Source organism: Caulobacter zeae (genome assembly GCF_002858925.1).
Classification (GTDB): Bacteria; Pseudomonadota; Alphaproteobacteria; order Caulobacterales; family Caulobacteraceae; genus Caulobacter; species Caulobacter zeae.
Genome location: NZ_PJRS01000039.1, coordinates 1 through 98,770 on the forward strand (window position 1 = coordinate 1; position 98,770 = coordinate 98,770).

106 protein-coding genes, 3 tRNA genes, 1 other RNA gene and 1 pseudogene are annotated in these 98,770 nt (G+C 68.9%); 48 read left to right on the forward strand and 63 right to left on the reverse strand.

Annotated features, from left to right (window positions below; translation table 11 throughout):
• On the reverse strand, positions 1-110 hold a 110-nt coding region (locus SGCZBJ_RS18085), incomplete at its 3' end, for a hypothetical protein (protein WP_133149190.1).
• A gap of 368 nt (positions 111-478) precedes the next feature.
• On the opposite strand from SGCZBJ_RS18085, the gene SGCZBJ_RS18090 reads away from it, so the two are divergent.
• The 3 genes from SGCZBJ_RS18090 (at position 479) to SGCZBJ_RS18100 (ending at position 4,545) form a co-directional block, all read left to right on the forward strand.
• Complete coding sequence (locus tag SGCZBJ_RS18090; RefSeq protein ID WP_101719364.1) at positions 479-1,267, forward strand: SGNH/GDSL hydrolase family protein; 789 nt, start codon at positions 479-481, stop codon at positions 1,265-1,267.
• A 92-nt stretch (positions 1,268-1,359) separates the two neighbouring features.
• Positions 1,360-3,147, forward strand: coding sequence for an ATP-binding protein (locus SGCZBJ_RS18095; protein WP_101719365.1), 1,788 nt, complete (start codon positions 1,360-1,362; stop codon positions 3,145-3,147).
• Positions 3,148-3,258: 111 nt separating this feature from the next.
• Positions 3,259-4,545 (forward strand): TraB/GumN family protein, encoded by a 1,287-nt coding sequence (locus SGCZBJ_RS18100; RefSeq protein WP_101719366.1) that lies wholly within the window; start codon positions 3,259-3,261, stop codon positions 4,543-4,545.
• Between the two features lie 237 nt (positions 4,546-4,782).
• Here the strand turns inward: SGCZBJ_RS18100 and SGCZBJ_RS18105 are convergent, their stop codons facing one another.
• The 6 genes from SGCZBJ_RS18105 to kdpA form a co-directional block, all read right to left on the reverse strand.
• Entirely contained in the window at positions 4,783-5,475 is a 693-nt protein-coding gene (locus SGCZBJ_RS18105) for a response regulator (RefSeq protein ID WP_101719367.1), read from the reverse strand.
• Between the two features lie 7 nt (positions 5,476-5,482).
• Positions 5,483-8,083 carry a DUF4118 domain-containing protein gene (locus SGCZBJ_RS18110; protein ID WP_240621567.1) on the reverse strand — a complete coding sequence of 867 codons (2,601 nt, stop codon included), beginning with the start codon at positions 8,081-8,083 and terminating at the stop codon, positions 5,483-5,485.
• Between the two features lie 111 nt (positions 8,084-8,194).
• Entirely contained in the window at positions 8,195-8,773 is a 579-nt protein-coding gene (kdpC, locus tag SGCZBJ_RS18115) for a potassium-transporting ATPase subunit KdpC (protein ID WP_101719369.1), read from the reverse strand.
• A gap of 18 nt (positions 8,774-8,791) precedes the next feature.
• Positions 8,792-9,577, reverse strand: coding sequence for a transporter (locus SGCZBJ_RS18120; RefSeq protein ID WP_101719370.1), 786 nt, complete (start codon positions 9,575-9,577; stop codon positions 8,792-8,794).
• 132 nt (positions 9,578-9,709) lie between these two features.
• Positions 9,710-11,782: a potassium-transporting ATPase subunit KdpB gene (kdpB, locus tag SGCZBJ_RS18125; protein WP_101719371.1), complete on the reverse strand. Its 2,073-nt coding sequence runs from the start codon at positions 11,780-11,782 to the stop codon at positions 9,710-9,712.
• Between the two features lie 17 nt (positions 11,783-11,799).
• Positions 11,800-13,509: a potassium-transporting ATPase subunit KdpA gene (gene kdpA, locus SGCZBJ_RS18130; protein WP_101719372.1), complete on the reverse strand. Its 1,710-nt coding sequence runs from the start codon at positions 13,507-13,509 to the stop codon at positions 11,800-11,802.
• A gap of 510 nt (positions 13,510-14,019) precedes the next feature.
• Here kdpA and SGCZBJ_RS26390 point away from each other — a divergent pair.
• On the forward strand, positions 14,020-14,148 hold the full coding sequence (locus SGCZBJ_RS26390) for a hypothetical protein (RefSeq protein ID WP_276308966.1): 129 nt from the start codon (positions 14,020-14,022) through the stop codon (positions 14,146-14,148).
• Positions 14,149-14,225: 77 nt separating this feature from the next.
• On the opposite strand, the gene SGCZBJ_RS18140 is transcribed toward SGCZBJ_RS26390, so the two are convergent.
• The 4 genes from SGCZBJ_RS18140 to greA form a co-directional block, all read right to left on the reverse strand.
• Positions 14,226-14,777 carry a hypothetical protein gene (locus SGCZBJ_RS18140; protein ID WP_205685420.1) on the reverse strand — a complete coding sequence of 184 codons (552 nt, stop codon included), beginning with the start codon at positions 14,775-14,777 and terminating at the stop codon, positions 14,226-14,228.
• Between the two features lie 98 nt (positions 14,778-14,875).
• On the reverse strand, positions 14,876-15,439 hold the full coding sequence (locus SGCZBJ_RS18145; protein WP_101714936.1) for an HNH endonuclease: 564 nt from the start codon (positions 15,437-15,439) through the stop codon (positions 14,876-14,878).
• Between the two features lie 164 nt (positions 15,440-15,603).
• Positions 15,604-16,188: a DNA-3-methyladenine glycosylase family protein gene (locus SGCZBJ_RS18150; protein ID WP_101719451.1), complete on the reverse strand. Its 585-nt coding sequence runs from the start codon at positions 16,186-16,188 to the stop codon at positions 15,604-15,606.
• 135 nt (positions 16,189-16,323) lie between these two features.
• Entirely contained in the window at positions 16,324-16,803 is a 480-nt protein-coding gene (gene greA / locus SGCZBJ_RS18155) for a transcription elongation factor GreA (RefSeq protein ID WP_101719373.1), read from the reverse strand.
• A gap of 483 nt (positions 16,804-17,286) precedes the next feature.
• Here greA and SGCZBJ_RS18160 point away from each other — a divergent pair, with 483 nt between their 5' ends.
• Entirely contained in the window at positions 17,287-17,907 is a 621-nt protein-coding gene (locus SGCZBJ_RS18160; protein ID WP_101719374.1) for a TetR/AcrR family transcriptional regulator, read from the forward strand.
• 157 nt (positions 17,908-18,064) lie between these two features.
• On the forward strand, positions 18,065-18,901 hold the full coding sequence (gene gluQRS, locus SGCZBJ_RS18165; RefSeq protein WP_101719452.1) for a tRNA glutamyl-Q(34) synthetase GluQRS: 837 nt from the start codon (positions 18,065-18,067) through the stop codon (positions 18,899-18,901).
• On the opposite strand, the gene SGCZBJ_RS18170 is transcribed toward gluQRS, so the two are convergent.
• From SGCZBJ_RS18170 to SGCZBJ_RS18195, 6 genes are all read right to left on the reverse strand, one after another.
• Positions 18,898-19,212, reverse strand: a complete 315-nt coding sequence (locus SGCZBJ_RS18170) for a winged helix-turn-helix domain-containing protein (RefSeq protein WP_101719375.1) — start codon at positions 19,210-19,212, stop codon at positions 18,898-18,900. The genes gluQRS and SGCZBJ_RS18170 overlap by 4 nt on opposite strands.
• A gap of 7 nt (positions 19,213-19,219) precedes the next feature.
• On the reverse strand, positions 19,220-19,864 hold the full coding sequence (locus SGCZBJ_RS18175; RefSeq protein WP_101719453.1) for a hypothetical protein: 645 nt from the start codon (positions 19,862-19,864) through the stop codon (positions 19,220-19,222).
• 32 nt (positions 19,865-19,896) lie between these two features.
• Complete coding sequence (locus SGCZBJ_RS18180; protein WP_101719376.1) at positions 19,897-21,108, reverse strand: acyltransferase family protein; 1,212 nt, start codon at positions 21,106-21,108, stop codon at positions 19,897-19,899.
• Between the two features lie 283 nt (positions 21,109-21,391).
• Positions 21,392-21,925 (reverse strand): CcdC protein domain-containing protein, encoded by a 534-nt coding sequence (locus tag SGCZBJ_RS18185; RefSeq protein WP_101719377.1) that lies wholly within the window; start codon positions 21,923-21,925, stop codon positions 21,392-21,394.
• A gap of 78 nt (positions 21,926-22,003) precedes the next feature.
• Positions 22,004-22,744 carry a GNAT family N-acetyltransferase gene (locus SGCZBJ_RS18190; RefSeq protein WP_101719378.1) on the reverse strand — a complete coding sequence of 247 codons (741 nt, stop codon included), beginning with the start codon at positions 22,742-22,744 and terminating at the stop codon, positions 22,004-22,006.
• Positions 22,741-23,361, reverse strand: coding sequence for a TlpA family protein disulfide reductase (locus tag SGCZBJ_RS18195; RefSeq protein WP_101719379.1), 621 nt, complete (start codon positions 23,359-23,361; stop codon positions 22,741-22,743). The genes SGCZBJ_RS18190 and SGCZBJ_RS18195 overlap by 4 nt, the downstream gene beginning before the upstream one ends.
• On the opposite strand from SGCZBJ_RS18195, the gene argH reads away from it, so the two are divergent.
• From argH to aroC, 4 genes and pseudogenes are all read left to right on the forward strand, one after another.
• The gene (gene argH / locus SGCZBJ_RS18200) at positions 23,362-24,780 is read left to right on the forward strand and encodes an argininosuccinate lyase (protein WP_101719380.1); all 1,419 of its coding nucleotides are present in this window, start codon (positions 23,362-23,364) and stop codon (positions 24,778-24,780) included. It abuts the gene before it with no gap.
• Entirely contained in the window at positions 24,777-25,091 is a 315-nt protein-coding gene (locus tag SGCZBJ_RS18205; protein WP_165799366.1) for a hypothetical protein, read from the forward strand. The genes argH and SGCZBJ_RS18205 overlap by 4 nt, the downstream gene beginning before the upstream one ends.
• A gap of 19 nt (positions 25,092-25,110) precedes the next feature.
• Positions 25,111-26,376 carry a diaminopimelate decarboxylase gene (gene lysA / locus SGCZBJ_RS18210; RefSeq protein ID WP_101719382.1) on the forward strand — a complete coding sequence of 422 codons (1,266 nt, stop codon included), beginning with the start codon at positions 25,111-25,113 and terminating at the stop codon, positions 26,374-26,376.
• A 198-nt stretch (positions 26,377-26,574) separates the two neighbouring features.
• Positions 26,575-27,660 (forward strand): annotated as a pseudogene (gene aroC / locus SGCZBJ_RS18215) (chorismate synthase); the annotation flags it as partial.
• 193 nt (positions 27,661-27,853) lie between these two features.
• Here the strand turns inward: aroC and SGCZBJ_RS18220 are convergent.
• On the reverse strand, positions 27,854-28,051 hold the full coding sequence (locus SGCZBJ_RS18220) for a hypothetical protein (protein WP_240621564.1): 198 nt from the start codon (positions 28,049-28,051) through the stop codon (positions 27,854-27,856).
• A gap of 222 nt (positions 28,052-28,273) precedes the next feature.
• On the opposite strand from SGCZBJ_RS18220, the gene SGCZBJ_RS18225 reads away from it, so the two are divergent.
• Entirely contained in the window at positions 28,274-28,504 is a 231-nt protein-coding gene (locus SGCZBJ_RS18225) for a hypothetical protein (protein ID WP_101719384.1), read from the forward strand.
• 4 nt (positions 28,505-28,508) lie between these two features.
• Here the strand turns inward: SGCZBJ_RS18225 and SGCZBJ_RS18230 are convergent, their stop codons facing one another.
• From SGCZBJ_RS18230 to queC, 5 genes are all read right to left on the reverse strand, one after another.
• Positions 28,509-28,904, reverse strand: a complete 396-nt coding sequence (locus tag SGCZBJ_RS18230) for a YciI family protein (protein ID WP_101719385.1) — start codon at positions 28,902-28,904, stop codon at positions 28,509-28,511.
• Positions 28,905-28,970: 66 nt separating this feature from the next.
• Entirely contained in the window at positions 28,971-29,444 is a 474-nt protein-coding gene (locus SGCZBJ_RS18235; RefSeq protein WP_165799367.1) for a recombinase family protein, read from the reverse strand.
• A 226-nt stretch (positions 29,445-29,670) separates the two neighbouring features.
• Complete coding sequence (locus tag SGCZBJ_RS18240; RefSeq protein WP_101719387.1) at positions 29,671-30,039, reverse strand: 6-pyruvoyl trahydropterin synthase family protein; 369 nt, start codon at positions 30,037-30,039, stop codon at positions 29,671-29,673.
• Positions 30,040-30,110: 71 nt separating this feature from the next.
• On the reverse strand, positions 30,111-30,743 hold the full coding sequence (gene queE, locus SGCZBJ_RS18245) for a 7-carboxy-7-deazaguanine synthase (protein WP_101719454.1): 633 nt from the start codon (positions 30,741-30,743) through the stop codon (positions 30,111-30,113).
• Complete coding sequence (queC, locus tag SGCZBJ_RS18250; protein ID WP_101719388.1) at positions 30,740-31,483, reverse strand: 7-cyano-7-deazaguanine synthase QueC; 744 nt, start codon at positions 31,481-31,483, stop codon at positions 30,740-30,742. The genes queE and queC overlap by 4 nt, the downstream gene beginning before the upstream one ends.
• Before the next feature lie 474 nt (positions 31,484-31,957).
• On the opposite strand from queC, the gene SGCZBJ_RS18255 reads away from it, so the two are divergent.
• The 5 genes from SGCZBJ_RS18255 (at position 31,958) to SGCZBJ_RS18280 (ending at position 39,167) form a co-directional block, all read left to right on the forward strand.
• Positions 31,958-34,951: a TonB-dependent receptor gene (locus SGCZBJ_RS18255; RefSeq protein WP_165799368.1), complete on the forward strand. Its 2,994-nt coding sequence runs from the start codon at positions 31,958-31,960 to the stop codon at positions 34,949-34,951.
• Between the two features lie 141 nt (positions 34,952-35,092).
• Positions 35,093-36,616: a response regulator gene (locus tag SGCZBJ_RS18265; RefSeq protein ID WP_101719389.1), complete on the forward strand. Its 1,524-nt coding sequence runs from the start codon at positions 35,093-35,095 to the stop codon at positions 36,614-36,616.
• Between the two features lie 163 nt (positions 36,617-36,779).
• A complete protein-coding gene (locus tag SGCZBJ_RS18270; protein WP_101719390.1) occupies positions 36,780-37,508 on the forward strand; it encodes a helix-turn-helix transcriptional regulator in 729 nt (242 codons plus the stop codon).
• 294 nt (positions 37,509-37,802) lie between these two features.
• Positions 37,803-38,624: an acyl-homoserine-lactone synthase gene (locus SGCZBJ_RS18275; RefSeq protein WP_101719391.1), complete on the forward strand. Its 822-nt coding sequence runs from the start codon at positions 37,803-37,805 to the stop codon at positions 38,622-38,624.
• Positions 38,625-38,735: 111 nt separating this feature from the next.
• Positions 38,736-39,167, forward strand: coding sequence for a helix-turn-helix domain-containing protein (locus SGCZBJ_RS18280; protein ID WP_058348070.1), 432 nt, complete (start codon positions 38,736-38,738; stop codon positions 39,165-39,167).
• Positions 39,168-39,256: 89 nt separating this feature from the next.
• Here SGCZBJ_RS18280 and SGCZBJ_RS18285 read toward each other — a convergent pair whose 3' ends face one another.
• The 4 genes from SGCZBJ_RS18285 to SGCZBJ_RS18300 all read right to left on the reverse strand — a co-directional run bounded on the left by SGCZBJ_RS18285 (position 39,257) and on the right by SGCZBJ_RS18300 (position 42,192).
• Positions 39,257-39,610: a PilZ domain-containing protein gene (locus SGCZBJ_RS18285; protein WP_101719392.1), complete on the reverse strand. Its 354-nt coding sequence runs from the start codon at positions 39,608-39,610 to the stop codon at positions 39,257-39,259.
• Positions 39,611-39,706: 96 nt separating this feature from the next.
• Positions 39,707-40,078 carry a hypothetical protein gene (locus SGCZBJ_RS18290; RefSeq protein WP_205685422.1) on the reverse strand — a complete coding sequence of 124 codons (372 nt, stop codon included), beginning with the start codon at positions 40,076-40,078 and terminating at the stop codon, positions 39,707-39,709.
• Between the two features lie 38 nt (positions 40,079-40,116).
• The gene (locus SGCZBJ_RS18295) at positions 40,117-41,766 is read right to left on the reverse strand and encodes a pilus assembly protein TadG-related protein (protein WP_240621565.1); all 1,650 of its coding nucleotides are present in this window, start codon (positions 41,764-41,766) and stop codon (positions 40,117-40,119) included.
• Positions 41,767-42,192 (reverse strand): TadE family protein, encoded by a 426-nt coding sequence (locus tag SGCZBJ_RS18300; protein ID WP_101719393.1) that lies wholly within the window; start codon positions 42,190-42,192, stop codon positions 41,767-41,769.
• A 262-nt stretch (positions 42,193-42,454) separates the two neighbouring features.
• On the opposite strand from SGCZBJ_RS18300, the gene SGCZBJ_RS18305 reads away from it, so the two are divergent.
• Both SGCZBJ_RS18305 and SGCZBJ_RS18310 read left to right on the forward strand, forming a co-directional pair.
• Positions 42,455-43,357, forward strand: coding sequence for a PAS domain-containing protein (locus SGCZBJ_RS18305; protein WP_101719394.1), 903 nt, complete (start codon positions 42,455-42,457; stop codon positions 43,355-43,357).
• Between the two features lie 130 nt (positions 43,358-43,487).
• Positions 43,488-43,877: a helix-turn-helix domain-containing protein gene (locus tag SGCZBJ_RS18310; RefSeq protein WP_101719395.1), complete on the forward strand. Its 390-nt coding sequence runs from the start codon at positions 43,488-43,490 to the stop codon at positions 43,875-43,877.
• A 9-nt stretch (positions 43,878-43,886) separates the two neighbouring features.
• Here the strand turns inward: SGCZBJ_RS18310 and SGCZBJ_RS25450 are convergent, their stop codons facing one another.
• From SGCZBJ_RS25450 to SGCZBJ_RS18330, 3 genes are all read right to left on the reverse strand, one after another.
• Complete coding sequence (locus tag SGCZBJ_RS25450; RefSeq protein ID WP_133149290.1) at positions 43,887-44,369, reverse strand: protein activator of alkane oxidation PraB; 483 nt, start codon at positions 44,367-44,369, stop codon at positions 43,887-43,889.
• A 260-nt stretch (positions 44,370-44,629) separates the two neighbouring features.
• A tRNA-Met gene (locus tag SGCZBJ_RS18325) sits at positions 44,630-44,706 on the reverse strand.
• A gap of 42 nt (positions 44,707-44,748) precedes the next feature.
• Complete coding sequence (locus SGCZBJ_RS18330) at positions 44,749-45,798, reverse strand: glycosyltransferase (protein ID WP_101719398.1); 1,050 nt, start codon at positions 45,796-45,798, stop codon at positions 44,749-44,751.
• A gap of 158 nt (positions 45,799-45,956) precedes the next feature.
• On the opposite strand from SGCZBJ_RS18330, the gene SGCZBJ_RS18335 reads away from it, so the two are divergent.
• Positions 45,957-47,204: a PQQ-dependent sugar dehydrogenase gene (locus tag SGCZBJ_RS18335; protein ID WP_101719399.1), complete on the forward strand. Its 1,248-nt coding sequence runs from the start codon at positions 45,957-45,959 to the stop codon at positions 47,202-47,204.
• Positions 47,205-47,275: 71 nt separating this feature from the next.
• Positions 47,276-48,406: a pepsin/retropepsin-like aspartic protease family protein gene (locus SGCZBJ_RS18340; protein WP_101719400.1), complete on the forward strand. Its 1,131-nt coding sequence runs from the start codon at positions 47,276-47,278 to the stop codon at positions 48,404-48,406.
• A gap of 7 nt (positions 48,407-48,413) precedes the next feature.
• On the opposite strand, the gene SGCZBJ_RS18345 is transcribed toward SGCZBJ_RS18340, so the two are convergent.
• The 4 genes from SGCZBJ_RS18345 to SGCZBJ_RS18360 form a co-directional block, all read right to left on the reverse strand.
• Positions 48,414-48,782, reverse strand: a complete 369-nt coding sequence (locus SGCZBJ_RS18345) for a hypothetical protein (protein ID WP_101719401.1) — start codon at positions 48,780-48,782, stop codon at positions 48,414-48,416.
• Positions 48,783-48,848: 66 nt separating this feature from the next.
• Positions 48,849-49,967, reverse strand: coding sequence for an NAD(P)/FAD-dependent oxidoreductase (locus tag SGCZBJ_RS18350; RefSeq protein ID WP_101719402.1), 1,119 nt, complete (start codon positions 49,965-49,967; stop codon positions 48,849-48,851).
• On the reverse strand, positions 49,964-50,251 hold the full coding sequence (locus SGCZBJ_RS18355; RefSeq protein ID WP_165799369.1) for a type II toxin-antitoxin system RelE/ParE family toxin: 288 nt from the start codon (positions 50,249-50,251) through the stop codon (positions 49,964-49,966). Before SGCZBJ_RS18355 ends, SGCZBJ_RS18350 begins: the two co-directional genes overlap by 4 nt.
• Positions 50,248-50,559 carry a ribbon-helix-helix domain-containing protein gene (locus tag SGCZBJ_RS18360; protein ID WP_101719404.1) on the reverse strand — a complete coding sequence of 104 codons (312 nt, stop codon included), beginning with the start codon at positions 50,557-50,559 and terminating at the stop codon, positions 50,248-50,250. The genes SGCZBJ_RS18355 and SGCZBJ_RS18360 overlap by 4 nt, the downstream gene beginning before the upstream one ends.
• Before the next feature lie 115 nt (positions 50,560-50,674).
• On the opposite strand from SGCZBJ_RS18360, the gene SGCZBJ_RS18365 reads away from it, so the two are divergent.
• Positions 50,675-51,487, forward strand: coding sequence for an energy transducer TonB (locus tag SGCZBJ_RS18365; protein WP_165799370.1), 813 nt, complete (start codon positions 50,675-50,677; stop codon positions 51,485-51,487).
• Positions 51,488-51,496: 9 nt separating this feature from the next.
• On the opposite strand, the gene SGCZBJ_RS18370 is transcribed toward SGCZBJ_RS18365, so the two are convergent.
• On the reverse strand, positions 51,497-54,937 hold the full coding sequence (locus SGCZBJ_RS18370; protein ID WP_101719406.1) for an indolepyruvate ferredoxin oxidoreductase family protein: 3,441 nt from the start codon (positions 54,935-54,937) through the stop codon (positions 51,497-51,499).
• A 142-nt stretch (positions 54,938-55,079) separates the two neighbouring features.
• Here SGCZBJ_RS18370 and SGCZBJ_RS18375 point away from each other — a divergent pair, with 142 nt between their 5' ends.
• The 5 genes from SGCZBJ_RS18375 to SGCZBJ_RS18395 all read left to right on the forward strand — a co-directional run bounded on the left by SGCZBJ_RS18375 (position 55,080) and on the right by SGCZBJ_RS18395 (position 57,693).
• The gene (locus SGCZBJ_RS18375) at positions 55,080-55,577 is read left to right on the forward strand and encodes an Lrp/AsnC family transcriptional regulator (protein ID WP_058348122.1); all 498 of its coding nucleotides are present in this window, start codon (positions 55,080-55,082) and stop codon (positions 55,575-55,577) included.
• A 126-nt stretch (positions 55,578-55,703) separates the two neighbouring features.
• Positions 55,704-56,048: an Mpo1-like protein gene (locus SGCZBJ_RS18380; RefSeq protein WP_101719407.1), complete on the forward strand. Its 345-nt coding sequence runs from the start codon at positions 55,704-55,706 to the stop codon at positions 56,046-56,048.
• An 89-nt stretch (positions 56,049-56,137) separates the two neighbouring features.
• Positions 56,138-56,638, forward strand: coding sequence for a bactofilin family protein (locus tag SGCZBJ_RS18385; RefSeq protein ID WP_101719408.1), 501 nt, complete (start codon positions 56,138-56,140; stop codon positions 56,636-56,638).
• A gap of 82 nt (positions 56,639-56,720) precedes the next feature.
• Complete coding sequence (locus SGCZBJ_RS18390) at positions 56,721-57,233, forward strand: DUF3617 domain-containing protein (RefSeq protein ID WP_101719409.1); 513 nt, start codon at positions 56,721-56,723, stop codon at positions 57,231-57,233.
• A gap of 148 nt (positions 57,234-57,381) precedes the next feature.
• Positions 57,382-57,693: a hypothetical protein gene (locus SGCZBJ_RS18395; protein ID WP_101719456.1), complete on the forward strand. Its 312-nt coding sequence runs from the start codon at positions 57,382-57,384 to the stop codon at positions 57,691-57,693.
• A 131-nt stretch (positions 57,694-57,824) separates the two neighbouring features.
• On the opposite strand, the gene SGCZBJ_RS18400 is transcribed toward SGCZBJ_RS18395, so the two are convergent.
• From SGCZBJ_RS18400 to SGCZBJ_RS18420, 5 genes are all read right to left on the reverse strand, one after another.
• Positions 57,825-58,394 (reverse strand): DUF3035 domain-containing protein, encoded by a 570-nt coding sequence (locus tag SGCZBJ_RS18400; RefSeq protein WP_101719410.1) that lies wholly within the window; start codon positions 58,392-58,394, stop codon positions 57,825-57,827.
• A gap of 126 nt (positions 58,395-58,520) precedes the next feature.
• Entirely contained in the window at positions 58,521-59,021 is a 501-nt protein-coding gene (lspA, locus tag SGCZBJ_RS18405) for a signal peptidase II (RefSeq protein WP_240621566.1), read from the reverse strand.
• 127 nt (positions 59,022-59,148) lie between these two features.
• Positions 59,149-62,058 carry an isoleucine--tRNA ligase gene (gene ileS, locus SGCZBJ_RS18410; protein ID WP_101719411.1) on the reverse strand — a complete coding sequence of 970 codons (2,910 nt, stop codon included), beginning with the start codon at positions 62,056-62,058 and terminating at the stop codon, positions 59,149-59,151.
• 320 nt (positions 62,059-62,378) lie between these two features.
• Positions 62,379-63,131 carry a YebC/PmpR family DNA-binding transcriptional regulator gene (locus tag SGCZBJ_RS18415; protein ID WP_101719412.1) on the reverse strand — a complete coding sequence of 251 codons (753 nt, stop codon included), beginning with the start codon at positions 63,129-63,131 and terminating at the stop codon, positions 62,379-62,381.
• Positions 63,132-63,251: 120 nt separating this feature from the next.
• A complete protein-coding gene (locus SGCZBJ_RS18420) occupies positions 63,252-63,668 on the reverse strand; it encodes an organic hydroperoxide resistance protein (RefSeq protein ID WP_101719413.1) in 417 nt (138 codons plus the stop codon).
• A gap of 220 nt (positions 63,669-63,888) precedes the next feature.
• On the opposite strand from SGCZBJ_RS18420, the gene SGCZBJ_RS18425 reads away from it, so the two are divergent.
• A complete protein-coding gene (locus SGCZBJ_RS18425; RefSeq protein WP_101719414.1) occupies positions 63,889-64,227 on the forward strand; it encodes an endonuclease domain-containing protein in 339 nt (112 codons plus the stop codon).
• Between the two features lie 68 nt (positions 64,228-64,295).
• On the opposite strand, the gene SGCZBJ_RS18430 is transcribed toward SGCZBJ_RS18425, so the two are convergent.
• The 5 genes from SGCZBJ_RS18430 to SGCZBJ_RS18455 form a co-directional block, all read right to left on the reverse strand.
• Complete coding sequence (locus tag SGCZBJ_RS18430; RefSeq protein ID WP_101719415.1) at positions 64,296-65,117, reverse strand: TIGR00282 family metallophosphoesterase; 822 nt, start codon at positions 65,115-65,117, stop codon at positions 64,296-64,298.
• Between the two features lie 6 nt (positions 65,118-65,123).
• Positions 65,124-65,738 carry a 5-formyltetrahydrofolate cyclo-ligase gene (locus SGCZBJ_RS18435; protein WP_101719416.1) on the reverse strand — a complete coding sequence of 205 codons (615 nt, stop codon included), beginning with the start codon at positions 65,736-65,738 and terminating at the stop codon, positions 65,124-65,126.
• A 41-nt stretch (positions 65,739-65,779) separates the two neighbouring features.
• A non-coding RNA gene (gene ssrS, locus SGCZBJ_RS18440) (6S RNA) lies at positions 65,780-65,942 on the reverse strand.
• Positions 65,943-66,112: 170 nt separating this feature from the next.
• Positions 66,113-66,439 carry a cell division protein ZapA gene (locus SGCZBJ_RS18450; RefSeq protein ID WP_058348093.1) on the reverse strand — a complete coding sequence of 109 codons (327 nt, stop codon included), beginning with the start codon at positions 66,437-66,439 and terminating at the stop codon, positions 66,113-66,115.
• A 4-nt stretch (positions 66,440-66,443) separates the two neighbouring features.
• Positions 66,444-66,893 (reverse strand): DUF4164 family protein, encoded by a 450-nt coding sequence (locus tag SGCZBJ_RS18455; RefSeq protein WP_101719417.1) that lies wholly within the window; start codon positions 66,891-66,893, stop codon positions 66,444-66,446.
• Positions 66,894-67,110: 217 nt separating this feature from the next.
• Between SGCZBJ_RS18455 and gap the strand changes: the two genes are divergently transcribed.
• From gap to fba, 4 genes are all read left to right on the forward strand, one after another.
• Entirely contained in the window at positions 67,111-68,118 is a 1,008-nt protein-coding gene (gene gap / locus SGCZBJ_RS18460; RefSeq protein ID WP_101719418.1) for a type I glyceraldehyde-3-phosphate dehydrogenase, read from the forward strand.
• Between the two features lie 58 nt (positions 68,119-68,176).
• Positions 68,177-68,551 carry a hypothetical protein gene (locus SGCZBJ_RS18465; protein ID WP_101719419.1) on the forward strand — a complete coding sequence of 125 codons (375 nt, stop codon included), beginning with the start codon at positions 68,177-68,179 and terminating at the stop codon, positions 68,549-68,551.
• Positions 68,552-68,562: 11 nt separating this feature from the next.
• Positions 68,563-69,753 (forward strand): phosphoglycerate kinase, encoded by a 1,191-nt coding sequence (locus SGCZBJ_RS18470; RefSeq protein WP_101719420.1) that lies wholly within the window; start codon positions 68,563-68,565, stop codon positions 69,751-69,753.
• Positions 69,754-69,959: 206 nt separating this feature from the next.
• Positions 69,960-71,051: a class II fructose-bisphosphate aldolase gene (fba, locus tag SGCZBJ_RS18475; RefSeq protein ID WP_101719458.1), complete on the forward strand. Its 1,092-nt coding sequence runs from the start codon at positions 69,960-69,962 to the stop codon at positions 71,049-71,051.
• Positions 71,052-71,141: 90 nt separating this feature from the next.
• Here the strand turns inward: fba and SGCZBJ_RS18480 are convergent, their stop codons facing one another.
• The 3 genes from SGCZBJ_RS18480 to SGCZBJ_RS18490 form a co-directional block, all read right to left on the reverse strand.
• Positions 71,142-71,804, reverse strand: coding sequence for a DUF1109 domain-containing protein (locus SGCZBJ_RS18480; protein ID WP_165799371.1), 663 nt, complete (start codon positions 71,802-71,804; stop codon positions 71,142-71,144).
• A 215-nt stretch (positions 71,805-72,019) separates the two neighbouring features.
• Positions 72,020-72,400 (reverse strand): ribosomal maturation YjgA family protein, encoded by a 381-nt coding sequence (locus tag SGCZBJ_RS18485; RefSeq protein WP_101719422.1) that lies wholly within the window; start codon positions 72,398-72,400, stop codon positions 72,020-72,022.
• A 45-nt stretch (positions 72,401-72,445) separates the two neighbouring features.
• Positions 72,446-73,018 carry a TspO/MBR family protein gene (locus tag SGCZBJ_RS18490; protein ID WP_101719423.1) on the reverse strand — a complete coding sequence of 191 codons (573 nt, stop codon included), beginning with the start codon at positions 73,016-73,018 and terminating at the stop codon, positions 72,446-72,448.
• 58 nt (positions 73,019-73,076) lie between these two features.
• On the opposite strand from SGCZBJ_RS18490, the gene SGCZBJ_RS18495 reads away from it, so the two are divergent.
• Positions 73,077-73,601 carry a GNAT family N-acetyltransferase gene (locus tag SGCZBJ_RS18495; protein WP_101719424.1) on the forward strand — a complete coding sequence of 175 codons (525 nt, stop codon included), beginning with the start codon at positions 73,077-73,079 and terminating at the stop codon, positions 73,599-73,601.
• Here the strand turns inward: SGCZBJ_RS18495 and SGCZBJ_RS18500 are convergent.
• Genes SGCZBJ_RS18500 through SGCZBJ_RS18510 form a run of 3 tightly spaced genes read right to left on the reverse strand, consistent with a single transcriptional unit; the run spans position 73,598 to position 76,218 of the window.
• Positions 73,598-74,044 (reverse strand): hypothetical protein, encoded by a 447-nt coding sequence (locus SGCZBJ_RS18500; protein WP_101719425.1) that lies wholly within the window; start codon positions 74,042-74,044, stop codon positions 73,598-73,600. The genes SGCZBJ_RS18495 and SGCZBJ_RS18500 overlap by 4 nt on opposite strands.
• Before the next feature lie 9 nt (positions 74,045-74,053).
• Positions 74,054-75,025 (reverse strand): glycosyltransferase family 9 protein, encoded by a 972-nt coding sequence (locus SGCZBJ_RS18505; RefSeq protein ID WP_101719426.1) that lies wholly within the window; start codon positions 75,023-75,025, stop codon positions 74,054-74,056.
• Complete coding sequence (locus SGCZBJ_RS18510) at positions 75,022-76,218, reverse strand: glycosyltransferase family 4 protein (RefSeq protein WP_101719427.1); 1,197 nt, start codon at positions 76,216-76,218, stop codon at positions 75,022-75,024. Before SGCZBJ_RS18510 ends, SGCZBJ_RS18505 begins: the two co-directional genes overlap by 4 nt.
• 55 nt (positions 76,219-76,273) lie before the next feature.
• Here SGCZBJ_RS18510 and SGCZBJ_RS18515 point away from each other — a divergent pair, with 55 nt between their 5' ends.
• Complete coding sequence (locus SGCZBJ_RS18515) at positions 76,274-77,146, forward strand: alpha/beta fold hydrolase (protein WP_101719428.1); 873 nt, start codon at positions 76,274-76,276, stop codon at positions 77,144-77,146.
• A gap of 85 nt (positions 77,147-77,231) precedes the next feature.
• On the forward strand, positions 77,232-77,624 hold the full coding sequence (locus SGCZBJ_RS18520) for a hypothetical protein (protein WP_101719429.1): 393 nt from the start codon (positions 77,232-77,234) through the stop codon (positions 77,622-77,624).
• A gap of 3 nt (positions 77,625-77,627) precedes the next feature.
• On the opposite strand, the gene SGCZBJ_RS18525 is transcribed toward SGCZBJ_RS18520, so the two are convergent.
• Complete coding sequence (locus SGCZBJ_RS18525) at positions 77,628-78,488, reverse strand: SDR family oxidoreductase (RefSeq protein WP_101719430.1); 861 nt, start codon at positions 78,486-78,488, stop codon at positions 77,628-77,630.
• Between the two features lie 170 nt (positions 78,489-78,658).
• On the opposite strand from SGCZBJ_RS18525, the gene SGCZBJ_RS18530 reads away from it, so the two are divergent.
• From SGCZBJ_RS18530 to SGCZBJ_RS18555, 6 genes are all read left to right on the forward strand, one after another.
• Positions 78,659-78,733 (forward strand) — tRNA-Gly (locus SGCZBJ_RS18530).
• 46 nt (positions 78,734-78,779) lie between these two features.
• Positions 78,780-78,854: transfer RNA gene (locus tag SGCZBJ_RS18535), tRNA-Gly, on the forward strand.
• A 105-nt stretch (positions 78,855-78,959) separates the two neighbouring features.
• Positions 78,960-80,714 carry a DUF885 domain-containing protein gene (locus SGCZBJ_RS18540; protein ID WP_101719431.1) on the forward strand — a complete coding sequence of 585 codons (1,755 nt, stop codon included), beginning with the start codon at positions 78,960-78,962 and terminating at the stop codon, positions 80,712-80,714.
• Positions 80,715-80,793: 79 nt separating this feature from the next.
• Positions 80,794-81,531, forward strand: a complete 738-nt coding sequence (locus tag SGCZBJ_RS18545; protein WP_101719432.1) for a YceI family protein — start codon at positions 80,794-80,796, stop codon at positions 81,529-81,531.
• A 174-nt stretch (positions 81,532-81,705) separates the two neighbouring features.
• The gene (locus SGCZBJ_RS18550) at positions 81,706-82,107 is read left to right on the forward strand and encodes a helix-turn-helix domain-containing protein (protein ID WP_101719433.1); all 402 of its coding nucleotides are present in this window, start codon (positions 81,706-81,708) and stop codon (positions 82,105-82,107) included.
• Positions 82,104-82,805 carry a DUF6456 domain-containing protein gene (locus SGCZBJ_RS18555; RefSeq protein ID WP_101719434.1) on the forward strand — a complete coding sequence of 234 codons (702 nt, stop codon included), beginning with the start codon at positions 82,104-82,106 and terminating at the stop codon, positions 82,803-82,805. The genes SGCZBJ_RS18550 and SGCZBJ_RS18555 overlap by 4 nt, the downstream gene beginning before the upstream one ends.
• A gap of 25 nt (positions 82,806-82,830) precedes the next feature.
• On the opposite strand, the gene SGCZBJ_RS18560 is transcribed toward SGCZBJ_RS18555, so the two are convergent.
• From SGCZBJ_RS18560 to trhO, 3 genes are all read right to left on the reverse strand, one after another.
• Positions 82,831-83,286, reverse strand: a complete 456-nt coding sequence (locus SGCZBJ_RS18560) for a PA2169 family four-helix-bundle protein (protein ID WP_101719435.1) — start codon at positions 83,284-83,286, stop codon at positions 82,831-82,833.
• A gap of 74 nt (positions 83,287-83,360) precedes the next feature.
• Positions 83,361-83,717 carry a hypothetical protein gene (locus SGCZBJ_RS18565; RefSeq protein WP_101719436.1) on the reverse strand — a complete coding sequence of 119 codons (357 nt, stop codon included), beginning with the start codon at positions 83,715-83,717 and terminating at the stop codon, positions 83,361-83,363.
• A gap of 66 nt (positions 83,718-83,783) precedes the next feature.
• On the reverse strand, positions 83,784-84,737 hold the full coding sequence (trhO, locus tag SGCZBJ_RS18570; protein WP_101719459.1) for an oxygen-dependent tRNA uridine(34) hydroxylase TrhO: 954 nt from the start codon (positions 84,735-84,737) through the stop codon (positions 83,784-83,786).
• A gap of 77 nt (positions 84,738-84,814) precedes the next feature.
• Between trhO and SGCZBJ_RS25730 the strand changes: the two genes are divergently transcribed.
• Positions 84,815-84,976 carry a hypothetical protein gene (locus SGCZBJ_RS25730; RefSeq protein WP_165799372.1) on the forward strand — a complete coding sequence of 54 codons (162 nt, stop codon included), beginning with the start codon at positions 84,815-84,817 and terminating at the stop codon, positions 84,974-84,976.
• Between the two features lie 120 nt (positions 84,977-85,096).
• Here SGCZBJ_RS25730 and SGCZBJ_RS18575 read toward each other — a convergent pair whose 3' ends face one another.
• Positions 85,097-85,525: a SufE family protein gene (locus tag SGCZBJ_RS18575; RefSeq protein WP_101719437.1), complete on the reverse strand. Its 429-nt coding sequence runs from the start codon at positions 85,523-85,525 to the stop codon at positions 85,097-85,099.
• Positions 85,526-85,565: 40 nt separating this feature from the next.
• Positions 85,566-86,417, reverse strand: a complete 852-nt coding sequence (locus tag SGCZBJ_RS18580) for a sensor histidine kinase (RefSeq protein ID WP_101719438.1) — start codon at positions 86,415-86,417, stop codon at positions 85,566-85,568.
• Between the two features lie 189 nt (positions 86,418-86,606).
• On the opposite strand from SGCZBJ_RS18580, the gene divJ reads away from it, so the two are divergent.
• Positions 86,607-88,379, forward strand: a complete 1,773-nt coding sequence (divJ, locus tag SGCZBJ_RS18585; RefSeq protein WP_165799373.1) for a cell cycle sensor histidine kinase DivJ — start codon at positions 86,607-86,609, stop codon at positions 88,377-88,379.
• 107 nt (positions 88,380-88,486) lie between these two features.
• A complete protein-coding gene (locus SGCZBJ_RS25455; protein WP_133149291.1) occupies positions 88,487-88,921 on the forward strand; it encodes a hypothetical protein in 435 nt (144 codons plus the stop codon).
• A gap of 34 nt (positions 88,922-88,955) precedes the next feature.
• Here SGCZBJ_RS25455 and SGCZBJ_RS18595 read toward each other — a convergent pair whose 3' ends face one another.
• Positions 88,956-89,852, reverse strand: a complete 897-nt coding sequence (locus tag SGCZBJ_RS18595) for an AraC family transcriptional regulator (RefSeq protein WP_101719440.1) — start codon at positions 89,850-89,852, stop codon at positions 88,956-88,958.
• Between the two features lie 141 nt (positions 89,853-89,993).
• Between SGCZBJ_RS18595 and SGCZBJ_RS18600 the strand changes: the two genes are divergently transcribed.
• Positions 89,994-90,881, forward strand: coding sequence for an oxidoreductase (locus SGCZBJ_RS18600; RefSeq protein WP_101719441.1), 888 nt, complete (start codon positions 89,994-89,996; stop codon positions 90,879-90,881).
• A 193-nt stretch (positions 90,882-91,074) separates the two neighbouring features.
• Here the strand turns inward: SGCZBJ_RS18600 and rpmE are convergent, their stop codons facing one another.
• Positions 91,075-91,305: a 50S ribosomal protein L31 gene (gene rpmE, locus SGCZBJ_RS18605; protein ID WP_058349579.1), complete on the reverse strand. Its 231-nt coding sequence runs from the start codon at positions 91,303-91,305 to the stop codon at positions 91,075-91,077.
• A 114-nt stretch (positions 91,306-91,419) separates the two neighbouring features.
• Here rpmE and SGCZBJ_RS18610 point away from each other — a divergent pair, with 114 nt between their 5' ends.
• Together SGCZBJ_RS18610 and SGCZBJ_RS18615 are read left to right on the forward strand one after the other, a co-directional pair.
• Entirely contained in the window at positions 91,420-93,273 is a 1,854-nt protein-coding gene (locus tag SGCZBJ_RS18610) for an ABC transporter transmembrane domain-containing protein (RefSeq protein WP_165799374.1), read from the forward strand.
• 73 nt (positions 93,274-93,346) lie between these two features.
• A complete protein-coding gene (locus SGCZBJ_RS18615) occupies positions 93,347-93,883 on the forward strand; it encodes a hypothetical protein (RefSeq protein ID WP_133149292.1) in 537 nt (178 codons plus the stop codon).
• On the opposite strand, the gene SGCZBJ_RS18620 is transcribed toward SGCZBJ_RS18615, so the two are convergent.
• The 3 genes from SGCZBJ_RS18620 to SGCZBJ_RS18630 all read right to left on the reverse strand — a co-directional run bounded on the left by SGCZBJ_RS18620 (position 93,880) and on the right by SGCZBJ_RS18630 (position 96,425).
• On the reverse strand, positions 93,880-94,206 hold the full coding sequence (locus tag SGCZBJ_RS18620) for a hypothetical protein (RefSeq protein WP_101719444.1): 327 nt from the start codon (positions 94,204-94,206) through the stop codon (positions 93,880-93,882). The two genes, SGCZBJ_RS18615 and SGCZBJ_RS18620, sit on opposite strands and share 4 nt — an antisense overlap.
• A 105-nt stretch (positions 94,207-94,311) precedes the next feature.
• Positions 94,312-95,394 (reverse strand): glycerophosphodiester phosphodiesterase, encoded by a 1,083-nt coding sequence (locus tag SGCZBJ_RS18625; RefSeq protein WP_101719445.1) that lies wholly within the window; start codon positions 95,392-95,394, stop codon positions 94,312-94,314.
• A 233-nt stretch (positions 95,395-95,627) separates the two neighbouring features.
• Positions 95,628-96,425: an inositol monophosphatase family protein gene (locus SGCZBJ_RS18630; RefSeq protein WP_165799375.1), complete on the reverse strand. Its 798-nt coding sequence runs from the start codon at positions 96,423-96,425 to the stop codon at positions 95,628-95,630.
• A gap of 261 nt (positions 96,426-96,686) precedes the next feature.
• On the opposite strand from SGCZBJ_RS18630, the gene SGCZBJ_RS18635 reads away from it, so the two are divergent.
• Both SGCZBJ_RS18635 and SGCZBJ_RS18640 read left to right on the forward strand, forming a co-directional pair.
• Entirely contained in the window at positions 96,687-96,974 is a 288-nt protein-coding gene (locus tag SGCZBJ_RS18635) for a hypothetical protein (protein WP_101719447.1), read from the forward strand.
• A 127-nt stretch (positions 96,975-97,101) separates the two neighbouring features.
• Positions 97,102-97,959 carry a sigma-70 family RNA polymerase sigma factor gene (locus tag SGCZBJ_RS18640; protein ID WP_101719448.1) on the forward strand — a complete coding sequence of 286 codons (858 nt, stop codon included), beginning with the start codon at positions 97,102-97,104 and terminating at the stop codon, positions 97,957-97,959.
• Positions 97,960-98,068: 109 nt separating this feature from the next.
• Here SGCZBJ_RS18640 and SGCZBJ_RS18645 read toward each other — a convergent pair whose 3' ends face one another.
• Entirely contained in the window at positions 98,069-98,482 is a 414-nt protein-coding gene (locus SGCZBJ_RS18645) for a hypothetical protein (protein ID WP_101719449.1), read from the reverse strand.
• Positions 98,483-98,770: the final 288 nt, after the last annotated feature.

Genomic DNA, 98,770 nt, shown 5'->3' on the forward strand with positions numbered 1-98,770 from the left:
GAGATCTTGCGCGGATCCTTGTCGATGCACGTCACCACGTGACCGAAGTCCGCAAAGCACGCCCCCGACACCAGGCCCACATAGCCCGTGCCAATCATCGCTACGCGCATGTCATCCCCTGCTCAATAAGAGCCCCGCCCAGCCGGCGGCACAAAAACACCGAGTGATTTTAATTCGACATTCCTTGTCGAAGCGCAATCACCAACTGATGACTATTCAAAAGAAATTTTTATGTGGCCAAAGTTTGTGCCTTGCGACGACATCGGCGACGAAAGACGCAACCAACCGTCCGGGATCGGAACGCCCTGCAAACTTGGCCATAAGGGGCATTAATCACCTTGACGACAAAAAGAGCATAGTTCGGGCAAGAATTATACTTACCTTGACCGTAGAGGCGGCGCTCTATGCGGAAAATGCCGCCGGACTTATCAAACACGCATTCGAACCGCCCACCGAACATGCTTAACAGGCCCGTCCCATGAGCCCCCTCGCCGCCTATCTGCGCGACTTGAAGCGCTCGCGGTTCTTCCTGCCCGGGGTGGGAATTGGCGCGCTGCTCGGGTTTGGCCTGTCGGCCGCGTGGTTCCAGACAACCTTGCCCCAGTGGCGGCCGACGGGCAGCGCCGCGGCCCGCACCGCCGTCAGGCTGGAGACCGTCCCCGGCGCGCCTATCGTCCTCAAGCGCGGCGCGGTCATCGTCTGCGAGGGGGACAGCCTGACCTACGGCTTCAAGCGTTGGGGAGAATCGATTCCCGGCATCAACGGCTCGCCCTCGCCGCGCAGCCCCACGCCCTATCCCGAAACCCTCCGCGGCCTGCTGGGCGACAAGGTCACCGTGGTCAATCACGGCAAGCCCGGCGACCAGACGCTGGACGGCCTGACCCGCTGGGCCCGCGCGCCGACCGGCGACCTGACCATCATCATGTACGGGGCCAACGACGCCAAGGTGCGCGGCAAGCCCGGCGCCCTGGACGTCAAGGTCTATGCCAGCCTGCTGGAGGCCCTGGTCCGCCGGCGGCTCGACGACGGCGGCCAGGTCATCGTGCTGCTGCCCCCGCCGGCCTCGGCGCGCGACACGCAAGCAAGGCTCGACCCGTTCCGCGAGGCCGCCGTCCAGGTCGCCGCCCGTACCGGGGTCGAGGCCGTGGACGCCGCCGACGCCCTGGCCGGGATCGGCGCGCCGCTGCAATACGACGGCCTGCACCTCAGCGACCGGGCCAACCTGGCCATCGCCAGCGCCCTGGCCCGGCGCATCCGCGTCGAATAGCCCCGCTCCGGACGCCTGCGACTCACCCTGAGGATGCTTGCGCGGGGGCCGGCGCGGACCCAGTCTCGCACGGCGAAGCTGGACGTTTTGCGATGGATGCCCTGCCGACGCCGCTTCACGCGTCCGACGGCGCCGCCCGCCTGCAAAGGCTGAACAGGCGGTTGGAACGGCTGCGCGATCTGGCCGAGATCCAGGCCCTGCTGGCCGGCGCCGAGGTGGACGGCGAAGCCTTCATGCAGATCGTCGTCGACCGCGTGCAGCACCTGCTGGGCGGCCACGGCGCGGTCGTCGAGCTGGTCGACGGCGAGGACATGGTCTATCGCGCCGTCAGCGCCGGTTCGGAGGCGCACCTTGGCCTGCGCATCCCGCGCGCCGGCAGCCTGTCGGGCCTGTGCGTCGAGCAGGCCCGCATCCTGGTCTGCGAGGACAGCGAGCACGACGAGCGGGTCGATCGCGAGGCCTGTCGGAGGGTGGGCCTGCGCTCGATGCTGTGCGCGCCGCTGTTCGACGGTGACCACGCCATCGGCGTGCTCAAGGCCATGGCCGGCGAGACCCGCGCCTTCGGCTACGAGGACGTCGAGCTGCTGCGCCACATGAGCCAGACCCTGGGCGCGGCGATCGCCAAGCGCGCCAGCTTCGGCGCCCTGCGCCGCCTGCTTCAGGAACGCACCGCGGCCTTCGAGCGCGTGGAACGGCGCAATCACAAGCTGGCCCTGCTGACCGAGCAGCTGCGCGAGGCCAAGGCCGAGGCCGAAGCCGCCAACCGCGCCAAGTCCGACTTCCTGGCGGCCATGAGTCACGAGCTGCGCACGCCGCTGAACGGGCTTGTGGGCTTCTCCGAACTGCTGGCCCGCGACGACCTGCCCCCGGAACGGCGGGCGGCCTATCGCGACTTCGTCCACGACGCCGCCCGCTCGCTGCTGACCATCGTCGACGACATTCTGGATCTTTCGCGGGTGGAGGCCGGCAAACTCGACCTGCACGCCGGCGAGGTCGATCCGGTCCGGCTGGTGGAAAGCTGCGTGGCCATGGTTCGCCCGCAGGCGCAGGCCAAGGGCCTGACGGTGACAACCCGGATCGTCGCGGGGGCCGAGCGCCGGATCGCCGGCGACGCCAACCGCCTGCGCCAGGTGCTGCTGAACCTGCTGAACAACGCCGTGAAGTTCACCGGCGCCGGCGGCGTCTCGGTGACGCTGGAGCCGGCCGGTCCGCCGGACGCGCCGACCTTGCGCGTCTCGGTGGCCGACACCGGCATGGGCGTGGCCGCCGAGGCTCGCCAGCGACTGTTCCAGGCCTTCGGCCAGGCCGACGCCTCGATCCATCCACGCTATGGCGGCACGGGCCTTGGCCTGGCGATCTGCAAGCGGCTGGTCGAGGCCATGGGCGGGACGATGGACTTCGACAGTGTCGAGGGCGAGGGTTCGACCTTCCGGTTCGAGATTCCCGCGACGCCCGCCGCCCCCGACACGGCGCCCGAACATGCGGCGGCCGAGACCCCGCGCTTGCGCGTCCTGGTGGTCGACGACACCCGCATGAACCGCGCCCTGGCCGAGGCGGTGTTGGGCTCGGCGGGACACTTGGTGACCGGCGTCGGCGACGGCGTCGCCGGCGTGGCGGCGGTGCGCGACGGAGCCTTCGACGTCGTGCTGATGGACGTGCGCATGCCCGGCATGGACGGCCTTGCGGCCACCCGGGCGATCCGCGCCCTGCCCCCGCCGGCCGGCGCCGTGCCGATCCTGGCCCTGACCGCCAACGCCCTGCCCTCCGAGATCGCCGCCTGCCTCGCCGCCGGCATGGACGGCCACGTGGCCAAGCCGATCGACATCGCCGCCCTGCTGGCGAGGGTCAGCGAGGCGGCGGCGATCCGGGCCGAGCGATAGCCACGGGCCAGTGCAGACGCAGACCTTGTCTGGGCATGGTCGCGTTTTGATTGGCCGCCCCAACCGCGCCACGATAGACCACGATCGGTTGAGTCGTTTGGTGAGGGACGCGTGCGGAGAGTCTATTGGGGTCTGTCGGGCGTTCTTCTGGCCACCCTCGGCGCTTTTGCGACCAGCACGGTCGCCGAGGAAGCGACGCCCTCCCCCTTCCCTTCGCGCCTCGCCCAGGCGATCGCGCCTCTGGATGTCAATCCGGACGGGCTGTCGGGTGGGGGCGCGCTCGTCCTGTCCGAGGCCATCGCCGCCAGCCGCTATGTGCTAATCGGCGAAAGCCACCACACCCGCGAGATCCCTGCCCTCACGACCCAGGTCTGCCGCCTGATGGCGCCCTCCGGCCTGACCGCCATGGCCATCGAGACCGGACCGGAAGCGGCCCGCGTCGTCGATTCCGCCATGCGATCGAAAGACCGCGAAGCCCGGGTCGCCGATTTCGTGCGCGCGCATCCAGACGGCGTCGCCTTCTTCAACGGGCGCGATGAAGTCCGTATGGCCGGCGATTGCGCCGCCGCCGCCGGACCGAAGTTCACGCTCTGGGGGTTGGACCAGGAGTTCCTCGGCTCCAGCGGCCATCTGCTTGAGGAAATGCTGGCCTCGAAGCCTGGTCCCGTAGCCCGGGCCGCCCTCACTGGTCTGGCCGCCGAGGACCGCAAAGCGACCGCCGCCGCGCTCGCATCAGGCTCGCCTTTCGACCTCTTCCTGCTCTCGGCCACGCAGGACGACCTTGATCGGGCCGCCGCCGCGGTCGCGAAGGATGGCGGGGCGCGCGTCCGCCATCTGTTCGGCCTGCTGACGGAAAGCCGCGCCATCTATCAGGCCTCGCGGTCGGGCCAGGGCGACGCCAACGGACGCCGCGCGAGGCTGATGAAGCGCACAATCGCCGCCCATCTCGCCGAAAATCCTGACGCGCGGGTCCTGATGAAGTTCGGCGCCAATCATGCCTACAAGTCGCTCAATCCGCTCGATCAGCGCGACCTCGGCGCCTATGTGGCCGAGCGCGCCGAGGGCGAAGGCGTCTCGGCTCTGCACATCATCGTGCTGGGGGCCAGGGGCTCGCATGGTGGCTACGGCGGCGTCGGGCGGCCCGCCGTTGTGCATTCCTTCGACATGAAGGACGACAAGGACCCGGACTGGCGCAAGGACGCCACGCTGGCGCGGGCGGCCGACGCTGCGCCGGGATCGTGGATGCTCGTTGATCTCCGGACGCTCAGGACCAAGGGCTTGTTGGCGTCCGCACCGCCGCAATGGCGTGAACTAGCGCTTGGCTACGATATCGCCATTCTGGCCCCGATGCTCACCGCATCCAGCCTGCTGGGCGCAGAGAAACCCGCGACGCGTTGATCCCATCGCTCAAGTTCGGCGCGCGCTCAAAGGAGATGAAAGCAAAGCCTCCGATGGGTGGGAAGCGGAAATCAGATCCCTCTCTCTAAGAGAGAGGGATTAAGGACGGCGCCAACTTCCGCAACGGTCGTAAAGCGAAGTTGGCTCCTGCCCCTACTTCGGGCGATCAAATCGCCGCCGCGAGCAAGTATCGGTTCGGCTCATCAACATCCCGGCGGCAGGCTGAGAGCCCCCCCCTCAGTCCCCGATGAAGCGGTACCCCACCCCCGGCTCGGTCAGCAGGATCTTCGGGTGGGCCGGATCGGCCTCGAGTTTCTGGCGCAGCTGGCCGACGAAGACCCGCAGGTACTGGGTGTCGTGCATGTGGGCGGGGCCCCAGACCGAGGTCAGCAGCTCCTTGTGGGTCAGCACCTTGCCGCGCCCCATGGCCAGCCTTGCCAGCACCTCGTATTCGCGCGGCGAGACCTTCACTACCGCCCCGTTGCGGGTGACCAGGCGCTTTTCGAGATCGAGCTCCACCGCCCCGGCCCGGATCGGCCCGACCGGCGCCTGGGTGGCCGCCTTCTGGCGCAGGGCCACGCGCAGACGGGCCAGCAGTTCGCCGACCCCGAACGGCTTTTCCACATAGTCGTTGGCGCCCCGATCGAGGGCCTCGATCTTCTCAATCTCGCGGTCGCGGGCCGACAGGATCAGGATCGGGCCGTCGTAGAAGGCGCGGGCCTTTTCCAGCACGTCCTTGCCGTCCATGTCGGGCAGGCCGAGGTCCAGCACCACCGCATCGGGCGACCACAGGGCGATGCCGCGCAGACCCTCCTGGCCGCCGTCGGCGCGCAGCGGGTCGTAGCCGGCGGCGTCGAGCGCGGGGCCGAGGAACCGGTGGATCTGCGGCTCGTCGTCGATGACCAGGATGCGGGGGCGAAGCGCGCTCATGAACCGCTCATAGCAGATGGTGCGGGGTGGCGACGCCCTTGGGCAGGCTGATCAGCATCCGCGTGCCCTTGCCGTCGTGGATCGGGCTGGCGGCGGCGATGCGCCCGCCCATGGCCTCGACGAAGCCCTTGGCGATGGCCAGGCCCAGACCAACGCCCTGGCTGGCGTTCGGCGAGCGGTCGCTGGGGTCCTGCAGGCGGCGGAACTTCTCGAACACCCGCACGAGATCGGCCGGCGGGATGCCCCGCCCCTCGTCCTCGATGCTGATCACGACGTGGGCGCGGTCCTCGTAGGCGGCGACCTCGATCCTGGTGCCCGCCGGACTGTAGGCGATGGCGTTTTCCAGGATGTTGACCGCCACCTGCTCCAGCAGGCTCGGATCGGCCTGAACGAGGCTCAGCGTCTCGGGGAAGTCGCGCACCAGCAACCGTCCTTCGAGGCGGCGGGTCACCCGGTCGCAAGCCGCCGCCAACACGTCGCGCACGTCGATCCAGTCGGTGCGCAGCTTTAAGCCCCCGCCCTCGATGCGGGTCATGTCCAGCAGGTTGGCGACATAGCCGTTGAGGCGCTCGGCCTCTTCCTTGATCCCGAGGGCGAGATCGGCGCGGGCCGGCGGCGACAGCTTGTCGCCATAGTCGATCAGGGTGGTGGCCGCACCCAGCACCGTGGTCAGCGGCGTTCGCAGGTCGTGGCTGATGGAGTTGAGCAGGGCGTTGCGGAAGCGGTCGGAGCGGCGCAGCGCCTCGGCCTCGACCGCGCCGGCCGCCAGCTCGGCCCGCTGCAAGGCGACCGCGCCCTGGTCGAGCAAGGCCAGCAGCAGGCGTTCCTCGTCCGAACCGCTGGCCAGGGCGCCGGCCTCGATCCCGGCCACCCCGGCCCGTGCGCCCAGGCCCTCCAGCGGCCAGAAGGTCCAGGCGGCCTGCGGCAGGGTGCCGGTGCCGGCGCCAGCCGGCTCGCCCTTCTCCCAGGCCCAGCGGGCGGCGGCCATCGGGCCCGCGCCGAGCTCCACGAAATCCGGCGCCCCGGCGACCGGCGCCAGTTCGCCATCGACCGGCAGGAACACTACGGCCCGCGCGCCCGAAGCGGCGGCGGCCTGCTCGGCCAGGGCCTGGGCGACGGCGGTCTTGCCCGAGGCGCCCGAGAGGGTGCGGCTGGCGGCCAGCAGGCTGGTCACGCTGGCCGCCCGACGCTGTGAGCCCTTGGCCTGGTCGCGCACCCGCCCCGCCAGCCCGCCGGTGGCCAGGGCCACGGCCCAGAACACGATCAGGGTCAGCACGTCGGTGGGCGAGCCGATGGCCAGGCTGTAGCGCGGGGCCAGGAAGAAGTAGTTGTAGATCAGGAAGGCCGCCGTCGCCGCCGCCAGGGCCGGGCGCAGGCCGTGCATGACCCCCGCCGCCAGCACGGCGGCCAGGTAGATCATCCCCAGCTCCACCCGGTCGAAGGCGGTGTCCAGCGCCCAGGCCACCAGGCTGGCGGCCGCCACGAAGCCGCCGCCGGTCAGGTAGGCGGGCCAGTCAAAGCGGCGCGGCCGGGGCGCAGGCGGCTCGGCCGCGCCCTCCCCGCCGGCGCCGGTGACCACGTGGATCGCCTGTCCCCGCGCCTCGCGCAGCAGCGCCGCGGCCAGCGAGCGGCCGGTAAGTTCACGCCAGCGCGAATCCCGGGACTTGCCGATCACGATCTGGGTGACGTTGTTGCGCCGGGCCCAGGCCATGACCGAGGCGACCACGTCGGTCCCGGTCAGCACGACGGTCGAGCCGCCCAGCTGTTCGGCCAGCTTCAGCGCCTCGCGGGTGCGGGCGGCGGCGACTTCGGGCGACGGCGGGCGGTCGGGACGCTCGACGTGGGCCACGGTCCACGGCGCGTCCATCATCATGTCCGACAGCCGCCGGCCGGCCCGGACGAGCCCCGCCGCCATGCCGTCGCCGCCGGCCAGCACCAGGATCCGCTCGCCCGCCGCCCACGGCCCCTCGACGCCCTTCTCGCGCATGGCCGCGACCAGCTGGTCGTCGACCGTCTGGGCCGCGCGGCGCAGGGCCAGCTCGCGCAGGGCGGTCAGGTTCTCGACCTTGAAGAAGTTCTCCGAGGCCAGGCGAGCCGTCTCGGGCACATAGACTTTGCCCGCCGCCATCCGCTCGCGCAGCTCGTCGGGGGTGATGTCGATCAGTTCTATGTCGTCGGCGCGGGCCAGCGCGCTGTCGGGCACGGTCTCGCGCTGGCGGGCGCCAGTGATGCGCAGGACGACGTCGACCAGGCTTTCCAGGTGCTGGACGTTGAGGGTCGTCCAGACGTCGATGCCGCCGGCCAGGATCTCCTCGACGTCCTGCCAGCGCTTGGGATGGCGCGAGCCGGGCGCGTTAGAGTGGGCGTACTCGTCGACCAGCAGCAGCTTGGGCTTTCGCTCCAGCGCCGCGTCGAGGTCGAACTCCAGATAGCTGCGCCCCCGGCTTTCGACCGGACGGCGGGGCAGCACGTCCAGGCCGCGCAGCAGGCTCTCGGTCTCGCGGCGGCCGTGGGTCTCGACCACGCCGACCAGCACATCCTGGCCCTCGGCCTTGCGGCGGCGGGCGGCGCGCAGCATCTCGTAGGTCTTGCCCACGCCGGGCGCCATGCCCAGGAACACCTTGAGGCGCCCCCGGCGGGCCTTGTTGGCGGCCGCCAGAAGCGCCTCGGGGTCGGGGCGGCCCCTTTCGGGGTATGAAGAGGGCTCGCCCGCCAACGGCTAGCCGACCATCGGGAAGCGCGCGTCGAGCGCCCGGTTGACGTCCAGCACATTGACCCGCGGCTGGCCGATGAAGCCCAGCAGCGGCGGCTTGATGGCCGCGTCGATCATGGCCAGCACCTCGCCCCGCGGCGCGTTGCGGGCGGCGGCGATGCGGCCGGCTTGCAAGCGGGCATATGCCGGCGAGATGTCCGGATCCAGGCCCGAGCCGGACGTCGTGACCGCGTCGGCCGGAATGACCGCGTCGGGAAACTGCGCCCGCAGCGCATCGGCGTCGGTCTTCTCCCTCTCGATCAGCTTGTCGTTCAGCGGACCCATGTTCGAGCCGCTGGAGGCCGAGGCGTCATAGCCGTTCCCCGCCGCCGACGGACGGCCGTGCAGGTAAGCGGGCTTGGCGAAGGCTTGGCCGATCAGTTCCGAGCCGACGACCTGGCCGTGGGCGTCGCGGACCAGCGAGCCGTTGGCCTGCTGCGGGAACGCGGCCTGGGCCACGCCGGTGATGGCCAGCGGATAGGCCAGACCCAGGATGATGGTGAAGAGGCCCATCGAAACGAGGGCCGGGCGAAGGTGCGAGATCATGACCTTCCAGCTCCTTTCCTAGAACCGCTTCGAGACGCCGACGTACAGTTGCGCGTCGGGGGTGTCGCGGTTCAATCCGAAATTGGCGCCGGCGTCCAGTTGCAGGGTCGGCGCGACGAGATAGGCGGCGGCGACGTCGGCCGAGACCTGGGTCACCGTGTCGGCGGGGTCGAAATTGGTGCTGGTCCACAGCTCGCCGACCAGGCTGAGACGATCGGTGACCGGGCGGGCCAGGTTGACGACGTTGGTCACCGCCGCGTGACGGCCGTCCCCGTCGGCGTCGAGCAGCAGGTCCACCTGCGGCCCGAAGGTCAGGGTGGCGCCCGAAAGCGCGATGCTGATCGGCACGGCCACGCCGCCCTCCACCTCGTCGTTGCCCAGGCCCTTGGCCGCTGTCGGGATCTTCACGTAGGGCAGCAGGGCAAGGCTCACCTTGTCGCCGGAATGGACGCGGGTCTTGTACCGGATCCACACGTCGCCGACGCCGTCGGTCTTGTCGTCGACGCCCGCCCCCTTCACGCGGGCCTGAAGGTAGGGCGTCCAGGTCAGCTGCAGGTCGCTGGTGTCGGTCAGGCCGTACTTCAGGGTCGTGGCGGCGACGGCGGTCGTCTCGGCCTTGATCCCGCCGGCCTTTACCTGGGTCCAGTTCACACCGTCGGCCTCGACCTGCCAGGCGCCCCTGGGGACCGAGCACGTGCTGTTGGCCTTGGTCGGGCGGTCGGTGCAGATCGGGGCCTCGTCGGCCCAGGCGGCGGTGGCGGCCAGGGTCGAGGCGGTGATCACGAGAAACGCGAACTTGCGCATTGGAATTCTTCGTCTTTCAGGAAGAGAGAAATCACTGGCCGCCGAGATTGGCCGCCAGGCAGACGATCCCGATCGCCACGAGGCCGAAGACCAGATCCCTGATGATCGAGCCCGGGGCGATCGGGGGTTTCATCAGGCCAGCCCCAGGGCGGAGACGGCCATGTCGATGAGCTTGATGCCCACGAACGGGGCGACGAGGCCGCCGACGCCGTAGATCAGGAGGTTGCGCGACAAGAGCTTGCCGGCGCCGATGGCGCGATACTTCACGCCCTTCAGGGCCAGCGGAATCAGGGCGACGATCACCAGGGCGTTGAAGATCACCGCCGACAGGATCGCGCTTTGCGGGCTGGCCAGCTTCATGATGTTCAGCCCGCCCAGCGCCGGCAGGGCGACCACGAACATCGCCGGGATGATGGCGAAGTACTTGGCCACGTCGTTGGCGATCGAGAAGGTGGTCAGCGCGCCGCGGGTGATCAGCATCTGCTTGCCCACCTCGACGATCTCGATGACCTTGGTCGGGTCGCTGTCGAGGTCGACCATGTTGCCGGCCTCGCGGGCGGCCTGGGCGCCGGTCTGCATGGCCACGCCGACATCCGCTTGAGCAAGCGCGGGGGCGTCGTTGGCGCCGTCGCCGCACATGGCCACCAGCCGCCCCTTGGCCTGCTCGGCCCGGATCAGCCGCAGCTTGTCCTCGGGCGTGGCCTCGGCGAGGAAGTCGTCGACCCCGGCCTCCGAAGCGATGGCCGCGGCGGTCACCGGATTGTCGCCGGTGATCATCACCGTGCGCAGGCCCATGCGGCGCAGGTCGGCGAAGCGGGCCTTCACGCCCGGCTTGACCACGTCCTTCAGGTGGATGACGCCGACCAGGGCGCCGTCCTCGCTGACCGCCAGCGGCGTGCCGCCCGAGCGGGCGATACGGTCGACGGCGGCCATCACCTCGGCCGGGATGCGCTTGGGATCGATGGCGAGGCTGCGATAGACCGCGTCCACCGCGCCCTTGCGCCACGAGCGGCCGTCGACATCCAGGCCCGACTGGCGCGTGGTCGCGCTGAACGGAATGGCGGTCGCGCCTTCCGGGGCTTCCAGGGCCAGGCCCTGCTGGCGGCCCAACTCGACGATCGAGCGGCCTTCCGGCGTCTCGTCGGCCAGCGAGGCCATGACGGCCGCGCGCAGGGCCGCGTCGGGACGCACGCCGGGGGCGGCGATCACCTCGGTGGCCATGCGGTTGCCGAAGGTGATGGTGCCGGTCTTGTCGAGCAGCAGGGTGTCGACGTCGCCGGCGGCCTCCACCGCGCGGCCCGAAGTGGCCAGGACGTTGACCTTCAGCAGGCGGTCCATGCCGGCGATGCCGACCGCCGAGAGCAGGCCGCCAATCGTCGTCGGAATGAGCGTGATGAACAGCGCGCCCAGCACCAGCGGATCGAGCACGACGCCCGAGAACTTGCCCAGGCCCAGCAGGGTGACCACCGCGATCAGGAAGATCAGGGTCAGGCCGGCCAGCAGCACGGCCAGGGCGATCTCGTTGGGGGTCTTGCGGCGGTCGGCGCCCTCGACCATGGCGATCATGCGGTCGAGGAAGGTCGAGCCCGGCGCGGCGGTGACCCGCACTTTGATCCAGTCGGAGACGACCGTGGTGCCGCCGGTCACCGCCGAGCGGTCGCCGCCGCTCTCGCGGATCACCGGCGCGCTTTCACCGGTGATGGCGGCCTCGTTGACGCTGGCCATGCCCTCGACGATCTCGCCGTCGGTGGGGACCACGTCGCCCGCCTCGACCAGGACGAGCTCACCGGGGACCAGCTTGTGGGCCGGGGTCGGGATGATCGTGCCGGCCTGCTCGTCGATGATCAGCTTGGCCTTGGTGGTGACGCGGGCGGCCCGCAGGCTGTCGGCGGCGGCCTTGCCGCGGCCCTCGGCCACGCTCTCGGCCAGGTTGGCGAAGAGCACGGTGGCCCAGAGCCACAGCGAGACCTGCAAGGCGAAGCCGGCCGACTGCTGGGCGGCGATGGCCGCGACGGCCGAAACCGTCGACAGCAGCGCCACGATCCAGGTCGCGAAGATCACCGGATTGCCGGTCAGCTTGCGCGGGTCGAGCTTGAGGAAGGCGTCCTTGGCCGCGCGGGCCAGGATCGGGGTCGAGAGGCCGCCGGCCAGGCTGGGGGCTTTGCGCCGCCCGCCCTCGCCCGCCTCGATGTCATAGGTTGTCATGGGAGGTTCGCTTTCAGTCAGCGTTGGGCGACGAAGGCGAGCGCCTGGAAGTGCTCGACGATCGGTCCCAGCGCCAGAGCGGGGAAGAACTGCAGGCCGCCCAGGATCAGGATCACCCCGATCAGGAGCCCGACGAAAAGGCCGCCGTGGGTCGGCATGGCGCCGGCCGTGGGGGCGAGCTTGGGCTTGGCCGCCAGGGCGCCGGCGATGGCCAGCACCGCGACGATGGGGGCGAAGCGCCCGAACATCATCGCCAGGCCCAGGGTGGTGTTCCACCAGGGGGCGTTGGCGGTCAGGCCGCCGAAGGCCGAGCCGTTGTTGGCCGTGGTCGAGACGTAGGCGTAGAGGATCTCCGACAGGCCGTGGGGACCTGCGTGCATCAGGCCCTTCAGCGCCTCTGGCAGGATCGCGGCCAGGGCGGCGAAGCCCAGCATGAACAGCGGGATCACCAGCACGGCCAGCATCGAGAACTGGATCTCGCGGGCCTCGATCTTCTTGCCCAGGTACTCGGGCGTACGCCCCACCATCAGGCCGGCGACGAACACCGCCAGCAAGGCCATGACGACCATGATCGCCACGCCCGAGCCGATGCCGCCGGGCAGGATCTCGCCCAGCTGCATCAGGAACATGGTCACCCCGCCGCCCAGCGGCATCAGGCTGGAGTGCATGCCGTTGACCGAGCCGTTGGAGGCGCCGGTCGTCATGGCGGCCCAGGCGGCGGTCGAGGGCACGCCGAAACGCACCTCCTTGCCTTCCATGTTGACGCTGGCGTCGACATGGGCGGCGACCTGGGCCGGCGGAGCCTGGGTTTCGGTGAGGTAGATCGCGCCCGCGCCGGCGCTCAGCAGCACCGCGGCGGCGATCACCAGGGCGCGCACGTCCTTCTTGGCCAGCACGCTGCGGCCGAAGGCGAAGAAGGCCGCCCAGCCCAGCACGTTGATCGACACCGCCGTGATCAGGTTGGTCAGCGGCGTGGGGTTCTCGAACGGGTGGGCCGAGTTGACGTTGAAGATGCCGCCGCCGTTGATGCCCAGTTGCTTGACGGCCAGCTGGCTGGCGGTGGCGAAGAGGGAAATCTTCTGCTCGCCGCCCTCCAGCGTGTGGGCCGTGACGCCGGCGGCCAGGGTCTGGGGCACGCCCAGAGCGACCAGCACCAGGGCCACGACCACGCACAGCGGCAGCAGGACCCACAGCGTGGTGCGGATCACGTCGCTCCAGAAATTGCCGACGTCCCCGCCCTTGTTGGCGATGAAACCGCGCGCCAGGGCGGCGGCGATCGCCGCGCCGGTGGCGGCCGAGACGAAGTTCTGCACCGTCAGCACCAGCATCTGGCTGAGCGTCGACATGGTGGTCTCGCCGCCATAGCTCTGCCAGTTGGTGTTGGTCACGAAGCTGACGGCCGTGTTGAACGCCAGATGCGGTGACAGCCCCGCAAAGCCTTGTGGGTTCAGCGGCAGCACGCCTTGCAGGCGCAGAACGCCATAGACGAGAAAGAAGCCCACGGCGTTGAAGGCCAGCAGCGCGCCGGCATAGCCGATCCAGCTCTGGCCCTTGCGCGGATCGATCCCGCCGGCCGCGTAGAAGAGCCGTTCGACCGGGGCCAGCACCGGGTCGAGCCAGGTGCGCTCGCCGTTCCAGACGCGCGACATGTAGACGCCCAGCGGCCAGCCGATGCCGACCGCCAGGCCAAGCGTCAGGGCGATCTCCGCCCATCCTTGCCAGTTCATTTGAGGTTATCCGAGGATCGTCAGAACCGGTCCGGCCGCATCAGGGCCGTGACCATGTAGGCCGCGACGACGATCGCCCCGGCCCCCCAAAGCGCGTTCACGAACAGGGTCATGCGCGCCTCAATGCGACGGCGAACAGGCCGAAGAGCACGAAAAGCCCTCCGCCCAGCGCCAGGAATGCGATGTCAGCCATGTCGGCCTCCTTCCGGTTTCGCGCGGAAGGGACCACGGCGCCGCGTAAGGGCTCCATTCGGGAGACGTATGGGCGGCATAAGGGCCGCATAAAGATCGTCGAGCGACCGGCTATGCTGCGGCGCAACACAAGATCAGCCTGAAAACTGCGGAGCCAAGCTTCACTGGAAACTAGGCCGCCAGCCTTTCGAACAAGGCGCTTTCGTGACCAGCGGGAGGCTTTGCAAGGATTATCGCCGCGTCGGCACTTTGTCCTTGTTTGCAGCGCAAAATCGGGAAACGGTGGAAGCCTTCACACATCGAACGCGTTCTTGGGTCATGTCGCCGCTGTTCCCCACCTTGGTCATCCTGGCCCTGCTGGCGCTGCTGGCCTGGCCCAGCATCGAACCCCGCCTGCGCCGCCGCCTGCGCGGCCGCGCCAAGCGCCGCGGCTATTTCCGGGACTGAACCCGCCTCTTGTGGACAAGAAAAAGCCCGCGGCTCCAGGAGCCGCGGGCTTTCCTTGTTTCCGGTTCGGCCCGACCTCAGGTCGTCGGCGTAGCCGCGATCGGCAGCTGGATCGACGCGTCGGCGTCGATATAGGCCGAAACGCGCTGGCCGGCTTTGATCTCCACGTCCTTGCCGTGCTTGATCAGGCCGAGCGGGCCGAACAGCACGGTGAGCGTGACGGTCGTGCCGTAGCGCGCATCGCCTTCCGCGCCCTTCTGGCCGCGCAGCTTGATCTTGGCCGGACCGGCCCGCAGGTATTCCAGGCGAATGTTCAGCTCGCCCGGCTTGCCCATCATGCCCTTCTTCTTGGCGTGGGTGACTTCGCCCGCGCCCTTCAGGCCGGCCGGAAGCACCGTGCCGTCAGGCAGGGTGACAGCCTCGGCCAGGCTGATGGTGAAGCGGTCGCCGGTCTTGGCGGTCTCCGAAGACAAGCCGTCTTCGACCTGGATGGCCAGCTCGGTGCCTTCCGGCGCGACCACTGTCTTGGTCACGGCCGCCGCAGCGGCTTCAGCCTCCGGCGCGGCCGTCTGGGCCTGGACCGCCGGAGCGGCAAGCATCATCGCCGCCACGACGGCGGACGTCCTCATCAGTTTCAAATCGATTCCCCCCGCGGGAGCCTCCCGCAAGTGGAGCTATACCGCCAAACTCTCGTCCGTAAACAGCGTTCTGCGAGCGCCGTTCGCCCCTACGACTCCAGCTCGATGTCCCAGTAGAGATAGTCGAGCCAGCTGGCGTGCAGGTGTCCGGGCGGGAACTTGCGGCCGCGGTCCTGGAGCTCGTGCATCGAGGGCCGGCGGGCGGTGTGGAAGGGGTGCATGCCCGCCTCGCGCGGGGTGCGCCCGCCCTTGGTGAGGTTGCAGGGCGCGCAGGCGGTGACGATGTTCTCCCAGGTGGTCCGGCCGCCGCGCGAGCGAGGGATCACGTGGTCGAAGGTCAGCTCGTCGGGCGAGCCGCAATATTGGCAGCTGAAGCTGTCGCGCAGGAACAGGTTGAAGCGGGTGAAGGCCGGCGGCCGCTCCTGCGGCACGTACTGCTTCAGCGACACCACGCTGGGCAGCTTCATCTCGAAGGATGGCGAATGCACCACGTGGTCGTAGGTCGAGACGACGTCGACGCGGTCCAGAAACACCGCCTTGATCACCTCCTGCCAGGGCCAGAGGGACAGCGGATAGTAGCTCAAGGGCCGATAGTCGGCGTTGAGCACGAGCGCCGGCATGCCGGACGGGGGACGGGTCAGCACCTGCATCAGGGCCTCCCGCTCACGGGACCGACAAGGTCCCTAAGGGGCTGGTACGCGGTCGGACTGAAGACGGGCCTCCTTCCTACGCAAATCAGGGAATCGCCATTCACTCCCGGACGCACAGAAAGGATGATCCCAATCGGCGACAGAACCAAGACGAAGCTTGCGAAAGTTCAACCCTGGCGCCCGAGATCGATCTCCCCGCGCCGAACGCCGCCGTAACAGGCCCAGAGAAGATGCGCCGCCACGCCGCGATAGGGCTTCCAGGCCTCGGCCCGGATGTAAGCCGCCTTCTCAGTAGGACGGGCGTCCTGGCCATCGGCCCAGCGCATGGCCTCCTGCAGGGCGATGTCGCCGCCGGGGAAGACGTCGATGCGGCCCTCGCAGAACATCAGGAAGGTCTCGGCGGTCCAGCGCCCGATCCCCTTGATGGCGACAAGCGCGGCGACGGCCTCGGCGTCGGGCATGGCCTTCAGGGCGTCGAAGTCGCAGGCGCCTGAGAGATGCGCGCCGGCGATTTCGCGCAGATAGCGCACCTTGGGTCGCGACAGGCCAAGCCGCTGCAGGGCCGGATCGTCCAGCGCCATGACCGCCTGCGGCGTCAGCTCCGGCAGGCCCGCCTGAACCCGCGCCCAGATCGCCGCGGCGGCGGCCACCGAGATCTGCTGCTCGACGATCATCCGGGCCAGGCCCGGAAAGCCGCCGGGCCGTAGGCGCCATTCGAAGACGGGCGTCACCGCCTCAAGGCGGGCGAACATCGGGTCGGCGGCGGCCAGGTGGGCGCGCGCGGCCGCGATCAGGTCGGGGGTGGGAGCAGAGGCGGAGATCACGCCGGCGAGGAAGCCCTCGCCGGGCTTCGACGGCAACCCGAAACTTGCGGACCCGCCGCGCGGTCAGCCGATGGCGACGATCTCGACCTCGCCGCCGGCCACAGTGGCGGTGTCTCCCACGCCCTTGCCCATCAGGGCGCGGGCCAGGGGCGAGACATAGGACACCGAGCCCTTGGCCGGATCGGCCTCGTCCTCGCCGACGATGCGGAAGGTCTGGGTGCGGCCGTCCTCGCGGTCGAAGGTCACCGCGTCGCCGAACTGCACGCTGGTGCGGCCCTCGTCGCGCTCGACCAGCTGGGCGGTGGAGCGGCGGGCCGACCAATAGCGCAGGTCGCGGGTGGCGCGGGCCATGGCGGTGCGGTCGTCGGCCACGCCGCCGGCGGCCTGAGCGGCGGCATAGGCGGCGCGGGCGGCGGCGAACTCGGCCTCGATCATCGCCAGACCTTCGGTCGTGACGAGATTGGGATGCTGCGAGATCGGACGGTCGGGAAGGTCGGCGGCGAACGCTTCGGCGTCGCCTTCCTTGGTGAAGGCCACGCTCATCGGTGCGCTCGCGAAGACTGGAACGAGAGGATCATCGGACGAAAACCCGGCTTGTCGCGGGTCGTTCCGCCGGCTCGCCTATGGCCGAGCCAGGCCTTCAGATCAAGATTGGCGGAAACGAGGGATGGACCAGGCCACCCCGGCGGCCGCCCCCGGATCAGGCCGGGGCGGCCGCATCGGACATCTTCGTCCTTACAGCGCGATGGCCAGCACGGCGCCGGCGACGCCGATGGCGGCCACCAGGAAGTAACCGATGGCGACGCGGTCGAAGAGGCCTTCGAAGGCTTCGAAGCTACGGTTGGTCATGACACACATCCTTACAGTTGGTGCGCGCCGACCCCCTCGGCCGGCGTGGTCCAGTGGCGGTCTCTTGATGGCCGATCCATCTGAACAACGCTTAGATAACATGGATCTTAGCGCCGTCAAGATATCTTGACGCTGTTTGGATGGATTTTCGCTACGTAAGGGATAGAGTGCGCCTCGATGACTCTCGCCCAGCCCGAAGCCCGCCCCTATCACCACGGCGATCTGAGCCGCGCCCTCGTCGAGGCCGCCCGCAGGATCCTGGAGACCGAAGGCCCCGCGGCCCTGTCGCTGCGGGCCGTGGCGCGCGAGGCCGGCGTCAGCCCGGCCGCGCCCTACCACCACTTCAAGGACAAGGGCCAACTCCTAGACGCCGTCGCCCACGAGGGCTGGGTGGCGCTCGATGCGGCCCTGATGAAGGCCCGCCAGGACAGCGACGACGACCGCCGCCGCATGACCAGCCTGGGCGTGGCCTACGTGACCTTCGCCCGCGACAATCCCGCGCTCTACCGCGTGATGTACGACTGCTCGCGCGACAAGGACGCCCTTCCCGACCAGATGAAGGAGGAAGGCGCCTACTGCCAGGTGCGGAACACCATCGCCCACGCCGCCGGCGACGGCGTCTCCGAGATCGACCTGGAACTGGCAACGATCGCCGCCTGGTGCGCCGGCCATGGCCTGGCCGAGATGAGCGGCTTCAAGCAGTTCGAAAGCCTCAAGACCCTGCTCGGCGGCGAGGAGGCCTTCCTCAAGGCCGTGTTCGACCACCTGGGCATGTTCGCCAAGTTCGACAGGGGATGAGGCCGATAACCTCTCTCCTCCCCCGTGCAACGGGGGAGGGGGACCACGAAGTGGTGGAGGGGGCGAGACTGGGCTCCGAGCTTGAACTCGCCCCCTCCGTCACGCTGCGTATCCGCAGCGCGCCACCTCCCCCGCTACGCGAGGGAGGAGCTTGAAGGTGTTCGCCACCCGTTTCGCTCCCTCCCCCACCGGCTACCTGCATCGCGGCCATGCCTTCTCGGCGCTGACGGCCTTCGACGCCGCGCGGCGGGCCGGCGGCCGTTTCGTGCTGCGCATCGAGGACATCGACGCCACCCGCAGTCGCCCGGAATACGAAGCGGCGATCCTCGAGGACCTGGCCTGGCTGGGCCTGGAATGGGAACAGCCCGTCCGCCGCCAGTCGCAGCACCTGGCCGACTACCACGCCGCCATCGACGCCTTGCGCGAGCGGGGCCTCGTCTATCGCTGCTTTAAGACCCGCAAGGAACTGGACATCGGCCGCGCCCCGCACGAGCCGGCCGTCCCCTATCGCGGCGCGCCGCTCGCCGCCGACGAGGAAGCCGAGCGCCTCGCGCGCGGCGAGGCCTTCGCATGGCGGCTGTCGCTCGACGCGGCGAAACGGGCGCTGGGCGGTTTCTCCGGGCTCGCCTTCGTCGAGGAAGGCGCCGGGCCCAACGGCGAGACCGGCCTGATCGCCGTGCGCCCCGAAACGGCCGGCGACATCGTCCTGGCCCGCAAGGACGTCGGCGTCGCCTATCATCTGGCCGTGGTGCTGGACGACGCTCTGCAGGGGATCACCCACGTGATCCGGGGCGAGGACCTGTTCGAGGCCGCCCACATCCAGCGGCTGCTTCAGGCCTTGCTTGGCCTGCCGACGCCGACCTATCGCCACCATGGTCTGCTGGTCGGTCCCGACGGCAGGCGCTACGCCAAGCGCGACAAGGCCCAGACCCTGCGCGAGCTGCGCGCCGCCGGCATGACCCCGGATGTCCTGCGCGCCGAGATGGGCCTCTAGCCCGGGCCGCCGGCCTGCTCGACCAGCTGGCCCATGGCTTTCAGATAGCCGGCGAAGGCCGCCCGCCCTGTCTCGGTCAGCCTCACGCGGGTCAGCGGCTTGCGACCCACGAAGCTCTTGTCGATCGACACGTAGCCGGCCTCCTCCAGCTTGCGCAGGTGGATCGAAAGATTGCCCTGCGTGACCTCCAGCAGGGTCTTCAGCTCGGTGAAGTCGGCGACCTCGGCGCTGGCCAGATAGGCGACGACGCCCAGCCGTACGCGGCCGTGGATGACGTCGTCGAGCCCGCTGATGTCGAACCTTGCCGTCACGATCGTCTCAGGCGCCCAGGCCTGCGGGCCGGTCCATGGCCTGGCGCATCATGAAGAAGCCGGGTGCGGCCATGAAGGCGAACAGGCCGAAGCACGCGATCAGCAGATAGAGGCCGGCGCGGTCGACCAGCAGGCCCATGGCGACCCCCGTGGCCAGCCAGCCCAGCGAGACCGCCAGCATCCAGGCGCGCTTGCGCAGGGCGAAGACCGCGTACCAGACCGCGCCTTGCAGCACGAACACCACCGCCGGATGATACAGCCAGTAGCGGAAATCCTGGTTCTTCACGGCAGCCACGGCGAAGACGATGATCAGCGCCAGGTTGGCCAGGCCTGCGCCGGCGAAAGCGGCGTTGATGGCCCGGTGGGTCACCCCGCCCTTGGGCCTGCGGCGCTCGACCACGATGACGATCGTCATGAGGATCAGGAAGATCACCGTCGGCAGCCAGGCCAGGATCAGGTTGCCCAATCCGCCCAGGCTCACCAGGCCGTTCTCCTGGGCGACATAAATCAGGCATTGGATCCCGTATAGCAGGCCTGCCGAGCCATAGAGCCCGCCGCCGGCCACGCCCAGGCCGGCCCGCTCGGTCCCGCCCTCGGCCAGGCCGCGCAGGAAGGCCAGGTCGTCCTGCACCGTCTTCAGCTTGTCGTTCATGGGCGCGGCTCCGTCGGCGACATCATGCAGGCTCACAGGATTCGTCCCAACAGCGGCATGCGGCGCAGGACCATGGTCGACAGCCAGCTGAGCGCCGTCGCCCCGACGAACACCGCCGTCGCCTTGGCCAGACCGCTCCAGTCCTGCGGCAGCAGCATCCAGGCCAGCCACGAGGTGAACACGTAGTGCAGCAGGTACATGCCGTAGGCGTTGACCTGCAGGCTGGCGCCCACGGGCCCTGTCCGGCGCACGAAGCGCAGGAACGTGGCCAGGGCGGCGAAGGACAGCGTGGCGCAGGCCAGGGTGAACATCAGCCCCCCGAACACGTCGAGGAACGGCCGGGGCGGCGGGTTGGGCGAGAAGGCCAGGATCAAGGTCGCCACCCCGCCGACGATCGGCAGGACCGGCGCCAGCTGCCAGGCCCACCAGCGCCTGGCCAGCTTGCCGTCCGGGTCGGTCAGGCCAAGGCCGACACCCGCCGCGCCGACGGCGATCCCGGCCAGGAAGTAGACGAGGTAGTGCCCGATGCGGGCGGTCTGCACAGTGAACGGCCCGATCATGATCCAATGGCCGAACGGCGTGGTCATCGACAGCGGCAGGTAGGCCAGGGTGCTGGCCAGCACGAGCCCCCAGAAGAACCGGGCGGGCTTGCGCTCGGCGCCCTCGCCCAGCCGCGCCAGCCGATCGAGAAGGCCGGGCGCGACGGCGCAGGCCCCTGCCGCGATCGCCCCGAAGGCCAGCAGCACCCACAGGAACCAGGCCGGGCCGGCGGGCCAGAACGGCAGCTTGGTCCAGGCCTGCGCGAACGCCGCGAGCGACGGCGCGCCGCCCGACTGCAACCAGGCCGGATAATAGGCCAGCGGCGCCAGCAGGGCCGCGGCGACCACGAACGGAACGCCCAGGCGCAGGGCGCGACTCTTCAGGAACCCGCCAGCGCCCTTGGCCCGCAGGCCGTCGGCGACGAACAGGCCGGAGATGAAGAACATCAGCGACATGAAGAACATGTCGTTGACCAGGGTCAGGATCCCGAACGCCCCCACCCGCTGCGGATCCACGACCGGAAAGGCGGTCCACAGGATCGGCTGGGCGTCGAACGCCTTCGGGGCCGGTGCGTACGGATGATAGGTCATCGCCGTGTGGTGAAAGATCACCAGCAGGGTGACGAAGGCGCGCAGGGCGCCGACCGGAGCGTTGCGGCCGCCGGAGACGGCCGTCTTCTCTGAAGCGCTGAGCGGCGCGTGCATGGGTTGCCTCCCCTCCTGTCGAGGTTGGAGGCGACCTTGTACCAACCAGTTTATTTTGTAAACTTGTTAGAGAACGACGTTCCGATCATGAATGCGAAAAGCTGGAACCTCCTGAGTTCGTCATCCCGGCCGAAGGGCCGCGCAGAGGACCGCAGAGCCGGGACATGGGCGACTGGGCGCGGCGGCGACACGATCCCCAGACGCTTGCCGACAAGGTGCGGCGGCCTCTGGGCCCCGGCTCTCCGCTACGCTCCGGCCAGGATGCGATGAAGGGGTATTGCTCCTATGCCGCCGCCTGCGCGGCCCTGGCCGCGCGGGCCTGGCGCAACAGGCCGATCGCCCGCAGGGCCATTTCCAGGCGCGAGACGCCGAACAGGCCGACGCCCAGCACGACGAAGCCGTCGGTCAGCAGCACGGCGCTGATGTGCCAGGCCTCCGCTTCCGCCTCGAACACCGTCTTCAGGGCGAAGCGCACGACGAAGATGCCCAGCAGGAACAGGATCGCCGCCGGCGAGGGCTTGGTGTTCAGCTCGTGAGTGTCCGGATCGATGGCGATCGGGATCAGGCGGCCGCGCCACCAGCCGATCGTCGCACCCACGGCGAAGATCCCCGCCAGCCACAGCCAGTCGGTCCCGTGCGGCGTGAACTGCATGAAAAGGAAGACGGTCGCGGCGACCATGATCGCCGGCAGGATCCACATGAACTCCAGCTTCAGCCGGCGCTGTTTGTTCATGGCGCGAAAGCGCAGGGCGAAGACGATGGCCACCACCACCGCCATGACGCCATAGCCGATCAGTTTCTGATTGCCGTGGTCCACGACCGATTTCCCCCGAAAACGCGCGACAACACTCGCCGCGCCCCCGAAGGCGATGAGCAACCGAAAAGCCGGCTCGCGTCAATCGCGGGCCGGCCAGCTCCAGTAGCGATAGCGGTAGGCCGTCGAAAAACCACGCGCCGCATAGAGGGCTATGGCCGGGGCGTTGGCGTCCTCGACCTGGAGGTAGGCCGTTCGTGCGCCCAGGTCGCCTGCCTCGGCCAGCAACGAGTCGAGCACCCGGCGGGCGAGGCCCTGGCGGCGAAAGCCTGGATCGGTGCGCATGCCGAAGATCCCCACCGCCTCGCCATCGACGGCGCAGGCGCCGAGGGCGGCGGTGCGGCCGTCCAGGGTCAGGCGGGCGAACCGGGCCGGCGCCGGGATCCTGCCCAAAGCTTGCAGCCGCTCGTTGGCGTCGGCCGCATTGCCCTTGGCCGAAGCGACCAGCAGGGCCTCGAAGGCGGGATCAGGCTCACTCGACAGCTCGACCTCCGGATCGGCGACGCCGACGACCGGCCCGGTCATCAGCAGGGTCTCGCCGTGCAGCCTGTAGCCCCGGCGCTCCAGGCGGTCGGCCAGGTCGGCCGGCGCCGTCGCCCCATCGGTCAGCTTGAATCGGACGGGCAGGCCACGCTGGCCATAGAAGGCCTCGACCGCGTCGATGGCGCTTTCCGGATCGCGATCCGGCGCGCCCAGCGGCCAGCAGGCGTTGATCCGCAGCGAGAAGCCTTCGGTGGCGTTCAGCCGCCAGCCGCCCAGCCGTTTCCGCTCGCGCGCGGGCCAGGCGGCGTCGGCGATCGGCTCGAGGACGTGGGGGCTCATTTCTCTTTCAGCAGCGCTTCGACCAGGCCGCGGGCCTCGGGGCTGGACCAGTCGGCCTCGCCGGAGATGCGGGCGCGCTCGCGGCCCTGCTTGTCGTAGATCACCGTGGTCGGATAGCCGGCGGCGCGCGGCTGGAGGTCGAACGACATCTTGTAGGTCTTGTCGCGGAACGAGACGAGCGGCCGGTTGGCGGCCATCTCGGCCTGGATCAGGTTGACGTCGCTGTCGCGGTCGACGCTGATCGGCAGCACCTTCACCGGCTGGGTCGCGTAGGCGGCCGCCAGCTTGGCCAGGGTGGGCATCTCTTTCTTGCAGGGCGCGCACCAGGTGGCCCACAGGTTCATGACCACCACCTGGCCCTTGAAGTCGGCCAGGGTGTGGGGCTGGTTGTCCATGTCGGTGAAGACGGTGGCCGGCGCGGCGCGCGGCTGGGCCGGCACGTCCAGCTTGGCTAAAGACCCCTTCTTGAATTCCTTGAGGTCGGCGAGCTCTGCGGGTTTGAACGAAGCCTGGGCGATGACGTATAGGACCGCGACGACGCCGACGAGCATGACGGCGCCGATCGCCCATTTCAGACCGTCGCGCTTTTGCGGCCCACCCGACTGGACTTCGCTCATATGACCGACAACGCCTCCAAAACGCCCGCCGCGAACGGCCAGGGCCAAGCCATGTGGGGCGGCAGGTTCTCGGCCAAGCCGGCCGAACTGATGCAGGCGATCAACGTCTCCATCGGCTTCGACAAGCGCCTCTGGGCGCAGGACCTGGCGGGCAGCCGCGCCCACGCGCGGATGTTGATCAGCCAGGGCGTCATTGCAAGCAGCGACGGCGAGGAAATCCTCGAAGGCCTGGCCAAGATCGAGGACGAACTGTCCACCGGGACCTTCCCGTTCCGCGACGAGTACGAAGACATCCACATGAACATCGAGGCGCGGCTGCGCGAGCTGATCGGCCCGACAGCCGGCCGGCTGCACACCGCCCGCTCGCGCAACGACCAGGTGGCCGTCGACTTCCGCCTGTGGGTGCGTGACGCCGCCGACCGTTCCGCGGCGCAACTTCAAGCGCTTCAGAAAGCGCTGCTGGCCCAGGCCGAGACCTATGCCGACGCCCTGATGCCGGGCTTCACCCACCTGCAGCCGGCCCAGCCGGTGACCTTCGGCCACCACCTGATGGCCTATGTCGAGATGTTCGGCCGCGACGCCGGCCGCTTCCGCGACGCCCGCGCCCGCATGAACGAGTGCCCGCTGGGGGCTGCGGCCCTGGCCGGCTCGCCCTTCCCGATCGACCGCCACCAGACGGCCGCCTCGCTGGGCTTCGACCGTCCGACCGCCAACTCGCTGGACAGCGTCTCCTCGCGCGACTTCGCCCTGGAAGCCCTGTCGGCCGCCTCGATCACCGCCACGCACCTGTCGCGCCTGGCCGAGGAGATCGTGCTGTGGACGACGCCGATGTTCGGCTTCATCAAGCTGACCGACGCCTTCACGACCGGCAGCTCGATCATGCCGCAGAAGAAGAACCCCGACGCGGCCGAGCTGATCCGCGCCAAGGTCGGCCGGATCCTGGGCAGCCTGACCACCCTGACCGTCGTCATGAAGGGCCTGCCGCTGGCCTATTCGAAGGACATGCAGGAGGACAAGGTCCCGACCTTCGAGGCCTTCGACGCCCTGGAGCTGTCCCTGCTGGCCATGGCCGGCATGATCGCCGACCTGACGCCCAACACCGAGAAGATGGCCGCCGCCGCCGGCGCCGGCTTCTCGACCGCCACGGACCTGGCCGACTGGCTGGTGCGCGAACTGAACATGCCTTTCCGTGACGCCCACCACGTGACAGGCTCAGCCGTGAAGGCTGCCGAGACCAAGGGCGTTGATCTGTCGGACCTGAGCCTGGGGGAGTTCCAGGCGATCGAGCCGCGGATCACCGACGGGGTCTACGCCGTCCTCACCCCGGCCGCCTCGGCGGCCAGCCGCATGAGCTATGGCGGGACCGCCCCCGCCCAGGTCCGCGCCCAGATCGCGCGTTGGAAGGAAATCCTGGCATGATCCGCCCCGCCACCCTGCTCGCCATCGCCGCCCTGTGCCTGACCGGCGCCGCCCTTTCCGCCTGCGGCAAGCAGGCCGAGCTGGAGCGCCCGGCTCCGCTGTGGGGTCCGGAGAAGAAGGCCGCCGAAGCCTCCAAGCGTCGCGAGGCCTCGGCCCGCGCCAACCAGCCGGCGCGTCCGAACGGCACGCAGGAGAACATCGACCCGGCGTCAAGCAACCGCACGACCCGCGCGGCCCCGCTGCGCGGCGCGCCGTCCGACCCGTTCGGCGGTCCGTCCGCCGCCGGCTTCCCGTCCTCGACGCCGAACTGATCCCTCCGAAAGACCTTAAGTGAACCACTTCGAATACGGCCCCGAGGGCCTGGCCTGCGAAGGCGCGCCCCTGGCCAAGATCGCGGCCGAGGTCGGCACGCCCGTCTACGTCTATTCCCGCGCCACCCTGGAGCGGCACTTCACCGTGTTCCGCGACGCCCTGGTCAATGCCGGGGTCGTCGATCCGCTGGTGGCCTATGCGGTGAAGGCCAATTCGAACGTGGCCGTGCTGAAGGTGCTGGGCGACCTGGGCGCCGGCGCCGACACGGTCTCCGAGGGCGAGGTCCGCCGCGCCCTGGCCGCAGGCATCCCCGGCGAGCGCATCGTGTTCTCGGGCGTCGGCAAGAAGCGCGAGGAGATCGCCTTCGCTCTGAAAGCTGGCGTCGCCGAGATCAACGTCGAGTCCGAGCCGGAGATGGAGCTGATCGCCGCCGTCGCCGCCGAGCTGGGCGTGCGGGCCAAGATCGCCTTCCGGGTCAATCCCGACGTCGCGGCCGGCGGCCACGCCAAGATCGCCACCGGCAAGTCGGAGAACAAGTTCGGCGTCTCGTTCGCCGAGGCCGCCCGCCTCTACGCCAACGCCAGCAACAACGCAGCCCTCGAGCCCATCGGCGTGGCCTGCCACATCGGCAGCCAGATCACCGACCTCGAACCCATGCGCGCGGCCTTCACCAAGATGCGGGGCCTGGTCGAGCAACTGCTGGGCGAGGGCCTGTCGGTCGAGCGTCTGGATCTGGGCGGCGGCCTGGGCGTGCCCTATTTCAACCACCCCGAGCCCCCGCCTCCGGCGGAGTTCGCGACCATGGTCGCCGAGGTGACCAAGGGCCTGCCGGTGAAGCTCGCCTTCGAGCCGGGCCGGGTCATCGCCGCCAACGCCGGCGTGATGGTGTCGGAAGTCATCCATGTCCACGAGCGCCCGGAAGGCCGCAAGTTCCTGGTCATCGACGCGGCCATGAACGACCTGGTGCGTCCGGCCATGTACGACGCCTTCCACGACATCCGCCCGGTCCATCCCAAGGCCGGCGAGAGCGTCTACGACGTGGTCGGCCCGGTCTGCGAGACCGGCGACACCTTCACCCGCGACCGCGCCCTGCCGCCCTTTGGTCCGGGCGACCTGGTGGCCTTCATGTCGGCCGGCGCCTACGGCTCGGCCATGGCCAGCGAGTACAACACCCGCCCGCTGGTCCCCGAGGTGCTGGTCGACGGCGACCGCTACGCCGTGATCCGCAAGCGCCCGACCTATGACGAGATGCTGGCCCGGGACCTGGTTCCGGACTGGGTGTAGCTAAGCGAGAACCTCACCCTTCGACAGGCTCAGGGTGAGGTTCTCCACTGGTCCGCAGCGCCTGCCCTGGTCCTCATCCTGAGCCTGTCGAAGGACGAGGACCCCGCACAGCGGCAAGTTCTTGCCGATCGAAGACCGTTGGGCCTCATCGCCCGCAAAGTCTCGCCCCCAAACGCCCTTTGGGCTAGAAGCCTCGCCATGTCGCACAACACCTTCGGTCACCTGTTCCGCGTCACCACCTGGGGCGAGAGCCACGGGCCCGCCCTCGGCTGCGTCGTCGATGGCGTGCCCCCGGGCATCCTGCTGACGGCCGAGATGATCCAGGGCTTCCTCGACAAGCGCCGCCCGGGCAACGGCAAGTTCGTCACCCAGCGCCAGGAGCCGGACGCCGTGCGCATCCTGTCGGGCGTGTTCGAGGACGAGCGCACCAGCGGCCAGCGCACGACGGGCACGCCGATCAGCCTGATGATCGAGAACACCGATCAGCGGTCCAAGGACTATGGCGAGATCGCCCAGGCCTTCCGCCCCGGTCACGCCGACTATCCCTATTTCGCCAAGTACGGCGTGCGCGACTATCGCGGCGGCGGCCGCAGCTCGGCCCGCGAGACGGCCGCGCGGGTGGCGGCCGGCGCCGTAGCGCGGCTGGTGATCCCGGGCGTCACGGTGCGCGCGGCCCTGGTGCAGATCGGCCCCTACAAGATCGACCGCGCCAACTGGGACTGGGCGCAGACGCAAGAGAACCCCTACTGGTCGCCGGACGCGGCGATCATCCCGGTGTGGGAAGAGCACCTGGAGAAGATCCGTAAGGCGGGCTCCTCGACTGGAGCCGTGGTGGAAGTGGAAGCGATCGGCGTGCCCGCCGGCTGGGGCGCGCCGCTGTACGGCAAGCTCGACGCAGAACTGGCCGCCGCCCTGATGTCGATCAACGCCGCCAAGGGTGTGGAGATCGGCGAGGGCTTCGACAGCGCCGCCCTGACGGGCGAAGACAACGCCGACATGATGCGCCTTGGCCCCAATGGCGAGCCTGAGTTCCTGTCCAACCACGCCGGCGGCGTGCTGGGCGGCCTGTCGACCGGCCAGCCGGTGACGGCCCGCGTGGCCTTCAAGCCGACCTCGTCGATCCTGATTCCCCGCCAGACCCTCAACGAGGCCGGCGAGGAAATCGACCTGCGCACCAAGGGCCGCCACGACCCCTGCGTGGGCATCCGCGGCGTGCCGGTGGTGGAAGCCATGACCGCCTGCGTCCTGGCCGACGCCTTCCTGCGCCATCGAGGCCAGACGGGCGGCGGCGGGTTCCTGCCGGGCGGCGGCGGCGAGCGGGTCTTAGGGCGAAGCCGAACCTCCCCCGTGGGGAGGCGATCGCGTGAGCGATCGGTGGGGGGAGCGAGGGATAACAGCCCCACGCTTCGGTAGCTGAAAACGTCCCCCCTCCGGCCCTCCGGGCCACCTCCCCCAGAGGGGGAGGATCAGGAAGCGCCTACCCTCCGCCCTGGCGCTCGCGCCAGTCTTCCGGGCGGGTGATCATAGAGGAGCGCAGGAAGGGCGACTGGACGCGGTCGTACTCGGCGATGCCGAGGCCGCCGCAGATCCGGCCCAGCAGTTCGGATCCGCTGAGATCGGGGACAGGCTCGCCGTGTAGCTCTCGCCACAGCGCCTGGGCTTCCTGTTTGATCATGTCTTCGCGGCGTGGCATCGGTTGGATCTCGGCCTTTCGGCAGAAGAACCACCGAACTTTGAGACTCGTTCCTGACTTTTTTGTTTACAAATACTAAACGGGCCAAGCCGACGCATTTTCGCCACAAGAACTGTCGGCCAGACGACAGCGTCCTCTGGCCGCGGAGATCGTAAACCTTTGATCAGCTAGAACCCGAGAACCAAGGTTTCACGAGTTCATTTCATGCGCCCTTCCCGTCTGCTTCTCGTTCCCGTCCTGCTGGCGATCGCCGTCGGCGCCCAGGGCTGCCTGGCCGTCGCGGCGGGCGGCGCCGTCGTCGGCGCGACCGGAGCCGTGGTCGGCACGGCCGGCAAGGTCGCCGTCGGGGCCGGCAAGGCCGTCATCCCCGGCGAGAGCAAGAAGGACCGCGAAAAGCGCGAGTTTCGCGAGTGGAAGAAGGCCCAGCGGGACTGATCCTCTACGCCGCCGCCTGCGGAACCTGATCGCCCACGGCCACGCCTTGCAGATAGAGCGACAGCGGCCGGATCTCGTAGGCGCCGGTCGGATTGGCCTCGCCCAGGGCGCGGGCCACGTCGAGAGCCTCGTCCATGGAGGCGCAGTCGACGATGTAGAAGCCCAGCATGGCCTCCTTGGTCTCGGCGTAGGGACCGTCCATCACCACCGGCGGCTCCTGACCCTTGACCAGGGTCTTGGCCGAGCCCGTGAACCCCAGGCGCCCGGCCGGCCCCAGCTTGCCCTCGGCATAGAGCCGGTCGTGGACCACCGACAGGTTGGCCATCACCGCGTCGTCCTCGGCCTTCGTCCAGCCGGAGACCAGATCCTGGTCGTTGTAGCAGAGGATGGCGTAGAGCACGGCGGATCTCCCGGAGCATTGGGTGACGCAGGGGTATCGCGACCGTCGTTCTGTGGAAAGAGCCCTCTAGGCCTCGGGAGGCGGCTCTGCGTCCGTTTCCGACGCAGGTTCGTCAGTTCCCGCGTCGGTCGGCGCAGGACGCGGACGGCCCAGGCGGACGATCTTCTCCTCGGCGGTGCGCACCATGCGGGTCTGGTCGTTGAACTGGGCCAGTTGGGCGCAGACCGTGAAGAAGGCGCCGGGCATGCGGGTGTCGATCCCCTCGCTCAACGTCATCAGGTAGAGGCCGGCGGACTGGATCTTGCCGAGGATCTGCAACAGGTCGACGAGGTGTGCGGCGAAGGCGTGCAGGCTGGGAACCACCAGCAGGTCGCCAGGCTTGGCCGAGGCGATGGCCGCCTCCAGGCCCGGCTTGTGCACGGCCAGCGCATAGCAGGCGTCGTGGTGCAGCGCCTGGCAGCCGGCCGCCGTCAGCTTGTCCGCCAGAGGTCCGTCGAAGGTCGCGCCCCGAACGGGCGGGACCCGGAAGTAGCCGATCATCCGCATGGCGCGTGTGTGGCGAACTCCGCGCCGCCGCGAAAGGGGCGACGGCGTCAAAGTCGGGGATAAACGATCGCGAGAACCAAGAACCTCCCCCTCTGGGGGAGGCGGCCGAAGGCCGGCGGGGGAACGTTTTCAGCTGTCGAGAAGACGACTGGTTTCGTAGCCGCTCCCCCCACCGATCGCTTCGCGATCACCTCCACCACAGGGGGAGGTTCCTTGAAATCTAGAGGCTCAGCGCGCAGCTCTCGCCGATGGTCGGGCGCGACAGCACCACGCGCGACAGGCCGGGGAACTGCGGCTTCAGGCGCTCGGCGAAATAGAGGCAGATGCGCTCCAGGGTCGGGCTTTCCAACCCCGGGCGATCGTTGAGCAGGCCATGGTCGAGCTCAGTGGCGACGGCCTTGAGCGCGACGTCCAGGCTCTCGAGGTCAGCAACCCATCCGGCAGGCTGCATGACGCCCTTCACGCTGGCCTCGACGCGGAACGAGTGGCCATGCAGGCGGCGATAACGGTGATCGCCGGGGCCTTGCTCAATATAGTGGGCCGCATCGAAATGCGCGGCCTTCGTGATCTCGAAGACGGGTTCGGACATGGACTTCTTTTATGACTAGGCCTGGGAGGCTCTAGCGCGCGGTCCTGTCACCAAACCGAGCGCCCTATCCATCAGGGCAGGCCGAGATACTTGTGTGTCTGGACGCTTAAACGCCATTTGGGGTGGGCAAGGCAATAGGCGACGGCCAATTGCGTGTTCCTGTCGCGGTCCGGGCCATCCATCGGCTGGAGATAGAAGCGTTCGAAATCCATGTCCTCGAAGCGCTCGGGCATGGCCTTTTCCTGCGGGAAGACGAGCTTCAGCTCCTGGCCCGAGGTCTGCACCACCGGGGCGTCGGCCTTGGGGCTGACGCAGATCCAGTCGATGCCGTCGATGGCCGGCAGGGTGCCGTTGCTTTCCATGGCGATCTGGAAGCCGCGCGCATGCAGGGCCTCGACGATGGCCGCGTCCAGTTGCAGCAGCGGCTCGCCGCCGGTGCAGACCACCAGCCGGTCGTCCGGGCCGCCGGTCCAGGCGGCCTCGACCGCATCGGCCAGGGCGTCGGCGGTGGCGAACTTGCCACCGCCCTCGCCATCCGTTCCGACGAAGTCGGTGTCGCAGAAGGTGCAGACGGCCTTGGCGCGGTCCTGCTCGCGGCCGGTCCACAGGTTGCAGCCGGAAAAGCGGCAGAACACGGCCGCCTTGCCCGCCTGGCCGCCTTCGCCTTGCAGGGTCAGGAAGATCTCTTTGACGGAATAGGTCACGGGACCAGCGCCTCGCGCCCGGCCGCGTCCCATTCGGCGTAGCCCTTCTCGCGCAGTTCGCAGGCGGGGCATTCGCCGCAGCCGTGGCCCCAGGGGTGCAGCTCGCCGCGTTCGCCCTGGTAGCAGGTGTGGCTCTCGACCACGATCAGGTCGACGAGGTCCTCGCCGCCCAGCTGCTTGGCCAGGGCCCAGGTCTGCGCCTTGGTCAGGTACATCAGCGGCGTCTCGACGCGGAAATTCCGGTCCATGCCCAGGTTCATGGCGCTCTGCATGGCGTCCAGCGTGTCGCGGCGGCAGTCGGGATATCCCGAGAAGTCGGTCTCGCACATGCCGCCGACCAAGGCGTCGGTGCCCCGGCGGTCGGCCAGGGCTGCGGCGTAGATCAGGAACACCAGGTTGCGGCCGGGCACGAAGGTCGACGGCAGGCCGCGCTCGGTCATCTCGATGGCGCGGTCGGCGGTCAGGGCCGACTGAGCGACGGCGCCGAAGCTCCTGATATCCAGGACATGATCCTCGCCCAGGCGGTCGGCCCAGTGCGGGAAGCGGGCGGCGACCTGGTGGCGGACGGCCTGGCGGGCCTCCATTTCGATGGAGTGGCGCTGGCCGTAGTCGAAGCCCAGGGTCTCGACGCGAGCATAGCGCTCGAGCGCCCAGGCCAGGCAGACGCTGGAGTCCTGGCCGCCGGAGAACAGCACCAGGGCGGCGCCGGAGGGCGCGGAAGGCGTGAGTGATGCGGACATGCCCGCTCCTCTACACGACCTTGGCTTCGGCTGGAACGGCGGCGCGCCTGCCGTCACGGGCGCCGGCGCTCGCGGAACATCGTTTTGCGCTGTACCTTTTACGGGAATAGGCCAAGATACGGACCGTTGGGGAGCGGATTTCCTCTCTTTATTCAGCCTATCCGCACGCTTGACCCCAGGTCAGGCGATACACCCATTTTTCTAATTTTCGCAAAAATGCGAACTTCCAACAATTAGGTGACGTTGCGGAAAGTGAAAAGCCGTAACCTATCGCTGTTTACTTACATCGCCGCCAGTTGACAGCCAAAGAACGCAAGTATGCAATCTCGCAAAGTCGAAGCGGGTCTGCCGGACACCTGCGCGCCGATCTCCATCATGGAGATACGACAATGAAAACGTGCGGCGACGAGGAAACAACGGGACGCGGATAGGGGCCGCCAACAAGGCGTCATCGCGTCCAGGGAGGGATTTCGAATGACGCAGACCCCGCGCTTGCGGCGCCTCTTGGCCATGGGCGCTTCCGCCGCCGTACTGACCGCCGTGGCCGCCCCGGCCGCCTTCGCCCAGACACAGGTTCCGGCCAAGCCGGCCTCCGACAACGTGATCGAGGAACTGGTCGTCACCGCCCAGAAGAAGGAGGAAGCCCTCCAGGACGTGCCGATCGCGGTCTCGGCCTTCAGCCAGGGCAGCCTGGAAGCCCAGAAGATCGACGGCGGCCCCAACCTGCAGCAGGCCATCCCGAACGTCAGCTTCGGCAAGAGCAACTTCACCAACAGCTTCAACTTCCAGATCCGCGGCATCGGCTCCAAGGGCGTCGGCGTCTCGGCCGACAGCGGCGTCGGCGTGCACGTCAACAACGCCCCGCTTCAAGCCAGCAACCTGTTCGAGGCCGAGTTCTACGACGTCGAGCGGGTGGAAGTGCTGCGCGGCCCGCAGGGCACGCTGTACGGCCGCAACGCCACCGGCGGCGTCGTCAACATCATCACCGCCAAGCCGTCCGACCGCTTCGAGGCCCTGGGCCGCGTCGAGTACGGCAACTACGACACCAAGAAGGTGCGCGGGATGGTCAACATCCCGATCGTCGAGGAGAAGATGGCCCTGCGCATCGCGGGCGCCCTGGTGCAGCGCGACGGCTTCGTCACCAACACCTTCAACAACCACAAGGTCGACGACCGCGACCTCTATTCCACCCGCGTCAGCCTGGCGGTGAACCCCAACGAGCGCCTGCGCGTCAACCTGATGTGGGAGCACTTCAAGGAAGACGACAACCGCGCCCGCATCGGCAAGCAGCTCTGCACCAAGGACGACGGCCCGGCCACGGTCGGCGGCGTCGCCACCGGCACGTCGCGTCGCTACCTGACGCAGGGCTGCGCCTCGGCCAGCCTCTACAGCAACGCCGCCTATGGCACGGTCAACACGTCCGGCACCCTCTACGGCGTTCTGGGCAACCTGGTGGGCTTCACCAGCGGCGACCTCAACGCGGGCGACACGGTCACCCGCGACCTGCGCGAGATCGAGACGCGCTTCGACCCGATCTACCGGTCGACCTCGGACGTCTACCAGTTCAACTTCGCCTACGACATCACCGACCAGCTGACCTTCACGTCGCTGAGCTCGATCAGCACCGGCGACATCTATTCCAAGCAGGACTACTTCCGGAACATCTCGCCGGGCACGTTCAACAACACGGCCCTGACGCCGGGCGGCAACTTCACCGATCCGCAGACCGGCACGGCCAACACCTTCCTGACCTACGACATCTCGAAATCCAACGCCAAGCAGATCAGCCAGGAGTTCCGCCTGCAGTCGGCCTTCGACGGGCCGATCAACTTCAACGTCGGCGGCATCTATTTCGACTACCGCGGCGTCACCGACTATTACGTGGTCTCCAACGGCCTGACGATCTCGGCCCTGGCGCTGAACTTCCAGAACACCGGCAACCCGACCTGCAACCCGGCGACCACGGCCAACTGCATCGGCATCGACACCTCGCCCAACCCGACCGGCGAGGGCCACAACTACTTCGACAACCGCACGCCCTATCACCTGAAGGCCACGGCGCTGTTCGGCGAGGTCTACTGGCAGGCCAGCGAGGACCTGAAGTTCACCCTGGGCCTGCGCCAGACCCACGACAAGAAGACCTCGGACAACATCTCGACCGCCCTGCTCGCCCCCGGCTACGGTCTGATCACCGGCACGCCGGCGCAGCAGAAGTCGGACTTCAAGGAACTGACCGGGCGCCTGGGCTTCGACTACAAGGCCAACCTGCCGTTCACCGACGAGACCCTGCTCTACGCCTTCTATTCCAAGGGCTACAAGGGCGGCGGCGCCAACCCGCCGGGAGCCATCGGCGTGGCCGGCGTGGCGGCGACCTACCAGCCGGAATTTGTCAACGCCTACGAAATCGGGGCCAAGAACACCCTGCTGGGCGGCAGCCTGCTGCTGAACGCCACCGGCTTCTACTACGACTACCAGGGCTACCAGATCTCGAAGATCGTCAACCGCACCTCGGTCAACGAGAACATCGACGCCACCGTCTGGGGCGTCGAGCTGGAAACCCTGTGGCAACCGGTGAAGGGCCTGCGCCTCAACGCCAATGTCGGCTACCTGAACACCAAGATCAAAGACGGCGTGTCCTCGATCGACGTGATGAACCGCACTCAAGGCGACGCGGCCCTGACCCTGGTCAAGGCCGCCCGGCCGACCGCGGCGCTGGGCAGCAACTGCGTACTGACCACCGCGGGCGTGGCGACGATCATCGGGGCGGGACTGGGCGGCACCCTGCCGCTGGCCTGCGCGGGCCCCGGCACCGGCGCCAGCAGCTACTACAGCAACCTGGCCAACACCCTCTACACCCTGCCCACCGCCTCGGGCGGCGCGGGCCTGACCGCGGCCCAGGCCACGGCGGTGCAGACCATCCTGGCGGCGGCCGGCGGTCCGGCGGCCGGAGCCTCGACCCTGGCCGGGGCCCTGATCTCGCAGGGCTTCACGCCGGCCCAGGCCACCGGCCTGGTGACGGTGGCGCTCACGGCCAACACCCTGGCCAACGGCGTGGGCCTCTACAACTACGCCGCCGGGGCCTCGATCGACGGCCGCGCCGCCGACCTGTCGGGCAACGAACTGCCCAACTCGCCGCACTGGACCCTGTCGCTGGGCGCCCAATACACCTGGGACCTGCCGTCCGGCTGGGCCGCCACCGTGCGCGGCGACTACTACCGCCAGAGCGAGCAGTACGCCCGCATCTACAACACCGAGTACGACCGGCTGAAATCCTGGGAGAACGTCAACCTGACGCTCAAGATCGAGAAGCCGGAACTGGGCCTGTCGATCGACGCCTATGTGAAGAACCTGCTGAACAAGACGCCGATCACCGACGCCTACACCACCGACGACACCTCGGGCCTGTTCACCAACGTCTACACGCTGGAGCCGCGCCTCTACGGCGTCAGCCTGACCAAGACCTGGTGAACCTGATCGGGCCGGATCGGCTCGAGAAGGGGGCGGCGGAGCCAATCCGCCGCCCCTTTTGCTTTCAGTGCTGTGACTTAACGACTCTGCAAGGCCAAGTCGTCCAAGCTGTGAATTCCCCGACGACCAGCCCCCGGCCGCATGGAAACGCTCGCCCGCCTTATCGATCGCCGCGATCCGGTCGATCCCCACACGTCCTGCCGGACGGTGCTGGAGATCTTCGCGAGCGAACCCGCCCTCGCCGCCCTGGCGGTGACGCAGGACGGCGCGCCCATCGGCCTCGTCTACCGCGACGTCTTCGTCGGCCAGATGCTGGTCGCAGCCGAACAGCTCAACGAACGCCCCGTGTCCGAGGTCATGGACCCCGAACCGCGCAGCGTGCGCGTGGCGATGGAGCCCGGCGTCTTCGTCGACGCCCTGGCCCAGAGCGCCACCCCGGTCTTCCGCACCGCCTTCGTCGCCACCGACGAGAACGGTCTCTATGTCGGCGTCGGCGGCCTGGCCTCGCTGCTGGCCTCGCATCGCCGCAAGCAGCGCGAGGCCCGCGAGGCGATGGGCCTGGTCGAGCGCATGGCGCATGACATCGGCCTGCACCTTGACGGCGTACAGGCCTTCACCGACCGACTGGAACAGCAGCGCCTGGCGCCCGACGCGGCCGCCTGCGTGCGCGCCATCAGCGACACCAGCCGCGACATGAGCGACATCCTGGGCCGGGCCATGGACCTGCACCGGGCCGCCACCGGCGGCCTGTCGCTGTCGCCCGAACCGACCCGCCTGCGTGACCTGGCCGATGCGGTCGAGGCCCGCTGGGCCCCGCGCGCCGCCGAAAGCGGCTCGACCCTGCTGTTCTCCTACGACGGCGAGCCCGAAGCCGCCGCCCTGGTCGACCCCTCGCGCCTGCTGCAAGTGTTCGACGCCCTGATCGACGGCGCCCTGGCCCACGGTCGCGGCGTGATCGAGGCCAGCCTGCGGGCCCGCCTCGACGACGGCCGCCTGCGCCTGGAAGGCGACGTGCGCGACAACGCCGCCGCCGTCACCGCCGAGGAACGCCTGGCCCGTGTGTTCGACCCCCTCGGCGAAGGCCGCATGGACGACCGCGCCGAGATGGCGCTGGGCGTGGGCATGGCCCTGGCCCACCGCGTGCTGCGCGAGATGGGCGGCCAGGTGCGCGCCGAGCCCAATCGCGGCGCCGGCCTGACCCTGCGCTTCGCCCTGACCGCCCCCGCCGCCCAGGTCGAGACCCACGACGAGGAAGACCTCAGCATCTCGGCCCGCCCGGCCCACATCCTGATCGTCGACGACAACGCCACCAACCGCATGGTCGCCGAGGCGCTGTGTGAGATGTTCGACTGCACGTCCGAGCAGGTGGCCGACGGCGTCGAAGCGGTCGAGGCCGCCCGCACCGGCCGCTTCGACCTGATCCTGATGGACATCAAGATGCCGCGCATGGACGGGGTGGCCGCCACCCGGGCCATTCGCGAGCTGCCCGGCCCGGCCGGCGCCGCGCCCATCGTCGCCCTGACCGCCAACGCCGGCCCGGAGGACGTCGCCGTCTACCTGGCGGCCGGCATGCAGGACGTGGTCGAAAAGCCGATCAAGCCCGAACGCCTGGCCGTCGTGCTCAGCGCCCTGCTGAGCGGCGAGGACGAGCAGGAAGCCGCCTGAGCCGTCGAGGCCAGTATACGGCGCCTCAACCGTCACGAAAGCTGGACAATCAATAGTTGTCCATAGTGTTGGCTTGAGTAAAGTCCGCGACACATCGCCGCCGCTACTGGCGTCCCCGCTTCACCACCTCTAAGTTGATGAAGGAGCGGGAGACCATCGCGTCGTGTTGAATTCGGCCGAACAGCAAGCTTGGGAGTTCCTGAGCAAGGCGCCGCACTACGGCGCGCCGGCCGAGGTCGAAGCCCATTTCGGGCGCGCCCTGGCCGCCTTCGGCTACGACCGCTTTGCCGCCACCCTGGTCAACGCCGAGCGCTACGGCAAGGAGCCGCCGGCCCTGTCGCGCCAGGATTTCGAGACCTGGGACGCGCGCTACTGGAGCGAACGTCACGTCGTCCACGATCCCTGCGTCAAGCTGCTGCTGAAATCCTCCAAGTCGTTCGCCTGGTCGGACGCCAAGCCGCTGGGCGACCAGCGGGCCCAGGCCATGTGGGGCGAGGCGTCCGAGTTCGGCATGAACGACGGCTATGTTGTGCGGGTGTTCGGCCCGGCCGGCCACGAGGTGCTGATCCGCATGGCCACGAACGCGCCCGAAACCGACCCGGCCAACCGCGCCGTGGTCGAGAGCCTGGCCACGGTGTTCGGCACCATCATGCTCAAGCACTGGGAGCTACAGGACGACAAGCCCGACTACGGCGTGATCTCCGAGCGCCAGGCCGAGTGCCTCTACTGGGCCAGCCGCGGCAAGACCGACTGGGAGATCGGGGCGATCCTCGAGTTGTCGCCCCGCACCGTCCACCACCACATCGAGGCGGCCAAGAAACGCCTGGGCGTGGTCAAGCGGCAGGAGGCTGTGATGAAGGCCGGCGAGCTGGGCCTGCTGAAGGCCGAGTGAGCGCCCGCGAAACGCGCAACCGGAATGCGCGCGTAACGCCGGAATATGAAATTTCACAACCTTGAATGTGCATCGATCATCTGTTAGGTGTTCGACATAGCGCTTCGCACGCGTCCGGCTTCGCCTTGCGAAGCCCTTTTGCGCCAAGGTGTGCGTCAGCGCACAGAAGCCCCCTCCCCGATCATTGGTAATGGCCGCACGGACTGGGGCGGCGCGTCGCATAGGCCGTTTGGCCTATCGGCGATTGGGCGGATCATGCCGCCTAATGCGGGCTGTCCAGAACGGGGGACAGCCATGATCCACATCATCACCTGCGAGAACCGCCACCTCTACGGGCCCCAGCTGTGGGCCATGCACGAGGAACGCCGCAAACAGTGCGTCGAGAAGAACGGCTGGGTCGACCTGGTCGTGCTCGACGGCGGCGAGGTCGACGACTACGACGACGCCCGCGCCATCTACCTGCTGGGCTTCGACGACGACATGCAGCTGGAGGTCGGCCTGCGCCTGCGGCCCACCGACGACCGCTGCATGCTGGTCGACAAGTTCGCCCACCTGATCGCGCCCGACGAGACCCCCAAGAAGGGTCACGACGTCTGGGAGGCCAGCAGGCTTTTCACCACCGAGGCCTATCGCGCCAAGAAGGGTCCGGGTCGGGGGACCCGGGTGTTCGAGGCCTGGGCCGCGGCCATGGAGCTGGCGCTGGTCAACAACGTCACCCGCTTCGTCGGCATGATCGACATGGCGCTGTACCCCGGCATCATGAGCTCGCCGATCGACACCCGCCTGGTCGGACTGCCGCGTGCGTACGAGTTCGGAATCGTCGCCGGCTCGGAAATTCCCCTGTCGCAAGAACTGTTGCAGCGGGTGCGCGAATCGATCGCCATCGAATCGACGGTCGGCTATCACGTCGACGAACTCGACCTGCGGGCTTTCGGCGATCTCGCCGCCGTGCAGCGTCAGGTGCTGCGGGCGATGACGCCCCAGATTCTTCCGGGTTCGGAGCGTGACGAAACCCTTTCCGCGGAAGCGCTTTACCGCTTGCACGATGCGAGCGGCCAAGCTCGGCGGATCTGGAACGATCGCGCTCGGAAATCGGAGTTTCAGCTTAACGCTTAGGCGGAGCCCAAGCTCCACCTCAGCGACGTAGCGCCGCACCTGTCCTAGCTCGGCTTTCGCCTACGCCCCGGTCGTGTCATTTTACACAAACAACCGTTGGAGGCGAAAAAGTTGAGTGAAGAAACCGAAGGCCGGCGACCCAACCCGGTCGATCTGCACGTCGGCGGTCGAGTCCGTATGCGTCGCAAGCTGTTGGGCGTGAGCCAGGAACAACTGGCCGACTCCCTGGGCCTGACGTTCCAGCAGGTCCAAAAGTACGAGCGTGGCGCCAACCGCGTCAGCGCCTCGAAACTGTATGAAATCGCCCGCACCCTGCAAGTGCCGGTGTCCTTCTTCTTCGACGGCCTTGCCGACCCGATGAGCGGCGCCGAAGAGGACGAAGTCGGTCACCACGCCGAACGCGTTGTTCAGGAATTCCTGACCACGCCGGAAGGTCTGGAACTGGCCGAGGTGTTCCCGAAGATCAATCGCGGCCGCGTCCGCCGCCAGGTCCTGGACCTCGTCCGCGCCATGGCCGAGGAAGCCGCCCGCGCCGACGCCTGATCCTCGCGATCACTAAGTAAAAGCTTAGAAGAGCCTCGCCTCCCCCCAGGCGAGGCTTTTTCTATGGGGCCCGTTTCTTTGAGGGCCTGTCAGCCGGTGCTGGCCCGGCTCTGTGCCGCCAGCCAGATCCGCTTGGCCGTCTGCAGGCTGGCGGGCGCCAGGCCTCGCAGGTCATGGCTGCGCAGGAAGGTCAGGCCCAGCTCGCGGTCCTTGCGCCAGGCCACCTTCACGTCGTGCGCGAAGCCGCCGACGAGGTCGACCAGCTGCACGCTGGCCGGCGGGGTCGAGCCCGACAGCATCAGGATGCGCGCGCCGCCGTCCGAGACGTCCTTGATCACACAGTCCCAGGCGAAGGCGCCGCACAACACCTTGCCCGACCTGTTGGTGTTCAGGCGCGGCGCAGCGCGACGATCGGCCCCCGTGCCTGAATCAAACCTCGACATGACCTCAACAACGCACGGCGCGGTTAATCGGTCGTCGTTTTAGACGGTTTTTCCGACGTTTACCTAAGCTTGGCCGTGGATGGTTTGGGCGCCGGCTCAGGCCGCGTCCCGCCCAGGCTCGGGTCGCCAGCCGTTGTTCAGCAGGTCCAGCGCCATCAGGTGCGCCAGCTCCAGCACCTGGCCCTCGAGGCTGTCGAGCAGCTCCAGGCGGCGCGAGGGCGACGGCGTGTGGGCGTAGAGCGCGCACAGCACATGCAGGCGGGCGCGGATGCTGGGCGGCTGGAAGGTCGAATGCAGCACCGACGGGGCGCCAAGCTCGGCGTCGGAAACCCCGCGACGGCCAAACGGCCCCGACGGCGCGTCGTCGGGCGCGTCCCCAAGCCCCGGCCACGACGAGCCCCCCTGCCCCGCCCCCCATTGGACTGGCGCCTGGACCTGACCCTGCTGCTGCGACGACTTCCTGGACATGACTGAACTACGCTTTCCTTCCTCGGGGTTAGAACTCATCAGGCCACCAGGGCCGGGGCGCCGCAGCGCATGCCGTTGGTCCGCACGTCGGCCTCGCCCAGGCCCACGCCGACCAGGGCGGTCAGGCGGTTGATCGCCACGTCCAGGGGCGAGGCGGCCGCCGCCAGCAGCGGCTTCAGGGCGGCCAGGATCGACGACTCGCCCAGGCCCAGTTGCAGGCCCAGCAGGTTGACGTCCAGCGACAGGTTGCCGATCAGCGTGGCCACCGTGGTCGACACCAGATCGTTGGTCTTCACGGTCTTGACCGTGCCGGCCGCCACGTCGGCGCTGCTGAACACCACGTTGCGGAACGTCGCCCCGCCGAGATCGACCTTGGACGAGCCGTCGACGGTGAACAGCGGGGCCTGGACGATGCGGCCCTTGGTCGGGGTCAGGCCGACCTTGAAGTTGTTCAGCTTGGTGGTGTCGACCTGACCGATGGTCAGCGAGCCGACGCTGGGCTTGACCGCCAGGGTGGTCGTGCGCGCCTTGCAGTCCAGCGCGGCCAGCTTGGCCTCGCCCGAGGCCAGCTCGACCAGCAGCGGCACCTTGACCTGGGCCAGGCCGCCCAGGATGCCCGAGCCCAGGAGCTTGGCCTCGACATAGAGCCTCGTCTGGGCGGTGCGAATCACCACCGACTTGTCCTGCGTCACGGTCATGTACGGCGAGTTGTTCATCGGCTCGCCGATGGCCAGCCAGGCGTCGACGTCGGCCAGGCCCGGAACGGCTGTCCCCAGATCCAGCTGGACCTGGCGGGCGCCGTTGCTGAGCATCAGCATGGCGTTGGCGAGTTGCATGGCGTCGGTGCCGATCCCGGCGCTGGACCCGCCGGCCACGTGGTCCTGGCCGCCATAGGGGCCCAGATCGACCAGGGTGCTGAGCTTGACGCTCTGGCTGGAGGCCGTCGCCGAGGCCAGCACGGTGGCGGCGCTGGCGGCGCGACTGTCGCCGGCGGCGTTCAGCACGTCGGCCAGCACCGACAGCGCCTTGCCCGTCTTGACGTTGGTCGCCAGCAGGTCGTCGTAGCTGGCGGCGTTGATCCCCAGCTTGGTGTCCAGCGCATCGAGATAGTCGAAGAGGTCGACATCGGCGTCGGCCAGGGCGTTGTAGTCCATGACCGACAGGCTGACCTTGCTGCCGGTCAGGCCGGTCAGCAGGGCGTTGGCCACCCCGGCGTCGAGGCTGGCCAGCCGGGTTCCAATCGAGAAACTGGCGAGGTCGGCGCGCGTGGCCGTGGCCTGGCGGCGGATCGGGATCTTCTTCTTGCCCAGCAGGGCCTGGCCGAAGAACAGGTCGGCTTCGCCGTCCAGAACCACGCGGGCTGCGTCGGGGTCGACCTCGCCGGGCTTGAAGCGCTGGCTGGGACCGCCGGTCGCCCGGGGATCATAGCGCCCGCGCGCGACCTGCGCGGTGACCGCGCCGCCGACCGGGTTGATCTCGACCGTGGCGTTGGCCGCGGCCTGGGCGCGGGCGATATCGCTCGCGGCGGCTAGGGCCGCCAGGTCGGCCACGCCCTGAAGCCGGCGCGCCTGCAGGTAGACCGAGCCCACGTCGACGGCCAGGGCGGCCAGGCCGACGCCCCCGGTCAGGGCGGCCGCGGCGATGATCGCCACGCCCCCGTTCTGATCGCGAAGCCAACGGCGCATCATTCAGTAGCCTCCCAGGCGGACCGAGGCCTGGCGCGTGATCATGCTCGACGGCATCGGCGCGATCTTGGCGAAGGCGAAGACGACGGTCTTGGAGGCGTCGTAGGAGACCGCGACCACGGTGCGGTCGGAGCGCTCGGTGACGGTGGTCTTCACCAGGCTCGTATCGAGGCCGGAATAGTCGGCGACGCCCTCGGCGACGGCGGCCTTGGCCAGCGAGGCGCGCTCGGCGCCGGTCAGCCCGGCCACCGCCGCTCGTGCGGCGTCGTTGGCCACCTGCTGCACCGAGTGGGCCATCCAGAAGTAGGCGCCCCAGCCGAGCATGCCCACCACGAGCATGATCAGCATCGGACACACGAGGGCGAACTCGACCAAAGCGGTCCCGGTCCGGTCCGCGCCGAACTTCTGGAAGAACTGCTGTTTGCGCATCTACGCCTCCGCACATCCCTTGGGTTGCGGCATGAGCGTAAGTCGACCTTGGCTGTCGGCGAGTTCTCACGGAAAATCCGCGTTATTTGAAGTTCGCGTAGTTGAGAACTTGGCCTTAGTGCGACGTTGTGCCGCTGGGATAACACTGTTGTCCCCAGACTCGCGTGGCGGTAACTTTAAGTCGCAACCGACCAACCATTCCGAGAGTTTGTTTCAGCGATTGCGGAGCGTCCGGATTTTGCGTGGATCTGGAGAGGGTGATATGAAGTCGCGCGACATCGCACCGGCCAGGGTGACCGCCGGGGAAATCAGCAGGAATTTCGGTCAATGGCAGGACGTAGCCCTGTCTGGACCGGTGATCGTGACTCACCACGGCCGACCACGGGTGGTGATGATCTCGGCCGAGCACTACGCGGCCGCGGGCCTCGCCGAAGGACCGGCCGGCTTCGACAACGATTCCGCCTTGCAGACCGCCGAGACGGCCCGCTCGGCTGTATTGGGGCATCTCAACGAGGCCTTCGTGGCGCTCGACCCCGATCTCAGGATCACCGCCGTCAACGCCGTCTTCGAGGACCTCAAGGGGGCCAGCGCGGCGCAACTGGTCGGCCTGGCCTGGACCGAGGTGTTCAGCGCCCCGGTGCAGGCCCTGATCGGCGAGCAGTTCCGCCGCGTGCTGCGCACCGGCGAGACGCTGGAGTTCGAATCGGAATCGACGGTGCAGTCGGGCCGCTGCTTCGGCGTGCGCGTCTTCCCCTACCCTGGCGGCGTAGCGGCCTTGTTCGTCAACCGCACCGAGGAGCGCGACCTGCGCGCCCGCCTCGACCGCGCCGCCGCGCTGGAGACCGCCCTGTCTGTGCTGCCGGACGTGGCCACCGCCCGCCTCAACATTCGCGGCGTGCTGGCCTCGATGGACGCCGACTTCCTGCGGCTGACCGGCTTTTCCGAAGCCGAACTGCGCGACTGCCGGCTCAGCGACATCGTCCGCCCGGCCGAGCGCCGCGCCCTGACCCAGGCCGTCGAGCACGCGCTGCAGGGCGACGCCCCCACCCGCCTGCCGGTGACCCTGCTGGTCAAGGACGGGGCCGAGCGCACGGTCGAACTGGCGCTGGCCACGGTGCGCCGCGACGGCGTTCCGGAGGGCGTGCTGGCGGTGCTGTCGGCCTGATCCCGTCGCGCCGTCGCGGATCGAACTTGACCGAACGGAACATTCGCGCGTGCGCGCGCCTGGACGCTTGTGTTTTCAACGCCCGCGAGGCAAAGCCAAAACGTTGATTTTCGTATACGGAAATAACGTCATGGCGACCCCGCCCCCCACGCACCCGATCGACCGGCACGTCGGCGCGATGATCCGCGCCCATCGCCGCGCGGCCGGCGTCTCGCAGGAGGAGTTGGGCACGGCGTTGGGCCTGACCTTCCAGCAGATCCAGAAGTACGAGACCGGCGAGAACCGCATCAGCGCGTCCAAGCTGGTCGAGGTGGCCCGCGCCCTGTCGCTGCCTGTCGGGGCGCTGTTCGAGGGCGTCGACGTCGTCGCCAGCGGCGGCGAAAGCCTGATCGCCCGTTTCGTGAGCCTGCGCGAGGCGGGCCCGTTCATGGAAGCCGCCGTCGCCCTGCCCGAGCCCGTGCGCAACGAACTCTTCCGCCTTGCGACCGTATACGTCGCCGAGGAACAGGCGGCGGGCTGACGCCCCCGCCTACATGATGGTCACCGAATGCGAGGCGGTCAGCGTGCCGCTCACGCTGCACCCTGGCGATCCGGGAACCGTCGCGCTCGAGAAGGTGACCGTGCTGGGCGCCCCGTTCGTCCAGCTGGCCGTCGTCGCGCCGCCGCAGGTCCAGGGCGAGTTGAAGCCCATCCAGATCATGACCGAAGACGTGCTCGTGGGCAGAACGATCCAGGGCATGCCGTTGGCCGTCAGCAGATAGCCGCAGACCCAGTCGCCAGGGCTGATCGCCACACTGGAGATCACCGCCGTTGCGCCGCTGCTGTCGATGTTGCCCGTCATCTCGACCGAGCAATTGACGCTCGAAGCCTGCGGGTGCCCAACCGTCAAGTTTCCGCTCAGGGTGAAGTTCGAGACGGGACTTGGCGTGAACGTCGCGGCCGAGGCAGAACTGGCGGCGCCCGCGGTCGCCAGGGCAATGGCGGCGGACAGGACGGCTGCGTACTTGATCACGCTCAACTCCCCACGCTTTGTTGTTATTTGCCGCCAATACTTACATTGATATAAATTACCTGACAACCAGCCATTTCAACCCTGGGCGGCGCATCGCGATAGGCGACCGGCCAGGGCGACGAGCCGCTCGCTACCGGCGTATCGGAATTGGCCGGAACATATTGAATGGAGGGATCGCCCATCGCCTCAAAAGCCTAGGCGAGCTCGCCGCAGCCAGTGCGGAAGCGAAAGGAATACAACGGATTGTCGGGAGAAACCGTTGGTGGCTGGGGGCGGGATCGAACCGCCGACCTGTGGGTTATGAATCCACCGCTCTAACCATCTGAGCTACCCAGCCGCCGAAGCGGAGCGGGCTTATAAGCGCAAACCGGGGCGGGCTTCAAGCCCGGTTTGCGATCTCATCCACAACTGCGCTCAAACGCTTGGCCAGGCTGTCGGGACCGTAGTCTGCCAGCACGGCTTCCCGCGCCTTTCGGCCGAAAGCGACCGACAAGGCCGGATCGGCGATCAGGCCCGCGAGGGCGTCGGCCAGGGCCGCGGCGTCGCCGGGCGGCAGCAGGCGGCCGCTGGCGCCCTCGACGATCATCTCGTCGGGCCCGGGAATGGCGCTGGCGGCGACCGGCAAGCCGACGGCCATGGCCTCCAGCAACACCAGCGGAAATCCCTCCTGATAGGAGGGGAAGGCGAAGACGTCGCCCGTGGCCAGGAAGGCCGACGCGTCTCGCCAGCCGACCAGCCGTACGCGATCAACCAGGCCATGCTCGGCGATCAGGCCTTCGAGCTTGCCGCGCTCGTCGCCCTCGCCGGCGATCTCGACCTCGAAGGCAAGCCCTCGGTCGCGCAGCAGCGCGGCGGCGGCGACCAGCACGTCGAAGCCCTTCTTGGGATGCAGGCGGCCGGCGGCGACGATGCGCGGCGGGCGGGCGGCCTGCGCGAACGGCTGGGCCAGCATGCTCGGGATCTTCACGGCGTTGGGCACGAAGTGCACGCGCTGCGCCGGGATCCCACGCTTGACCGCCAGCTCGGCCAGGTGGCGACCAACGCAGACATAGTCTGTGCGGGTGGTCTCGATGTCGAACACCGGCTTGTGGACGCAGATGGCCAGGCGCGTCGTCTTCGGCGCGGCCTTCTCGAACAGGCGGGCCGGACGCTGGCCGTGGCTGAGAATGATCGCCGGCTTGACCGCCCGCACGATCCGCCCGGCCGCGCCCAGGGTCAGCGGGTCCCAGTCGGTGTGGGCGGGCATCGACAGCAGCGGCGGCGTCCGCCCCGCCTGCGCCTTGGCCACCGCCCCCCCGGCCCGAACCACGCCCGCGCAGATCCCGCCCCGGCGCGCCGCCCAGCCTTCCAGGATCGGCTGGTAGTCGAGGAACACCTGCTCCAGGCCGCCCAGACCCTTGCCCAGCATGGCGTGCAGGATGGCGGTCAAGGGCGGGCTCCGGAAACGAGTGGGAAGAGCGAATGGGGGAAAGGCCGGAAACTTCCCCGCGCCACGGTCGGTGTCAATGAGCCGCGGAAAATGGGATCGGCTGAAAATGGGCCGCCTCCCCCTCGCCCGCCGGACGAAAAGGCGGTTATGGTCGCCGCATGCGTTCTTCCCTGCTCTTCGCCGCCTCCGCCCTGCTCGCCATCGCCGCCTGCGGCCCCGGCGAGGCCCAAGACAGCAGCGCTCCGGCGGTCACCGCCGACGGCGGCCCGGTCGAGACCCGCGTCGCCAACGCGCCCGACCAGAAACCCGCCTTCGCCGGCCAGACCCGCGCGCCGCTGAAGGCCGCCGGCGTCGAGTACCAGGTGCAGGTCGTGGCCAAGGGGCTGGACCATCCGTGGGCCATCGCCTTCCTGCCCGACGGCTCGGCCCTGGTGACCGAGAAAGGCGCCGGTCGCCTGCGGATCCTGGCCAAGGACGGTAAACTGTCGCCCGCCGTGGCCGGCCTGCCAGCGGTGGACGTCAACGGCCAGGGCGGCCTGCTGGGCCTGGCGATCGACCCGCACTACGCCGAGAACGGCCTCGTCTACTGGAGCTACGCCGAGCCGCGCGACGGCGGCAACGGCACGGCCGTGGCGCGCGGCAAGCTGCTTCCCGGCCCCGCGCCCAAGCTTGAGAACGTCCAGGTCATCTGGCGCCAGACCCCGACCCTGGCCTCGGCCTTGCATTTCGGCGGCCGGCTGGTCTTCGCCCGCGACGGCGACCTGTTCGTCACCACCGGCGAACGCTCGATCCTCGAAGGCCGTCGCCAGGCCCAGAACCTCGACGGCACGCTGGGCAAGGTGGTGCGGATCAAGCCCGACGGCTCGATCCCCGCCGACAATCCCTTCGTCGGCCAGGCCGGCGCCAAGCCCGAGATCTGGTCGATCGGCCACCGCAACCTGCAGGCCGCCGCCATCAACCCCAAGACCGGCGAGCTGTGGACCGTCGAGCACGGCGCCAAGGGCGGCGACGAGCTGAACATCCCGCGCGCCGGCAAGAACTACGGCTGGCCGTCGATCACCTATGGCGAGGAATACTCCGGAAAGCCGATCGGCGACGGGATCACGGCCAAGGAAGGCCTGGAACAGCCGATCTATTACTGGGATCCGGTGATCGCGCCCTCGGGCATGGCCTTCTATGAAGGCGCCCTGTTCCCCGCCTGGAAGGGCAGCCTGCTGGTCGGTTCGCTCAAGGAGCACCACATCGCCCGCCTGACGCTGGACGGCGACAAGGTGGTCGGCGAGGAGCGCATCGCCGTCGAATTCGGCGAACGCATCCGCGATGTCGTCGTCGGCCCCGACGGCGCCGTCTGGGCGGTGACCGACGAGGACGACGGCAAGGTCATCCGGATCGTCCCCAAAGGCTGAACCATCGCTGGCGAGCGATTGACGAATCTACCGAAGGCTGCACGGCTGAGCGTGCAACCTTAGAGGTCGAGATGATCAGTCGCCGCCACGCCCTTTCCCTGCTCTCGTCGCCGCTGCTGGCGGGCCTCGCCGCCCCCGCCCTGGCCGCGGGCAGGGTGATCGCCGCGCCGATCACGCTCAACGACAAGCGGATTCTCCTCGACGTCGCGATCGGCGGCCAGGGCCCCTATCCCTTTGTGATCGACTCCGGCGGCGCGCTGAGCCTGATCCGCGAAAGCCTCGCGCAGGAGCTCAAGCTCAAACGCGTGAGAACGATCCAGCTGAACGGAAAGAGCTCGCCCATCTACGCCGCCAAGGACGTCGTGCTGGGCGGCGCCCTGCGACAGCCCGACGTGATGTTCGGCGGCGTCGACGGCGCCCGCCTCGGCGGACAGGGCTCGCTGGCGTCCGGCCTGCTTACCGCCGGCGACTGCGAGCTCGATCTCGACGCGGCACAATGGCGACTGTTTCCCGACGCGCCGCCGGACCGCACGGGCTACACCCGATTGAAGGCCGAGCTGCGGCAGGAAAGCCAGGGCGCGACCAAGCGCATCTTCGCCGACGTCATACTCGACGGCGAGCCGATCGAGGCCCTGCTGGACACCGGCTGGCCGCATGCCCTGTGCATTTCCCACGAGCAGGGCGTCGCGCGCGGACTGTGGAACGACACGACGCCCTTCGCCCCGATCCAGCTCTCGAACGGCGTGACGGGGACCGCGCCGAACCCCGGACGGCTGGTGCGCGTCAAGCGCCTGGAACTGGGCCCGATCGTGCTGGAACAGGCGCTCGTCGCCATCCGTCCCGAGGGCAAGCGCGGCGGCGGGGCGATTGCCGGCCTGCCCTTCCTGCGGATGATGAACTGGTCGCTGTCCACCGAGGCCCTGTGGGTCCGGCGCAACGCCCAGGCGGCCACCTCCAACAGCTATGGCCGCTCGGGCCTCTGGGTCGCCGAGCAGCGCGGCGCCGTGCGGGTGGAGGTCGTCGGCGCCGGCGGTCCGGCGGCCAAGGCCGGCGTGCTCCCGGGCGACGTCATCGAAGGCGGACGCGACCTGCAGGCGACCATCGCCCTGCTGGACGGGCCGGTCGGCCAGCCGATCGCCCTGATGCTCAAGCGCGGCGGCGAGACGGTGCGGGCCGAGTTCGCCCCGGCCGACTACCTCTAGCAGACGATCAATCGACCTCGCGGCGGGCGCGCCAGGCCTTGCGGGCCTCCGAGGGCTTGCCCTTGACCAGGGCTCCGGCCGCGAGGCCCGCCAGGAACGAGGCGGTGGGGTGAGCCAGGATGATGTCGGCCACCCGCTCTTCGATCGGGGCTTTGCGCTCCTTGGCCTGCTGGTTGGACTGGGCCAGCGCCCAGATCGCCACCACCGCCGCCGCGATCGCCGCGACGATGGCGTGGGCCCAGGCCGCGCCGACCAATGAGGCCAGGAAGGCGAACACCGCCATCGCGCCCGAAATCGCGGCGATCGCCGCCGCCATGACCAGGCCCGCGCCGCGCACCAGGCGCGAAGTCAGCCTGTCGATGAAATCGTCCACCATCGCCCTCTCCGTCGAACAGCCTCTTCGGCTAACGCACGAGGCGGAGTTTGGTGTCAGCCAGCCGACTTAAGGCGCGTCGACCAGCAGGTCGGCGACCGCCTCGCCGATCGCCAGGCTGCTGGTCAGGCCTGGGCTCTCGATGCCGAACAGGGCCACGAGGCCCGCCAGGCCGTGGGTGTCGGCGCCTCGCAGCTGGAAATCGGGCTGGGGCTCGTCGGGGCCGTGGATCTTGGGCCGCACGCCGGCGTAGTCGGGCGTCAGCACGCCATCAGGCAGAGCGGGCCAGAACTTGCGGATATAGGCGGCGAAGGCCTCGGCCCGGTTCGGATCGATCGAATAGTCCGGCGCCGGCACGTACTCCAGGTCCGGCCCGAACACCGCCTGGCCGCCCATGTCGTTGCGATAGTGGGTGCCCAGCGCCCCATGGATCGGCGGCGGATATACGAGGCGCTGGAACGGCGCCTTTCCCGTCAGGCGGAAATAGACCCCCTTGCCGTAGTGGGCCTTCGGGATCTGGTCCTTCGGAAAGCCCTCGATGCTGGCCGCCACATCCTGGGCCGAAAGGCCCGGCGCGGTGACCAGCAGGCGACAGGTCAGGCTGGTCGGCTCGACGCCGCCGGCCCGCACGGAAAAGCCGCCGCCCTCCAGCGGGGTCGCGCCCTCGAAGGGCGTCGACAAAACCACCGCCCCGCCGGCGGCTTCGATCTCGCCATGCAGGGCCAGCATGTAGTCGTGGCTGGCGAAGACCCCGCTTTCCGGCGACAGCAGGGCCGCGTGGGCGTTGAGGCCGGGCTCCAGCGCCTGGGCCTGCGCGCCGGACAACCGCTCCATGCCCTCGACGTCGTTGGCCAGGGCCTGGTCCCAGATGGCGTCGAGCCGGGCGATCTCGTCGTCGCTGGTGGCCACCACCAGCTTGCCGCACTTCTTGTAGGCGACCTTGTGGGCGTCGAGAAACGCATAGAGCCGCCGCCGCCCCTGCACGCACAGGCGGGCCTTCAGCGAGCCGGTCGGGTAATAGAGCCCGCCGTGGATCACCTCGGAATTGCGCGACGACACGCCCTGGCCGATGTGGCCCTCTGCCTCGAGCACGGCCACGACCAGCCCCCGCTGCGCCAGGGCGTAACCGCAGGCCAGCCCCACGGCGCCGGCGCCCACCACCACGGCGTCGAAATCGAAGTCAGTCATTTGAACGCCACCGGCTTACGCGCCCCGTGCCGGACGCCAAGTGTGAGAATGCCCCGCTCGCGGATGCGGTAGAGGACGATGCAGGGTGGAACAGTCACGCCCCGGACACCGGGTCCGTAGGACGGCTTCAGGCCGTATTCCTCAGGCGCGTTCGCCAGGCTGTGGCAGCGTTGGATGAGGTGATCGACAAAGCCGGCCGCCGCCTTCGGCTTGTCAGCCGCGATATCGTTACCGATCGCGCTGATGTCCTTCACGGCCGACGCGCTCAGGCGAACCGGCTTCAAGCCTGATCGTCCTGGGCGTCCGCCATATCCTCGTATCTGGTCTTCAGGGCGTGCAGAAACTCGAAGGCGTCCACCTCACCGGCGCCCGTGGCCGGATCGGCCTCGATCCCTTCGGCAAGAGCCTGAAAGGCCGCCTCGCCGCCGAGCAGCTCGACGGCGCGGAAATGTTCGAGTTCGAGCAGCGCGGCCACGACGGCTTCATCGAGCGAGGCGAACTCCCCGCTCTCGACCCGCGCGTTCAGATCCTCGACGGCGCTGGCCGGAAGATTGACCGAAACCATCGAAGCGCTGCGAACCGGCTTGTTCATGGCTGGAAGCCTAGCACGAACCTCCTTGTCCGCCATGGCTCATGGCGCGCCCGACGCTCGCGCCTACATTGCGAGCTCCACCAAACTTGACCATAAGCGGAGAAGGAGATTTTCCATGACCGCACGCCTTCTCGCCCTGGCCCTGAGCCTCGCCGCCGCCGGACCAGCGCTCGCCGATCCCGCGCCGCCCGCGCGCGAATTGACCGAGGGCGTCATCTGGCAGAGCAAGCCGGGCCCCATGGACCTCGATCGCTATTATCCGGAAGAGGCCCGCCGCAGGAATCTCTCCGGCTGGGCGTTGATGCGCTGCCGGGTGACGCCCGAGGGCAGGATGGAGGCCTGCCGCGCGCCGGCCTCGTCGCCCGAGGGCGTCCATTTCGACGACATGGCCCTGAAGCTGGCTCCGAAGTTCCGCATGGCGCCGGCCACGGCGGACGGCGCGCCGGTGGGCGGGGCGATGATCACTATTCCGATCACCCTCGTCGGCGGCCCCGACGGCGGAAAGCCGGCGCCGGTCAGCTTCCAGCCGGGCCGCGCCGCCGCGGCCCTGATCCCGGCCAAGGACGGCTCGATTTCCTGCCCGCGGCCCGACAACGCCGACCAGCAGTGCCGGCTGCACGCGATCACCTGGGAAGCTTCGCCGCCACCCCACATCGCCGGCCCGCTGATCGCGGCCCTGGGCCCCGTCAACGGCATGGCCAACCTCGAATGCACGGCCCGCGACGGCGCCTTGACCGACTGCGGGGCCAGCGGTCCCGAGCTGTCTGCGGCGGCGCGCGAGGCGATGCTGGCCCTGGCTTCCCAATTGAAGCCGCCGAAACGCACAGCCAACGGCGCGCCCACCGAGGGCCAGCGCATCTTCGCCGTGTTCGACTGGACCGCGCTCAGCCGGATCTATGGCGCGGTTTACGGCGGCAAGGACCGATAGGGAGGGCCTTTAGCCCTCCCACTGCCCCCACAGCTTGGCCGCGGTCGCCTTGGCCTTATCGACCGCAGCTTCCTTGACATGACCATAGCCGCGGATCTCGGACGGAACCTGGGCCAGCTTGAGCGCCAGCGCCTTGTTCTCGGCCCGCAGGCCCGCGCCCAGACGGTCCAGCGTGACCTCGTAATCGGCGATCAGGCCGCGCTCCATCCTGCGCTCCTCGGTCTTGCCGAAGATGTCGAAGGCCCCGCCGCGCAGGCCCTTCATCCGGGCGATAGCCGGGAAGGCCAGGTCCAGCATCCAGCCGCCGAAGGCGATCTTCCGCGGCTTGCCGTCCTTGCCCTTGGGCGCGATCAGCGGCGGCGACAGCCAGACCTTGGCCTTGCCGCCCTTGAAGGTTCCCGCCAGCTCCTTGGCGAAACGGCCGTCGGTATAGAGCCTCGCGACCTCGTACTCGTCCTTGTAGGCCATCAGCCTGTAGAGGTTGGTCGCCGCCGCGCGGGTCAGGAGCAGCTCAACCCCCTCGCCCACCACCGCGACCTCGGCATGGCGAACCTTGGCGATGCGCTCGGCGTAGCGGGCGGCGTAGTGGGCGTCCTGGTAGGCGACCAGGTCTTCCACCCGGCGGGCGATCAGGGCGTCCAGCGGCTCGGTCTCGGGCGTGACGACCGCCACCGGCTTGTCGCCGGCCGCGGCCGGGTCGAAGGCGATCTGGCGGCCCAGCTCGAAGGCCTGCAGGTTGGCCTCGGCGTCCACTCCGTTCAGCTTGATGGCGCGATAGAGGGCGCGACTGGAGACCGGGATAACCCCGCGCTGCCAGGCGAAGCCGACCATGATCATGTTGGCGTAGATGGCGTCGCCGAAGCGGGCCTCGGCCAGGCGCTGGGCGGGGCAGGCGTCGAAGGCCTTGGTGGCGGCCTTGACCCGGCGGGCCATGGCGCCGCCGTCGAACTTCACGTCGCGGCTGGTGACGAAGTCGGCGGTGGGGGCGAAGTCGCTGTTGCCGAAGGCCATGGTGCGGTCCTTGGCGTAGAGGGCCAGGGCCTCGGGACTGGCGGCGACCAAGAGGTCGCAGGCGATCAGCACGTCGGCGCTGGCGGCGGGCACGCGGCCGCCGACCACCGTCTCCTCGGTCTCGCCGATCTTGACGTGGCTGAACACCGAGCCGCCCTTCTGGGCCAGGCCTGTCATGTCCACCACGCTGCCGGCGCGGCCGTCGACGTGCGCAGCCATGGCCAGGATCGAGGCCACGGTGGTCACGCCGGTGCCGCCGACGCCGGTGAAGATGATCCGACGCACGCCGTGGAACTCTTCGAAGGCCGGCAGCGGCGTGGAATCGGCCGACAGCGGCGCGGGCTTGGCCTCCTCGCCGGCCTTCTCGGCCCCTTCCAGGGTGACGAAGGACGGGCAGAAGCCCTCAAGGCACGAATAGTCCTGATTGCAGCTGGACTGGTTGATCTTGCGCTTGCGGCCAAAGGCGGTGTCGAGCGGTTCCACCGACACGCAGTTGGACTTCACCGAGCAGTCGCCGCAGCCCTCGCAGACCAGCGGGTTGATGAACACCTTCTGGGTCGCCTTGGCCATGGTCCCGCGCTTGCGGCGGCGGCGCTTCTCGGTGGCGCAGGTCTGGTCGTAGAGCAGCACCGTCGTCCCGGGGGTGTCGCGCAGCGCCTTCTGCACGGTCATGAGCTCGGAGCGCGGGAAGACCTCGACGCCGGGGGCCAGATCGGTGACCCCGGCATAGCGTTCCAGCTCGTCGACGACGATGACCGTCTTGGTCACGCCCTCGCTGGCCAGCTGGCGGGTGATCTGGGCCGGGGTGAAGCCGCTCTCGGCGCGCTGGCCGCCGGTCATGGCCACGGCGTCGTTGAACAAGAGCTTGTAGGTGATGTTGGCCCCGGCCGCGACGGCGGCGCGGATGGCGAGGGAACCCGAGTGGTTGTAGGTGCCGTCGCCCAGGTTCTGGAAGACGTGCTTCTCGGTGGTGAAGGGCGCGGCGCCCACCCAGGTCAGGCCCTCGCCGCCCATGTGGGTGTTGAGGTCGGTCGAGGGATCGTTGAAGCCGGCCATGTAGTGGCAGCCGATGCCCGCCAGCGCCCGGCTGCCTTCCGGCAGCTTGGTCGAGGTGTTGTGCGGGCAGCCCGAACAGAAGAACGGCTTGCGCGCCTGGTCCGAGGCCAGGCTGACGGCGGCGACGCCGGCGGCCGAGACGCGGTTCAGATAGGCCCGCGCGCGCTCCATATGCGGCCCGTCGGGCAGGCGGTCGTAGATGGCCAGGGCGATTTCGGCCACCGACAGCGAGCCCAGCTCCGACAACAGCGGATGGCCCTTCTCGTCGGTCTTGCCGATGATCCGCGGACGGGCCTGGGCCGGCAGGTCGTAGAGCGCGGCCCGGGCCTGGGGCTCGATCAGGGCGCGCTTGTGCTCGATCACCATCAGGGTCTCGAGGCCGGCGGCGAAGGCGCGCAGGCCGAGCGGCTCCAGCGGCCAGGGCATGCCCACCTTGTAGACCGAGACGCCCAGGTCGGCGGCTTCCTGCAGGCTCATGCCCATGGCCGAGAAGGCCTCGAGCACGTCCTTGTAGGCCTGGCCCTGGCAGACGATGCCCAGGCGGGCCTTGCCGACCTTCACATGCGAAGCGCCCAGCACCACGCGGTCGATCTGGTTGGCGCGGGCGAAGGCCAGGGCAGCGGGGATCTTGTGGAGGCGGAGACGGCGCTCCTTCTCCATCGGCTGATCCTTCAGCCGGATGCCAAGGCCGCCGGGCGGCATGGCGAATTCGGGAATGACCGCCTGGTGGCGACCCAGCGAGACGTCGATCGTGACGCCGCTGTCCATGGTGTCGGCGAGAGCGATCAGGCCGGTCCACAGGCCCGAGAACCGCGACATGGCGATACCCAGGATGCCGTAGTCCAGCACCTCCTGCACGTCGGCCGGCGACAGGACGGGGATCTCGAAGTCCTGAAAGGCGAACTCTGACTGCGACGGCAGGGTCGAGCTTTTGCAGGCGTGGTCGTCGCCGGCCACGGCCAGGACGCCGCCGGTCGGGAACGTGCCGGCGAAGTTGGCGTGCTTGAAGACGTCGCCGGTGCGGTCGACGCCCGGCGCCTTGCCGTACCACATGCCATAGACGCCATCATGCGTAGCGCCGGGGAAGAGGTTGGCCTGCTGGCTGCCCCAGACCGCCGTGGCGGCGAGGTCTTCGTTCAGGCCTTCCTTGAAGACCACGTCGTGCGCATCGAGCAGCTTGCGGATGCGGGCGGCCTGCTGGTCGAGCCCCCCGAGCGGCGAGCCGCGATAGCCCGACATGAAGCCGGCTGTGTTCAGGCCGGCGAGTCGGTCCAGGCGCTTTCTATCGAGCAGCACACGGAGCAGCGCCTGCACGCCAGTGATGAAGGCGCGACCATCTTCGAGCACATATTTGTCGTCGAGCGTGACTTCCGAGTGCCGCATGGCAAAAATTTTCCTCCCGGGTCTTTTCGCCCGTAAGGCAATATCTTATAGAAGCGCGGAAATTGTTTGCCCAAGGCGTGCCCGACTCAGGCGGGCTTTGCGCAAGATCGACGCGTCAAACACCCTCTGGGGGGAGGAATTCTTGTCCGAACAACTCGACGCCGTGGATGCCAAGATCCTGGATCTCATCCAACACGACGCCGGACTGTCCGTCGCCGAGATCGCCGAGCGAGTCGGGCTGTCCTCCAGCCCGTGCTGGCGGCGTATCAAGCGGCTGGAAGACGCCGGCGTCATCCAGCGCCGCGTGACCATCCTGGACCGCGAAAAGCTGGGCCTGGGCTTCGAGGTCTATTGCACCGTGAAGCTGTCGCTGCCGACCAAGGAAAACCTCGAGACCTTCGAGCACGCGGTCGCCAAGTGGGCCGAAGTGGTGCAGTGCGCCACCGTGACCGGCGCGGCCGACTACGAGATGCGCATCGTCACCCGCGACATGCACGCCTTCGACGAGTTCCTGCGCGACAAGATCCTGTCGCTGGGCCTGGTGTCGAACATCGAGAGCCGCATCGTCATCCGCGGCGTCAAGAACTCGACCGCCGTGCCGCTGGGCCTGGTCAGCCCCTACGTCAGCCCGCTGGGCTGAGGGGCGTTCGTTCGAGGGCGGTGGGGGCCGCCCTCGACGAGACCCCTTGCCCCCCCTTGCATCCGAAGACGGACCGTCCTCTCCTAGGCGCAAGGTCGAGCCACATCGACCGGGAGGACAAGCCCCATGGGCCAGCACGCCGACCAAGCCGGCGAACACCGCGCCTCTAGCGAGGAGCGCTATCGCACCTTCGCCGACTTCTATCCCTTCTATCTCTCCGAACATCTCAACCGCACCAGCCGCCGGCTGCACGTCATCGGCACGGGGCTGGTGATCGTCAGCCTGGTGATGGGCTTCACGGTCAGCCCGTGGTTCTTCCTGCTCGCGCCGCTGATCGGCTATGGCTTCGCCTGGGTCGGCCACTTCGTGTTCGAGAAGAACCGCCCGGCCACCTTCACCTATCCGCTCTACAGCCTGATGGGCGATTTCCGGCTGTTCTTCGAGACCGTGGCGGGCCGCCGGCCCTGGTAGCGGCAGAAAACTGAAACGGGGCTTTCCGATTGGCGCCGCGTTTGCTGGTCAAGCTGGCAAGCGACCTAATTCGAGAAAGCCGCCGCCTCATGTTCCAGAAGAAGAAAGACGCCCCCGCCCCGCTGGCCCTGGAGCCGCTGGCGGCCGCTCCGACGCCCGCGCCGCTGGCCCAGGCCGCCGCGCCCGCGCCGCCGCCGCGTCCCAAGCCCGCCTCGCTGATCGCACAGGGCCTGACCATCCGCGGCGATGTCTCCGGCGATGGCGAACTGCACCTGGACTGCGTGGTCCAGGGCGACATCAAGGTGGGCAAGCTGGTCCTGGGCCCCAACGGCCGCGTGGAGGGCTCGATCGCCGCCCAGGCCGTCGAAATCCACGGCAAGGTGATCGGCGCCGTCGCGGCCCGCCAGGTGCGCCTCTACGGCACAGCCAAGGTCGAGGGCGACATCGCCCACGAACAGCTGGCCATGGAGAGCGGCGCCGACTTCCAGGGCCGCAGCGTCAAGTTCACCCGCCCCGCGCCCCAGCCCGCCCCTGCCCCGGCCGCCCAGGCTCCGGTCGCGCCCGCGGCCTACGCGCCCGCCGTCGGCTGACCCTCTGGCAACCGGGCGGGAGGTCCGGGTATTGTTCGGATCGAAGCGCCCGACCGCGCCGAGCTTTTCGGGACAGTAGCCGATGACCACCGCCGCCCGCCTCGCCCTGCTCCTGGCCGTTCTCGCGGCGGCCGGCTGCTCGCGCAATGACGACAAGGCCGCCGCCCCGGCCGCCGTAGCGTCCTCGGCCAGGAGCGAGGCCGCGCCCGCGGCGGGCGGTCCGCCCAAGCCGCTGCGCGCCGGCCTCTGGAAGACCACCGCCAGCACGCCCAGCGGCGAGCAGAGCACCACCCAGTGCGTCACTGAGGGCCATGACCCCGCCGCCGAGGCCGCCAAGGCCGCGCCGTGCGGCCAGCCCCAGGTCACCCAGGTCATCGACGGTTTCACGCTGGAACTGACCTGCCGCAAGGACGCCATAACCTACAGCCTGGCCGGCGTGGTGAAGGGCGACTTCCAGACCCACACGACCACCGACCTTGAAATGAAGGTGCAGGCCTACGGCGCGTCCAAGACGATGCGGCTGCACAGCGAGAGCGTCTATGTCGGCCCCTGCGAGGTCAGGGATGAGCAAGCGCCGCCGCAGCCCAAGGAATAGGCGCCGAGCCTAGCCAAAATACCTTATGTGGCGCCCGCGCCACAAACGCCGAGCTTCGCGGAGAACGTCGCTTTTTTACAGGAACAGCAAGGCTTGTAGGTTCATTGTCTCTGCATGGGGGTTCCGTGAGTTCGAGGAGCCGATGACGATGAGCGGTCCGCATCTGACCGTCGTGCCGGAAGAAACCGCCGGCGCTGAAGTCTACAACCTTACCCGTGGGCCGGAGACGACGGCCCAGCGCCTGCAACGCCTGCAACAAGAGGCCCGCCAGCTGGCCCGTGAAGAAGTCGAGGCCCTGGAACGGGACCTGCTCGCCCTGGGCGAACGGGCCCAGCAGATCGCGCACGGGGGCGAGGCCTATGCCGTAGGCCTGCGGGAGATGGCCTCGCGGCTGTCGTCCGAGCTGCCTCAGAAGGCCCAGTCGCTGCGCGCCATCCTGGAACGCACAGCACGCGACTGATCCACAAAGCAAACGGCCCGGAAGCCAAGCCTCCGGGCCGTCGAATTCTCGATGCTTGCCGACGCATTTTCTAGCGACGAACCGGCATCCGCTTCGTTTGAAAATGCTTCGATGCCTGATCGCAGCGGGCCTTACAGGCCCGGCAGCTTGATCTTGCCCTGCTTGTCGCGGGTGATGACGATCGCGCCGCCGCCCGTGAGGGTCTTCAGGCGCTCTTCCTCGGCGGCCGCGTCGACCGGCACCGGAGCCGTGGCGCCGGCCTCGGCCGCCGTGACCGCGCCGGCGGTCTTGTCGTCCTTGCGCCAGAACATGACCTTCTTGGCGAAGCTCTCGTCCTTGTGCGCCAGGTCGCCGTTCTCGTCGTCGACGACGAAGCGGATCAGCGGGTCGGCCTTGTCGACGCCGGCCTTGGAGACCAGCAGCTTTTCACCGTCGGTGCGGTTGGCGGCCAGGCTCTGGCCCAGCAGGGCCTGACGCGCGGCGCTTTCCGGCTGCAGTTCCTGCGGACGCGGCTCGCCAGGCGCCGGCGGGCGCAGGCTGTAGTCCGGCGGAACGACGAGCGGAGCCTTGGTGACGACGCGGAACTCGTCGGGGACCACCTTGCTCATGCCCAGGGCCTTCGAGGCCGACTGGCAGCCGGCCAGACCGGTGGCGGCCACGGCGGCCAGCACGCTCAGGGTCGCAACCCGGTTGAACTTCATGAACCCATGCTCCAGCGGCCGCCCCCGGGGCCGAAAATCGGACGCCCTCGATACGACATCCGAAGGCGGGCGCCAATGTCCTTCGAATTTGTGGCCTTGCTTGGGCGCTAAGCCCCGGTTTGGCCCCTATTCCGTCTGGTGTGAGAGCTTGTTCTCTTCACCGATGAAACTGTCCAGCAACAGGAACGCCACCCCGACGCTGATGCCCGAGTCGGCGACGTTGAACACCCAGGGGAAATAGAGTCGCGACACGTCGATGAAGTCGACGACGTAGCCATAGATCACCCGGTCGATCAGGTTGTTGCCGATCGCCCCGCCGATGATCATGCCAAGGCCCAGGGCCGTCAGCGGCCGCACGGCCTTGCGCGCCCAGATCGAGAGGCCGACCACGACCGCGGCCGAGAAGACCGTCAGCAGCCAGCGCCCCCACTCGGCGTGGTCGCGCAGCAGGCCAAAGCTCATGCCGTAGTTATGGACCATGGTCAGCTTGACCGGACCCAGCAGCGAGGCGCTGGAGCCCTGGGCCGAGCCCAGCAGGCCCAGCACCCAGAGCTTGGAGATCTGGTCGAGCACCACCGTGGCGACGGCGACTGCGTAGGCGGTCCAGCCCAGGCGGGTGATCTTCAAGGTTAGCTCCCAACTGAGCCCTCCCCCTCGATGGGGGAGGGTTGGGTGGGGGTGGCTACGGCCGTACGAGTTGAACCGCCGCATCACCCCCATCCCCGGCCCTTCCCCCATCAAGGGAGAAGGGAGATTATGCCCTTTGCGCGTCCCAGAGGGCCACGGCGTCGGCGTCGCGAAGGCTAAGCTCCGGATAGCGGGGGTCGGTTCCCACTTCCGGCAGGATGCGCCACGAACGGGCGCACTTCTGACCTTCGGCCTTTACCGGATCCACCGACACGCCCTTGACCTCGTCGATCGTGAACGCGCCGCCCTCGCCGGCGACCAGGGTCGCGGCGCTGGTGCGGAACACCTCGGCGGCGTCCAGGCCCTCGAAGGCGGCCAGAAGTTCGGCGTCGGCGATGTGGACGACCGGCGCGGCCTCAAGGGCCGAACCGATGCGCTTTTCGCGGCGCTCGACTTCCAGGGCCCCGGTGACGACGCCGGTGACGGCTTCGACTTTGGCCCAGCGTGCGGCCTCGGCCTGGTTTTCCCAGGCCGCCGGGGTCTGCGGAATCACGCGCAGGGCCACCGGGCCGGCTTCGGGGAAGCGGGTGACCCAGGCCTCTTCCATCGTGAAGCTGGCCAGCGGGGCCAGCCAGATGGTCAGGCGATCGAACACGTAGTCCAGCACGGTGCGATAGGCGCGGCGGCGCAGGGCCGTCGGCGCGTCGCAATAGAGGCTGTCCTTGCGGATGTCGAAGAACAGGGCCGACAGGTCGCCCTGGCAGAAGTCGACCAGCGGCCGGATCACGTCGGAGAAGCGATAGCTCTCGTAGGCGGCCTTCACCTGGCCATCCAGCTCCCACAGGCGGTGCAGGATGAACTTCTCCAGCGGCGGGAAGTCGGCGTCGTCGGTGACCCGCTCTTCCTCGGTGAAGCCGGCCAGCGCGCCCAGCAGGTAGCGCATGGTGTTGCGCAGCTTGCGATAGGCGTCGGTGGTGGTGGCCAGGATCGTCTTGCCGATCCGCTGGTCTTCCGAATAGTCGACCATGGCCGCCCACAGCCGCAGGATCTCGGCGCCGGACTCCTTGGTGATGGCCTGGGGCTCGATCGTGTTGCCCTTGGACTTGGACATCTTCTCGCCGTTCTCGTCCATGGTGAAGCCATGGGTCAGGACGGCCTTGTAGGGCGCGCGGCCGCGCGAGCCGCAGCCTTCGAGCAGGCTGGACTGGAACCAGCCGCGATGCTGGTCGGAGCCTTCCAGATAGAGGTCGGCCGGCCAGGCGCTGTCGTCGCGGCCCTCGATGGTGAAGGCGTGGGTGCAGCCGCTGTCGAACCAGACGTCGAGGATGTCGACGACCTTCTCGTACTGGGCCGGATCATGCACGCCCAGGAAGTCGGCGTCCGGACGGGTGAACCAGGCGTCGGCCCCGCCCTCCTTGATGGCCGCCAGGATGCGGGCGTTGACCTCGGCGTCGACCAGCGGGTGGCCGGTGTGCTTGTCGACGAACATCGCCAGCGGCGTGCCCCAGTTGCGCTGGCGGCTGATCAGCCAGTCGGGACGCGTCTCGACCATCGCGCCGATGCGGTTGCGGCCGGCGTCGGGGTGGAAGGCGGTGTCGGCGATGGCCTGGACGGCCGTCTCGCGCAGGGTCTTGCCGCCCAAGGCCTCGACCTCGTGGTCCATGCGGATGAACCACTGCGGGGTGTTGCGGAAGATCACCGGGGCCTTGGAGCGCCAGCTGTGCGGATAGCTGTGCTCGACGCGGCCGCGGGCCAGCAGGTTGCCGGCCTCGATCAGCTTGTCCATCACCGCGCCGTTGGCGGGGCCGAACTTGCCGGTCTTCTTGCCCTCGGTCTCGATGACCTTGAGGCCGCCGAACAGCGGCACATGGGCGTAGTAGGCGCCGTCCGGGTCGACCGTGTCGGGGATCTCGCGATGACCGTGGGCCAGCCAGACCTGATAGTCGTCGGCGCCGTGGCCCGGCGCGGTGTGCACGAAGCCCGTGCCCGCATCGTCGGTGACGTGGTCGCCGGCCAGCAGCGGGACGGCGAAGCCGTAGTGGCTGTCGAGGTCGGCCAGCGGGTGAGCCAGGACCATGCCCTCGCAGTCGACGCTTTCGACCTTCTCGAAGGCGGCGACCTTGGCGGCCTTGAAGACCGCCTCGGCCAGCTTTTCAGCCACGATCAGGCGGTCGCCGACCTGGGACCAGGGCGCGAACTCGAGCCCCTCCTCCAGCGCCTTCACCTCGAAGACGGCGTAGGGGATGTCAGGGTTGTAGGAGACCGCGCGGTTGGCCGGGATCGTCCAGGGCGTGGTCGTCCAGATCACCAGCTTGGCGCCCTGGGCCGCGTCCGAGCCTTCGACGACCGGGAACTTCACCCAGATCGTGGGCGAGACGTGGTCGTGGTACTCGATCTCGGCGTCGGCCAGGGCCGTGCGCTCGACCGGGCTCCACATCACCGGCTTGGAGCCGCGATAGAGCTGGCCGCTCGAGGCGAAGCGGTGAAATTCCTCGACGATCTTGGCTTCAGAGGTGAAGTCCATGGTGGCGTAGCGGTTCCACCAGTCGCCCAGCACGCCCAGGCGCTGGAACTCGACCTTCTGGGCCTCGATCCAGCCGGCGGCGTAGGCGCGGCATTCGCGTCGGAACTCCTCGGCCGGAACCTCGTCCTTGCGACGGCCCTGGCTGCGGAACTTCTCCTCGATCTTCCACTCGATCGGCAGGCCGTGGCAGTCCCAGCCCGGCACGTAGTCGACGTCGTAGCCGAGCGCGAAGCGCGAGCGGACGACGAAGTCCTTCAGCGTCTTGTTCAGCGCGTGGCCGATGTGGATGGCGCCGTTGGCGTAGGGCGGGCCGTCGTGCAGCACGAACAGCGGCGCGCCGTCGGCCTGGCGCTTGGCGCGGACCGCGCCGTACAGGCCCTTGTTGGACAGGGCCGCCCAGCCCTCGAGGATCTCGGGCTCCTTCTTGGGCAGGCCCGCGCGCATCGGGAACGGCGTGTCGGGAAGGAAGACGGTTTCGCGGTAGTCGCGGGCGGGCGCGGCGTCATCGGCCATGGGAAGGCTATCCAGCTCTGGAATGTCGGAAGAAGGCGGGTGGAACCCGGCGCGCGCTGGAGGTCTCGTCCGGCGGCGTCACGCCGGGCGGATAATTCGCGCGATCTTCCGAACGAAACTCATGGAGCGAGGGGATAGCAGAGCGACGTCCGCCCGCAAAGGGGAGCCTGACAAGGAAACGGCCGCTCCAGATGGAGCGGCCGTCTGCTTGGTGCGTGGTCCTCGTCCTTCGACAGGCTCAGGATGAGGACCATTGCAGGCTCGGTCAGCAGAGAACCTCATCCTGAGCTTGTCGAAGGATAAGGTTCCGCCGCGAAGGATCAGCCCAGCTTGGCCAGCTCTTCTTCGCTGATGTCGGCGCTGGAATAGACGTTCTGGACGTCGTCGTCCTCATCCAGGGCGTCCAGCAGCTTCATCAGGGTCGCGACGCTGTCGCCGGTGACCTCGTTCAGCAGCTTGGGCTTCCAGACGATCTTGGTCGAGGAGGCTTCGCCGAACTTGGCTTCGAGAGCCGACGACACCTCGTTGAGGTCCTCGAAGGCGGTGTAGACGGTGTGGCCGCCGTCTTCGCCCATGTCGCTCTCGACGTCCTGGGCGCCGGCCTCGATGGCGGCTTCCATCATGTCGTCTTCGCTGGCCTTGGCGGCCGGATACTCGATCTGGCCCAGGCGGTCGAAGTTGAAGGTCACCGAGCCGGTGGCGCCCAGGTTGCCGCCGTACTTTGAGAACAGCGAGCGGACGTTCGACGCCGCGCGGTTCTTGTTGTCGGTCAGCACCTCGACGATCACGCCCACGCCGCCGGGGCCCATGCCCTCGTAGCGGATCTCGGTGTAGTCGGCCGCATCGCCCATCTGCGACTTCTTGATGGCGCGCTCGATGACGTCCTTGGGCAGGCTTTCGGCCTTGGCGTTGTTCACGGCCAGGCGCAGGCGCGGGTTCATGGCCGGGTCCGGCAGGCCCGTCTTGGCCGCCACGGTGATTTCGCGCGACAGCTTGGAGAACAGCTTGGAACGCGCGGCGTCGGCGCGGCCCTTGCGGTGCATGATGTTCTTGAATTTCGAGTGGCCGGCCATTCGGAGGCTCTTCTCTGATCTGACGATGGAATGGGTTGGCGGCGCTTCTACCGCCTGGAAGCGTGTCTTGTCACCCCAGGGGGCGCTCGCGACCCGCCCATTCCATCGCCGGACGCAGGATCAGGCGACCTTCAGCTCCACCACCACGTTGCCGCGGGTGGCCTTGGAGTACGGGCACACCTGGTGGGCCTTGTGCAGCAGGTCCTCGGCCACCGCGCGGTCGACCTCGGGAGCGTTGAGCGTCAGGCGCACGCCGATGTGGAAGCTGACGTCGTCCTTGATGAGGTCGACCTCGCTGTCGAGGCTGTGCTCGCCAAGCTTGACGCTCTGGTTACGGGCCACCAGGCCCAGCGCGCCGAGGAAGCAGGCCGCGTAGCCCGCCGCGAACAGCTGCTCGGGATTGGTGCCCTCGCCATTGCCGCCCAGCGACTTGGGATAGCCCAGCTGGACGTCCAGGTGGCCGTCGTCGGTCTTGGCGGTCCCCTGGCGCCCGCCCACGGCGTGGGCCTTGGCGGTATAAACGGCGGTGTCGGTCATGGAGGGCTCCTGTGCTTGCCTCCGGGGGAGTTGGGCCGGAGATCGTGACGGATGCAAGCGGGAGTGGATTGTATGGAAGACGCCTTGCCTGATCCCTCTCCCGTGGGGAGAGGGAGGGGCCCGCCGCGAAGCGGTGGGAGGGTGAGGGCGTAGGAACACCTACAGGCAAAACCAAGGTTACTTCACTTGCCTTCCGAAGATCGTCGTCGAGGCTGGCGTAATGGATAGGATCGCCAGCGCTCGCCGCCTTCGCCGCACCCAAACCTTCGCCGAGACCAAACTCTGGGAGATCCTGCGAAACGGACGCCTGGATGGCTCCAAGTTTCGACGTCAGATGCCGATCGACCGCTACTTCGCGGACTTCGCCTGCCGAAAAGCGAGACTAATCGTGGAGCTCGACGGCGCGGCGCATCGGGAAACCGCTGACTACGATGCGAGACGCACCGAAGTTCTGGAACATCACGGCTTCATGGTAATCCGGTTCGACAACGAGCAAGTTCTAATGGATCCGGGCGGCGTAGCCGAAGCGATCCAGGCGGCGCTCCGGCTGACGGTGTAACCCCTCACCCTCCCGGGCTCTGCCCGGGCCCCTCCCTCTCCCCATGGGAGAGGGTCCTACGAAGTCACCTATACTTCCGGAACGCTCTGCTTCAGCCGCCCACCGACCCGGATCGGTTCGACGCGCACCGCCAGGCCCGTGCGGTCGTCGGTCTCGACGAACACGCCGCAGACCGTGGCCGGGCCGCTGGCCGGCTGGTAGCGGCCGCCGCTGATCTTGGTGGTGAAGCGCCGCAGGGGCTCTTCCTTCTGGTTGCCGATGACGCTGTCGTAGTCGGCGCAGGCGCCGGCGTCGGTCTGGTAGGCGGTGCCGCCGGTCAGGATCTGGCAGTCGGCGGTCGGCACGTGGGTGTGGGTGCCCACCACCAGGCTGGCGCGGCCGTCGCAGTAGTGGCCCATGGCCATCTTCTCGGAGGTGGCCTCGCAGTGCATGTCGACGATCACCGCGTCGGCGACCTGGCCCAGCGGCGCCTTGTCGAGCTCGCGATCAGCGGCGGCGAACGGGTCGTCCATGGCGTCCATGTGCACACGGCCCAGCAGGTTCACCACAAACACGGTCTTGCCCGAGTCCGTCTGGAAGAGGTGGCTGCCGCGCCCCGGGGCGTCCGACAGGATCGGGTAGTTGGCCGGACGGATCAGGCGCGGCTCGCGCACGATGTAGGTCAGGGCCTCGCGCTGGTCCCAGCTGTGGTTGCCCAGGGTCAGGCAGTCGGCCCCGGCGTCGAACAGCTCGCGGGCGGTGTTCTCGGTGATGCCGAAGCCGGCGGCGGCGTTCTCGGCGTTGATGATGACGAACTCGAGGCCCAGTTGGCGACGGAGGCCCGGCAGGTGGTCGGCCAGGCCGTCGCGGCCCGACTTGCCGACGACGTCGCCGAAGAAAGCAAAACGCATGATCGATCAGTCCTTTCGGACCTCGATATACTCGTTTTCGGTCAAGATCGCGTCCAATCGTTGATCATGCCGTTCGTCGGGCACGCCGTGGGTCTCCTGGCCCTGGTACGCCAGGCCCAGGAAGAAGACGTCCTTGCGACCGCGCAGGGCTTCCAGCGCCCGGTCGTAATAGCCCCCGCCCTGCCCCAGCCGGCGGCCCTCGCGGTCCCAGGCCAGCAGAGGCGCGACCACCAGGTCGGGCTGGACGATCGGGTTATGGGCGACCGGCGCGACCATGCCGATGGCGTCGCGGGCCAGGGGCTCGCCGGGCGTCCAGGTGCGGAAGACCATCCGGCCGTCCTTGCCATGCGGATCGGCGCCTTCGACGCTGGGCAAGGCCAGCCTCCAGCCCTCCCCGGCCAGCCAGTCGGCCAAGGCGCGGGCGGAAACCTCCGAGCCCAGGCCGTGATAGAGCGCGGCGACCTTGCCCTTCGGATCGGGGAAGCGCGCCGACAGCGGCTCGCGCGCGACATCCACCGCCATCCAGTCGGCCTCGGGGTGCTCCAGGGCAAGTTGCTTGCGGCGGTTGCGCACGAAGACGCGCAGGGCGGTCTTGGCGGCGGCGGGGTCGGCGATGGTCATCGCGACCTTCTAGCCGAAGGACGGGCATAAAGGGAAAGGGTGGCGGCGCCGCGAAGAACCGTGAAGACGTTTCAATCCACTCGAACCTGTTAGTTACAGGTGGGCCCCGTGTTCCCGCAGCCACGGCCACGGGAGGGAACAGGTCCCGATAGAGAGATTAAGGTCCCTGGGAATAGAAATCTTCGACGAGAGCCGCAGCACGACCCGCCGTGGAGCAATATAGGGCGTCGGGTCGGCCCGCGATAGGGGCTCCGTATCCGGCGCGTTGTCGCGGCTGTTGATACCCCTCAGTCGCTTCGCGACAGCTCCGCCAAAGGGGGAGCATCTTGCCGCCTCAGGTCCTCCCCCTTTGGGGGAGGTGGCCCGGAGGCGCCTTACCCCGCCGCCAGCTTCTCGATGCGCTCGGCCGCGGCGTCGATGGCCTTGATCGCGCGGATTTCGACGCGGGTCTGTTCGTTCTGCAGGCGGGCCAATTCCGACTGGTTGTGCGCCAGGCGCAGCTTCAGGTCCGACAGCTCGTCGGCCAGCAGCAGGGCGCCCATCAGGAACAGGCGCGTCTCGCCCAGTTGGCCGACCTCCTGGCTGACCTGGCGGACCTGGCGGTCGAACAGGCGCGCGATCTCCAGGAGATGGGCCTCCTGGCCGTCTTCGCAGCCCACGCTGTAGGGGCGGCCGTTCACGTGGATGGTCAATTGCGCCATGGGCTCAGGCCTTCGCGGGCGGATCGGGGTCGAACGGCGGGTCGTCCTCGTCGTACAACGCTTCGGGGTCGTCTTCGGTCTCGTCGTCTGAGAACTCGGCGGGCGCGGCGCCCTCCTCGTCGTCGTGGACGCCTTCGCCGATCAGGCTCTCGTCGCCCAGGGCCGCGCGGATCTCGGCGATGGCGCGGCCCAGGGCCTCGCTGGCCTGCTCGCCGGCCTCCTCCAGGGCGCGCTCGCGGACGCGGGCGGCCTCCAGGTCGGCGGCCAGCTGGGCGGCCTTCTCGACCACCGCCGCGTCGGCGACGGGCGCCTCGAACAGGTCGCCCGAGGCCGGCTGGGCGACGACGCGCGCGCGCTCGGCCCGTTCGGCGGCGATCTTCTGCTCCAGGTTCGCGACGGCGCGCTCCAGCCGCCGCGCGGCCAGATCGAGAGCGCTTCCTTCGCCCGGTATCATCGGCAAGTTCCCATCATGCGGCGCAACATATAGATCGTCGCCGACTTCGCCACCCGGCGTGACCACAATTGGGCGATGTAACGAGCGTCACAACAATAGCTAATGTCTTGTGAGCGTTCCTGGGCTTGACTTCGCCGCTTTCGACCGCGAAACCGCCTGCAAAATCAAGGAACGCCGCTCGCTTCCGAGCGGGTCCGATCGTGAGGAGAAAGACCACATGGCCCTTCGCGTCGCCATCAACGGCTTTGGCCGTATCGGCCGCCTCGTGCTGCGCTCCATCGCCGAGCACGGCCGCCGTGACATCGAGGTGGTGGCGATCAACGATCTGGGCCCGGTCGAGACCAACGCGCACCTGCTGCGCTACGACAGCGTGCATGGCCGCTTCCCGGGCGTCGTCACCTCGGGCGAGGACTGGATCGACGTCGGCACGGGCAAGATCAAGGTCACCGCGATCCGCAACCCCGAAGAGCTGCCGCACGCCGAACTGGGCGTCGACATCGCCTTCGAATGCACCGGCATCTTCACCGCCCGTGACAAGGCCGCCCTGCACCTGAAGGCAGGCGCCAAGCGCGTGCTCGTCTCGGCCCCGGCTGACGGCGCCGACAAGACCATCGTCTACAAGGTCAACCACGAGACCCTGACCGCCGACGACATCGTCGTCTCGAACGGCTCGTGCACCACCAACGCCCTGGCCCCGGTGGCCAAGGTCCTGCACGACCTGGTCGGCATCGAGCGTGGCTACATGACCACGATCCACAGCTACACCGGCGACCAGCCGACGCTGGACACCATGCACAAGGACCTCTACCGCGCCCGCGCCGCGGCCCTGTCCATGATCCCGACCTCGACCGGCGCCGCCAAGGCCCTGGGCCTGGTTCTGCCGGAACTGAAGGGCAAGCTGGACGGCTCGTCGATCCGCGTCCCGACCCCGAACGTCTCGGTCATCGACCTGAAGGTCGTCACCGGCCGCGACACCTCGATCGCCGAGATCAACGCCGCGCTGCAAGCCGCCGCCGACGGTCCGATGAAGGGCGTCCTGGCCGTGACCACCGACCCGCTGGTCTCGACCGACCTCAACCACATCGCCGCCAGCTCGACGGCCGCCCTGCCCCAGACGCAAGTCATCGAAGGCAAGCTGGCCCGCGTGCTCAGCTGGTACGACAACGAGTGGGGCTTCGCGACCCGCATGAGCGACACCGCTCTGGAAATGGCGAAGTTCCTCTAAGGAACGACCAGACCCCCGCCCCGCAAGGAGCGGGGGTTTTCCTTGGCCCAGGACGTTGATGTCGAACGCGCACTCCGCCCCCGAGAGCTCACGCAAGCGCCGCCTGGCGCTGGCGAGCCTGGGGGCCGTCGCCGCGATCGGCCTCTTCGCCGCCCGCGAAGCTTTCGCCCCGGTCTGCTACTGGGCTGGCCGGCTGACGATGTCGCTGACGTCGGGCGGCGGCCACCAGCTGACGCCGGCGGCATGGCTTCCCGAGAACGCCCCTTCTTGGGGAGCTATCGGCGTCGCCATCGGCTGGCTCGGCCTGTGGGCCATGACAGCCTTCCTCGTCCGGCGAGACGCGCGCCCTTGGGCGTTGACCGCGCCGTTGATCCTGTTCCTGACCGTCGCTTGGTTCACCTCGCGTATGGTCTATGCCTGCAACATCATGTGAGTGACCTCGCAATGACCTTCCGCACCCTCGACACCGCCGATCTCGCCGGCAAGCGCGCCCTGGTCCGGGTGGACTTCAACGTGCCCGTCGACGGCGGCCGGATCACCGACGACACCCGCCTGCGCGCGGCCCTGCCGACCATCGCCTTCCTGTCCAAGGCCGGCGCCAAGGTCGTTCTGCTGGCCCACTTCGACCGCCCCAAGGGCAAGGTCGTGCCGGAAATGAGCCTCGGCTTCGTCGCCGAGCCGCTGTCCAAGCTGCTGGAGCAGCCGGTGGCCTTCGCCAGCGACTGCATCGGCCCTGAAGCCGCCAAGGTCGTCGACGGCCTGGAAAACGGCGGCGTGGCCCTGCTGGAGAACGTCCGCTTCCACGCCGGCGAGGAAAAGAACGACGCCGAGTTCGCCGCCGCCCTGGCCGCCAATGGCGACGTCTATGTCAACGACGCCTTCAGCGCCGCCCACCGTGCCCACGCCTCGACCGAGGGCCTGGCCAAGCTGCTGCCGGCCTATCCGGGCCTGGCCATGCAGCGCGAACTCGAGGCGCTCGACGCCGCCCTCGGCAACCCGAAGAAGCCGGTGATCGGCATCGTCGGCGGCTCGAAGGTCTCTACCAAGCTCGACCTGCTCAACAACCTGGTCGCCAAGCTGGACCGCCTGGCCATCGGCGGCGGCATGGCCAACACCTTCCTGTTCGCCCAGGGCCACGACGTCGGCGGCTCGCTCTGCGAAAAGGACCTGGCCGACACCGCCCGGGAGATCATGAAGAAGGCCGACGCCGCCGGCTGCGAACTGCTGCTGCCGGTCGACGTGGTCGTCGCCAAGAAGGTCGCCCCGGGCGTGGAAACGGCCGTCCGTCAGCTGAACGAAGTGCAGGCCGACGACCTGATCCTCGACGCCGGCCCGGAGAGCGCCAAGAAGCTGCTGGCCGCCATGGACCAAAGCGTCACCTTGATCTGGAACGGCCCGCTGGGCGTGTTCGAGGTGCAACCTTTCGACGAAGCGACCGTTTCGGCGGCGAAACACGCCGCGTCGCTCGCGAAATCGGGTAAGATCGTGGCGGTCGCTGGCGGCGGTGATACCGTCGCGGCGTTGAACCACGCGGGCGTGTCGGCCGACTTCACCTTCGTCTCGACGGCGGGCGGCGCGTTCCTGGAATGGATGGAGGGCAAGACGCTTCCGGGCGTCGCGGCTCTCGAAGCCTAAAGGGAGGATCCCGGCGAGCCGAGAACGGCCACGGGACCATCAGCCAAGTCGGAACGCCTCGCCCCGAGCCTTTCGGGGCGCAGGCCTCCGCTCTCGGGACGCCGGACGAGGAACCGGCCCCGGGATATCCGGGCAAAGAGCGCACAAGCGCCGCGCCCCAATAACAAGAACCAATTCAACGACTTCAAAGCTTGCAGGAGAAATACGTGGCGAGGATCACGCTTAGGCAGTTGCTGGACCATGCGGCGGAGCATGAGTACGGGCTGCCCGCCTTCAACATCAACAACATGGAGCAGGGCCTGGCCATCATGGAGGCCGCCGACGCGGTCGACAGCCCGGTCATCATCCAGGCCTCGCGCGGCGCGCGGAACTACGCCAACGACATCATGTTGGCCAAGATGATCGACGCCCTGGTCGACATCTACCCGCACATCCCGGTCTGCATGCACCAGGACCATGGCAACGGCCCGGCGACCTGCGCCACGGCGATCCAGTACGGCTTCACCTCGGTGATGATGGACGGCTCGCTGATGGAGGACGCCAAGACCCCCGCCAGCTACGAATACAACGTCGACGTCACCCGCCGGGTGGTCGAGATGGCCCACGCCTGCGGCGTGTCGGTCGAGGGCGAGCTGGGCGTGCTGGGCTCGCTGGAGACCGGCATGGGCGAGGCCGAGGACGGCCACGGCTTCGAGGGCAAGCTGTCGCATGACGAGCTGCTGACGGATCCGGACCAGGCGGTCGACTTCGTGCAGGCCACCGGCGTCGACGCCCTGGCCATCGCCATGGGCACCAGCCACGGCGCCTACAAGTTCACGCGCAAGCCGGACGGCGACGTCCTGGCCATGAACGTGATCGAGGAAATCCACCGCCGCCTGCCCAACACCCACCTGGTGATGCACGGCTCGTCGTCGGTGCCGCAGGACCTGCAGGACATCATCAACGCCTATGGCGGCGAGATGCCCCAGACCTGGGGCGTGCCGGTCGAAGAGATCCAGCGCGGCATCAAGCATGGCGTGCGCAAGATCAACGTCGACACCGACAACCGCATGGCCATCACCGGCGCCATCCGCAAGCTGCTGATCGAGAAGCCGCAGGAGTTCGACCCGCGCGCCTATCTGAAGCCGGCCAAGGAAGCCATGCGCAAGGTCTGCCAGGCGCGCTTCGAGCAGTTCGGCTCGGCCGGCCACGCCGGCAAGATCCGCGCGATCTCGACCGCGGCCATGGCCAAGCGCTACATCTCGGGCGAGCTGAACGCCAAGTTCGGCGCCCCGGCCGGCAAGGCCGCCGCCGAGTAAGCCGTCCCGCCTCGCGCAGGAACGAGGGCCCTTCCGGTTCGCCGGGAGGGCCTTTTTCGCGGGCTCAGGGCCTGATCGGGCGCCGCTGGATCAAGTCGAGGCCAGTCGGTTGAGGACCGCGCCAGCGAGGCCGCACAGCAGCACGCCGCCCAGGTACCACAGGCCCACGAACACGAAGGTCGAGTGCGGGCAGTGCAGACCATAGACGCTGGCGGCCAGGCCGCCGGCGAAGACCCCCGCCGCGAAGCCCGCCAGGATCGGCCGTTCGGTCTCGACGCCGCGCAGCACCGTCAGGGCCAGCAGCAGGGTCGGCAGGGCCAGGGCGACGATGTTGAAGAAGCACGCGCCCACCGAGGCCGGCGAGAACAGCCGCGCCAGCTTGGCGGGCTCCAGCTGCATCGCCTCGGTCACGCCGCCAACGGCGAAGACCAGCAGCGCGATGACCGCCACGACGATCGCCGTCGGGGCGGGCGGACCGCGCCGGATCAGGCGAGCCAGGCCGTCGAAGCCCGCGGTGGCCAGGGCGGCGGTGTAGGCCATCTTCAGCCAGAAGAACGGTTGCTGGTGCGCGGTGGCGATGTCGGGGCGCAGGTCCAGCCAGAAGAACACCAATAGCAGGGCCGCCAGCCCGCCGGCGACGCCGATCTCGGCCAGCCGCCAGGCCGGACGCGTGGCCTTGGGCCGCCAGCCCGCCCCATCGGGCGTGCGGACGGCGAGCACGCCGTCATCATAGGTCGCGTCGTCGAAGGCCAACCGCTTCCCCCCGCAACAGGCTTGTTCTATCGGCCGTCGTCCCCTGGCGGCGCGTGCTCGTGAGAGGCGCTCTCAAAAGCCGGGGCGAATGCGTAAAGGTTAGGCAGCGGAAGTCAATACCACCGTTCTGCGAGCCTTGTGGAGCGGCTGTGGACAGCCTCACAATGCCTGGTTGAGCGGCGCCGGCGACCGTGAGAGACCGGCGCGGCGCCTGATCAAGCGGCGACCGCCCCGCCCTGTCGACGTCGGTCGAGCAGAACGGCCAGCCCAACGCCGACGGCGTAGCAGGCCAGGTCCTTCACGTCGAAGACCCCGCCGAACACCACGCGCGCCACGCGGCTGCCACCAAGGCCGGCAAGCTCGAGCACGTTCAGCAACTGACCCAGCTCAATGATCGCGCCCAGGCCCAGGGCTGTCGCGGCGGCTCCGGCGCGTCCCAGGGGCGTGACGGCCCTCACCGCGAAATAGACCAGGGCCGTGGCCAGCACGTCGCCCAGATAGGGGCGCACGAAGCCGTCGCGCACGAACAGCGCGATGACCACCTCGACCACGAACAGGATCGCGGCCGCCGCCAGGTGTCCAAGCCGAATCCGCATGCGCCCTCCCCGCTCGAAGGCGGGGAGAAGGCCGTGTCGGACCGCCTAGTGCAAGGTGGGGCGGACGGAAGAGCGTCGCCACAGCTGGGCGGTCAGGGCGTTGGCCACGCCCAGCCAGCCGAGATCCGGCGCCGAGGCGCCGCCGACCTTGCGGGCTTCCACCGCATAGGCCGCCGAGGCGCCCAGCGAAGCGGTGGCCACGGCCAGTTGCCCGCCGCCGCGCTTCGTGCCGAAAGCCAGCCACAGGGCGTTGAAGCCCTGGGTCAGGCTCCACAGGGTCAGCGCCCGGGTGCGGGCGGGGCTGGACGGCGCGTTCCAGGTGCGCAGGCCCGACAGGGTCATGGCGATGAACAGCGGCGGCAGCAGCAGGCTGGTCAGCGGCTTGGGCTGGTGGGCGACCGGCTCGTGCATCTCGGCATAGCCGACCGCGTACTCCTCGTCGTCGATCACCCGCTCGTGGCGGCGGCCCAGCAGCGTCGCGGCCAGGATCGCGCCGCCCGCCAGGGCCAGGCCTATGGCCAGCTGGACGCCGGCGCTGTTGCCGCTGGTGTCCGGCTGGAACGCTTCGCGGCCAGGCAGGGCGCGGGGGGCGTACGGCTTGCCGGGGGTGATGCGCATTGACGGACTCCTCGTTAACTCGGAACCCTAAACCGTCCAGTTTCCGGCTTGGTTCCAGATGAACAGCGCCCCCGCGCCCATCCTGCTACGTCCCGCGCGCGTCGTCGAGGTCGAGACGATCCGCGCGCTCGAACGCGCCTCGGCCCAGCGCTTCCTGGGTCTGATGGACGCCATAGCCGCCGACGAGCCGACCCCCGCCCCGCTGCTGGCCCGGCGAATCGTCGAGAGCGGTCTGCTGGTCGCCGAGATCGGCGACGCGATCGTGGGCTTCGTGATGTTCAGGCCGCTGGAGGGCGGGCTCTATGTCGAACAACTGGACGTGCTGCCGGCCTTCTCCGGCCGCCGGATCGGCGCGGCCTTGCTGGATGCCGTCGGGGTGCGCCTCGACACGGGAGGAGCTCTGGTGCTGTCGACGTTCCGAGATGTGCCCTGGAACGCGCCGTACTACGCACGGCTGGGGTTTGCTGAGGTCGGCGCGCTGACGCCCGCCATGGCGGAAATTCGCGGCGAGCACCTGGCGCGCGGCCTGGACGAAGGGGCGCGAGTGTTCATGAGGCGACCTGTCACGCGCGACGCCCCCTAGGAAGCGGCTCCTGGGATCCATCGGGCCGATACGTCACCTAGAGAAGCGACATCCACGATCTGATCGAGGCTGCAGAGTTGATAGTGGGTGTAGTTCTCCCGCCCGAACGGCGCCAACTGACCACCGCCCCAACCATCTAGCCAACGTGACGTCGTCACTTTCAACAGGGGCCAGGTGTAGCGCCGAAAGCCGCTGTCGCCGCCGATCGGCTGCAGGTTCTCGTTCGGCTCCTCGATCGACGGATGAACGAACTCAGCATGCACCAGCACAGCCGAAGCCGAGGAGAAGGTGATCTCCAGATCGCGTGGCGGGTTGCCCACGATGCCTGAATAGACCGCCACGATCACCGGCCCGCGTAGCATGCAGCTGGCCGTGACGATAAAGCCGGCGCAGGGCGTCGGTGGCAGGTCGTCCACCGGTTCCCAGCGCTCGAAGACGTTCATGCCCGTGTCTTATCGCGGCAGCAGCGAGATCGCCGTGCTGGCCACGGTGCTGACCGGCAGGGCCTTGAGGTCGGGCGACTTGATCACCGCCACGTGGCCGCGGGGGCCGCACAGGGCGGGATCGGAGGCGTCCGAGAACAGGGCGATGGTCGGCGCGCCGGCCGCGGCCAAGAGGTGCGTGGGGCCGGTGTCGTTGCCGACCACCAGGGCGGCCTTGGCCCCAAGCACCGCCAGTTGGGCGAAGTCGGTGCGGCCGGTGAGGTCGCGGGCCTGGCCGGCCGCCTTCTGGATCTGGCGCGCCATGGCGCTTTCCTGCGGACCGCCAATGATGACGATGTCCAGGCCCTTGGACTTCAGGAGGGCCGCCAGCTGGGCGTAGCTCTCGACGGGCCAGCGCTTCTCGGGCCGGTGGGCCGAGCCGCCGGGCACCAGCAGCACGTAAGGCTTGGGCGTCACCGCGCCGGCGACCGGGCGGGCGTCCTTATGCTTGCGCAGGATCCACGACAGGTCCGGCGGCGGGGCACTGCCCGGTTCGGTCGGCGCGTCGGGCCAGATGCCGGCCTGGCGCAGCTGGTCGGCGTGCCGCTCCAGGGTGTGCATGTGATAGCGGGCGCGGCCGCGCTGGGGCAGGCTAGCGCCCTTGGCGATGCCCGACCACTGCGGCGGGAACGGCCGCAGGGCCTGGAAGTACCAGCCGGTGCGGTTGTTGGTCTGCAGGTCGTAGACGCGGTCGTACTTGGCCTTGCGGATACGGCCCAGCATCTTGAAGAGGTCGCCAGCGTCGCTGGGACGGCCGTCCACCTCGACGGCGTTGAAATAGGGCGACAGGCGGGCCAGGGCCTCGAACGGCGGAGTCGTCAGAAGGGTGATCCGGGCGCGCGGATGCGCCTCGCGGATCTTCTTCATCGCCGCCAGGGCCAGGACGAAGTCGCCCAGCGCGCCCAGCTTGATGACCAGGACCTTCTTGATCTCCTTGCTCAAGCCTTCGACTCCAAAACCACCGCCCCAGCCTTCCGGGCGGCCATGACGCGCGCATAGACCTTAAGGGTCGCCTCGACCATCGCGTCCACAGAATACAACCGCCGCGCTCGCGCGCGCGCCGCCATGCCCATCGACTGACGTCCAGCGGCCCCTGCCTCGCAGGCCTCGTTCAGGGCCTGGGCCCAGGCCTCGGCGTCGCCGGGCGCGGCCAGCCAGCCGGTCTCGCCGGGAACCACCGTTTCGCGCGTGGCGCCATGGTCGGCGGCGATCACCGGACGGCCCATGACCTGCGGCTCCACGGCCGTGCGGCCGAAGGCCTCCGGCTCCAGCGACGGGGCGATGGCGAGGTCGGCCAGCAGATAGGCGGCCGGCATGTCGTCGCAATGGCCGACCAGCTTGACGCTGTCTTCCAGGCCCGCCTGGGCGATCATGTGCTCAAGCTCGGCGCGGTAGCTCTTGCGGCCCTGGTCGTCGCCGGCCAGCAGCAGAAGCACCCGCGTATCGTTCAGCGCCTTCAGCCGCGCGACGGCCTCGATGGCCAGGCCCTGTCCCTTCCAGCGGGTCAGGCGGCCGGCCAGCAGCACCTTCAGCCGGCGCTCGTCGGGGGCGACGCCCCAGGCCTTGCGCAGGGCCTCGACGCGGTCGGCCGAGACGAAGCCGGGCTCGAAGCGCGACAGGTCCACCCCGCGCGGGATCGCCACCACCTTGTCTGGGTGGATGCCGTGCTCGGCGATGACGTGGGCCCGGGTGTATTCGGAATTGGCGATCACCAGGTCGCCCTTGGTCATCACCGCATTGTACCAGCGCTTGAGCGCGGACTTGGCGTTGTAGACCCCGTGATAGGTGGCCACGAACGGCACCTTGGTCGCGTGCGCCGCCCACAGGGCCGGAAAGGCCGGCGCGCGCGAGCGGGCGTGGACCAGGGTCACCTTCTCGCGGCGGATCAGGTCGATCAGCCGGGCGGCGTTGCCCAGCATGATCAGCGGGTTCTTGGACTGGGCCGGCATCTGGGCCAGGCGGCCGCCGTCGGCTTCCAGCCGCGAGGCCATGCGCCCGCCGCGCGTCGCCACCAGGGCCTTGCCGCCCTGGGCCACCACGCCGTGCGCGACGTCGATCGTGGTCTGCTCGGCGCCGCCGGTTTCCAGTTCCGGCGTCACCTGCAGAAGGGTGAATTCATCGGGAAGGATGGACACGCCGCGCTCTGAAGAGGTTAGGAGGGTTAGTTAGCGAAACGAACAAGGCCGCGCCATGACCGAAGTCCGCGATTTCCACCCGGGCGAGGAAAATCAGCATCTCGCGTACCGCAGGATCGACGGCGAAGGCCCCACGGTGGTGTGGCTGGGCGGCTTTCACTCCGATATGACCGGTACGAAGGCCCAGGTCCTGGCCGACCAGGCCCTGGCCACGGGCGGCGCCTATGTCCGCTTCGACTATTTCGGCCACGGCGAATCGTCGGGCGCCTTCAAGGACGGCACGATCAGCCGCTGGCGCGCCGACGCCCTGTCCGTCATCGACGAACTGACCGAAGGGCCGCTGGTGCTGGTCGGCTCGTCCATGGGCGGCTGGCTGGCCTGCCTGGCCGCCATCGCCCGGCCCGAGCGCGTGAAGGCCCTGGTGCTGATCGCCCCCGCCCCCGACTTCACCGACAAGCTGATGACCCCCGAGCTGTCGGACGAGGCCAAGGCCGCCATCGCGCGCGACGGCTTCTGGATCCGGCCGTCGGAGTACGACGACGGCGGCTACGCCATCACCCGCAACCTGCTGGAGGACGGCGCCCGCTGGTCGATCCTGCCCGGCCCCGTGCCGATCGACGTGCCCGTGCGCGTGCTGCAAGGCGGGGCGGACGCCGACGTGCCCTGGACCCACGCCCTGGAGCTGGCCAACGGCCTGACCAGCCAGAACGTCGTCTTCTCGCTGATCAAGGACGGCGACCACCGCCTGTCGCGTCCTCAGGACCTGGAGCGCCTGGCAGCCGCCGTGGCCGAAGCCCGCGTGCTGGCCACGCCCGTGGACGACGACCCGGTCGCCCGCCGCCTGGCCCGCGCGGCCGCCGCCCGTTCGGCTGGCCAGGCCTCGGCCGCGGCCTGGGCGGCGGCGGATCTGGGCGACGACGAGGACTGACGGCGCAAGGCCATTGCCCAGGGTCGGGCCGCATGGCCAAGCTCGCGCCCAGGTCGATTCGGCCTCGAGTTTGAGCGGGGGTTTCATGCGTCTTCACAAGTTTTCCATCGCTGCCGCCCTGGGAGGCGCGCTGTCCATCGCCTCCAGCGCGCAGGCTCAAGCGCCCGCGGCGTCCTCGCCCAGCGAAGACCTTCGCTGCTTCGTGGTGACCTCGCTGCTGGCCGCCAGCGACGACGAGAGCGCCAAGCAGATCGGCCAGATGGGCGCGCTCTACTTCATGGGCCGCATCGACGCGAAGCTGTCGGACAAGAAGATCGAGGACCAGATGGTCGCCCTCAGCGCGGGCCTGACCGAGGCCGACACCCGCGCCATGCTGGTGCGTTGCGGCGGCGAACTGGAAAAGCGCGGCGCGACGATGCAGGAGATCAGCAAGCGCGTTCAGGTCCGAGAAGAAGCGGCCGCCGCGGCCAAGAAATAGGCCTCAGCCGCCGTTCGCCAGGATGGCGGCCAGCCCTTCCCGATAGGTCGGATAGGCTGGCCGCCACCCCAGTTCGGCCTTGGCCAGGGCGTTCGAGACGCGCTTGTTCTCGGCGTAGAAGCGGCGAGTGGCGGGCGACAGGCCCAGGGCGTTGAACGGCAGGTCGGGCGGGACTGGAACGCCCAGCAGCCGGGCGGCGTGCTCCATGACGTCCTGCGGCGGGGCCGGCTCGTCGTCGCACAGATTGTAGACCGCCCCGGCGCGGGGCTTTTCCAGCGAGGCCAGCAGTCCCGAGACGATGTCGTCGCGGTGGATGCGGCTGAATACCTGGCCCGGCTTGACGATTCGGCGGCCCTCGCCGGCCCGCAGGCGGTCGAAGGCGCTACGGCCGGGGCCATAGATCCCCGGCAGCCGGAAGGTGGCGATCGTCAGGCCCATGCCGCGGCACACCTGGCGCCAGTCGCGCTCGGCGCCGACCCGGCGCGCGCCCTCGACCGACTGGGCCTTCAGCGGGCTTGATTCGAACACCCAGCCCCCGTCGAAGTCGCCATAGACGCCGGTGGTCGACAGATAGCCGATCCAGTCGGGGAAAGCCTCGGCGGCGGCCAGGGCGGGAATCACCGCCTCGAGGGCCGGACAGCCCTCGCCGGTGGGCGGCGAGGTCACCAGCACCGCGTTCACGCCACGCATGGCCAGGGCCATGGCGGCCTTGTCGTCGGGATCGACGGCGGAAAAGCCCAGGGCCTCGACGGCGGCCCGCGCCTGCGGCGTGCGGCCCGTCGCGCTGACCGACCAGCCGCGCGCGGCCAGAGATTCGGCGAAGGCGGCGCCGACATAGCCCAATCCGAACACGAACAGACGCAAACCCAGAGCCCCGCCCTCAAATCCAAGGGACCAATGAGCCGTCGAAACGGGCCTTTCCGCAAGTGCGGCATTCATCCCCAATGAAGTTGCGCGACAGTGCTTGCCAAGCACGGAACGCTCTGCCATAAGCCGCCTCCTCGTCGCGGGGCGCTGCTTTCAGCCTCTTCGATGCGGGCGTAGCTCAGTGGTAGAGCGCCACCTTGCCAAGGTGGATGTCGAGAGTTCGAATCTCTTCGCCCGCTCCATTCCCTCCCTTGCGGAGACGGATGGACGAGACAAGAAAATCGGTGCGCGGGCGTAGCTCAGTGGTAGAGCGCCACCTTGCCAAGGTGGATGTCGAGAGTTCGAATCTCTTCGCCCGCTCCATTTTCTTCCTCTTCCTCACATTCTGATCCGGATGCGAAGCGGGGCCGTTTGGCCCGGCGGCAAATCCTGCTCTAACCTCCCCCTCGTTCATTCCGGGGAGCGTCCATGCGTCATCATCTTCTCCGCCTCGCCGCCGGCGCGGCCCTGTCGGCCGTGCTGCTGGCGAGCGGCGCGCATGCGGCCGCCCCGACCGCTTCGGCCCGCCTGACCGAGGCCGTGAAGGCCTATGAATCGGTCTCGGCCATCGACGACGAGGAAAGCGGCTCGGACGCCGCCCGCTGGCGCCTGCCGCCGGTCGGCCCCAAGGCCGACGCCGACCGCAAGGCCAAGTACGAGAAGGCCAAGGCCCTGCTGGGCGAGGTCGACGCGGCCGGCCTGTCCGACGACGAGAAGCTGACCCGCCAGATCCTGGCCTGGAGCCTCGACGACAAGCTCACGGGGCTGTCGTTCGACGAGAGCCGCATGCCGTTCAGCAGCGACGGCGGCTTCGACGTCGCCCTGCTCTATCGCGCCAGCAGCGCCCGCCTGAAGACCGAGGACGAGGCCAGGAAGTGGATCGCCCTGCTGGCCCAGGCGCCCGACTGGTACGCCGCCAACATCGCCGAGGCCCGGCGCGGGATCGCCACAGGCTTCGTCCATACCCGGATGACCGCCCAGTCGGTGCTGGAACGCGCCCAGCGCACCGCCGCCACGCCGCCCTCCGAGGATCCGCTGCTGGCCCCGCTGCGCGCCCTGCCCGCCAGCGTGCCGGCCGAACGCAAGGCCGCCCTGATCGCCGAAGGCGAGGCCGTGCTGAAGGCCAAGGTCGCCCCGGCCCGCGCCAGCTTCGTCGCCTTCATGCAGGACGAATATCTGCCGAAATCCGCCAAGAGCCTGGCGGCCGGCGACCTGCCCGACGGCAAGCGCTACTACGCCTTCCTGGTCAAGCGCTACACGACCACCGACATGACGCCCGACCAGGTGCACGAGATCGGCCAGGCCGAGGTGCGCCGCATCCGCGCCCGGATGGAGACGGTGATGAAGGAGGCCGGCTTCAAGGGCGACCTGCCGGCCTTCCTGACCTTCCTGCGCACAGATCCGCGCTTCTACGCCACCAGCCGCCAGCAGCTGCTGGAAAAGGCCAGCGAGATCGCCAAGCGCGCCGACGACCAGTTGCCGGCCCACTTCGGGGCCCTGCCGCGCCTGACCTACGGCGTGCGTCCGGTGCCGGCCAGCATCGAGAAGGGCTACACCACCGGCCGCTATTTCGGCGGCGACCCGAAGGCCGGCCGCGCCGGCGGGCTGATGATCAACACCTCCGACCTGGACCAGCGCGGGCTCTACGAGCTGCCGGCCCTGGTGCTGCACGAGGGCGCGCCGGGCCACCACGTCCAGACCTCTCTGGCCCAGGAGCAGGCTGGGCCGGAGTTCCGCAAGAACCTCTATTTCAGCGCCTTCGGCGAGGGCTGGGGGCTCTATTCGGAATGGCTGGGCGAGGAGATGGGGATCTATCGCGACCCCTACGAGCTCTTCGGCCGCCTGTCCTACGAAATGTGGCGCGCCTGCCGGCTGGTGGCCGACACCGGCATGCACTGGAAGGGCTGGAGCCTGGAACAGGCTCGCGCCTGCTTCACCGAAAACAGCGCCCTCTCCTCGACCAATATCGAGGTCGAGCTGAAGCGCTACGTCTCCTGGCCTGGCCAGGCGCTGTCCTACAAGATCGGCGAGCTGAAGATCCTGGAGCTGCGCAAGCGCGCCGAGACCGCCCTGGGCCCGAAGTTCGACGAGCGCGCCTTCCACGACCTGGTGCTGCTGGGCGGCTCGACGCCCCTGGCGGTGCTGGAGGCGCGGACCGACGCCTGGATCGCCGCGCGGAAATAAACGGCAAGCTGCGCCACGTCCCGGGGTTGACCCCATCGTCGCCCCGGGCCGAACCTCCCCGCTTAAAAAGGGAGGTTTCATGTCCTACGCCTCGAAGCTCGCGGTCGGCGGCGCCCTGCTGCTGGCGCTTTGCGCCTGCTCCGACCAGAAGGCCGCCAAGAGCGACGCCCCGGCCAAGCCGGCCAGCGAAAGCGCCGCCGCCCCGACAGCGGCCAAGCCGCCCGCCGACCTGCCGGCCGGCGACTACACCCTGGACAAGACCCACGCCGACCTCAGCTTCAAGGTCAATCACCTGGGCTTCTCGTGGTACACGGCCCGCTTTTCCGACTTCGACGCCAAGCTGACCCTCGATCCGAAGGCGATCGAGAGCGCCCATATCGAGGCCAGCATCAAGACCAGCTCACTGCTGCTGCCCGCCCCGCCCAAGGGCTTCACCGAGGAGCTTCTGGGCCCGCAGTGGCTGGATGCGGCCAAGTACCCCGCCATCACCTTCCGCTCGACCAAGGTGGCCAAGACCGGCGACGACACCGCCGACGTCACCGGCGACCTCACCCTGCACGGCGTGACCAAGCCCGTGACCCTGAAGGCCAGGTTCAACGGCGGCTACACCGGCTATCCGCCCATGGATCCCAACGCCCGCATCGGCTTCTCGCTGACCGGCAGCTTCAAGCGTTCGGACTTCGGCGTCTCCTACGGCGTGCCCCAGCCGGGCTCGACCATGGGCGTGGGCGACGAGGTGCAGGTGGCCATCGAGGCCGAGCTGCTGAAGCCCAACCCGCCGGCGGCGGCAGCCGCGCCGGCGCCCGGCCAGCCCTGATCGAGACGCCTGTCCCCGTCGTCGGACGGGGACAGGCGAACGACCGACACAATACAATCAGTAGTTTAGATTTTCGCTGGACGCGCGAAATAGGAAAGTTATCCTACAAGAGGAATATCAGCCTAGGCTGATGCTCATGGGCGTCATTGGGGGCGCCGCTCTTGAGGGACCATCATGCTCGCTCAAATCCTGGAGGAGGCCTGGGCGATCTCGCCCGACCCGCGTCGCGACCGGCTGGCCGCCGCCTTCGTCACCCACGCCGTGGCCCTGGCCACCGGCGTCGCGCCGATCGACATCGCCTCGGACAAGCGCACCAACAAGTCGGCCGCCCGCGCACGGCAGATCTCGATCTACCTGGCGCACGTGATCTTCCACTGGCCGCTGACCCGCGTGGCCTTCGCCTTCGGCCGCGATCGCACCACCTGCGCCCACGCCTGCCACCGTATCGAGGACCTGCGCGAGGACCGGGTGTTCGACGCCCGCATGACCGCGCTGGAGGCCTGCGTGCGCCAGGCGCCCGAGACCATTCCCGACCTGGCCGGCATCGAGTTCCAGCGCGCGGGGCTGGGCCGATGAGCGCCGCCGGCATTCTCGAGGGCGAACTGGAGGCCGAGCATCTGGCCGACCGCGCCGCCCGCCTGTTGGCCCGCGCCGGCTCGGTGATCGAGGCCAGGGGCCTGGCCTACGCCGTACGCTTCGCCCGCGGCCGCCGCCCGATGCTGGTCATCGACGAAGCCGCCTTCCGCAAGCTGTTCGCTCGGCTGGTTCCGCGTACCGACGGCGGCTGGCGGCTGTCGTCGCAGGCTCCTTCTCCGCCGCCCGGTCGTCCCGGCTTCGTAGAGGGCGAGAAGACGGTAGTGGAGCCCGACGGCCGCGCGACGACGCACCGCGCCAATCTGGGCGAGGCCCCGCTGGACTGGCTGCTGCACCGCAAGCACATCACCCGGGCCGAGCACGCCGCAGGCGAGAAGCTGTCGGCCGACGCCCATGCCTCCGGGATCGTCGGCCGCCTGACCATGCGTTGGGACCCGACGCCGCGATCGGGCGGCGGTTCGCGCCTGGAGCCGATGGAGCGCGCCCACGCCGCCCGCCAGCGCCTGGGAAGGGCCATGGAGGCGGTTGGGGCGGAGGCCATGCCGATCCTGACCCTGATCTGCCTCACCGGCACGTCTCTGCAAGGAACCGAGGTAGCCCTGGGCATGAAGCCCAGAACGGGCAAGGCCGCCCTCAAGGCGGCCTTGCAGCGCCTTGCGGCGCATTACGGGATGGCGTGAACCCTCCCGCCTGTCCTGAAGCGACCTACGACGCCTGTTGGGCGTGCTTGATGTCGCGCATCTGGTCGTGGCCGGCCTTGACCTTGGCGTAGGCCCCTTCGATGGCGCGGCGGGTCTCCGGCTGGATATCCACGTCGCCCAGGGCCTTTTCGTACTTGGCCTTGATGTGGTCCTCGCCGTCCTCGACGGTCTTGACCACCGCCTCGTCGCCCTTGGTCAGGGCGTCGCGGACATTGAGGAACACCCGGTGGGCGGCGGCCAGGATGCTGCCGTCGTCGTCCGGCGTGCCGCCCAGGCGGCGGACCTCGGCCTGCAGGTCCGAGACGATGACGCGACGCTCCTGGGCGCGGGCCTGGAACAGGCTCTTGAAGCGGCTGCTCTCGGCGTCCTTGGCGGCTTCCTCGTAGCCGTCGGCGCTGTCGATGGTGATCTCGACCAGGCCGTTGACGAGCTTGATATGGTCTTCGTTCGTATGGGCCATGCTTGGGCTCCCTGAGCTTCGAATGGAGAGACCGCAGCAACGCGGCCTCTCCGGAAAAGGTTCGAAGCGGAGCCTTACGGTTTCTTCGATTGCAGGAAGGTCCAGGCCGTGCCGGCCGCGGTGATCGCCGCGCCGCGTGTGCGCTTGTTGATCAGCAGGCCGGCCAGCACCGCCCCGCCCAGCACGGCGACGGCCAGCGGTACGGTGCGGCCGCCGATGTGGACTTCGCGGCCGGCGATGGTCAGCGGCTTCTTCGCCGGCGAACCGACGGCGTAGTCGGCGATCGGAGCCTGCGGATCGGCGGGCTTGGACTGATGGTCCAGGAAGTTCGAAACCTTGTCCGACAGCGTGTCGATCAGGCTCTGGCGGGCGCGGGCCGGGCCGGCGCCGTTGGTCTGGCCGGGATTGAGCGTGGGGTCGTAGGCGACCATGGCGTCTGTCTCCATGTCCTTGTGAAGGGGTCGCGGAGATAACGCCGTGCGGGCAAGGGCGATCCGTCAGGCCTCGCGTGGAGGTTTCGGCGACAGGCTTGCGCCCACATGGTCGATACCCAGTTCCAGGGCGCGCGCGGCCTGGCGCTGGCGCTCGGCGTAGCGGGCCTTTTGGTCGTCGCTGCGACTGTCGTGGCAGCGCGGGCAGGCCACGCCCTCGACATACAGCGGCGAGGCCCGGTCGGCTTCCGACACCGGCATCCGGCAGCCCCGGCACAGGGCGTGCGTGCCCTGCGACAGGCCATGGCCGACGGCCACCCGCTCGTCGAACACGAAGCACTCACCGCGCCACAGGCTCTCATCCTGCGGCACGCTCTCCAGGTAGTTCAGGATCCCGCCCTTGAGGTGGAACACCTCCTCGACGCCGCGCGCCTTCAACAGAGCCGTCGACTTCTCGCAGCGGATGCCGCCGGTGCAGAACATCGCCACCTTCGGGGCCGGCGCGGCCGGGTCCCAGGTCTGGCGGAAGGCGTCGAACCAGGCGGGGAAGTCGGCGAAGCTGGGGGTCTTGGGATCGATCGCCCCCTCGAACGTGCCGCAATCGACCTCGTAGCCGTTGCGGGTGTCGATGACGATGACGTCGTCCTGCGCGATCAGGGCGTTCCAGTCGGCCGGGTCGACGTGGACGCCGTGATTGTGGGCCGGATCCAGATCGGGCTCGCCCAGCGTGACGATCTCGGCCTTCACCTTGACCTTCAGCCGGTGGAACGGCGCATGGTCGGCGTCGGCGAACTTCAATTCCAGCGCCTCGCAGCCCGGCAGAGTGCGGATATGGGCGATGACCGCGTCGATCGCCTGCGGCGTCCCGGCGATGGTGCCGTTGATCCCCTCTCGCGCCAGCAGCAGCGTGCCCTTGACCTTCAACCCGCAGCACAGCTTGGCCAGATCGGCCTGGATCGCCTCCGGGTCGTCGAAGGTCGCGAAGCGGTAGAGGGCGGCGATGCGCCAGGTCGAGGTCATGGGCGGGCCATAGAAGATCGTACGGGTCTGCTCAAGCACGGCCGGAACCAAGCGCGCACAACGCGGGTTACCGGGCCATGAGCATCCTGATCACCGTCATCATCGCCCTCGTGCTGCTTGGCCTGGCCCTCTACGCCGTCCAGCGCTCGCCGATCCCCTCGCCCGTGAACTGGCTGATCCAGCTTCTGCTGATCGTCGTGGCCATCGTGTTCATCGGCAATCGGGCCGGGTTCTTCTAGGGCGCAAGGAGACGACCTCGTCCTTCGACAAGCTCAGGATGAGGTCGAATTCATGCGTCGTGGCCTGACATGAACCCTCACCCTGAGCCTGTCGAAGGGAGAGGGTTCACGCGCTGAGCCTCACGCCGCCAGCGCCGCCGCGTCGCGCTGGATGCGGGCGACCATCGACTTGAGGCCGTTGGAGCGCTGCGACGACAGCGCTTCCGACAGCCCCAGGCGCGCCATGGCCGCCGAAGCGTCGAAAGCGGCGATGTCCCCGGCCTGGGCGCCCGAATAGAGCCGCAGCACCACGGCGATCAGCCCGCTGACGATGTGGGCGTCGCTGTCGCCGCGGAAGCGCACGGTTCCGTCGCCCTGCGGCTCGGTGACCAGCCACACCTGGCTGGCGCAGCCGCGCACCTTGTTCTCTTCGGAGTGCTCCTCGGCCGTCAGCGGCTCGAGGTCCTTGCCCAGCTCGATTACGTAGCGATAGCGCTCTTCCCAGTCGCCGAGCATTTCGAACTCGTCGGCCAGTTCGTCGAGGGCGGCGTCGATGGGGCTGGTGCTCATGGCGCGGCATCTAGGCGGGCCGCGCCCCTGATGCAAGCCGTCAGGCGCCGGGCAGGCTCACGATCGCGGTCAGCCCCTGCCCCGGCGCCGACTTCAGGCGCAGCGAACCGTTCATCGCCCGGGTCAGCAGGTCGACGATCGGCAGGCCAAGACCCACCCCCTCGCCCGTCCGCGTAAGAGACGCTCCGCCGCCCTGCTCGAAGGGCCGCAGCAGCCGCGGCAGGTCGGCGGCGTCGACGCCCTCGCCCTGGTCGCGGATCGAGATCTCGACCACGCCCCCGGCCACGCGCTCGGCCTCGATGGTCACCACCCCGTCCCGCGGCGAATGGGCGACGGCGTTCTGCATCAGGTTGGAAAGGATGGTGCGCAGGCCCCGGCGGTCGGACAGCACGCCCGGCATGCCCACCAGGTCCGGCGCGCTGAGGACCACGCCCCGCGCCTCGCACTCGGCCCGCAGCTGGGCCATCACGTCCTCGACCGCCTCGTCCAGCGGCTCGGCGGCGACGTCCAGGTCGGTGACGTGGCCTTCCAGGCGCGCGATCTCGACGATCTGGTTGACGAGTTTCAGCAGCTTCAGGCCGCTCTCGTGCACCAGCTTGGCGTACTCCTTGTATTGCGGCGAGCCGAGCGGGCCGTAGAGCTCGCTGGCCAGAATCTCCGAGAAACCGATGACGGCGTTCAGGGGCGTGCGCAGCTCGTGGCTGACCATGCGCAGGAAGGAACGCTTTTGATCGTCGAGGGCGGCCTTGCGGCGCGCGCGGGCGGCGGCGCGGCGAAACGTCGCGGTGGGGCCTTCGGCGCCCCGCTGCGCACCGCGCGAATCAGCCCCAGCCACGCTTTCGGCGGGCTCTTCGGCTGTAAACGAAGCGTCCGCGGACGCCGTCTGAGACATATGAAACTCCCGGACCTTCTGTCCGCAAAGGCATTCTGTGCCACCCTGAACCAACCCGCTTACGAAACCGTTTCCGTCCACAAGAAGCTGGACTCGGCCGGTCGCCCCACAATTGTGCGCGCTTGGGGGATCGGCCGAAGCGGGGTTAGGATTCACCAATAACGAACCTTTTGAGGCGGACCCGTCCCCTTGGACATCGACCCGGTGCAGCCGCGGCAGGATGAAGCCGCCTTTCGCCCCGCGCTCGGCGCGGGCGAGACGGCGCGCGCCTGGCGTCTGGGCTGGCTGGCCGCGGCCCTGCTGGCCGGCGGGGCGGTGGCCTTCACTCCGGGCTCGACGGGTTGGCCGATCTGGACGGCCCTGCTGGCCGGCGCCCTGCCCGCCATCGCCGCCCTGCTGCTGGGCGACAGCGAGGACGAACGCACCCAATCGATGCTGCTGGTCGGCTGGGCCGCCGGCGGCGCGATCGCCGCGGCCCTGACCGGCGGCGTCTCGGGCGCCATGAGCGCCTGGTGCCTGGCGCCCGTGGCCGCCGCCTCGACCCTGGCCGCCCCGCGCCGCCTGGCCGAGGGCGCGGCCCTGGCCCTCATCGGCGGCGCCATGGCCGCCCTGACCCAGCTGTCGGGCCTGGCCCCGCCGCCGCCCACGGGTCCCACCGCCTTCATCCTCGGCTTCCTGGCCGTCGCCACCACCGGCCTTGGCCTCGCCGCCGGCCTGATGCTGACCCACCGCCGGGCCGGCGAGCGCGACGTGCGCAACCTGTCGGAGCTGACGGCCCTGTCCACCCTGCTGGACGGCCTGCCGTTCCTGGCCTTCGTCGTCACCCTGCAAGGGCGTGTGCGCACCGTGCGCGGCGTCGCCCCAGAAGGCGCGGCGCTGGACAGGATCATGATCGACGGCCTGTCGCACGCCGCCGTCGCCGGCGAGCGCGCCCGCGTCGACTTCGCCCTGGGCCAGGCCCTGCGCGAGCACCAGGCGACCCTGACCTTCCCGGCCGCCGAGGCCCCGGAGAAGACCCTGTCGCTGACCCTGCGCCGGGTCGGCCCCGGCATGCTGGTCGGCGTGCTGCGCGACGTCACCGCCGAGACCCGCCACGTGCAGCAGCTGGACCAGGCCCGCGCCGACGCCGAGCAGCTGGCCGCCGGCCGCGCCCGCTTCCTGGCCAATATGAGCCACGAGCTGCGCACGCCGCTGAACGCCATCATGGGCTTCTCCGACATCATGCGCGCCCGCATGTTCGGCCCCCTGACCGACCGCTACGGCGAATATGCCGAACTGATCCACGAAAGCGGCCGCCACCTGCTGGACCTGATCAACGACGTGCTCGACATGTCGAAGATCGAGGCCGAGCGCTTCGAGCTGTCGCGCGGAGAGTTCGACGCCCGCGAGGCCGTCAACGCCGCCATGCGCCTGCTGCGCGTGCAGGCCGACAGCGTGGGCGTGCAGCTGCGCGGCGTGCTGCCGCCGGGCGAGCTGGACGTCGACGCCGACCGCCGCGCCCTCAAGCAGATCGTGCTGAACCTGGTGTCCAACGCCCTGAAGTTCACCCCCCGCGGCGGTCAGGTGACGGTCACGGCCGACGGCCACGACGGCATGCTGGAGATCGTGGTGGCCGACACCGGCGTCGGCATCAGCCCCGAGGACCTCGAACGCCTGGGCCGCCCCTACGAGCAGGCCGGCGGCGTCGACCAGCGCGCCAGGGGCACCGGCCTTGGCTTGTCGCTGGTTCGCGCCTTCGCCCAGCTGCATGGCGGCGAGATGCATGTCGAAAGCCGCCTGGGCGCGGGCACCAGCGTCTCGGTGCGCATGCCCATCCTGCTGGCAGCCCCCAAGCCCCCTGAGAAGCCCGAAAGCCCCACGGCCACCGCCGACGCCATGGAGCCGCTGTTCGCGCCGGCCCCGGAAGCCTCCGAAGAGCCCTTCCTGGGCGAAAACGTCATCCGCTTCGCCCCGCCGCGCTGAGGCGCGGCCTGAGGGGCAGTGCGCTCTATCGCCACAACAGCTAGACGTGGCCAAGCTCCAGCATGGGGGATAAAGTTCCCCTACATGACACCTTCTGGAGCGATGGTATGATGCGTCGTTATCCAATAGCGGCCCTAACGCTAGCGCTCGCTGTGAGTTGTCATGCAAACGCAATTGCAGAGGAAAAGCTGCCAGTAGCTTTTTCCGCGACGGCTAATGATTCTGTTGGACGGCAACTTGCCTTTCACTTTCGCGATCAAATTGGGCGCTCGGGCAGCTTCACTCTGAGCAACGACGCGATTCTGAAGGTCTCTATCGTTACGATGGATCCCGACGATGGCGGCAACCAAACGATCTACAATTACACATTCCTCATCAAAGGCGATGAGAGAACTCTCGATAGCTATTTGAGCGGAGGCGTAGGCGTCTGCGGAAAACAGCGTGTGCAAAGCTGCGCCATCAACCTGATGACGTCTTTGGGCGAGCAGGTAGAGTTGATCCGCCAGGCTATATCGGGAGCTCAGAAGTCGGACTTCAGATAGAAAAACCTTATTAGTCCGACCAATTGCATGCCCCCTACACCGCCACACTCAGAGACGGATCGGCCCGCAGTCGCACCATGTCGCGGCCCGGCGGGCGGCCGTAGAGGCGCGCGTACTCCCGGCTGAACTGCGAGGGGCTGTCGTAGCCCACGGCGAAGCCCACGCCCGCCACGTCGCGGCCCTGCACCATCAGCAGGTTGCGCGCCTCCTGCAGGCGGATCTGCTTCTGGTATTGCAACGGGCTCATGGCGGTCACCGCCTTGAAGTGCCGGTGCAGCGAGGTCTCGCTCATGCCCGCCACCCGCGCCAGTTCCTCGATGCGCATCGGCTCGGCATAGTGCGCGCGCAGCCAGCGGATGGCCCGGCGCACCTGGTCCGGCCGGCCGCCCGACGAGGCGATCTGGCGCATCATGCCGCCCCGCTCGCCGTTCAGCAGGCGCCACATCAGCTCGCGCCGGACCATCGGCCCCAGCACCGCCGCCTCGCGCGGACGGTCCAGCAGGCGCACCAGCCGCATCACCGTCTCGATCAGCTCATCGTCCATCCGGCTGATCGCCAGGGCCCGGGTCGGCGTGATCTCGGGCACGACCTCCCCGGCCTCGACCAGCAGGTCGGCGATCATGGCGGGGTCCAGCGGGATCCCCACAGCCAGGTAGGGCGCGGCGATCACTCGCCCGCTGACCGGCAGATCGGCCGACACCACCAGATATTCGCCGGCGCGATAGGGATAGCTCTCGGCCCCCAGGGTCGTGGTCTTGGACCCGTCGAGGATCAGGCACAGCATCGGCTCATAGACCAGCTGCTGGGCCTCGGTGACGGTCGTGCTGGCGATCAGGTGCAGGCCCGGCGGGACCAGCGGACCGACGCCGTCCGTCGAGGCCGTTCCCAGATGGCTGCGCACCAGGGCGACGAGTTCGGGCAACTTGCTCATGGCGACATTCAACCGCTGAAGGCCTTCCCGAGCAATGACGATCATCCCTATGGCAGGATCGTGCAAGAGGCTGGCGGCATCCGTCTACGGCCTCCACCCGGTCTCGGCTCATCCTGCAAGCTCCTCAGAAGGAGCTTCCCCATGACTTCCACCGCCCCCCGCACCTGGTTCGTCACCGGCGCCTCGCGCGGTCTCGGCGCCGACATCGTCCACGCCGTCCTGGCCGCCGGCGACCGCGTCGTGGCCACCGCCCGCAACCGCCAGGGCTTGGTCGAGACCCTCGGCCCCGACGCCGACAACCTGCTGTCCCTGGCCCTCGACGTGACCCGCCCCGACCAGGTGCAAGCCGCCGTCGACGCGGCCCTGGCGCGCTTTGGCCGTATCGACGTGCTGGTCAACAACGCCGGCTACGGCCACCTGTCGGTGTTCGAGGAGTCGACCGCGGCCGACGCCCAGGCACAGTACGACACCAACGTCTTTGGCCTGATGCACGTCACCCGCGCCGTGCTTCCGGCCATGCGCGCCCAGCGCTCGGGCCGGATCTTCAACGTCTCGTCGGTGGGCGGCATCGTCGGCGGCGAGAGCGGCACGCTGTACTGCGCCTCGAAGTTCGCTGTGGAGGGCTTCTCCGAATCCCTGGCCGGCGAGGTCCGCCGCTTCGGGATCCACGTCACGGTGGTCGAGCCCGGCTTCTTCCGCACCGACTTCCTGGAGCCGACCTCGGTGCGCCACGCCTCGCACGCCATCGACGACTACGCCCAGGTCGCCGCCGACCTGAAGGCCTTCTACGACGCCCGCAGCCGCAACCAGGCCGGCGATCCCCTGCGCCTGGGCCAGGCCCTGGTGACCCTGGCCAACGCCGAACGGCCGCCCGTCCGCTGGTGCGCCGGCACGGACGCCCTGGCCATGGTGCAGGCCAAGATCGACAGCCTGCAAGGCGAGCTGGACGCCTGGCGCGACCTGTCGGCCTCGACCGATGGCGAGTTCGACTTCAAGCCGGAAGCCGAAACTACCACCGCCTGGCGCTGAGCCTGGAACCGAAAACCTCGTCCTTCGACAAGCTCAGGATGAGGTTTTCTACCGCACGGCCTCTACCGGTCCTCACCCTGAGCCTGTCGAAGGGCGAGGACCACATCACCAAACCAGAGCCCAGATACAGAAAAAGCCGGCCCGCGAACGCGGAGCCGGCTTTTCGTCGCCCTTACGGCGAGACTTGGAGGCTTTAGGCCTTCTTCGCGGTGAAACCAGCGAACTTGGCGTTGAAGCGCGAGACGCGGCCGCCACGGTCCATCAGCTGGGCGTTGCCGCCCGTCCACGCCGGGTGGGTGCGCGGGTCGATGTCGAGCGCCAGGTTCGCGCCTTCCTTGCCGTAGGTCGAGCGGGTTTGGTAGCTCGAGCCGTCGGTGAGGGTGACGGTGATGAAGTGGTAGTCGGGGTGAATGTTCTGTTTCATCGGACGGTCCAACCGACTAGAGCGCGGCGTGAAATGTGGGTGAGCACCACCAGCGGGGTGGCCCTCGAAGACGCGCGGCTATAAAGAACCCGCGCGATTTTGGCAAGGACCCAGTTGATGACCGACGTTAACGGCGGCGAGATTTCGGCCGATGGCCGCCCCGGCGCCGGCGCCGAACTGGCCCAGAGCCTGAGCGAGGCGGCCGCCCGCCGCCCGCGCCGCAAGGACATCCGGCCCCTCGCCCACCTCCTGCCGTTCGTTCGCCGCCACATCGGCGACGCCCTGGCGGCGGGGTTCTTCCTGCTGTTCTCGACCAGCGCCACCCTGGGCCTGACCGCCGCCTTCAAGGAGGTGATCGACAAGGGATTCGCCAAGGGCTCGCACGGTTCGGTCAACAGCGCCTTCCTGCTGCTGGGCGGCGTCGCCCTGGTGCTGGCCGTGGCCACGGCCGCGCGCTTCTTCTTCGTCACGCGCCTGGGCGAGCGGGTCGTGGCCGACCTGCGCCGCGCGCTCTATGGCCACGTGCTGTCGCTGGACCCGGCCTACTTCCTCAAGACTCGCACCGGCGAAGTGCTGTCGCGCATGACCACCGACGTCACCCTGATCGACCAGCTGGTCGGCGCCTCGGCCTCGATCGCCATCCGCAACACCCTCAGCCTGGTCGGGGGCCTGGGCTACATGGCCGTGGTCAGCCCCAAGCTGGCGGGCTTCATCGTGCTGATGGTGCCGGTTGTGCTGGTGCCGATGTTCCTGATGGGCCGCAACGTCCGCAAACTCTCCGCGACGGCGCAGGACCGCTTCGCCGACGCCGTAGGCTATGCCGGCGAGAGCCTGGACGCGCTCGACACCGTCCAGGCCTTCGTGCGCGAGCGCGAGGCCGACCGCCGGTTCGGCTCGGCCGTCGAGACCGCCTTCGACGCCTCGGTGCGCCGCATCCGCGCGCGGGCCATGATGACCTCGGTGGTCATCACCCTGGCCTTCGGCGGCGTGACCCTCCTGCTGTGGTTCGGCGCCCAGCTCGTCCTGAAGGGCGAGATGACGCCAGGCACTCTGGCCCAGTTCGCCCTCTTGGCGATCATGGCCGCCGGCTCGGTCGGCGCCCTTGGCGAGGTGTGGGGCGATGTCCAGAAAGCCTCCGGGGCCATGGACCGCATCGCCGAGCTGTTGAACGCCAAGCCCGGCATCGCCCCGCCGCAGGCGCCCAAGGCCCTGCCCTCGCCCGTGCGCGGCGAGATCGCCTTCAGCGACGTGGCCTTCGCCTATCCGGGCCGCCCGGACCTGCCGGCCCTCAACGGCTTTACCCTGACCGTGAAGCCGGGCGAGACGGTCGCCCTTGTCGGCCCCTCGGGCGCGGGCAAGAGCACCGTGCTGCGCCTCTTGCTGCGCTTCTACGACCCGCAGGGCGGCGCGATCCGCCTGGACGGCGTCGACCTGCGCGAGGCGACGCCCGCCGAGGTGCGCGGGACCATGGCCCTGGTCGCCCAGGACTCGCCGTTGTTCTCGGGCTCGGCCATGGACAACATCCGCTTCGGCCGCGCCGACGCCACCGAGGACGAGGCCCGCGCCGCCGCCGACGCGGCCCAGGCCACCGGCTTCATCTCCGCCCTGCCCCAGGGCTTCGACACGCCCGTCGGCGAGCGCGCCAAGACCCTGTCGGGCGGCCAGCGCCAGCGCCTGGCCATCGCCCGCGCCCTGGTGCGCCAGGCCCCCATCCTGCTGCTCGACGAGGCCACCAGCGCGCTGGACGCCGAGAACGAGCGACTGGTGCAGCAGGCCCTGGACGCGGCCATGAGCGGCCGCACCACCCTGGTCATCGCCCACCGCCTGGCCACCGTGCTGCAGGCCGACCGCATCGTGGTCATGGAGGAAGGCCGCGTGGTCGAGGAAGGCAAGCACGCCGACCTGGTGGCCAAGGGCGGCCTGTATGCGCGCTTGGCCCGCCTGCAGTTCGGCGTCGAGGCGGCCTGATCACGCCTGCCTCGGTTGACGAAGCGCGCGCGGGCGGCGAATGCTCGCGCCCTTCGTCCTGGGGGTGCGTATCGTGATCGACAAGTTGGCCGTCCTGAACCCGTTCGCGAAGCTGCCGGACGAGGAGACCGCCGCGCGCGCGGCCCGCGCCGGGGCGGTCGGGGCCTGGCTGACCGCCGTCGGCAGCGTCATCGGCGCGGCCATGATCTTCTTCCGGTTCGACACCTACCTGGCCAAGATGCGCGAGGCGGCCCTGGCCGACAGCGCCGGCCGGGACCCGGCCGTCACCCAGGCGGTGCTGGCGACCATGGGACCGACCATGGCCTGGGCCACCATCGGCTTCACCATCGCCATCGGGCTCGTCTATGTCTGGCTGGGCGTCGTCCAGTGGCGGCGGCTGACGCGGATGATCCCACTGATGATGCTGCTGTTCGCGGCCTATGGCCTGCTGACCACGGCCCTGGGTCTGGCTGGCGGCAAGGCCGTCATGGGCCTCGTGGTGCCGCTCCAGATCGCCTTCAGTCTGCTGCTGAGCACGGTCGCCCTGCTGTGCTTCATCGCCGGTACGCGCGGCGGCTTCCGCCTGCAGGCCCTGCGCAAGGCCGGCTAGCCGGCCGCCTTCTCGGCCTCGATCGCCTTCTTGATCAGGGCCACATGGGCCACCTGGTCGCGCAGGGCCTGGAAGGCCGGGCTGGACGGGCCGTCAGGCTGCTTTTCCGCCCAGTCGACCAGGACCAGCAGCGCCTCGCTGATGCGGCCGATCTGGCGGCCGTAGCTGCCCACCTCGTCCAGCACCCGCGCCTCGACCTCGGGACTGCGAGACTGGCCCAGATTGACGGTGAACAGCGAGAAATCGCCAAAGCTCCACGACCACGGATTGATGGTCTGGGTCAGTTGGCGCGGAGCCAGGGAAAGCTGGAACGGTTGGGTCATGCGGGCCTCCCGGTCTGGAGAGGCCAGCATGCGCCGCTTGCAACGCCCGCGTGTGACGTTCCGGCGGACGGCGTTGAGGAAACGCCCGTCTCGCCCAAACCATGATCAGCCGCGCGCGGCGACCGCCAGACCCGGGAAGTCGCTGAACACCCCGTCGACCCCGGCGGCGTACAGCGCCTTCAGCACCGCCGTGACATCCCCGCGCTGGGCCAGGTAGTCGGCGGCGCTGGCATTACCCCGCCGCAGGCTGGTCGGCAGGAAGTAGTTCTCGGCCCGCACCGTCCAGGGATGCACCAGGAGACCCGCGGCATGGGCGTCCTTCACCAGCAAGGTCGTCGGCAGCAGGGTCTGCTTGTCCTGCGGGACGATCATCGTCTTCTCAGGGCCCAGGCCGTCGGCATAGGCCGCCACGCCCTTCAGGCCCTCCGGCGTGACCAGGTCAGCGTACTTGACGCCCGGCAGGTCGGCCGGACCGCCCTCGCCCGCCACCAGCAAAACGAGGCGCGCGGGCGTCTTCAGGCGCAGGGTCTTCAGCGGTCCGACCTCGAAGCACTGCACGAACACCGGCGCGGTCTTGGAGTTGAGGTCGTTGCGCTTCAGCGCCTCGATCATCCGCCCCTCGATGGGCAGGCCGATCGAAGCGAAATAGGCCGGGTGCTTCATCTCCGGATAGACGCCGATCGTGCGGCCCACGCGCTTGCTCTCGGCGCGGGCGAAGGCGACCACCTCGTCGAAGGTGAGCACGCCGGTCTGGCCGTCGAAGGCGGCGCTGGCTGGACGCAACTGCGGCAGCCGCTCGCGGGCCCGCAGGCTCTTGATCTCGGCCAGGGTGAAGTCCTCGGTGAACCAGCCCGTCAGGCTTTCGCCGTCGATGGCCTTGGTCGCCTTGCGAGCGGCGAACTCGGGCCGGGCGGCCACGTCGGTCGTGCCGCCGATCTCGTTCTCGTGGCGCACCACCAGGTGGCCGTCCTTGGTGACGACGAGGTCGGGCTCGATGAAGTCGCAGCCCTGGTCCACGGCCAGGCCATAGGCCAGCAGCGTGTGCTCGGGACGCTCACCCGACGCCCCGCGATGGGCGATGACGATCGGCTTGCGCACCCCGGCGCGGACCATGGTCGGGATCATGCTGGCGCCCATGGTGCCGGCAAGGGCGGCGGTCGTCATGGCGCGGCGGGTCAGTAGGGTCATGGGCGCTGATTAGCGCGCGGGTGTGACGGTTTGGCGAGGGGCCGATGGCGGTTTGGCGCCGCCATCTTGCCTTCTTGGACCTTGTGCTCAGGATCCATGTTCCCGCCGCTCAGACCCAGGCAGGACGGCCCTCGCCAAGCGGGCGAGGGAGGCGGAGAAGAAAAGCTCACCCGCAAATGAAAAAGGGCCCCGGAAATTCCGGAGCCCCTTCCAAGCCAGTCTGGCGACGCGCCTCAGCCGGCCGCTTGCAGGGCCTTCAGAACCTGCGGGTGCAGCTCGGGGTTCGAGGCCAGGATCGAGGCGCCCTGCACCGGGTCGCCGTGCTCTTCGATGGTGGTGACCTTGCCGCCCGACTCCTGAACCATCAGCACGCCGGCGGCGACGTCCCAGGGCTTCAGGTTGCGTTCCCAATAGGCGTCGAAGCGGCCCGCGGCCACCCAGGCCAGGTCGAGCGAGGCGGCGCCGAAGCGACGAACGCCGGCGACCTTCTGGCTGACCTGGTGCAGTTCCTTCAGGAACTGGCCGTGGCCGGGCTTGCCGACGAACGGCACGCCGGTGGCCAGAACCGACTCGTCCAGGTGCTTGCGGGCGGCGACGCGCAGGCGCTTCTCGGCGCCTAGGAACGCGCCACGGCCCTTCTCGACCCAGAACAGGTCGTGGGTGATCGGGTTGTAGGTGACGCCGGCGACGACCTCGCCCTCACGCTGGAGGGCGATGTTGACCGCGAAGTGCGGGATGGCGTGCATGAAGTTGGTGGTGCCGTCCAGCGGGTCGACGATCCAGGTGTGGGTCTTGTCGGTGCCCTCGACCATGCCGCGTTCCTCGCCGAGGAAGCTGTAGCCCGGACGCGCCTTGCTGAGGATCTCGAACAGGGTCTGCTCGGCCTTGAGGTCGGCGTTGGTCACGAAGTCGCCCGCGCCCTTCTTGGAAACCTGCAGCTCGGTGACTTCGCCGAAGTCACGGGCCAGACCCCGGGCGGCCTTGCGCGCGGCGTCGATCATCACGTTGAGAAGGGCGGAAGGCGTGGGCACGGGCGGATATCCTATGGAATTCCCTGCACCGGCGCGCAGACGCGCGGCGGCGGGAGACGGACGATGGCAGTGGGAAAGAGCGGGCGCGGAACCTAGACGCGACGCCGCCGGAAGGCAAGGCGGGGCAGATTGTCGCGGTTTCGACCTCCCCCTTGAAAAAGGGGACCGATCGGTCAATTTTAAGGGCGGCGGTTGATCCAGCGCAAAGCGAGGGGTCGCGCCACGCGCAAACTCCCCATAGCGCAAACAAGGAACGACCCTATGACCAAGCTCCCCCTGATCACCGCCGCCGCCTTCGCCCTGCTGGCCGCGGCTCAACCGGTCGCCGCCGAAACCCTGCTGAGCGGCGCCTCGCAACGCGTCTCGGTGACCGGCAAGCCCTCGGCCGTCGTCAGCGACGAGTTGACCCGCGCCGCCCGCCAGGTGTGCGTCAAGGCGCTGAAGAGCAGCCGCCACCCCAACTACGCCTCGTGCGTGACCGAGACCCTGGGCCAGGCGCGCGCCGACTACGCCGCCCTGCGCTCTGCCGCCGCCAACGCGGCCGAATAGGGCCTCCCCCGCCACGCCGCTGGGCCCCTCCTCCCGGCGGCGTGGAATTGTCGGGAAAAAACTTCGCGGCCGTGTCACGTCTGGCGCCCTGGCCTCGTCCTGTCGGCGAGCACCTGGGGATACGCCGATGACTACCGCCGACATGATCTTCGAAAGCCGCCGCCACGCTATGACCGGCCTGGCCTATCGCATGCTCGGCTCGCGGGCCGAGGCCGAGGACGTGGTGCAGGACGCCTGGCTGCGCTGGCGCGAGGTCGACGAGGCCAGCGTCGACAACCCGAGCGCCTTTCTCAACCGCGTGGTCTCGCGCCTGTGCCTGGACCGGCTGAAGTCGGCTCGCGCCCGCCGCGAGCTCTATGTGGGCGAATGGCTGCCCGAGCCGGTGGTCGATGTCGACGAGACCTTCGGCCTGGGCGAGAACCTGACCGTGGCCTTCCTGCTGGCGCTGGAGCGCCTGACCCCGCTGGAACGCGCCGCCTTCCTGCTGCACGACGTGTTCGACACGCCCTTTTCCGAGATCGCCGCCACCCTGGACCGATCCGAGGCCGCCGTGCGCCAGCTGGCCGCCCGGGCCCGCGACCACGTCAAGGCCGGCAAGCCGCGCTACAAGCCCAGCGCCGACGAGGAGCGCCGCCTGACGCAGGCCTTCATCGCCGCGGCGATGAGCGGCGACGCCGCGACGCTGCGAGGCCTCCTGGCGCAAGACGTGGTCATGCACGCCGACGGCGGCGGCAAGGCCTCGGCGACGATGAACCCGGTGTTCGGCCTCGAGAACGCCGTGCGCCTGCTGGAAGGCATCGCCCGCAAGTGGCCCCACCCCGGCGACACGAGCGTGCGCCTGGCGCGCATCAACGGCCAGCCCGGCGTGGTGCTGTCGCACGCAGGCGTGGTGTTCCAGACCTGGGGCCTGGATATCGTCGAGGGCCGCATCGCCGCCGTCTACACCATGCGCAACCCCGACAAGCTGGCGCGGGTCGCACCTTAGAAGACCCCTCGGGCGCTTCGCGACAGCTCCCCAGAGGGGGAGCATCTGAGGCGCCAAGATCCCCCTCTGGACGAGCTGGCCCGAAGGACCGGAGGGGGTCTCGCCACGCTTAGGGCAACGGAACCTTCACCAGGCTGTCCTTGGTCTCGCAGGCCAGCTTGCCGGCCTTGCCCGCCGCGCCGGAGATGTCGTCGACCTTGGCTTCCTGCCGCCAGTTCTTGGGCAGGCCCTTGTCGCCGGCGAAGTCCATGCCGAGGTCCATCCACTTGTCGGCGGCGCAGTCGAGGGCGAACAGCATGATCGGGCCCTTGCCGGCCGGCCAGGCCTTGTACGGCCCGCCGCCCTTGCCTTCGGCGATGCGCAGCACCACCAGGCCGGACTTCTCGTCCACCCTCAGGAAATCGGCGTCATAGAAGGTCTTGGCCTCGCCGGGGGCCGGTTTCCAGGTCTCGGCGGCCGTCGGAACGGCGGCCATGACCAACATAGGTACGCTGAGCAAACACGCTACGAGCCGCTTCTGCATGGCGGTCCCTCCCCGTTATGGTTCGCGGGAAGGACGCTATGCCTGTCGCACAATCACGGCAAGAGAACGCCGTTATGCGCGCTCGGCGGCGTGTTGGGCGTGGATCAATATGTACCTGACGGCCGCTCCCAACTCCGTAATTCCCCGCGAAGGTGTTGTGTCCCGAGAGCTTGGCGAGATGGTTTGGGTGTAGCCTCCGGTTTGGCCTGGCTGGAGGAACAGCGATGCTCGTGAAGCTGCATGGCAATGCGACGACGACGCCGAAGGTGCGTGCCTACATCCAGGCGA

What these genes read in the sequence shown, in the direction of transcription:
- SGCZBJ_RS18335 (WP_101719399.1), top strand. Translation starts at nt 45,957, where the DNA reads ATGCGTTCTTCCCTGCTCTTCGCCGCCTCCGCCCTGCTCGCCATCGCC.
- SGCZBJ_RS18370 (WP_101719406.1), bottom strand. Translation starts at nt 54,937, where the DNA reads ATGCGGCACTCGGAAGTCACGCTCGACGACAAATATGTGCTCGAAGAT.
- SGCZBJ_RS18640 (WP_101719448.1), top strand. Translation starts at nt 97,102, where the DNA reads ATGACTACCGCCGACATGATCTTCGAAAGCCGCCGCCACGCTATGACC.
- SGCZBJ_RS18645 (WP_101719449.1), bottom strand. Translation starts at nt 98,482, where the DNA reads ATGCAGAAGCGGCTCGTAGCGTGTTTGCTCAGCGTACCTATGTTGGTC.
- SGCZBJ_RS18495 (WP_101719424.1), top strand. Translation starts at nt 73,077, where the DNA reads ATGAACAGCGCCCCCGCGCCCATCCTGCTACGTCCCGCGCGCGTCGTC.
- SGCZBJ_RS18580 (WP_101719438.1), bottom strand. Translation starts at nt 86,417, where the DNA reads ATGTCTCAGACGGCGTCCGCGGACGCTTCGTTTACAGCCGAAGAGCCC.
- SGCZBJ_RS26390 (WP_276308966.1), top strand. Translation starts at nt 14,020, where the DNA reads ATGTCGCCGCTGTTCCCCACCTTGGTCATCCTGGCCCTGCTGGCGCTG.
- rpmE (WP_058349579.1), bottom strand. Translation starts at nt 91,305, where the DNA reads ATGAAACAGAACATTCACCCCGACTACCACTTCATCACCGTCACCCTC.
- SGCZBJ_RS18465 (WP_101719419.1), top strand. Translation starts at nt 68,177, where the DNA reads ATGTCGAACGCGCACTCCGCCCCCGAGAGCTCACGCAAGCGCCGCCTG.
- SGCZBJ_RS18305 (WP_101719394.1), top strand. Translation starts at nt 42,455, where the DNA reads ATGAAGTCGCGCGACATCGCACCGGCCAGGGTGACCGCCGGGGAAATC.
- SGCZBJ_RS18275 (WP_101719391.1), top strand. Translation starts at nt 37,803, where the DNA reads ATGATCCACATCATCACCTGCGAGAACCGCCACCTCTACGGGCCCCAG.
- SGCZBJ_RS18105 (WP_101719367.1), bottom strand. Translation starts at nt 5,475, where the DNA reads ATGAGCGCGCTTCGCCCCCGCATCCTGGTCATCGACGACGAGCCGCAG.
- SGCZBJ_RS18545 (WP_101719432.1), top strand. Translation starts at nt 80,794, where the DNA reads ATGTCCTACGCCTCGAAGCTCGCGGTCGGCGGCGCCCTGCTGCTGGCG.
- SGCZBJ_RS18425 (WP_101719414.1), top strand. Translation starts at nt 63,889, where the DNA reads ATGGATAGGATCGCCAGCGCTCGCCGCCTTCGCCGCACCCAAACCTTC.
- SGCZBJ_RS18600 (WP_101719441.1), top strand. Translation starts at nt 89,994, where the DNA reads ATGACTTCCACCGCCCCCCGCACCTGGTTCGTCACCGGCGCCTCGCGC.
- SGCZBJ_RS18520 (WP_101719429.1), top strand. Translation starts at nt 77,232, where the DNA reads ATGCGTCTTCACAAGTTTTCCATCGCTGCCGCCCTGGGAGGCGCGCTG.
- SGCZBJ_RS18625 (WP_101719445.1), bottom strand. Translation starts at nt 95,394, where the DNA reads ATGACCCTACTGACCCGCCGCGCCATGACGACCGCCGCCCTTGCCGGC.
- SGCZBJ_RS18490 (WP_101719423.1), bottom strand. Translation starts at nt 73,018, where the DNA reads ATGCGCATCACCCCCGGCAAGCCGTACGCCCCCCGCGCCCTGCCTGGC.
- SGCZBJ_RS18560 (WP_101719435.1), bottom strand. Translation starts at nt 83,286, where the DNA reads ATGGCCCATACGAACGAAGACCATATCAAGCTCGTCAACGGCCTGGTC.
- SGCZBJ_RS18265 (WP_101719389.1), top strand. Translation starts at nt 35,093, where the DNA reads ATGGAAACGCTCGCCCGCCTTATCGATCGCCGCGATCCGGTCGATCCC.
- SGCZBJ_RS18390 (WP_101719409.1), top strand. Translation starts at nt 56,721, where the DNA reads ATGACCACCGCCGCCCGCCTCGCCCTGCTCCTGGCCGTTCTCGCGGCG.
- SGCZBJ_RS18255 (WP_165799368.1), top strand. Translation starts at nt 31,958, where the DNA reads ATGACGCAGACCCCGCGCTTGCGGCGCCTCTTGGCCATGGGCGCTTCC.
- SGCZBJ_RS18190 (WP_101719378.1), bottom strand. Translation starts at nt 22,744, where the DNA reads ATGAGCCCCCACGTCCTCGAGCCGATCGCCGACGCCGCCTGGCCCGCG.
- SGCZBJ_RS18555 (WP_101719434.1), top strand. Translation starts at nt 82,104, where the DNA reads ATGAGCGCCGCCGGCATTCTCGAGGGCGAACTGGAGGCCGAGCATCTG.
- SGCZBJ_RS18575 (WP_101719437.1), bottom strand. Translation starts at nt 85,525, where the DNA reads ATGAGCACCAGCCCCATCGACGCCGCCCTCGACGAACTGGCCGACGAG.
- SGCZBJ_RS18310 (WP_101719395.1), top strand. Translation starts at nt 43,488, where the DNA reads ATGGCGACCCCGCCCCCCACGCACCCGATCGACCGGCACGTCGGCGCG.
- SGCZBJ_RS18110 (WP_240621567.1), bottom strand. Translation starts at nt 8,083, where the DNA reads ATGGCGCCCGGCGTGGGCAAGACCTACGAGATGCTGCGCGCCGCCCGC.
- SGCZBJ_RS18500 (WP_101719425.1), bottom strand. Translation starts at nt 74,044, where the DNA reads ATGAACGTCTTCGAGCGCTGGGAACCGGTGGACGACCTGCCACCGACG.
- SGCZBJ_RS18235 (WP_165799367.1), bottom strand. Translation starts at nt 29,444, where the DNA reads ATGATCGGCTACTTCCGGGTCCCGCCCGTTCGGGGCGCGACCTTCGAC.
- ileS (WP_101719411.1), bottom strand. Translation starts at nt 62,058, where the DNA reads ATGGCCGATGACGCCGCGCCCGCCCGCGACTACCGCGAAACCGTCTTC.
- SGCZBJ_RS18120 (WP_101719370.1), bottom strand. Translation starts at nt 9,577, where the DNA reads ATGCGCAAGTTCGCGTTTCTCGTGATCACCGCCTCGACCCTGGCCGCC.
- gap (WP_101719418.1), top strand. Translation starts at nt 67,111, where the DNA reads ATGGCCCTTCGCGTCGCCATCAACGGCTTTGGCCGTATCGGCCGCCTC.
- kdpB (WP_101719371.1), bottom strand. Translation starts at nt 11,782, where the DNA reads ATGACAACCTATGACATCGAGGCGGGCGAGGGCGGGCGGCGCAAAGCC.
- SGCZBJ_RS18435 (WP_101719416.1), bottom strand. Translation starts at nt 65,738, where the DNA reads ATGACCATCGCCGACCCCGCCGCCGCCAAGACCGCCCTGCGCGTCTTC.
- SGCZBJ_RS18240 (WP_101719387.1), bottom strand. Translation starts at nt 30,039, where the DNA reads ATGTCCGAACCCGTCTTCGAGATCACGAAGGCCGCGCATTTCGATGCG.
- SGCZBJ_RS25730 (WP_165799372.1), top strand. Translation starts at nt 84,815, where the DNA reads ATGAGCATCCTGATCACCGTCATCATCGCCCTCGTGCTGCTTGGCCTG.
- SGCZBJ_RS18595 (WP_101719440.1), bottom strand. Translation starts at nt 89,852, where the DNA reads ATGAGCAAGTTGCCCGAACTCGTCGCCCTGGTGCGCAGCCATCTGGGA.
- SGCZBJ_RS18300 (WP_101719393.1), bottom strand. Translation starts at nt 42,192, where the DNA reads ATGCGCAAACAGCAGTTCTTCCAGAAGTTCGGCGCGGACCGGACCGGG.
- SGCZBJ_RS18350 (WP_101719402.1), bottom strand. Translation starts at nt 49,967, where the DNA reads ATGACTGACTTCGATTTCGACGCCGTGGTGGTGGGCGCCGGCGCCGTG.
- SGCZBJ_RS18540 (WP_101719431.1), top strand. Translation starts at nt 78,960, where the DNA reads ATGCGTCATCATCTTCTCCGCCTCGCCGCCGGCGCGGCCCTGTCGGCC.
- SGCZBJ_RS18150 (WP_101719451.1), bottom strand. Translation starts at nt 16,188, where the DNA reads ATGTTCGCCCGCCTTGAGGCGGTGACGCCCGTCTTCGAATGGCGCCTA.
- SGCZBJ_RS18395 (WP_101719456.1), top strand. Translation starts at nt 57,382, where the DNA reads ATGAGCGGTCCGCATCTGACCGTCGTGCCGGAAGAAACCGCCGGCGCT.
- SGCZBJ_RS18340 (WP_101719400.1), top strand. Translation starts at nt 47,276, where the DNA reads ATGATCAGTCGCCGCCACGCCCTTTCCCTGCTCTCGTCGCCGCTGCTG.
- SGCZBJ_RS18225 (WP_101719384.1), top strand. Translation starts at nt 28,274, where the DNA reads ATGCGCCCTTCCCGTCTGCTTCTCGTTCCCGTCCTGCTGGCGATCGCC.
- SGCZBJ_RS18400 (WP_101719410.1), bottom strand. Translation starts at nt 58,394, where the DNA reads ATGAAGTTCAACCGGGTTGCGACCCTGAGCGTGCTGGCCGCCGTGGCC.
- SGCZBJ_RS18380 (WP_101719407.1), top strand. Translation starts at nt 55,704, where the DNA reads ATGGGCCAGCACGCCGACCAAGCCGGCGAACACCGCGCCTCTAGCGAG.
- argH (WP_101719380.1), top strand. Translation starts at nt 23,362, where the DNA reads ATGACCGACAACGCCTCCAAAACGCCCGCCGCGAACGGCCAGGGCCAA.
- SGCZBJ_RS18295 (WP_240621565.1), bottom strand. Translation starts at nt 41,766, where the DNA reads ATGATGCGCCGTTGGCTTCGCGATCAGAACGGGGGCGTGGCGATCATC.
- SGCZBJ_RS18095 (WP_101719365.1), top strand. Translation starts at nt 1,360, where the DNA reads ATGGATGCCCTGCCGACGCCGCTTCACGCGTCCGACGGCGCCGCCCGC.
- greA (WP_101719373.1), bottom strand. Translation starts at nt 16,803, where the DNA reads ATGAGCGTGGCCTTCACCAAGGAAGGCGACGCCGAAGCGTTCGCCGCC.
- SGCZBJ_RS18550 (WP_101719433.1), top strand. Translation starts at nt 81,706, where the DNA reads ATGCTCGCTCAAATCCTGGAGGAGGCCTGGGCGATCTCGCCCGACCCG.
- SGCZBJ_RS18565 (WP_101719436.1), bottom strand. Translation starts at nt 83,717, where the DNA reads ATGGTCGCCTACGACCCCACGCTCAATCCCGGCCAGACCAACGGCGCC.
- SGCZBJ_RS18365 (WP_165799370.1), top strand. Translation starts at nt 50,675, where the DNA reads ATGACCGCACGCCTTCTCGCCCTGGCCCTGAGCCTCGCCGCCGCCGGA.
- SGCZBJ_RS18160 (WP_101719374.1), top strand. Translation starts at nt 17,287, where the DNA reads ATGACTCTCGCCCAGCCCGAAGCCCGCCCCTATCACCACGGCGATCTG.
- SGCZBJ_RS25455 (WP_133149291.1), top strand. Translation starts at nt 88,487, where the DNA reads ATGATGCGTCGTTATCCAATAGCGGCCCTAACGCTAGCGCTCGCTGTG.
- SGCZBJ_RS18450 (WP_058348093.1), bottom strand. Translation starts at nt 66,439, where the DNA reads ATGGCGCAATTGACCATCCACGTGAACGGCCGCCCCTACAGCGTGGGC.
- SGCZBJ_RS18195 (WP_101719379.1), bottom strand. Translation starts at nt 23,361, where the DNA reads ATGAGCGAAGTCCAGTCGGGTGGGCCGCAAAAGCGCGACGGTCTGAAA.
- SGCZBJ_RS18090 (WP_101719364.1), top strand. Translation starts at nt 479, where the DNA reads ATGAGCCCCCTCGCCGCCTATCTGCGCGACTTGAAGCGCTCGCGGTTC.
- SGCZBJ_RS18430 (WP_101719415.1), bottom strand. Translation starts at nt 65,117, where the DNA reads ATGCGTTTTGCTTTCTTCGGCGACGTCGTCGGCAAGTCGGGCCGCGAC.
- SGCZBJ_RS18140 (WP_205685420.1), bottom strand. Translation starts at nt 14,777, where the DNA reads ATGAGGACGTCCGCCGTCGTGGCGGCGATGATGCTTGCCGCTCCGGCG.
- SGCZBJ_RS18415 (WP_101719412.1), bottom strand. Translation starts at nt 63,131, where the DNA reads ATGGCCGGCCACTCGAAATTCAAGAACATCATGCACCGCAAGGGCCGC.
- SGCZBJ_RS18220 (WP_240621564.1), bottom strand. Translation starts at nt 28,051, where the DNA reads ATGATCAAACAGGAAGCCCAGGCGCTGTGGCGAGAGCTACACGGCGAG.
- SGCZBJ_RS18455 (WP_101719417.1), bottom strand. Translation starts at nt 66,893, where the DNA reads ATGATACCGGGCGAAGGAAGCGCTCTCGATCTGGCCGCGCGGCGGCTG.
- SGCZBJ_RS18470 (WP_101719420.1), top strand. Translation starts at nt 68,563, where the DNA reads ATGACCTTCCGCACCCTCGACACCGCCGATCTCGCCGGCAAGCGCGCC.
- SGCZBJ_RS18175 (WP_101719453.1), bottom strand. Translation starts at nt 19,864, where the DNA reads ATGAACGACAAGCTGAAGACGGTGCAGGACGACCTGGCCTTCCTGCGC.
- kdpA (WP_101719372.1), bottom strand. Translation starts at nt 13,509, where the DNA reads ATGAACTGGCAAGGATGGGCGGAGATCGCCCTGACGCTTGGCCTGGCG.
- SGCZBJ_RS18345 (WP_101719401.1), bottom strand. Translation starts at nt 48,782, where the DNA reads ATGGTGGACGATTTCATCGACAGGCTGACTTCGCGCCTGGTGCGCGGC.
- SGCZBJ_RS18515 (WP_101719428.1), top strand. Translation starts at nt 76,274, where the DNA reads ATGACCGAAGTCCGCGATTTCCACCCGGGCGAGGAAAATCAGCATCTC.
- SGCZBJ_RS18635 (WP_101719447.1), top strand. Translation starts at nt 96,687, where the DNA reads ATGACCAAGCTCCCCCTGATCACCGCCGCCGCCTTCGCCCTGCTGGCC.
- SGCZBJ_RS18360 (WP_101719404.1), bottom strand. Translation starts at nt 50,559, where the DNA reads ATGAACAAGCCGGTTCGCAGCGCTTCGATGGTTTCGGTCAATCTTCCG.
- SGCZBJ_RS18420 (WP_101719413.1), bottom strand. Translation starts at nt 63,668, where the DNA reads ATGACCGACACCGCCGTTTATACCGCCAAGGCCCACGCCGTGGGCGGG.
- SGCZBJ_RS18180 (WP_101719376.1), bottom strand. Translation starts at nt 21,108, where the DNA reads ATGCACGCGCCGCTCAGCGCTTCAGAGAAGACGGCCGTCTCCGGCGGC.
- SGCZBJ_RS18620 (WP_101719444.1), bottom strand. Translation starts at nt 94,206, where the DNA reads ATGACCCAACCGTTCCAGCTTTCCCTGGCTCCGCGCCAACTGACCCAG.
- SGCZBJ_RS18385 (WP_101719408.1), top strand. Translation starts at nt 56,138, where the DNA reads ATGTTCCAGAAGAAGAAAGACGCCCCCGCCCCGCTGGCCCTGGAGCCG.
- SGCZBJ_RS18285 (WP_101719392.1), bottom strand. Translation starts at nt 39,610, where the DNA reads ATGTCGAGGTTTGATTCAGGCACGGGGGCCGATCGTCGCGCTGCGCCG.
- queC (WP_101719388.1), bottom strand. Translation starts at nt 31,483, where the DNA reads ATGTCCGCATCACTCACGCCTTCCGCGCCCTCCGGCGCCGCCCTGGTG.
- SGCZBJ_RS18485 (WP_101719422.1), bottom strand. Translation starts at nt 72,400, where the DNA reads ATGCGGATTCGGCTTGGACACCTGGCGGCGGCCGCGATCCTGTTCGTG.
- SGCZBJ_RS18290 (WP_205685422.1), bottom strand. Translation starts at nt 40,078, where the DNA reads ATGTCCAGGAAGTCGTCGCAGCAGCAGGGTCAGGTCCAGGCGCCAGTC.
- kdpC (WP_101719369.1), bottom strand. Translation starts at nt 8,773, where the DNA reads ATGATCTCGCACCTTCGCCCGGCCCTCGTTTCGATGGGCCTCTTCACC.
- SGCZBJ_RS18205 (WP_165799366.1), top strand. Translation starts at nt 24,777, where the DNA reads ATGATCCGCCCCGCCACCCTGCTCGCCATCGCCGCCCTGTGCCTGACC.
- trhO (WP_101719459.1), bottom strand. Translation starts at nt 84,737, where the DNA reads ATGACCTCGACCTGGCGCATCGCCGCCCTCTACCGCTTCGCGACCTTC.